General features: G+C 64.1%; 102 protein-coding genes (2 of these 102 only partly in view). 38 read left to right on the plus strand and 64 right to left on the minus strand.

All coding sequences use genetic code 11. The features are described from left to right. Positions 1–910: the 5' portion of an ABC transporter substrate-binding protein gene (locus tag ACQK2M_RS23545; RefSeq protein WP_425419820.1), read on the minus strand. The gene continues 443 nt to the left of window position 1, outside the view; the window shows 910 of its 1,353 coding nt (coding positions 1–910); the start codon lies at positions 908–910; the stop codon falls past the left edge of the window. 288 nt (positions 911–1,198) lie between these two features. On the opposite strand from ACQK2M_RS23545, the gene ACQK2M_RS23550 reads away from it, so the two are divergent. After that, positions 1,199–2,230: a LacI family DNA-binding transcriptional regulator gene (locus tag ACQK2M_RS23550; RefSeq protein ID WP_223476687.1), complete on the plus strand. Its 1,032-nt coding sequence runs from the start codon at positions 1,199–1,201 to the stop codon at positions 2,228–2,230. A gap of 121 nt (positions 2,231–2,351) precedes the next feature. Next, positions 2,352–2,735 carry a DUF3307 domain-containing protein gene (locus ACQK2M_RS23555; RefSeq protein ID WP_425419821.1) on the plus strand — a complete coding sequence of 128 codons (384 nt, stop codon included), beginning with the start codon at positions 2,352–2,354 and terminating at the stop codon, positions 2,733–2,735. On the opposite strand, the gene ACQK2M_RS23560 is transcribed toward ACQK2M_RS23555, so the two are convergent. The 3 genes from ACQK2M_RS23560 to ACQK2M_RS23570 form a co-directional block, all read right to left on the minus strand. Next, the gene (locus tag ACQK2M_RS23560; protein WP_425419822.1) at positions 2,732–3,619 is read right to left on the minus strand and encodes an NAD(P)-dependent oxidoreductase; all 888 of its coding nucleotides are present in this window, start codon (positions 3,617–3,619) and stop codon (positions 2,732–2,734) included. The two genes, ACQK2M_RS23555 and ACQK2M_RS23560, sit on opposite strands and share 4 nt — an antisense overlap. Before the next feature lie 111 nt (positions 3,620–3,730). Then, on the minus strand, positions 3,731–4,585 hold the full coding sequence (locus ACQK2M_RS23565; RefSeq protein ID WP_425419823.1) for a prephenate dehydratase: 855 nt from the start codon (positions 4,583–4,585) through the stop codon (positions 3,731–3,733). 14 nt (positions 4,586–4,599) lie between these two features. Beyond that, entirely contained in the window at positions 4,600–5,325 is a 726-nt protein-coding gene (locus ACQK2M_RS23570) for a 3-deoxy-manno-octulosonate cytidylyltransferase (protein WP_425419824.1), read from the minus strand. A 159-nt stretch (positions 5,326–5,484) separates the two neighbouring features. Here ACQK2M_RS23570 and ACQK2M_RS23575 point away from each other — a divergent pair, with 159 nt between their 5' ends. From ACQK2M_RS23575 to ACQK2M_RS23610, 8 genes are all read left to right on the plus strand, one after another. Continuing rightward, entirely contained in the window at positions 5,485–6,363 is an 879-nt protein-coding gene (locus tag ACQK2M_RS23575; RefSeq protein ID WP_425419825.1) for a c-type cytochrome, read from the plus strand. 119 nt (positions 6,364–6,482) lie between these two features. Continuing rightward, on the plus strand, positions 6,483–8,351 hold the full coding sequence (locus ACQK2M_RS23580; protein ID WP_425419826.1) for an extracellular solute-binding protein: 1,869 nt from the start codon (positions 6,483–6,485) through the stop codon (positions 8,349–8,351). Next, the gene (locus ACQK2M_RS23585) at positions 8,348–10,231 is read left to right on the plus strand and encodes an extracellular solute-binding protein (protein WP_425419827.1); all 1,884 of its coding nucleotides are present in this window, start codon (positions 8,348–8,350) and stop codon (positions 10,229–10,231) included. Before ACQK2M_RS23580 ends, ACQK2M_RS23585 begins: the two co-directional genes overlap by 4 nt. A gap of 35 nt (positions 10,232–10,266) precedes the next feature. Beyond that, a complete protein-coding gene (locus ACQK2M_RS23590; RefSeq protein WP_223476693.1) occupies positions 10,267–11,382 on the plus strand; it encodes a microcin C ABC transporter permease YejB in 1,116 nt (371 codons plus the stop codon). After that, positions 11,379–12,551, plus strand: a complete 1,173-nt coding sequence (locus tag ACQK2M_RS23595) for an ABC transporter permease (protein WP_223476694.1) — start codon at positions 11,379–11,381, stop codon at positions 12,549–12,551. Before ACQK2M_RS23590 ends, ACQK2M_RS23595 begins: the two co-directional genes overlap by 4 nt. After that, positions 12,548–13,585: a sodium:calcium antiporter gene (locus ACQK2M_RS23600; RefSeq protein WP_425419828.1), complete on the plus strand. Its 1,038-nt coding sequence runs from the start codon at positions 12,548–12,550 to the stop codon at positions 13,583–13,585. Before ACQK2M_RS23595 ends, ACQK2M_RS23600 begins: the two co-directional genes overlap by 4 nt. Then, on the plus strand, positions 13,582–15,213 hold the full coding sequence (locus tag ACQK2M_RS23605) for an ABC transporter ATP-binding protein (RefSeq protein WP_425419829.1): 1,632 nt from the start codon (positions 13,582–13,584) through the stop codon (positions 15,211–15,213). Before ACQK2M_RS23600 ends, ACQK2M_RS23605 begins: the two co-directional genes overlap by 4 nt. 4 nt (positions 15,214–15,217) lie before the next feature. Beyond that, the gene (locus tag ACQK2M_RS23610; RefSeq protein ID WP_425419830.1) at positions 15,218–16,174 is read left to right on the plus strand and encodes a 2-hydroxyacid dehydrogenase; all 957 of its coding nucleotides are present in this window, start codon (positions 15,218–15,220) and stop codon (positions 16,172–16,174) included. Between the two features lie 115 nt (positions 16,175–16,289). Here ACQK2M_RS23610 and ACQK2M_RS23615 read toward each other — a convergent pair whose 3' ends face one another. From ACQK2M_RS23615 to ACQK2M_RS23630, 4 genes are all read right to left on the minus strand, one after another. Next, the gene (locus tag ACQK2M_RS23615; protein WP_425419831.1) at positions 16,290–16,790 is read right to left on the minus strand and encodes a GNAT family N-acetyltransferase; all 501 of its coding nucleotides are present in this window, start codon (positions 16,788–16,790) and stop codon (positions 16,290–16,292) included. A gap of 123 nt (positions 16,791–16,913) precedes the next feature. Continuing rightward, entirely contained in the window at positions 16,914–17,780 is an 867-nt protein-coding gene (locus tag ACQK2M_RS23620; protein ID WP_425419832.1) for a C40 family peptidase, read from the minus strand. Next, on the minus strand, positions 17,777–18,127 hold the full coding sequence (locus tag ACQK2M_RS23625; RefSeq protein WP_223476700.1) for a MarR family transcriptional regulator: 351 nt from the start codon (positions 18,125–18,127) through the stop codon (positions 17,777–17,779). The genes ACQK2M_RS23620 and ACQK2M_RS23625 overlap by 4 nt, the downstream gene beginning before the upstream one ends. A gap of 73 nt (positions 18,128–18,200) precedes the next feature. After that, the gene (locus ACQK2M_RS23630; protein WP_425420123.1) at positions 18,201–19,589 is read right to left on the minus strand and encodes a leucyl aminopeptidase family protein; all 1,389 of its coding nucleotides are present in this window, start codon (positions 19,587–19,589) and stop codon (positions 18,201–18,203) included. Positions 19,590–19,730: 141 nt separating this feature from the next. Between ACQK2M_RS23630 and ACQK2M_RS23635 the strand changes: the two genes are divergently transcribed. Further along, positions 19,731–20,555, plus strand: a complete 825-nt coding sequence (locus tag ACQK2M_RS23635) for a tetratricopeptide repeat protein (protein ID WP_425419833.1) — start codon at positions 19,731–19,733, stop codon at positions 20,553–20,555. A gap of 36 nt (positions 20,556–20,591) precedes the next feature. Here the strand turns inward: ACQK2M_RS23635 and ACQK2M_RS23640 are convergent, their stop codons facing one another. The 14 genes from ACQK2M_RS23640 to ACQK2M_RS23705 all read right to left on the minus strand — a co-directional run bounded on the left by ACQK2M_RS23640 (position 20,592) and on the right by ACQK2M_RS23705 (position 36,735). Then, positions 20,592–21,512 carry an NAD(P)-dependent oxidoreductase gene (locus tag ACQK2M_RS23640; protein WP_425419834.1) on the minus strand — a complete coding sequence of 307 codons (921 nt, stop codon included), beginning with the start codon at positions 21,510–21,512 and terminating at the stop codon, positions 20,592–20,594. A gap of 126 nt (positions 21,513–21,638) precedes the next feature. Further along, entirely contained in the window at positions 21,639–22,637 is a 999-nt protein-coding gene (locus ACQK2M_RS23645) for a type II secretion system F family protein (RefSeq protein WP_223476704.1), read from the minus strand. Between the two features lie 6 nt (positions 22,638–22,643). Next, positions 22,644–23,657 carry a type II secretion system F family protein gene (locus ACQK2M_RS23650; protein WP_223476751.1) on the minus strand — a complete coding sequence of 338 codons (1,014 nt, stop codon included), beginning with the start codon at positions 23,655–23,657 and terminating at the stop codon, positions 22,644–22,646. Positions 23,658–23,659: 2 nt separating this feature from the next. Next, the gene (locus ACQK2M_RS23655) at positions 23,660–25,204 is read right to left on the minus strand and encodes an ATPase, T2SS/T4P/T4SS family (RefSeq protein WP_425419835.1); all 1,545 of its coding nucleotides are present in this window, start codon (positions 25,202–25,204) and stop codon (positions 23,660–23,662) included. A 33-nt stretch (positions 25,205–25,237) separates the two neighbouring features. Beyond that, positions 25,238–26,518 (minus strand): AAA family ATPase, encoded by a 1,281-nt coding sequence (locus tag ACQK2M_RS23660; protein WP_425419836.1) that lies wholly within the window; start codon positions 26,516–26,518, stop codon positions 25,238–25,240. Between the two features lie 15 nt (positions 26,519–26,533). Further along, a complete protein-coding gene (locus ACQK2M_RS23665) occupies positions 26,534–27,208 on the minus strand; it encodes a CpaD family pilus assembly protein (RefSeq protein WP_425419837.1) in 675 nt (224 codons plus the stop codon). A gap of 11 nt (positions 27,209–27,219) precedes the next feature. Continuing rightward, positions 27,220–28,692 carry a type II and III secretion system protein family protein gene (locus tag ACQK2M_RS23670; RefSeq protein ID WP_425419838.1) on the minus strand — a complete coding sequence of 491 codons (1,473 nt, stop codon included), beginning with the start codon at positions 28,690–28,692 and terminating at the stop codon, positions 27,220–27,222. 50 nt (positions 28,693–28,742) lie between these two features. Beyond that, entirely contained in the window at positions 28,743–29,543 is an 801-nt protein-coding gene (cpaB, locus tag ACQK2M_RS23675) for a Flp pilus assembly protein CpaB (protein ID WP_425419839.1), read from the minus strand. Positions 29,544–29,676: 133 nt separating this feature from the next. Beyond that, positions 29,677–30,192, minus strand: a complete 516-nt coding sequence (locus ACQK2M_RS23680) for an A24 family peptidase (RefSeq protein WP_425419840.1) — start codon at positions 30,190–30,192, stop codon at positions 29,677–29,679. A gap of 158 nt (positions 30,193–30,350) precedes the next feature. After that, a complete protein-coding gene (locus tag ACQK2M_RS23685; RefSeq protein WP_223476710.1) occupies positions 30,351–30,515 on the minus strand; it encodes a Flp family type IVb pilin in 165 nt (54 codons plus the stop codon). A gap of 194 nt (positions 30,516–30,709) precedes the next feature. After that, the gene (locus tag ACQK2M_RS23690; protein WP_425419841.1) at positions 30,710–33,592 is read right to left on the minus strand and encodes a sensor domain-containing protein; all 2,883 of its coding nucleotides are present in this window, start codon (positions 33,590–33,592) and stop codon (positions 30,710–30,712) included. Between the two features lie 130 nt (positions 33,593–33,722). After that, entirely contained in the window at positions 33,723–34,700 is a 978-nt protein-coding gene (locus tag ACQK2M_RS23695; protein ID WP_425419842.1) for an SH3 domain-containing protein, read from the minus strand. Between the two features lie 532 nt (positions 34,701–35,232). After that, a complete protein-coding gene (locus ACQK2M_RS23700) occupies positions 35,233–36,048 on the minus strand; it encodes a hypothetical protein (RefSeq protein WP_425419843.1) in 816 nt (271 codons plus the stop codon). 81 nt (positions 36,049–36,129) lie between these two features. Then, positions 36,130–36,735: an HdeD family acid-resistance protein gene (locus tag ACQK2M_RS23705; protein ID WP_425419844.1), complete on the minus strand. Its 606-nt coding sequence runs from the start codon at positions 36,733–36,735 to the stop codon at positions 36,130–36,132. Between the two features lie 258 nt (positions 36,736–36,993). On the opposite strand from ACQK2M_RS23705, the gene ACQK2M_RS23710 reads away from it, so the two are divergent. Together ACQK2M_RS23710 and ACQK2M_RS23715 are read left to right on the plus strand one after the other, a co-directional pair. After that, on the plus strand, positions 36,994–38,460 hold the full coding sequence (locus tag ACQK2M_RS23710; RefSeq protein ID WP_425419845.1) for a hypothetical protein: 1,467 nt from the start codon (positions 36,994–36,996) through the stop codon (positions 38,458–38,460). Between the two features lie 215 nt (positions 38,461–38,675). Beyond that, positions 38,676–39,488 carry an IS5 family transposase gene (locus ACQK2M_RS23715; RefSeq protein ID WP_425416307.1) on the plus strand — a complete coding sequence of 271 codons (813 nt, stop codon included), beginning with the start codon at positions 38,676–38,678 and terminating at the stop codon, positions 39,486–39,488. Positions 39,489–39,690: 202 nt separating this feature from the next. Here the strand turns inward: ACQK2M_RS23715 and lepA are convergent, their stop codons facing one another. Continuing rightward, positions 39,691–41,499 (minus strand): translation elongation factor 4, encoded by a 1,809-nt coding sequence (gene lepA, locus ACQK2M_RS23720; RefSeq protein WP_425419846.1) that lies wholly within the window; start codon positions 41,497–41,499, stop codon positions 39,691–39,693. 91 nt (positions 41,500–41,590) lie between these two features. Further along, positions 41,591–41,743, minus strand: a complete 153-nt coding sequence (locus ACQK2M_RS23725; protein ID WP_425419847.1) for a hypothetical protein — start codon at positions 41,741–41,743, stop codon at positions 41,591–41,593. Between the two features lie 149 nt (positions 41,744–41,892). Between ACQK2M_RS23725 and ACQK2M_RS23730 the strand changes: the two genes are divergently transcribed. Continuing rightward, the gene (locus tag ACQK2M_RS23730; protein WP_425419848.1) at positions 41,893–44,016 is read left to right on the plus strand and encodes a hypothetical protein; all 2,124 of its coding nucleotides are present in this window, start codon (positions 41,893–41,895) and stop codon (positions 44,014–44,016) included. A gap of 17 nt (positions 44,017–44,033) precedes the next feature. On the opposite strand, the gene ACQK2M_RS23735 is transcribed toward ACQK2M_RS23730, so the two are convergent. Next, a complete protein-coding gene (locus ACQK2M_RS23735; protein WP_425419849.1) occupies positions 44,034–44,942 on the minus strand; it encodes an aminotransferase class IV in 909 nt (302 codons plus the stop codon). Positions 44,943–45,030: 88 nt separating this feature from the next. On the opposite strand from ACQK2M_RS23735, the gene ACQK2M_RS23740 reads away from it, so the two are divergent. Further along, positions 45,031–45,360, plus strand: coding sequence for a YnfA family protein (locus ACQK2M_RS23740; protein ID WP_425419850.1), 330 nt, complete (start codon positions 45,031–45,033; stop codon positions 45,358–45,360). Positions 45,361–45,386: 26 nt separating this feature from the next. Then, a complete protein-coding gene (locus tag ACQK2M_RS23745) occupies positions 45,387–46,142 on the plus strand; it encodes a hypothetical protein (protein ID WP_425419851.1) in 756 nt (251 codons plus the stop codon). A gap of 27 nt (positions 46,143–46,169) precedes the next feature. Here the strand turns inward: ACQK2M_RS23745 and ACQK2M_RS23750 are convergent, their stop codons facing one another. From ACQK2M_RS23750 to ACQK2M_RS23760, 3 genes are read right to left on the minus strand one after another with little or no spacing between them, the layout of a single operon-like run. Continuing rightward, positions 46,170–47,243: an amidohydrolase family protein gene (locus ACQK2M_RS23750; protein ID WP_425419852.1), complete on the minus strand. Its 1,074-nt coding sequence runs from the start codon at positions 47,241–47,243 to the stop codon at positions 46,170–46,172. Then, positions 47,240–49,171, minus strand: coding sequence for a TRAP transporter permease (locus ACQK2M_RS23755; protein WP_425419853.1), 1,932 nt, complete (start codon positions 49,169–49,171; stop codon positions 47,240–47,242). The genes ACQK2M_RS23750 and ACQK2M_RS23755 overlap by 4 nt, the downstream gene beginning before the upstream one ends. Before the next feature lie 20 nt (positions 49,172–49,191). After that, positions 49,192–50,190, minus strand: coding sequence for a TAXI family TRAP transporter solute-binding subunit (locus ACQK2M_RS23760; protein WP_425419854.1), 999 nt, complete (start codon positions 50,188–50,190; stop codon positions 49,192–49,194). Positions 50,191–50,575: 385 nt separating this feature from the next. On the opposite strand from ACQK2M_RS23760, the gene ACQK2M_RS23765 reads away from it, so the two are divergent. Both ACQK2M_RS23765 and ACQK2M_RS23770 read left to right on the plus strand, forming a co-directional pair. Further along, a complete protein-coding gene (locus ACQK2M_RS23765) occupies positions 50,576–51,748 on the plus strand; it encodes an HlyD family efflux transporter periplasmic adaptor subunit (protein WP_425419855.1) in 1,173 nt (390 codons plus the stop codon). 3 nt (positions 51,749–51,751) lie between these two features. Next, the gene (locus ACQK2M_RS23770) at positions 51,752–53,716 is read left to right on the plus strand and encodes a glycosyltransferase (RefSeq protein ID WP_425419856.1); all 1,965 of its coding nucleotides are present in this window, start codon (positions 51,752–51,754) and stop codon (positions 53,714–53,716) included. An 18-nt stretch (positions 53,717–53,734) separates the two neighbouring features. Here ACQK2M_RS23770 and ACQK2M_RS23775 read toward each other — a convergent pair whose 3' ends face one another. Further along, positions 53,735–54,832, minus strand: coding sequence for a cache domain-containing protein (locus tag ACQK2M_RS23775; RefSeq protein WP_425419857.1), 1,098 nt, complete (start codon positions 54,830–54,832; stop codon positions 53,735–53,737). Between the two features lie 277 nt (positions 54,833–55,109). On the opposite strand from ACQK2M_RS23775, the gene ACQK2M_RS23780 reads away from it, so the two are divergent. Next, the gene (locus ACQK2M_RS23780; RefSeq protein WP_425419858.1) at positions 55,110–55,979 is read left to right on the plus strand and encodes a metal-dependent phosphohydrolase; all 870 of its coding nucleotides are present in this window, start codon (positions 55,110–55,112) and stop codon (positions 55,977–55,979) included. Between the two features lie 9 nt (positions 55,980–55,988). Here ACQK2M_RS23780 and ACQK2M_RS23785 read toward each other — a convergent pair whose 3' ends face one another. Then, positions 55,989–56,168: a hypothetical protein gene (locus ACQK2M_RS23785; protein WP_223479064.1), complete on the minus strand. Its 180-nt coding sequence runs from the start codon at positions 56,166–56,168 to the stop codon at positions 55,989–55,991. A 171-nt stretch (positions 56,169–56,339) separates the two neighbouring features. Between ACQK2M_RS23785 and ACQK2M_RS23790 the strand changes: the two genes are divergently transcribed. The 9 genes from ACQK2M_RS23790 (at position 56,340) to ACQK2M_RS23830 (ending at position 65,112) form a co-directional block, all read left to right on the plus strand. After that, a complete protein-coding gene (locus ACQK2M_RS23790; RefSeq protein ID WP_425419859.1) occupies positions 56,340–56,816 on the plus strand; it encodes a MarR family winged helix-turn-helix transcriptional regulator in 477 nt (158 codons plus the stop codon). After that, positions 56,813–57,943 carry an HlyD family secretion protein gene (locus ACQK2M_RS23795; RefSeq protein ID WP_425419860.1) on the plus strand — a complete coding sequence of 377 codons (1,131 nt, stop codon included), beginning with the start codon at positions 56,813–56,815 and terminating at the stop codon, positions 57,941–57,943. Before ACQK2M_RS23790 ends, ACQK2M_RS23795 begins: the two co-directional genes overlap by 4 nt. Before the next feature lie 112 nt (positions 57,944–58,055). Next, on the plus strand, positions 58,056–59,597 hold the full coding sequence (locus ACQK2M_RS23800; RefSeq protein ID WP_425419861.1) for a DHA2 family efflux MFS transporter permease subunit: 1,542 nt from the start codon (positions 58,056–58,058) through the stop codon (positions 59,595–59,597). Positions 59,598–59,679: 82 nt separating this feature from the next. Continuing rightward, positions 59,680–60,282 (plus strand): chloramphenicol phosphotransferase CPT family protein, encoded by a 603-nt coding sequence (locus tag ACQK2M_RS23805; protein WP_425419862.1) that lies wholly within the window; start codon positions 59,680–59,682, stop codon positions 60,280–60,282. Between the two features lie 114 nt (positions 60,283–60,396). Then, on the plus strand, positions 60,397–61,659 hold the full coding sequence (locus ACQK2M_RS23810) for an efflux RND transporter periplasmic adaptor subunit (protein WP_425419863.1): 1,263 nt from the start codon (positions 60,397–60,399) through the stop codon (positions 61,657–61,659). Further along, positions 61,656–62,399 carry an ABC transporter ATP-binding protein gene (locus tag ACQK2M_RS23815; RefSeq protein WP_425419864.1) on the plus strand — a complete coding sequence of 248 codons (744 nt, stop codon included), beginning with the start codon at positions 61,656–61,658 and terminating at the stop codon, positions 62,397–62,399. Before ACQK2M_RS23810 ends, ACQK2M_RS23815 begins: the two co-directional genes overlap by 4 nt. Continuing rightward, entirely contained in the window at positions 62,389–63,597 is a 1,209-nt protein-coding gene (locus ACQK2M_RS23820; protein ID WP_425419865.1) for an ABC transporter permease, read from the plus strand. The genes ACQK2M_RS23815 and ACQK2M_RS23820 overlap by 11 nt, the downstream gene beginning before the upstream one ends. 83 nt (positions 63,598–63,680) lie before the next feature. Beyond that, a complete protein-coding gene (locus tag ACQK2M_RS23825) occupies positions 63,681–63,845 on the plus strand; it encodes an entericidin (protein WP_223479072.1) in 165 nt (54 codons plus the stop codon). A gap of 40 nt (positions 63,846–63,885) precedes the next feature. Further along, positions 63,886–65,112, plus strand: a complete 1,227-nt coding sequence (locus ACQK2M_RS23830; protein WP_425419866.1) for a HupE/UreJ family protein — start codon at positions 63,886–63,888, stop codon at positions 65,110–65,112. A gap of 115 nt (positions 65,113–65,227) precedes the next feature. Here the strand turns inward: ACQK2M_RS23830 and ACQK2M_RS23835 are convergent, their stop codons facing one another. The 4 genes from ACQK2M_RS23835 to ACQK2M_RS23850 form a co-directional block, all read right to left on the minus strand. After that, positions 65,228–65,479, minus strand: a complete 252-nt coding sequence (locus ACQK2M_RS23835) for a hypothetical protein (protein ID WP_425419867.1) — start codon at positions 65,477–65,479, stop codon at positions 65,228–65,230. 32 nt (positions 65,480–65,511) lie between these two features. Beyond that, positions 65,512–65,766, minus strand: coding sequence for a hypothetical protein (locus ACQK2M_RS23840; RefSeq protein WP_223479075.1), 255 nt, complete (start codon positions 65,764–65,766; stop codon positions 65,512–65,514). Between the two features lie 99 nt (positions 65,767–65,865). After that, positions 65,866–66,072 carry a cold-shock protein gene (locus ACQK2M_RS23845; RefSeq protein ID WP_223479076.1) on the minus strand — a complete coding sequence of 69 codons (207 nt, stop codon included), beginning with the start codon at positions 66,070–66,072 and terminating at the stop codon, positions 65,866–65,868. Positions 66,073–66,332: 260 nt separating this feature from the next. Next, entirely contained in the window at positions 66,333–67,643 is a 1,311-nt protein-coding gene (locus ACQK2M_RS23850) for a SulP family inorganic anion transporter (protein WP_223479077.1), read from the minus strand. Positions 67,644–67,841: 198 nt separating this feature from the next. Between ACQK2M_RS23850 and ACQK2M_RS23855 the strand changes: the two genes are divergently transcribed. Further along, positions 67,842–70,868 (plus strand): alpha-mannosidase, encoded by a 3,027-nt coding sequence (locus ACQK2M_RS23855; protein ID WP_425419868.1) that lies wholly within the window; start codon positions 67,842–67,844, stop codon positions 70,866–70,868. A gap of 87 nt (positions 70,869–70,955) precedes the next feature. Here the strand turns inward: ACQK2M_RS23855 and ACQK2M_RS23860 are convergent, their stop codons facing one another. The 3 genes from ACQK2M_RS23860 to ACQK2M_RS23870 form a co-directional block, all read right to left on the minus strand. Further along, the gene (locus ACQK2M_RS23860; RefSeq protein WP_223479079.1) at positions 70,956–71,120 is read right to left on the minus strand and encodes a Flp family type IVb pilin; all 165 of its coding nucleotides are present in this window, start codon (positions 71,118–71,120) and stop codon (positions 70,956–70,958) included. A 161-nt stretch (positions 71,121–71,281) separates the two neighbouring features. Further along, positions 71,282–72,190 carry a CHAD domain-containing protein gene (locus ACQK2M_RS23865; RefSeq protein WP_425419869.1) on the minus strand — a complete coding sequence of 303 codons (909 nt, stop codon included), beginning with the start codon at positions 72,188–72,190 and terminating at the stop codon, positions 71,282–71,284. A 10-nt stretch (positions 72,191–72,200) separates the two neighbouring features. Continuing rightward, positions 72,201–72,677, minus strand: a complete 477-nt coding sequence (locus ACQK2M_RS23870) for a CYTH domain-containing protein (RefSeq protein WP_425419870.1) — start codon at positions 72,675–72,677, stop codon at positions 72,201–72,203. 119 nt (positions 72,678–72,796) lie between these two features. Between ACQK2M_RS23870 and mbfA the strand changes: the two genes are divergently transcribed. Both mbfA and ACQK2M_RS23880 read left to right on the plus strand, forming a co-directional pair. Next, positions 72,797–73,780, plus strand: a complete 984-nt coding sequence (gene mbfA, locus ACQK2M_RS23875) for an iron exporter MbfA (protein ID WP_223479082.1) — start codon at positions 72,797–72,799, stop codon at positions 73,778–73,780. A gap of 200 nt (positions 73,781–73,980) precedes the next feature. Continuing rightward, on the plus strand, positions 73,981–74,220 hold the full coding sequence (locus ACQK2M_RS23880) for a hypothetical protein (RefSeq protein ID WP_425419871.1): 240 nt from the start codon (positions 73,981–73,983) through the stop codon (positions 74,218–74,220). 6 nt (positions 74,221–74,226) lie between these two features. On the opposite strand, the gene ACQK2M_RS23885 is transcribed toward ACQK2M_RS23880, so the two are convergent. The 8 genes from ACQK2M_RS23885 to dnaJ form a co-directional block, all read right to left on the minus strand. Further along, positions 74,227–74,796 carry a transglutaminase-like cysteine peptidase gene (locus tag ACQK2M_RS23885; protein WP_223479083.1) on the minus strand — a complete coding sequence of 190 codons (570 nt, stop codon included), beginning with the start codon at positions 74,794–74,796 and terminating at the stop codon, positions 74,227–74,229. Positions 74,797–74,985: 189 nt separating this feature from the next. Beyond that, on the minus strand, positions 74,986–76,251 hold the full coding sequence (locus tag ACQK2M_RS23890) for a polyhydroxyalkanoate depolymerase (protein ID WP_223479161.1): 1,266 nt from the start codon (positions 76,249–76,251) through the stop codon (positions 74,986–74,988). Between the two features lie 145 nt (positions 76,252–76,396). Next, positions 76,397–77,017, minus strand: a complete 621-nt coding sequence (locus ACQK2M_RS23895; RefSeq protein ID WP_425420124.1) for a GNAT family N-acetyltransferase — start codon at positions 77,015–77,017, stop codon at positions 76,397–76,399. Continuing rightward, on the minus strand, positions 76,924–77,217 hold the full coding sequence (locus tag ACQK2M_RS23900) for a DUF1330 domain-containing protein (RefSeq protein WP_425419872.1): 294 nt from the start codon (positions 77,215–77,217) through the stop codon (positions 76,924–76,926). Before ACQK2M_RS23900 ends, ACQK2M_RS23895 begins: the two co-directional genes overlap by 94 nt. Before the next feature lie 20 nt (positions 77,218–77,237). Next, entirely contained in the window at positions 77,238–77,939 is a 702-nt protein-coding gene (gene pyrF, locus ACQK2M_RS23905) for an orotidine-5'-phosphate decarboxylase (protein ID WP_425419873.1), read from the minus strand. Between the two features lie 67 nt (positions 77,940–78,006). Then, complete coding sequence (locus ACQK2M_RS23910) at positions 78,007–78,591, minus strand: NADPH-dependent FMN reductase (RefSeq protein ID WP_425419874.1); 585 nt, start codon at positions 78,589–78,591, stop codon at positions 78,007–78,009. Beyond that, positions 78,588–79,196 (minus strand): class I SAM-dependent methyltransferase, encoded by a 609-nt coding sequence (locus tag ACQK2M_RS23915; protein WP_425420125.1) that lies wholly within the window; start codon positions 79,194–79,196, stop codon positions 78,588–78,590. The genes ACQK2M_RS23910 and ACQK2M_RS23915 overlap by 4 nt, the downstream gene beginning before the upstream one ends. Positions 79,197–79,227: 31 nt before the next feature. After that, the gene (gene dnaJ / locus ACQK2M_RS23920) at positions 79,228–80,355 is read right to left on the minus strand and encodes a molecular chaperone DnaJ (RefSeq protein WP_223479088.1); all 1,128 of its coding nucleotides are present in this window, start codon (positions 80,353–80,355) and stop codon (positions 79,228–79,230) included. A 143-nt stretch (positions 80,356–80,498) separates the two neighbouring features. Between dnaJ and ACQK2M_RS23925 the strand changes: the two genes are divergently transcribed. Next, positions 80,499–82,163 (plus strand): hypothetical protein, encoded by a 1,665-nt coding sequence (locus ACQK2M_RS23925; RefSeq protein ID WP_425419875.1) that lies wholly within the window; start codon positions 80,499–80,501, stop codon positions 82,161–82,163. Positions 82,164–82,209: 46 nt separating this feature from the next. On the opposite strand, the gene dnaK is transcribed toward ACQK2M_RS23925, so the two are convergent. Then, positions 82,210–84,141, minus strand: coding sequence for a molecular chaperone DnaK (gene dnaK, locus ACQK2M_RS23930; protein WP_223479090.1), 1,932 nt, complete (start codon positions 84,139–84,141; stop codon positions 82,210–82,212). Between the two features lie 296 nt (positions 84,142–84,437). Here dnaK and ACQK2M_RS23935 point away from each other — a divergent pair, with 296 nt between their 5' ends. Both ACQK2M_RS23935 and ACQK2M_RS23940 read left to right on the plus strand, forming a co-directional pair. Next, entirely contained in the window at positions 84,438–86,393 is a 1,956-nt protein-coding gene (locus tag ACQK2M_RS23935; protein ID WP_425419876.1) for a tetratricopeptide repeat protein, read from the plus strand. Between the two features lie 12 nt (positions 86,394–86,405). Next, positions 86,406–88,082 carry a tetratricopeptide repeat protein gene (locus ACQK2M_RS23940; RefSeq protein WP_425419877.1) on the plus strand — a complete coding sequence of 559 codons (1,677 nt, stop codon included), beginning with the start codon at positions 86,406–86,408 and terminating at the stop codon, positions 88,080–88,082. A 4-nt stretch (positions 88,083–88,086) separates the two neighbouring features. Here the strand turns inward: ACQK2M_RS23940 and ACQK2M_RS23945 are convergent, their stop codons facing one another. The 3 genes from ACQK2M_RS23945 to ACQK2M_RS23955 form a co-directional block, all read right to left on the minus strand. Then, on the minus strand, positions 88,087–90,264 hold the full coding sequence (locus ACQK2M_RS23945) for a transglycosylase domain-containing protein (RefSeq protein WP_425419878.1): 2,178 nt from the start codon (positions 90,262–90,264) through the stop codon (positions 88,087–88,089). Positions 90,265–90,370: 106 nt separating this feature from the next. Beyond that, complete coding sequence (locus ACQK2M_RS23950; protein WP_425419879.1) at positions 90,371–90,991, minus strand: glutathione S-transferase family protein; 621 nt, start codon at positions 90,989–90,991, stop codon at positions 90,371–90,373. A gap of 11 nt (positions 90,992–91,002) precedes the next feature. Next, a complete protein-coding gene (locus ACQK2M_RS23955) occupies positions 91,003–91,272 on the minus strand; it encodes a DUF4242 domain-containing protein (protein ID WP_425419880.1) in 270 nt (89 codons plus the stop codon). A gap of 156 nt (positions 91,273–91,428) precedes the next feature. On the opposite strand from ACQK2M_RS23955, the gene ACQK2M_RS23960 reads away from it, so the two are divergent. Beyond that, entirely contained in the window at positions 91,429–92,379 is a 951-nt protein-coding gene (locus tag ACQK2M_RS23960; RefSeq protein ID WP_425419881.1) for a LysR family transcriptional regulator, read from the plus strand. 4 nt (positions 92,380–92,383) lie between these two features. Here ACQK2M_RS23960 and ACQK2M_RS23965 read toward each other — a convergent pair whose 3' ends face one another. Continuing rightward, positions 92,384–93,793: a M20/M25/M40 family metallo-hydrolase gene (locus tag ACQK2M_RS23965; protein ID WP_425419882.1), complete on the minus strand. Its 1,410-nt coding sequence runs from the start codon at positions 93,791–93,793 to the stop codon at positions 92,384–92,386. A gap of 509 nt (positions 93,794–94,302) precedes the next feature. Here ACQK2M_RS23965 and ACQK2M_RS23970 point away from each other — a divergent pair. Further along, positions 94,303–97,686, plus strand: a complete 3,384-nt coding sequence (locus ACQK2M_RS23970) for an SIS domain-containing protein (protein ID WP_425419883.1) — start codon at positions 94,303–94,305, stop codon at positions 97,684–97,686. A gap of 8 nt (positions 97,687–97,694) precedes the next feature. Here ACQK2M_RS23970 and ACQK2M_RS23975 read toward each other — a convergent pair whose 3' ends face one another. The 6 genes from ACQK2M_RS23975 to ACQK2M_RS24000 form a co-directional block, all read right to left on the minus strand. After that, complete coding sequence (locus ACQK2M_RS23975) at positions 97,695–98,645, minus strand: acetamidase/formamidase family protein (RefSeq protein WP_425419884.1); 951 nt, start codon at positions 98,643–98,645, stop codon at positions 97,695–97,697. Next, a complete protein-coding gene (locus ACQK2M_RS23980; protein WP_425419885.1) occupies positions 98,642–99,424 on the minus strand; it encodes a FadR/GntR family transcriptional regulator in 783 nt (260 codons plus the stop codon). The genes ACQK2M_RS23975 and ACQK2M_RS23980 overlap by 4 nt, the downstream gene beginning before the upstream one ends. A 6-nt stretch (positions 99,425–99,430) precedes the next feature. Beyond that, complete coding sequence (locus ACQK2M_RS23985) at positions 99,431–100,414, minus strand: ABC transporter ATP-binding protein (protein ID WP_223479101.1); 984 nt, start codon at positions 100,412–100,414, stop codon at positions 99,431–99,433. After that, entirely contained in the window at positions 100,407–102,350 is a 1,944-nt protein-coding gene (locus ACQK2M_RS23990) for a dipeptide/oligopeptide/nickel ABC transporter permease/ATP-binding protein (RefSeq protein ID WP_425419886.1), read from the minus strand. The genes ACQK2M_RS23985 and ACQK2M_RS23990 overlap by 8 nt, the downstream gene beginning before the upstream one ends. Further along, positions 102,350–103,294: an ABC transporter permease gene (locus ACQK2M_RS23995; RefSeq protein WP_425419887.1), complete on the minus strand. Its 945-nt coding sequence runs from the start codon at positions 103,292–103,294 to the stop codon at positions 102,350–102,352. Before ACQK2M_RS23995 ends, ACQK2M_RS23990 begins: the two co-directional genes overlap by 1 nt. A gap of 61 nt (positions 103,295–103,355) precedes the next feature. Beyond that, positions 103,356–104,915, minus strand: coding sequence for an ABC transporter substrate-binding protein (locus ACQK2M_RS24000; RefSeq protein ID WP_425419888.1), 1,560 nt, complete (start codon positions 104,913–104,915; stop codon positions 103,356–103,358). A gap of 121 nt (positions 104,916–105,036) precedes the next feature. Between ACQK2M_RS24000 and ACQK2M_RS24005 the strand changes: the two genes are divergently transcribed. Continuing rightward, entirely contained in the window at positions 105,037–106,293 is a 1,257-nt protein-coding gene (locus ACQK2M_RS24005) for a Zn-dependent hydrolase (RefSeq protein ID WP_425419889.1), read from the plus strand. 9 nt (positions 106,294–106,302) lie between these two features. On the opposite strand, the gene ACQK2M_RS24010 is transcribed toward ACQK2M_RS24005, so the two are convergent. From ACQK2M_RS24010 to ACQK2M_RS24020, 3 genes are read right to left on the minus strand one after another with little or no spacing between them, the layout of a single operon-like run. Next, entirely contained in the window at positions 106,303–107,466 is a 1,164-nt protein-coding gene (locus ACQK2M_RS24010) for an osmoprotectant NAGGN system M42 family peptidase (RefSeq protein ID WP_425419890.1), read from the minus strand. A 21-nt stretch (positions 107,467–107,487) separates the two neighbouring features. Further along, positions 107,488–109,296 (minus strand): N-acetylglutaminylglutamine synthetase, encoded by a 1,809-nt coding sequence (ngg, locus tag ACQK2M_RS24015; protein ID WP_425419891.1) that lies wholly within the window; start codon positions 109,294–109,296, stop codon positions 107,488–107,490. Between the two features lie 8 nt (positions 109,297–109,304). Beyond that, on the minus strand, positions 109,305–111,080 hold the full coding sequence (locus tag ACQK2M_RS24020) for an N-acetylglutaminylglutamine amidotransferase (protein ID WP_425419892.1): 1,776 nt from the start codon (positions 111,078–111,080) through the stop codon (positions 109,305–109,307). 273 nt (positions 111,081–111,353) lie between these two features. Here ACQK2M_RS24020 and ACQK2M_RS24025 point away from each other — a divergent pair, with 273 nt between their 5' ends. Next, complete coding sequence (locus ACQK2M_RS24025; protein ID WP_425419893.1) at positions 111,354–112,205, plus strand: SDR family NAD(P)-dependent oxidoreductase; 852 nt, start codon at positions 111,354–111,356, stop codon at positions 112,203–112,205. Between the two features lie 38 nt (positions 112,206–112,243). On the opposite strand, the gene ACQK2M_RS24030 is transcribed toward ACQK2M_RS24025, so the two are convergent. From ACQK2M_RS24030 to cysK, 5 genes are all read right to left on the minus strand, one after another. Next, positions 112,244–112,630, minus strand: a complete 387-nt coding sequence (locus ACQK2M_RS24030; RefSeq protein WP_425419894.1) for a hypothetical protein — start codon at positions 112,628–112,630, stop codon at positions 112,244–112,246. Between the two features lie 47 nt (positions 112,631–112,677). Beyond that, positions 112,678–113,334 (minus strand): glutathione S-transferase family protein, encoded by a 657-nt coding sequence (locus tag ACQK2M_RS24035; protein WP_425419895.1) that lies wholly within the window; start codon positions 113,332–113,334, stop codon positions 112,678–112,680. A gap of 162 nt (positions 113,335–113,496) precedes the next feature. Beyond that, positions 113,497–114,429, minus strand: coding sequence for a LysR family transcriptional regulator (locus tag ACQK2M_RS24040; protein WP_425419896.1), 933 nt, complete (start codon positions 114,427–114,429; stop codon positions 113,497–113,499). Positions 114,430–114,463: 34 nt separating this feature from the next. Continuing rightward, positions 114,464–114,946 (minus strand): luciferase family protein, encoded by a 483-nt coding sequence (locus ACQK2M_RS24045; protein WP_425419897.1) that lies wholly within the window; start codon positions 114,944–114,946, stop codon positions 114,464–114,466. A gap of 140 nt (positions 114,947–115,086) precedes the next feature. Next, positions 115,087–115,343: the 3' portion of a cysteine synthase A gene (gene cysK / locus ACQK2M_RS24050; RefSeq protein WP_425419898.1), read on the minus strand. It continues 820 nt past the right edge of the window; only the last 257 of its 1,077 coding nucleotides appear in the window; its start codon lies beyond the right edge, outside the window; it ends in the stop codon at positions 115,087–115,089.

Below are 115,343 nucleotides of genomic sequence, written 5' to 3' on the forward strand. Positions count from 1 at the left end.
AAGCCTGGCGGTGCAGGTAGCACTGCGGCGGCGAATCGAACAGGCCCTTCGGCGAATCGCGGAAGTCGGTCGAGGCGACGGTGTCGGTGCCGCCCGCGACGAAATCGTCATTGCGCGCGAACCAGCCGAACTCCTCGATCGCAGCGACAACGCGCTCGTCGGTGAACGGGATTTCGTTGGTAACCCACTGGTCGTAGATATCCGGAGTCTGCGTACGCAGCATCAGGTCCTCGACCCAGTCGGTCGCCGGCCAACCGGTCGCCGCACCGGAACCAAGACCGATGCACCACGGGGTTTCGCCGTCGGCCACGATCTGTTCGGTCAGCGCCTTGAGATCTTCCATGGTCTCCGGCACTTCGTAGCCGGCATCCTCGAAGTTCTCGGGGACGTACCAGACGAGCGACTTCACGTTGACGTTGAAGAAGAAGCCATAGAACTTGTCGTCGCCGTTCTCGTCGGCATAGGTGCCAAGATCCACCCAGGACTGGCCGGCCGCATAGTTTTCGGTGACCCAGTTCGCCATGTCTTCGCCCAGCGGAGACAGGAAGCCACGGCCTGCGAGGCCGGCAGCAAGGCCAGGCTGCGGGAAGGCGGTGATGTTCGGCGCAGAACCGGCTTCGGCATCGATCATGATCTGCTGCTCGAGGCTGTCAGAGCCCGTGTAGCGAACATCGGCGCCGGTCGCTTCGTTGAAATAGGCGATCAGATTCTCGATCGAGGTCGCCTCGCCCGCAAGCCACGGTCCGAAGAACGTTACCTGCTCGCCGTCCAGGTCGTTGGCGGCAGCGAATTCCTCATAGCTGGCCCAGTTGAAATCCCCTTCGCCGATTGGGAACTTCAGATCTTGCGCCTGCGCGGAAACCGCCGACAGAACGAAGGCGGCAACACCCGCCATCAGTGTCTTTTTCATGAAAAATCCTCCCAGGATCGTTTTGAAAAGAGCCAGAAGACTCATAGAGCATTCACTCGCTCAAAGCCAATCAAAGCGCTTTGGCTTCGCTGAGATTTGGCGCTGAGCCGCTCAGAGTCAAGAGAAATATTCGCGACGGCGCCTTGTCGACCGTCAATGACGCAGCGTCGCCGAACAAAAATCTCGTCACCTGACACGAATCCGGGCCATGTGGAAAAAACTGGCCATCGCAAACTGAATTGTGCACTATTCAAAGCCCTTTGAATGCCTTTTGGGAGGAGGCATCCAATGAATTTGAAAGAATTATCGGAACAGCTCGGCCTGTCCCAGACCACCGTCAGCCGTGCACTGAACGGCTATCCGGAGGTCAGCGAGGAGACGCGGCGGCGCGTCGAAGCCTTCGCGCGCAAGATGAATTACCAGCCCAATTCCAACGCGCGGCGGCTGGCGACGGGAAAATCCTACACGATCGGCCACGTGGTGCCCTTGTCGGACCACGACATGATCAATCCGCACTTCTCGGACTTCATCGCCGGCGCGGGCGAGATCTACAACCGTCGCGGCTACGACATGCTGATCTCGGTGGTGAACGCCGACACCGAGAAATCCGTCTATGAGAGCCTTTCGCGCAACCGGCGGGTAGACGGCGTGATCGTGCACGGCCCGCGCGTCAAGGACGACCGGCTGACGATCCTGCGCAAGCTCAAGCTCCCATTCGTGGTGCATGGCCGCACCAGCGACCCGGAAGACAGTTTTTCCTGGGTCGACGTCAACAACAGGCGGGCCTATCACAAGGCCGCGACATACCTGCTCGAAGCGGGCCACCGGCGCATCGGCCTGATCAATGGCTGGGAATACATGACCTTCGCCCTGAAGCGCCGCGAGGGCCTCGAGACGGCACTGCGCCAGAACGGCATCGAGCCCGATCCGGAAATCATGGTGTCCTCGGAAATGATCGAACCGAACGGCCACGGCGCGATGAAGGCGTTTCTCGCGCATCGCGACCCGCCGACCGCCGTGCTTTGCTCCAGCATGCTGACGGCGATGGGCGCGAGCAGGGCGGTGCATGAAAGCGGGATGGAACTGGGGCGCGACATTTCCCTGATCGGTTATGACGACTGCCTTTCCTTCCTGCCGGCCGCTGGCGAATATCCCTCGATGACCGTGATGCAATCGAGCATCCGGCTCGCCGGCAAGCATTGCGCCGACATGCTCATCGACCTGATCGACGGGAATGCCGGCCATCGGAACCTTCTTCTCGAGGCCGAGTTCGTCATCGGAGCGTCCACCGGACCGGCGCCGGTGATGGCGACAACCTGACGCGCCCGCCGGCGTTTTCGGTCCCGTCTGTGCATTTGCGCACAGACTGCAAATCCGATTAAGAATGGATTGGAACGCGGGGTTTTGAAGAGGTTGCCGCGCGAAGGGATTTCCAGACCGCATGCCGCTTACATTTCTGATGTTTTCAGCCTTGCTGTTAAAGCATTACCTCGCGGACTTCGTGATGCAGCCGCAATGGATGCTGAAGGCAAAGGGCCGGCTCGACGCGCCGGGAGGATACGCACATGCCGCCGTCCATGGTGTGGGCAGCGGGATCGTTCTCCTGGCATGCGGCGTCGGCATCGGCATCACCGCCATCATCATGGCGGCGGAGTTCGTGGTCCATTTCGCCATCGACTACGGCAAGGACCGGATTTCGGCGCGCGCCGATGTGGAGAGTAATCCGCGCCGCTACTGGCAATTGCACGGGCTCGACCAGCTCGCTCACCAGATCACCTATGTCGTCATCGCCTGGTTTGCGATGGCGTCACTCGGAATGGCCTAAGGCTTTTTATTCGTGTCGAGCAGTTCGAGGAACAGCGCGCAATGATCGAGATCGGCGCCGCCGAGTTCGTCGCATAGCCGCGCAAAACGGGCGAACAGCATGTCGCCCATCGGCAGCGACAGGCCGAGCTTTTCCGCTTCGTCCAGGATATTTCTAAAGTCCTTGCGATGCAGCGCGGCGCGTCCGCGCGGGGCGAAGTCGCCGGCCGCCATGCGCCCGCCATGCATCTGCAGGACCTTCGAATCCGCATAGCCGCCGGTCAAAGCGTCACGAAACGCTTCGACGTCGCCACCGCCTTCCCTGACCAGCAACACCGCCTCGGCGACCGCTCCGATGGCCGCACCGACGATCAGCTGGTTGGCGAGCTTGGCAAGCTGGCCGGTTCCGACCGGTCCGAGCCGTGTCGGGCGTCCCATCGCCGACAGCACCGGAGCGATCCGCTCGAACAATGCCTCGTCGCAGCCGGCCATGATCGCCAGCGTGCCGGCCTCGGCGCCGGGCGGCCCGCCCGAAACCGGAGCATCGCAGAAACCGACACCGCCGCCGGCGAGTATCTCGGCCAACTCGCGCGCTTCCTCGGGCCGGGTCGAACTCATGTCGATGAAGGCCCCACCCTCGCTCATTGTGCCTGCAAGATCGTTGTCCTTGACGAGCGACAGAACCGCGCCGCCGTCAGACAGGATGGAGATCGCGATGTCGGCGCCATCGACAGCCGCTCTCGGATCCTCGACCGCTTGGACATTTTCGCCCGCGACTGCTCTCGCCTTGTCGGGCGTCCGGTTCCAGGCGCGCACTTGGTGACCGGCTGCCGCGAGCCGCGCGATCATCGGCGCACCCATTTGTCCGACGCCGAAAAATGCGATTGTCTTTCCGGTCTCAACCATGGCGCGCCTCCCGTTTGCCCCGCGAAGTTGGCCAGCCGTACCGAAAAGTCAATCCGGCAAGGCGATTGCGGCGCATCGCGTCAGTCGGTCATCCATGTTTGACCGCCGCCTCTACATGCGGTCGCGGAATTCCGAGGCCTTGTAGACGCCGAGAATGCGGAAATCCTCGGAGAAGAAGCCGATCTCCTCGAAGGCCAGCTTGACGTTTTCATCGTCCGGATGACCTTCGATATCGGCATAGAACTGGGTGGCGAAGAACTTGCCGCCCAGCTGATAGCTTTCCAGCTTCGTCATGTTGACGCCATTGGTGGCGAAACCGCCCATCGCCTTGTAGAGCGCGGCGGGAATGTTGCGCACGCGGAAGACGAAGGTCGTCATCATCATCTCGTCCGGCGAGGTGCGCTGCGCGATATGCTTGTCCTTCGACAGGACGACGAAGCGCGTGACGTTGTTCTCCTGGTCCTCGACATCGCGTTGGAGGATTTCGAGACCGTACATTTCGGCGGCCAGTTCCGGCGCGAGCGCGGCCATGGTCTTGTCGCCGGTCTCGGCGACCAGCTTGGCGGCGCCCGCCGTGTCGCCTGCGACCTCCGCTTTCCAGCGATGCTTGCGGATCACCTTGCGGCACTGGCCGAGCGCGTGGATGTGGCTGTGGACCGACTTGATGTCGGCGATCCCCGTGCCGGGCAGAACCATCAGCTGGAAATGGATCGGCAGGAAATATTCGCCGACGATGTGCAGGCGCGATTCGGGCAGAAGGTAATGAATGTCGGCGACCCGACCGGCGATCGTGTTCTCGATCGGGATCATGGCGAGACCGGCCTTGCCGTTTTCCACAGCCACAAACGCGTCCTCGAATGTCGGGCAGGGCAGCGGCTCCATGTCCGGAAACATGTCGCGGCAGGCCGTGTCCGAATTGGCGCCGGGTTCGCCCTGGAAGGCGATGAGGTTCGAGGATACGTTCATTGTCCCGTCTTTCGTTATGCAAGGAGGGCGCGTGCGCGCTCCAGGTCGGGCTGCGTATCCACGCCAAGCGGCTCGGAGTCAATGATCGCCGCATGGATCGACATGCCGGCCTCCAGCGCGCGCAATTGCTCGAGGCGCTCGCGCTGCTCCAGGACCGAAGGCGGCAGCGAGACGAAGCGCTCCAGCGCCGCGCGGCGATAGGCGTACAGGCCGACATGATGGTAGAGCGGCCCCTCGCCCCAGGGCGCGGTGGCGCGGGTGAAATAAAGCGCGCGCAGCAGCCGCTCACCGATCGGCGAGCCGACGATCTTGACCACGTTGGGATTTGTCTTTTCCGCCTCGCTGGTGATTTCGACGCCGAGCGTGGCGATATCGCATCGCGGATCGGAAAAGGGTGTCAGCGCGGCGCGGATATCGGCTGGATCGATGGTCGGCAAATCGCCCTGGACATTGACGATCGAATCATGGGCCCCGTCGGGGTCGAGCGCGCCCAAAGCCTCGAAAATCCTGTCGGAGCCCGACTGGTGGTCGTCGCGCGTCATCACCGCGCGATGACCGGCGTCAGCCACCGCCGCAAACACCGCCTCGTCGTCGGTTGCCACCGCGACCGGGCCGCAATCGGCCTCGCGCGCACGGTCGGCGACATGCACGATCATCGGTTTTCCACAGATGTCGGCGAGCGGTTTTCCAGGCAGGCGCGCCGATGCCATGCGGGCGGGAATCAGAATGACGGGTCGCATTGTCGAAGGTGCCGGTAAGGGGAAAGAGTGTCAAAAAGTCTCAAATCATGCGACCTTATATGTGTTGCATAGCCAGAGCAAAAGACCTAGGTTCCGCGCGACTTCGCGCGAGGGTCGCTTCGCGCGCCGATGAGGCATGAACCGGGGTTTGGTTACGCAATGAGCTCGTCCAATTTGAACATGTATGCAGGCGCCTTTCTCGGCACCGTTTTCGCCATGATGTCGGTGGGAATTCTCGGGGAAGCGATCTTCCACGAAGAAGCGCCGGAACAGGCGGGTTTTGCGATCGCCGTGGAGGAAAGCTCCGGCGGTGAAGCAACCGAGGAAGCCGGACCGTCCGTCGAGCCGATCGCACCGCTGCTCGCCAGCGCCGATGTTTCCGCGGGCGAAGGCGTGTTCAAGAAATGCCAGGCCTGCCACACGGTGGAAGAGGGCGGCGCCAACAAGGTCGGCCCGAATCTCTGGAACATCGTCAACCGTCCCGTCGCCTCGCATGAAGGTTTCAAATATTCGTCCTCGATGATCGCCTTCGCCGAAGGCGGAACCGTCTGGGACTACGCGCACCTGAACGTGTTCTCGCACAAGCCAAAGGATCTTGTGCCGGGCACCGCGATGGGCTTCGCCGGATTGAAGAAGGTGGAAGACCGCGCCAACCTCGTCGCCTATCTGCGCACGATGGCGCCCGCGCCGGCGCCGCTTCCCGATCCGAACGCCGCCGCCGAGGAAGAAGGCGCGGCCGAGGAAATGCCGGCGGCCGAACCGGCCTCGATGGAACAGCCGGCCGATGCGGAAGCGCCCGCCGCCACCGAAGAGACGGCCACGGAAGAGGCTCCGGCCGCTACGGAAGAACCGGCTGCTGCCGAGGAACCCGCGGCAACCGAAGAACCGACAACCATGGAAGAGCCGGCGACGGATGAAGCGCCCGCCGCGATGGAAGAGCCGGCCGCCGCTGAAGAGCCCGCCGCCACGGAAGAACCCGCCGCGCAAGAGGCTCCGGCCGCAACCGAAGAGCCTGCCGCGACCGACAGCGGGAACTGACGTTTCCGCAATTTAAGGTACGGAAATCCAGAAAAGCCGGGCATCGCCCGGCTTTTTGTCTTTGTTTTCCCGCATTCCGCTCTAAGCTTGGAAGGAAGCATCCAGGACAGGAGGTTTGCGTGCGATTCAGGACAGTTCTTTCGCTCATCGGATTTGCGGTTGTGGCTCTTCAACCGGCGGCGGCGCAGGAACGGGAATGGCATTCCACCGCCTCGCTGATAGGCGAAAGCAAATATGGCGACGATTTCGAGCGCTACGACTACGTCAATCCCGATGCACCGAAGGGCGGCACCTTCAACGCGACGACATCGGGATCCTTCGACAGCTTCAATCCCTACATCATCCGCGGCACGCCGGCCGCCGGCTTCGCGCGTTTCGGGGGCGGCCTGCTCTACGACACGCTGATGGAACAGGCGACGGACGAACCGTCGACCAGCCACGCCCTCGTCGCGGAAGCCTATTCCAATCCCGACGACTATTCCTCGGCGACCTACCGGCTGAACCCGAAGGCGCGCTGGCATGACGGCGAACCGATCACGGCGGAAGACGTCGTCTGGTCGTTCAACGTGCTGAAAGAGAACAGCCAGCTCTACAATCGCTACTATGAAAACGTCACCGAGGCAGTGGCCGTCAACGATCATGAGGTCGAGTTCACGTTCAACGAGACCGGCAATCGCGAATTGCCGCACATCATGGGCGACCTCGTCGTTCTGCCGAAACACTGGTGGGAAGGCACCGACACGGACGGCAATCCGCGCGATGTGACCGAGCCGACGCTGGAACCGCCGCTCGGTTCCGGCCCCTACCGGATCAAGAGCTTCAACGCAGGGTCCGAAATCGTCTGGGAACGCGTCGACGATTACTGGGGCAAGGATGTCCCGGTGAAGGTGGGACGGGAAAACTTCGATATCCGCCGCTATGTCTATTTCCGTGACCGCAACTCGGAATGGGAGGCGTTCAAGAAGGGTGGCCTGGAAGACATCCGCTCGGAACTGCGCTCGCAATACTGGGCGGAAGGCTACGATTTCCCCGCCTTCCAGGAAGGCAAGGTGGTCCGCAAGACCTTCCCGACGAAATCGCCCGAACCCATGCAGGGCTTCACGATGAACATGCGCCGCGACAAGTTCAAGGACAGGCGGGTGCGCATGGCGCTGACCTATCTGTTCGACTTCGAGACGATGAACCGGACACGGCTCTACGGGCTCAGAACGCGCACCGACAGCTATTTCGTCGGCGACGAACTGGCATCCGACGGCCTGCCGGAGGGGCGTGAACTGGAAATCCTCGAAGAGTATCGCGATCAGCTTCCCCCGGAACTGTTCACCGAGGAATTCACCCTTCCCGACTACAGCGAGCGCGGCGCGCAAAGGGCGAACCAGCGCAAGGCCTTCGAACTGTTCCGCCAAGCCGGCTGGGTGAGCCGGGACGGCAAGCTGGTCAACGAAACGACAGGCGAACCGTTCACGGTCGAGTATCTCGGCTCCAGCCCGACCGACGAAATCATTGCCGGCCTCTTCGTCGAGGACATGCGCAAGCTCGGCATCGACGCCTCGATCCGCATCGTCGATCAGGCGCAGGAAATCAACCGGCTGCAGAATTTCGACTTCGACATGACGACGGTGATCCTCGCCCAGTCGCTCTCGCCCGGCAACGAGCAGCGCGACTTCTGGAGTTCGACGGCGGCGGACCAGCCGGATTCCCGCAATTATTCTGGCATAAAGGACCCCGTTGTCGACGCGCTCGTCGACAGGGTGATCTTCGCGAAGGACCGGGAAGAACTGATCGCCACGACCCATGCGCTCGACCGTGTCCTGCTGTGGGGCTACTACTACATCCCGCAATTTTATTCGCCCGAAGTTTGGCTCGCCTGGTGGGACAAGTTCGGCATGCCGGACAAGCAGCCGAGCTATATCGGTGCGGATATCGATTCCTGGTGGGTCATTCCGGAAAAGGAAGCGGCGCTGGCAACCAACGGAGGCGGCCAGTGACGCCCCGGTTTACGCTGGACCGCAGACGCTTCCTCATCCTGACCGGCGGTATCGCGGCAAGCGCCGCTTTTCCCGCCCTGCCCCGCGCGGAAAACCCGAGCGAGACCGCGCTGCACGGCCTGTCGGCATTTGGCGACCTGAAATATCCGCGCGATTTCGCGCAGTTCGACTACGCCTCGCCGGAAGCGCCGAAGGGCGGCACGTTCAACTTCCAGCCGGGCTACTGGTACTACAACCAGAACATGCAGACCTTCAACACGCTGAACAGCTTCGTGCGCCGGGGCGATGCGCCGCCGCGCATGGAGACCTGTTTCGATTCGCTGATGGTCGATGCATGGGACGAGCCCGACGCCATCTACTGTCACCTGGCGGAGACGGTGACGATCTCCGAGGACCGCAACCGTTTCACCTTCAAGCTGCGCCCGGAAGCGCGCTGGCACGACGGCACGCCGATCACCGCGCAGGACGTCGCCTTTTCCTACGAAACGCTGAAGACCGATGGCAATCCGCAGCTTTCGCTGCCGCTCGCCGTGCTGGCGGAGGCGGTCGCCGAAGACGAGCGCACGGTCGTTCTTGTGTTCGATGGCACGCAATCGGCGCAGGCGATCCTGACCATCGCCACCAATCCGGTCGTCTCGAAGGCATGGTACGCGACGCGAGAATTCAATGCCTCGACACTCGAACCGCCGCTCGGCTCCGGCCCGTACAGGGTCGGCAATCTGAGCGCCGGCCGCTATATCGAATATGAACGCGTCCCGGACTACTGGGCGAAGGATCTCGGCACGGCACGCGGGCTCGACCATTTCGACACGATCCGGTTCGAATTCTACCAGGAGCGCCAGGCCGCCTTCGAGGCGTTCAAGAAGGGCGTCGCCACATGGCGCGAGGAATTCACCTCCAAGACCTGGGCGACCGAATACGCCTTTCCCGCCATCGAGGACGGCAGGGTGGTCAAGGGGCTGTTTCCGCAGGAAGCGCGGGGGAGAATGCAGGCTCTCGCTCCGAATGCGCGTCGGCCGCAGTTCCAACACCGCAACGTCCGCGACGCGATCGCGCTGTGCTTCGATTTCGAATGGACCAACGAAAACCTCTTTTACGGCGCCTATGAGAAAAGCCATTCGATGTTCGAAGGTTCGGACTATGCCGCGCAAGGCCTGCCGGACAGCGACGAGACGGCGCTGATCGAAAAACTGGCCGCCGACCATGACATGCCGGACGGCATCGCGGACGAAGCCTATATGCAGCCGAAGAGCGACGGCTCCGGCCGGGACCGATCGCGGCTTCGCACCGCGATCCGCCTGCTCGCCGAGGCAGGCTGGGAGAACGACGGCGGCACGCTGAGGAACGCGAATGGCGACACGCTCGATGCCGAGATCCTCGTCAACGCCAGCGTGTTCGAGCGCATCTACGGTCCGTGGGTCGAGACCATGCGGTCGATCGGCATCAACGCGTCGCTCCGAACGGTCGATCCGGCGCAGTACCAGGAACGCACCAACAATTTCGATTTCGACATAGCGGGCCTTCACATCGGCTGGACGCCGACGCCGACCAGTGCGGGGCTGGAAAATGTCTTCGCAAGCCACTCGGCCTCGGAGGAGGGCTCGCGCAACTGGACGGGAACGCAGGACCCGCTGATCGACGCGCTGCTGACCGAAGTGGGCGCGGCGGAGACGCGTGAAGAGCACCGGACGGCGATGCGCGTGCTTGATCGGGCCTTGCGTCTGAGGCGAGACTGGATTCCAACTTGGAATTCGGCGAATCACCGTGTCGCCTATTGGGACATGTTCAGCTTCAAGGAGCCGAAGCCCGACTACTTCTGGCCGGTGGAGCGACTGTGGTGGATCGACCGGGCGAAAGCAGAAGCGCTTGGAAAGGCTTGATGTGACGGGACTGCACTGCATGGAGGCCGCCTGACATGGGTGCCTATGTGCTGCGTCGGCTACTGCTCATGATCCCGACGATCTTCGGGATCATGGCGATATCCTTCGCCGTCATCCAGTTCGCCCCGGGCGGGCCGGTCGAACAGGTGATCGCGCAACTGACCGGACAGGGCGGCGACGCGACGGACCGTATCACCGGCGGCGGAGGCGATCTGGGCGGCGCGGACGATGTCGGCTCGAACATCGAGAGCGGCAACGCCATCAATTCCAAATATCGCGGCGCGCAGGGGCTCGACCCGCAATTCATCGCGCAGCTGGAAAAGCAGTTCGGCTTCGACAAGCCGCCGCTCGAACGGTTCGGGCTGATGCTGTGGAACTATATCCGTTTCGATTTCGGCGAGAGCTATTTCCGCGACATCTCGGTGATCGACCTGATCGTGGAGAAGATGCCGGTCTCGATATCGCTCGGCCTGTGGATCACGCTGATCTCCTACGGCATCTCGATTCCGCTCGGCATCCGCAAGGCCGTCGATGACGGTTCGCATTTCGATGTGTGGACCAGCGGCGTCATCATCGTCGCCTATGCCATTCCGGGCTTCCTGTTCGCGATCATGCTGATCGTGCTGTTTGCAGGCGGGTCCTTCTTCGACTGGTTCCCGCTACGCGGGCTCGTCTCCGACAACTGGTCGGAGCTGTCATGGCCGGCGCGCATCCTCGATTATTTCTGGCACCTGGCGCTGCCGCTGACCGCCCTCGTCCTGTCGGCCTTCGCGACATCGACGCTGCTGACCAAGAACTCCTTCCTTGACGAGATTCGCAAGCAATATGTCGTCACGGCCCGCGCCAAGGGGCTGAACGAGCGGCAGGTGCTCTACGGGCATGTTTTCCGCAACGCCATGCTGATCATCATCGCGGGCTTTCCGGGCGCCTTCATCTCCTCCTTCTTCACCGGCTCGCTGCTGATCGAGACGATCTTCTCGCTCGACGGGCTCGGCCTGCTCGGCTTCCAGTCGGTGATCAATCGCGATTACCCGGTCGTCTTCGCGACGCTCTACATCTTCTCGCTGATGGGCCTGCTGGTCGGGCTGCTCTCGGACCTGATGTACACCTGGGTCGATCCGCGCATCGATTTCGAGCGGAGGGACGTGTGACGGACCAATCCGCGACTCTCGATGGAAGAACCATCCCGGAAGGGCGGCGCAAGCGGCCTTTCCTGTCGCCGCTCAACCAGCGGCGCTGGCAGAACTTCAAGGCCAACCGGCGCGGCTACTGGTCGCTATGGCTGTTCCTGGTGCTCTTCGTCCTGTCGCTGTTTGCTGAGTTCATCGCCAATGACCGGCCGATCCTCGTGGAATACAAGGGACAGTACCTCACCCCGGTCTTCAAGACCTATTCGGAAGAGGTCCTGTTCCCGGACGACCCGCTGGCATTGCCGCGAATCGACTTCACCGATCCCTATATCCAGGACGCCATCCACGAGGCCGGGGGCTGGATGATCTGGCCACCGATCCGTTATTCCTATCGCACCGTGAACAAGGAGGTGCCGACGGCAGCGCCATCGAAGCCCGCCTTCATGTTCGACAGCCGCGAGGAATTGTGCACGCGCTACGCCGCCGGCGCCGAGGATCCGAATTGCACGATCGGCAATTTCAACTGGCTCGGCACCGACGACCAGGCGCGCGACGTGATGGCCCGCCTCATCTACGGTTTTCGCATCTCCGTGTTGTTCGGCCTGATCCTGACGGGCGCCTCCGCGGTGATCGGCGTCGCTTTCGGCGCGGTGCAGGGGTTCTTCGGCGGCTGGATCGACCTGATCGGCCAGCGCCTGATCGAAATCTGGTCGTCCATGCCGGTGCTCTATCTGCTGCTGATCATCGCCGCCATTCTGCCGCCGGGTTTCTGGATTCTGCTCGGCATCATGCTGCTCTTTTCGTGGGTGGCCTTTGTCGGCATCGTGCGCGCCGAGTTCCTCCGGGCGCGCAATTTCGAATATGTCAACGCGGCGCGCGCGCTCGGCGTGCCCAACCGCACCATCATGTTCCGGCATTTGCTGCCCAACGCCATGGTCGCAACGCTGACCTTCCTGCCCTTCATCCTGAACGGCTCGATCACCACGCTGACCTCGCTCGATTTCCTCGGTTTCGGCCTGCCGCCGGGCTCCGCCTCGCTCGGCGAACTGATCCTCCAGGGCAAGAACAACCTACAGGCGCCCTGGCTCGGCTTTTCAGGCTTCATCGTCATTTCCGTCATGCTGTCGCTGCTGATTTTCATCGGCGAGGCGACCCGCGACGCCTTCGATCCGCGAAAGACATTCGGATGACCGGCGCCATCGAAAACGCTCCCGTCACTGTCCAGATCGCGATCTTCATCGCCTGCGGCGGCGTGATCGTGATCGCCGGATCGAAACTCGCCTTCGTCGCCGACATGATCGCCGATCAGACCGGTTTCGGCGAGGCGATCACGGGCGCGGTGCTGCTCGGCGCCGCCACGTCCCTGCCCGGCGTGATCACCTCGGTGGTGACTGCCGCGGACGGATATCCATCGCTTGCCTATTCAAATGCGGTCGGCGGCATCGCCGCCCAGACGCTGTTCCTCGTCTTCGCCGACATGACCCATCGCCGGGCCAATCTCGAACACGCGGCCGCCAGTCTGGTCAACATCGTCAACGCCACCCTGCTGATCGTATTGCTCGCCCTTATGCTCTCCGCGGCGACCGGCCCGGCCATCTCCGTCTTCGGTATCCATCCCGTCTCGATCGTCTGTTTCGCGATCTATCTTTTCGGCCTGCGCTTTGCCCAGTCTGCTCGCGACGAGCCGATGTGGCGGGCGACAGAGACGGAAGACACGCACGCAGACATTCCCGACGCGGATGCCGAGAAGACGCCGCTTGCGCGCACGCTGGCGATCTTCGCGCTGTGCCTGCTCGCCGTGTCGGCGGCCGGCTACGGCGTGGCGACCACGGGCGTGGCATTCGTTTCGTCGCTCGGCGTGCCGGAAAGCCTTGTCGGCACGCTCATGACATCCACCGTCACCTCCCTGCCGGAACTCGTCACCACGATCGCGGCGGTGCGCGCCGGCGCATTGCAACTCGCCGTCGGCGGCATTCTCGGCGGCAACGCCTTTGACACGCTCTTCGCCTCCTTCGCCGACATCGCCTATCGCGACGGCTCGATCTACAACGCGATCTCGACCTCCGACATCTTCCTGACCGCCATGGTGACCGCCATGACCGGCGTGCTGATCCTCGGCCTTCTCAGGCGCGAGAAGCGCGGGCCCGGCGGGATCGGTTTCGAGGGATGGTCCGTCGCCGGGCTTTATGTTGCTGCGGTCGGGGGAGTCTTCGCCCTGTCATGAGCACATCCTCTCCCCTCCTCTCCGTCCGGGACCTCTCCGTCGCCTTCACCCAGGGCGGACGCACGACCACGGCCGTCGACCGTATCTCGTTCGACATCGCCGACGGCGAGACGGTCGCGCTGGTCGGCGAATCCGGGTCGGGCAAGTCGGTCTCGGCGCTCTCGGTCCTGAAACTGCTGCAATATCCGGCGGCGAGCCATCCGTCCGGCGAGATCCGCTTCCGTGATCGCGACCTTCTGTCCGCGTCCGATGCGGAACTGCGCAGGGTGCGCGGCAACGAGATCGCGATGATCTTCCAGGAGCCGATGACCTCGCTTAACCCGCTGCATTCGATCGAAAAGCAGATCGGCGAGACGCTGAAGCTGCACGGCTTCGAAGAGAAGACCATTCCGGGCCGCATTCTCGAACTGCTCGACCAGGTCGGCATCCGCGATGCGCAGAAGCGCCTGAAAGCCTATCCGCATCAATTGTCCGGCGGCCAGCGCCAGCGCGTCATGATCGCCATGGCGCTCGCCAACCAGCCGAAACTGCTCATCGCCGACGAACCGACAACCGCGCTGGACGTGACCGTGCAGGCGCAGATTCTCAAGCTGCTGGACGACCTGAAACGCGAACAGGGCATGTCGATGCTGTTCATCACGCATGATCTCGGCATCGTGCGCCGCATCGCCGACCGGGTCTGCGTCATGACGGACGGGAAGATCGTCGAAACCGGGCCGACGGAGAAAATCTTCACCGATCCGCAGCACGACTACACGAAGCATCTCCTGGCCGCCGAGCCGAAAGGCCAGCCGATCCTGCTCGACGAGGGCGCGGAGACCGTCCTGACGGGCGAAGCGGTGAAGGTCTGGTTCCCGATCCGCAAGGGCCTGACGCGCAAGACGGTCGACAACATCAAGGCGGTCGACGGCGTGGACGTGACGGTACGCGCCGGGCAGACGCTCGGCATTGTCGGCGAGTCCGGTTCCGGCAAGACGACGCTCGGCCTTGCGCTGACGCGCATGATCTCCTCGCAGGGCCGCATCCGCTTCGACGGCAAGGACATCGACGCGTTCTCCTTCGAGGCCATGCGGCCGCTGCGGCGCGAAATCCAGATCGTGTTCCAGGACCCGTTCGGCTCGCTCAGCCCGCGCATGTCGATCGCCGAGATCGTCGGCGAAGGGCTCGCAATCCACGAACCCGGCCTTTCGCGCGACGGCCGCGACCAGCGCGTCGTCGAGGCGCTGCAGGAGGTCGGGCTCGACCCGGAAACGCGGTTCCGCTACCCGCATGAATTCTCCGGCGGCCAGCGCCAGCGCGTCGCCATTGCGCGCGCCATGGTGCTCAAGCCCAAATTCGTCATGCTGGATGAGCCGACCTCCGCGCTCGACATGAGCGTGCAGGCGCAGGTCGTCGACCTTTTGCGCGACCTGCAGCGCAAGCACAACCTCGCCTACCTCTTCATCAGCCACGACCTGAAAGTCGTGCGCGCGCTCGCCAATGAGGTGATGGTGATGCGCAACGGCGAGGTGGTGGAACAGGGCCTTTCGAACGAGATCTTCGACGCGCCGAAAACCGATTACACCAAGGCGCTGATGGCCGCCGCCTTCGACATCGAAGTCGCGCCGGCGGGCGTCGTCAGCGAGTAGCGCAATGGCATCCACGGGCAAGATACTTCTCTCCGTCACCGGTTTCGATCCCGCCGTCTGGCGCGCCGAACTGGAGAAGGCCGCACCCGACCGGGTCGTCGTCGAAGAGCCCTCGGGGCCGAACGATCCGGAGATCGACTATGCAATTGTATGGAAGCAGCGGCCCGGCGTTTTGAAAGGCTTGCCGAACCTCAAGGCGATCTTCTCCATCGGGGCGGGCGTCGATCACATCTTCGCCGAGGGCGACCTGCCGGATGTTCCGATCGTCCGCGTCGTCGCCGACGACCTGACCCAGCGGATGAGTGAATATGTCGTCTGGCAGGTGCTCGACCATCACCGCAAGGGCATGCTCTATCGCGACCAGCAGGCAAACCGGATCTGGCACGAGGACCGGATGCAACCTGCGGCGAACGAGGTCACGGTCGGCATTCTCGGTCTCGGCCATCTGGGCCGCGATGCCGCCGGGAAACTGCTTGCGCTCGGGTTTCGCGTCACCGGCTGGAGCCGCACGCCGAAGGCGGCAGAAGGCGTCGGCACCTACGCGGGAGAGGCGGGGCTCGGGCCGTTTCTCGCCGACGCCGACATCGTCGTCTGCCTGCTGCCGCTGACCCCGGCGACCGAAGGCATCCTCTCACAGACGCTATTCTCGAAAATGAAGACCCGCGGACCGCTCGGCGCGCCGATCCTGATCAGTGCCGGGCGCGGACGCCTGCAAGTGGAGGCCGACATTCTCGCCGCGCTGGAAAGCGGCAGGCTCGGCGCGGCCTCGCTCGACGTGTTCGAAACAGAGCCCCTGCCCGACGACAGCCCGTTATGGAGCCATCCCCGGGTCACGATCACGCCACATGCCGCCGCCGCCTCCGTGCCGTCGGCGTTGATCCCGCCGATGATCCGGCAGATGGATGCCCATGATCGCGGCGAAGCGCTGACGAACCTCGTGGACCGCGACGCCGGGTACTGATGCATTTCGGGTTTCCGAGGGATCAGAATGTTCTGCCTTTCGCGGCCGGATACTGGACGCACCGCAGGCCCCGCCTCCCTGCGTCAACGAGTAGCGCGACCCCGATCGGGCAATGTCACCGGCCCCGGGGCGGATTGAAACCGAGGCGGTATTTGAGAAACGCCTCGCCCGCATGGTCCACCTCTCCAACAAAGCGGGCACCGATCCTTTCGAGCGCTCCAAGCTTCTTTCGTGATGGCGGCAGCAGGAACGTGACGAAGGGAATGCGCTCATCTGCGCGGGCGAATTCGAGCGCCTTGCGGGTGATGCGCGCGCCAAGCCCGAAGCGATCGGGTTTGAGAACGAGGCCATAGTCCCACTCGTCGCCTTCCTTCTGGAAGCCGCCCCAGCCGACATAGGCCCCGTCGCAAAGAATAGCCCAGTGACCCAGTCCGTCCTCGCGCCAGCGGGCCTCCTTCGCCTCGACAAAGGCGCGAGAGGCGGCATCGTCCCACCGGCCGGTCAGGAGCGGCATATGCTCCGCCATACGTGGATCCGACATATGCGCGGTGATCTCGACGAGGTCGATCTCGCCAAGGCGTGTAAAGGCGATCCCGGTTTCGGGGCTGTTCGTCATCGCTTTTCGATCCGTCGAAAAATGGCTGTCGCGCGCCTATCACCAGAGCTGTCAGGCGGAAAGACCGGTTCTCGCGGCTAACGGCAATGTGAAAGCGCGTTACCGGCTGGCGCGGTTCAAGATTCAGGGACGCCTGACCGACGTCGGCGGGCCGAACAGCGGCTCGATCCGGGCAATCGCGGCGGCAAGCGGTTCGAGCGCGACATTCATGGTCGAGCCGTTGGCGTGCAACAGGTTTTCCGCATCGACCATGATGCCGACATGCCCCTTCCAGAAAACCAGATCGCCGCGCCGCAGGGACGAAAAGTCGCCGCCGGTCTCCAGCACCGCGCCGATGGTCGCCTCCTGCATGTCGCTGTCGCGCAGCACGGTGCGTCCGGCCATCGCCATGGACAGCTGGACGAGGCCGGAACAGTCGATTCCAAAGCCCGATGTGCCGCCCCAGAGATAGGGCGTGTGCAGGAAACGTTCGGCCGCAGTCACATAATCCGTCTCCGTCTCGCCGACGGGAGCGACATGGGCGGCGGCCAGCGCCGTGCCGTCGGCCAGCACGGCATAGCGCGTGCCGCGCCGCTCTTCCGTCGAGGCGACCGTGACAAGCGCGCCCATCGACAGGGCGCGCAGCGGCGGCATCTTCAGATCCGGGCCGGGATAGACGAAGCTTCGTTGCGCCGTGACACGATGTGTCGGCGCGGCGATTTCGCCGTCAAACAGCGCCTCGTCCGGCGCATAGCCGACATAGCCGTCACGCTCGCCCTGCACCCAGGCCCAGCCTTCCACGCTCTCGAAGACGCGGACGCGGTCGCCAGTCACGAACTGCGTATCAAGGCCGGCGTCATGCGCCGGCGCACGGCGGATATCGACAACAGGCGCAACGACGACGGCCGGACGCCCCTCGACGAAGGCCTCCGCCTCGACCCGCCCTTTCAGCCTTATGTCAGCGAGATCCGGTCGGAATGCGTGCAAACGGCGATCGAGCGTATCCGTCACAGCGGCAGTTCCCGCGCTCTCGCGATGATCACGTCGGCGAGCCGCTCAAGGTAGAGCGATCCCTCGACGGTGCGCGAAATGACGACATTGCGCTTGTCGCGCGGGTCGCGATGCCGGGTCACGAGCTTGCGCGATCCCATGGAATCGAGCGCGCGCGTGATCACCGGCTTGGTGACGTTCAGCTTGGCCGCGAGGCCGCGCACGGTATGCGGCGGCGGCTCCAGATAGATGGAGAGCAGGATCGCCATCTGGCGCAATGTCAGGTCCGGCGCATCGTCGCGCACCTCGGACGTCGCCACCTGATGCCACAATGTCAGCGCCTGGCTCGCCCGCAAGCGAATGGACATGAACCGCTCATCTTATCGTTTCGGTTCCGGCACAATATGCGAGAAACCTTAAAAAACGCAATATGAGCGGGAATCAGGCCGTTCCGTAGCGATGTTTCAGCGCGACCAGCATGGCGCGTATGCCCTGCGCCTCTCCGCCGACCTGCGCATGCGGCTTGGCCGACAGGCTCCAGGCGAAGATGTCGAAATGCGCCCAACTGCCGGTTTCCGTCACGAAACGCTGCAGGAAAAGCGCCGCCGTCACGGAGCCCGCCATCCCGTCCGTCGTCACGTTGCAGAGATCGGCGACCGAAGAGTTCAATCCCTTCGCATAGGGCGCCCAGAGCGGCATGCGCCACAGCGGGTCGTGCTCCTGCTGCGAGGCCGAGGCGAGCGCGTCGGCGAAGGCGTCGTCGGTCGAGTAGAAGGGCGGAACGTCGGGACCGAGCGCAACACGGGCCGCGCCGGTCAGTGTCGCCATGTCGATCAGCATGTCCGGCTTTTCCTCGTCGGCGCAGGTCAGCGCGTCAGCGAGGATCAGCCGGCCCTCGGCATCGGTGTTGCCGATCTCGACGGTCAGGCCCTTGCGGCTCGGGAAGATGTCTCCGGGCCGGAACGCGTCGCCGGCGATCGCGTTCTCGACCGCCGGGATCAGCACGCGCAGCCGGACATCCAGCTTCAAGTCGACGATCAGCGAGGCGAGCGCCAGCACGTTGGCCGCGCCGCCCATGTCCTTCTTCATGTTGCGCATGCCGGAAGCGGGCTTGATATCGAGACCGCCCGTGTCGAAGGCGACGCCCTTGCCAACCAGCGTCAGTCGGGGCGCGTCGGGTTTGCCCCAGCGCATGTCGATCAGCCTGGGCGCGGAAACCGAAGCCCGGCCGACCGCATGGATCAGCGGGAAATTCTGCTCCAGAAGGTCGGCGCCCTTGATCACCTCGACCGTCATCTCCCGGTCGCGAGCGACATCGCGGGCGGCCGCCTCGATCTCGTCGGGACCGAGATCGTTGGCCGGCGTGTTGACGAGATCGCGGGCCAGCCAGGAGGCACGCGCGAACGCGGCGATCTCGTCGTGGTCCAGCGAGGCGTCGAGGATCAGCCGGGGCTGCTTGCCCGCCTGCTTGCGATAGCGTCCGAAGCGATAGGCGCCGAGCAGGAAGCCGAGGCTCGCGAGGCGAAGATCCGTAATCGCGTCGCCCTCGAAATACCAGTCGCCTTCCGGCAGCTTGCGGGCCAGCGCGCCCGCGACGAAGGGATCGCCGCCGTCGCCGAGACCCAGCACCGCACCGGCAAGCCCGCCATCGCCTTCCGGGAGAAGCAGAACTTCACCCGCGCCCGCCATGAAGCCGTTCCGATCGATCCACTGCCGGGCCGTATCATCCAGTGCGCCGTGCTTTTCCAATCCATCCGCCTGAACGAGCCAAACCGGCCGCGCATCCGCCGAACGGCGATCCGCCGGTGCCAAAACCTCTTCGAGTTTCATGTTCATTCCATCCGATTCCGTGCCCGCCGAAGCGAGGTCATTAACCAACCGTTAGGGTTAACAGAATATTGCTTTTGGCCAGAGTTTCATCGTCATTCTTCGCGGCTCATCCACCGAAAGACGGCCGCACGGGAGCGCAGCATGGTGCGGATCAGAAGCGGAAAGACAGGCAGGACGACACGGGCGGCATTGCGCCTGGCGGTCCTTGTGCTTGCGGCAACAGCCGTCACGGCCTGCGCGAACCGCTCGCTGACGACGGGGTCGATCGGCTCGCCGGCGCAAAAGCCCGTCGAGCAAATGACCGCCGTGGAACTGGAACAGGCGCTTGGCTCCTATTCGAAGCTCTACGAACAGCGGCCCGGCGACAAGACCGTCGCCATGGCGTACGCCTCGATCCTGCGCATGAACGACCGCAACGAGCAGGCGCTTGCCGTCATGCGCAAGGCGGCGATCAAGCATTCCGACGACCGCGACGTGCTCGCCGCCTACGGCAAGGCGCTGGCCGGCGCCGGGCAGTTCACCGCCGCGCTCGATGCGATCCAGCGCGCACAGGACCCGACCAACCCCGACTGGCGGCTGCTTTCCGCCGAAGGCGCGATCTACGACCAGACCAACCGATCGGCCGAGGCCCGGGTGCGCTATCAGAAGGCCCTCAAGCTGCGGCCGAACGAACCGACGATCCTGTCCAATCTCGGCATGAGCCACCTTCTGGAAGGCAATCTGAAGCAGGCCGAGACCTATCTGCGCCAGGCCGCCGCCCAACCGGCCGCCGACAGCCGCGTGCGCCAGAACCTGGCCCTCGTCGTCGGCCTCCAGGGCCGGTTCGACGAGGCAGAGCAGATCGCGCGGCGCGAATTGTCGCCGCAGCAGGCGGAAGCCAATGTCGGCTATCTGCGCCAGATGCTGGCGCAGCAGAACGCCTGGAACCTCATCAAGCAGGAAGACAAGAAGATCGCTTCGCAGTAGGCAGGGTTCCCGGGCGACGCCCCGGGTTGCTGCCCGTCAGGTGTGCTCGACCTCCCATGGCGCCTGCCAATCGCCTTCGACGCGCAAGGCGACGCCCGCATCGTCCTCGACCACCTTGCAAACCGTCATCTCGCCGGCATCGACGCCGTAGCGTTCCGCCGCTTCCTTGAAACGGGCGTGGCAGGCATCCGTCATGTCCGAGCGTGTCCCGGTTTCACGCATCAGTTCATCGATCAGGCCGAGATCCTTCAGGCACAGCTTGAGCGGAAAGGACGGATCGTAATGGCCCGCGAAGATCGACGGCACGTCATGTTGCATGACGAAGGAGTCGGCTGCGCCGCCCTTCATGACCTCCCACCAGACCTTCGGATCGATTCCGGCCTTCTCGGCGCAGACCATCGCCTCGCCGATTGCCGCAGCATGGATCTTCCAGAGCTGGTTGTTGACGAGCTTCGCGACATAACCGTTGCCATATTTGCCGACCTTGCGAATCTCGCCCATCGCCTCGATGACCGGACGGGCCGCCTCGATATCCGCATCCTCGCCGCCGACAAACATCGGCATGTCGCCGCGAATGGCGGCATCGACGGAGCCTGTCACCGGCGCGTCGATCGGCCGGCCGCCTTTCGCGACGAAAGGCTCGATCAACTCGCGCATGAAGCCGGGAGACGATGTCGTCAAATCGATCCACAATTTGCCGCCGCAGTCGCCATGGATGAGGCCGCCATCGCCGTTCAGAACCTGTTGGAGATGCGGCGGTCCGAAGACCATGGAAACCACGCAGTCGACCCGGTCGATCATTTCCTTCGGACTGGCGACCCATGTCGCGCCCATCTCCTCGAGCGGGTGGGCCGCCTCACGGCGCAAATCGAAAACAGAGAGATCGAAGCCGGCGCGGCGAATGTTCTTCGCCGCGTTGCCGCCCATTGTTCCAAGACCGATAAATCCAACCTTCATAAAGCCCCCTTTGCCTCTGTTGAGCATTAAAGGCGGGTGATACCGCCTTGAGGCGCAGTCAAACATTCGCCACCGGGGCGGGGCAAGGCGAGGAGGCGATGTCCCCGAAGCCGGGGACGCCAGGCGTCAGAAAATACCGCCGCGCGCGGAAATCTGGATACCGGCGGGGCCGAGAATGACGCCGAAAAGAACCGGCAGGAAGAACAGGATCATAGGCACGGTCAGCTTCGGCGGCAGCGCAGCGGCCTTCTTCTCGGCCTCGTTCATGCGCTGGTCGCGGCTTTCGGCGGCGAGAACGCGCAGCGCCTGGCCGACCGGCGTGCCGTAGCGCTCGGCCTGGACCAGCGCCTGTGCGACCGACTTGACGCTTTCCAGCTTGGTGCGGTTGGCGAGGTTCTCGTAGGCCATCCTGCGTTCCTGAAGGTAGGACAGTTCCGCGCCGACAAGGACCAGTTCCTCGGCGAGCGGGATGGACTGGGTGCCGATCTCCTCAGAGACCTTGCGGAAGGCGGCCTCGACGGACATGCCGGATTCGACGCAGATCAACATCAGGTCGATCGCGTCCGGCCATGCCTGCTTGATCGACGTCTTGCGTTTGCCGGCGACGTTGGAAATGTAGATGTTCGGCGAGTAGAATCCGAGATAGCCGAACCCGATGCAGGCAAGGACACGGATCATGGTCGGCTGCTCGGAGAGCGCGCCGAGGCCGAAGACATAAGCCAGCGCCACGACAAGAAAGACCAGCGGCAGCACGAGGCGGGCGAACAGGAAGACGTTGAGCGGCTGCTGGCCGCGATAACCGGCAAGGCGGAGCTTGTCGATCGTCGCCTGGTCGGCGAGCGCCGTCTTGAGATCGAGCCGCTCGACGATCCTGCGAACGCCGCCTTCCTTGGCCTCCATGCGCAGCGAACCGCGGCTCTGCTGCTTTTCGGCGGCAAGGCGGGCGCGTTCGCGGGCGCGGATCTCGTCGCGCTCGGTGGCGACATGCTTCATGCGCGTCTTCAGTTCATTGCCGCCGAGCAAGGGCGTCAGAACGGTGAACAGCGTCGCGAAGACGCTCACCGAAACGAGAATGGCGATGACGAATTGCGACGATGTCAGCAGGGCGACAAGATCTTCGGACATGGCGCGTCAGACCTCGAAATTGATCATCTGCCGCATCACGAACACGCCGATCGACATCCAGACGGCGGAAACGCCGAGGATCAGGTAACCGGTGTTGGTCGTGAAAAGCAGCGTTATGTAACCGGGGCTCGTCAGATAGACGAGCAGCGTGACGACGAAGGGCAATGACGCGATGATCGCGGCGGAGGCCTTGGCTTCCATGGACATGGCGGCCACCTTGGCCTTCATCTTCTTGCGGTCGCGCAGCACGCGCGAGAGGTTGCCCAGCGCCTCGGCGAGGTTGCCGCCCGCCTGCGCCTGGATCTGGATGACGATGGCGAAGAAGTTGGCCTCGGGGACCGGCATCGAGTTGTACATGCGCGCGCAGGCCTCCGGCGTCGATAGCCCGAGTTGCTGCGCCTCGATGATGCGGCGGAACTCGGACTTCACCGGTTCACGCGCCTCGCTGGCAATCAGCCGCAGGCCGTCATTGAGCGGAAGGCCGGACTTGATGGCGCGCACGATCACGTCGATGGCGTTCGGAAACTCCTCGAGAAACGACTTCATGCGGCGCTTGCGGATAAAGGAGACGGCCCAGCGCGGCAGGCCGAAGGCGGCGGCGAAGAAAACGCCGATCAGGTAGAGGAACGGCACGCCGAACAGGAAAGCCATTGCCGTCACGACGAAGCCAGTGACCATCGAATAGAGATAGAAGGTCCGCAAATCGACCTTCAGTCCGGCCTGCTGCAGCATCTTCTTGAGTGTCGGCCGCGCCGCGTCCTTGACACGGTCGCGGTTGCGCTCGTCGAGCTCGGCAAGCGAGTCGGCAATGTGCTTCTTTCGCTTCGCGCCTTCGTTCGCGCGGTCGTAGGCGGCGCGGCGCGCGGCGCTGTCGGTCGATTGCGTCTTGATCGACGACAGGCGTTTCGCCGTCTTCTGCTCATTCTCGATCGAGGTGAAGAACAGCGCATAAAGCACGCCGCCGACCCCGAGGCCGGCAAGCACGATCATACCGATGACGCCTGCGGGCAGGCCGAAGATCATCATGGCGCGGCGACCTCCATCGAGTCGAGCGCCGCGGCGAGCCGCTGTTCCTCGTTGAAGTAGCGCGCGCGGTCCCACATGGCCGGGCGGCCGACGCCGGTGGAGCGATGCGTGCCGATGATGTTGCCGTTCGCGTCCTCGCCCTCCATGTCGTAGAGCATCAGATCCTGGGTGATGATGACGTCACCCTCCATGCCGACCACCTCGGTGACATGGGTGATGCGGCGCGAGCCGTCGCGCAGGCGGGCCGCCTGGACGATGACGTCCACCGAACCGACGATGATTTCGCGCACGGTCTTCTGCGGCAGAGTGAACCCGCCCATGGCGATCATCGATTCCATGCGGGAGAGGCATTCGCGCGGGCTGTTGGAGTGGATCGTTCCCATCGAGCCGTCATGGCCGGTGTTCATCGCCTGCAGCAGGTCGAAGACCTCCGGTCCGCGCACCTCGCCGACGATGATGCGTTCAGGACGCATGCGCAGGCAGTTCTTGACCAGGTCGCGCATGGTGATCTGGCCCTCGCCCTCAAGGTTCGGCGGCCGGGTCTCCAGGCGCACGACATGCGGCTGCTGGAGCTGCAGTTCGGCGGAATCCTCGCAGGTGATGATGCGCTCGTCGTGATCGATGTAGCGCGTCAGGCAGTTGAGAAGCGTCGTCTTGCCGGAGCCGGTACCGCCGGAGATGACGACGTTGCAGCGCACCCGTCCGATAATCTGCAGGAGCGTCGCGCCTTCCGGCGAGATCGATCCGTACTGGACGAGCTGGTCGAGCGTCAGCTTGTCCTTCTTGAACTTACGAATTGTCAGCGCGGTGCCGTCGATGGCGAGCGGAGGCGCGATCACGTTGACGCGGGAGCCGTCGGGAAGACGCGCGTCACAGATCGGGCTCGATTCATCGACACGGCGGCCGACCTGGCTGACGATGCGCTGGCAGATATTGAGAAGCTGCTGGTTGTCGCGGAAGCGGATATCGGATTCCTGGACCTTGCCGTTGACCTCGATATAGGTCTTGTCCGCGCCGTTGATCATGATGTCTGCGATGTCGTCGCGCGCCAGCAGCGGCTCGAGTGGCCCGTAGCCGAGCACGTCGTTGCAGATGTCCTCGAGCAGTTCCTCCTGCTCGGAGATCGACATCGCGAAGTTCTTGATCGCGATGATGTCGTTGACGATATCGCGGATTTCCTCGCGCGCGGAATCGGCGTCGAGCTTGGCGAGCTGCGACAGGTCGATCGTCTCGATCAGCGCCGAGAAGACCTGCATCTTGGTGTCGTAATAGTCGTCGTTGCGCACCTTCTGGCGCGGCTTTGCCACCGGCAGATCACGCATCGGGGGAGGTGCCTGCACGTGTTTCGCCTCCGGCCGGCTTGCCGGCGCTGCGGCGGGCGCGGCCGTCTTGGTCTCGCTTGCGACCGGTGCAGGCGCGGCCTCCGACGCTGGCTTTTCGGCCGACGCCGGCGGCGTGACGGCGGTACGCTTGGGCGCGGAATTCGATCCGCCGCCGAAAGCGCCGCCAGAATGGCTACCCGTACCCTTTTTTCCGAACATCGACTTGTCCTGTTACATCGCTTCAGCGAAGCGTCATTTCTTCTTCAGTCTCGTCAGCATGCCCTTCAAACCGCCTTTCGGCTTTTCCTTTACGACCCCGCGCCCGGTCACCAGTTGCGCGATCGTCGAGAGACTGGAAACGATCGGGTTCGCCGCGTCGGTTTCCGCCAGCATGCGTCCATTGTTGGACGCCGTGCCGAAGAGTTGCGCGTCGAAGGGAATAATGGCGACCGGCTCGAGTTCGAGCGGGTCGGCGAAATCCGACGGTGCGATTTCCGGCCGTTTGGGCATGCCGACCTGGTTGAGAACCAGCCGGGGCGCGAAATCGTTCGGCCGCAGCTTGCGCAGCGTATCGATGATGTTTTTCGCATTGCGCAGATTGGCGAGTTCCGGCGAGGCGACGATGACGACTTCGTCGGCCTGTTCGAGCGTGCGTCGCGTCCAGCCGTTCCAGACATGGGGAACGTCGAGCACGACATAGGGCGCGGTGCGTTGCGCCACATCGACGAGATGGCTGAAGGCGTCGGGATCGAAATCATAGACCTTGTCGAGCATCGACGGCGCCGCGAGCAGAGAGAGATGCTCGGCGCAGCTTGCCAGCAGGCGGTCGAGATAGACCTCGTCGATCCGGTCGGAAGAAAACACGGCCTCGGCAATGCCTTGCGCCGGATCCTGGTCGAAATTGATGTTCGCCGTTCCGAAGGGAAGGTCCATGTCAGCGATGACGACCTCGGCCTGGAACAGGGTCGACATGGCCCAGGAGACGTTGTGCGCGATGGTTGACGAGCCGACGCCGCCCTTGGCGCCGACAAAGGCGACCGAACGGCCGAGCGGCTCCGCATCGGGATCGACGAACAGCGACGACACCACGCCCATCAGATCGGCGATCGTCACCGGCGCGACGATATATTCGGAAATGCCGTTGCGGATCAGTTCGCGATAGAGCGTGACGTCGTTCTGGTGGCCGACGATAACGACCTTGGAGTTGGGGTCGCAGACCTCGGCCAGATCGTTCAGGTTGTGGAACAGCTCATCCGGGCTGGACGTCGTCTCCAGGATGATCAGGTTCGGCGTCGGCGCGCTCTGGAAGAACTCGACCGCCGCCGGAATGCCGCCCATATAGACGCGGGTCTGCGCCTTCGCCAAACGGCGATCCTCGCCCATCCGATTGATCGGAGCGGCCACGCCCTCCGTCTCGCAGAACGCCTGGATCGAAATGCGCGGGACAGGCCGAACATCGTTCAGCGCCGAAATGTCGCCGGTTTCCGCCGGCGGCTGGTTCGTCAGGTCTTCCTTGTAGGCAACGTCTGACATGCTCGTCTTTCCCACTTAGTAATTGACCTCGGAACGCGTACCGCCCGGCCCGCGCTGATAGTCCTCGATCACGGCGCCGCGCTGCGTGGCGTCGATCGGGCTCATCTGGCGCGGCCCCATGAGGTCGCCGGGATTGGCAACGATCGCGGCAAGGTTCTGCTGGGTGGAGCAGCCATAATCCGCGTAATTGGTGTTTTCGACGGTCTTCGTCAGATCGTCGGACCAGTCGCCGCAGGGCGTGGTCGAGGCCGTCACGCCGGTATAGGACAGCCGGACGGCCGCGGCGGACCCATGGGCGCTCGCATCATAGTTTTGCAGGACGACACGGCCGCGCGCCGCGCCACCATCGTAGAGCGCCTGCAGGATCTCGTCCTTGACCCGCTTGACCGCATATTCGTTCGGCGAGCCGGACGGCATCATCACGATGATCGCTCCGGTGCCCGCCGCCGCGAAATTCGCCGCAAAGGCGCGGATGTTGCTCCTGACCGGAACGCCGATCGTGTGCGCGCCCGACGCGATCGGGACATCGAGGGTCTGTTCCGTTTCGCTGAGCACGATCGGGTGCCGCGTGCGGTAATCCGAGGGAACGGAGCCCACAGCGATCGGATCGCGCCCGAGCGATCCGCAGCCGGAGATGGCGGCCGCGACGATCAGCAGTCCGGCGGAATTGACAAAGGTTTTCAAACGCATCGCACCCGCTCCTATTTATAGATGAACCCGACGGCGCCGTAGTACCTGCCATCGGGAAGGTCCTTCTGCACCGTGCCGTAGATGCGGTTCACGCGGCCGAGGAGGTTGCCGGTGCGATCGCTGGCGGGCTGGAAATTGTCGGTCGGCGCCGCCAGCTTGTTCGGCGCGGTCGGGCGCACGAGATAGGGCGTTACCATGATGACGAGTTCGGACTCGTTTCGAACGTAGTCGCGGCTGCGGAACAGCGTGCCGAGAACCGGCACCTTGGACAGGCCGGGAAAGCCGCTGACCACCTGGCGGACATCGTCGCGGATCAGGCCCGCGATCATCATCGCGCCACCGGAGGGCAGCTCGACCGTGGTGTCGGCGAGACGCTTGCGGATGGACAGCACATTGGTCGCCTGATCCTGGCCGCCGACAGAAAGCGGCACCGATCCTTCGGTCGTCGGTTCGGAGACCGACGTGCGGATCTTCAGGCTGATGCGGCCGGGTGCGAGCACGACAGGGGTGAACTCAAGTCCGATCCCGTAGTCGAGGGTCTGAATGTCGTAGGAGGCGCCACCACCGTCGGAAGGCGACGAACCCTTGATCACGTTGTATTCGCCGCCGACGCGGAACACCGCCTTCTCGCCGGAAACGGCGGTCAGGCTTGGCGTCGCCAGGGTCTTCATGACGCCGGCTTCCTCCATCGCGCGGAAATAGGCGTCGAGTTGCATGCCGGCGATCGAGCCGCCGATATCGAAGCCCGAATTGGTCAGCGGCTTGCCGAGCGCACCGGCCACGCCCTCGGAGATGCCCGAGAAGGTGATGCCGTGATCGCCGGTGCGGCTGGCGATCAGGTTGACGCCGAGCTGCTTCATGACGCTGCGCTGGACTTCGGCGACCGTCACTTTCAGCGTGACCTGGTCTCCGCCGACGATGTCGAGCAGATTGACGATCTCGCTGCGGCCCCTTCCGAAGAAGAAGAAGCTGAAACTGTTGCCGGTGGCGTCGCCGCCCTTGACGAAGATCTCGGCCAGCTGGCTCGCCTTGGCGGAGTCCTGCGGCGTCTGGACCGTGCCGGTCAGGACGATGTTGTCGTTGATGATCTCGGTCTTGATGTCGGAATCGGGAATGAACCGCTCGAGGTAGCGGTCCAGCCCGGCCACGTCGCGCTCGATCCGCAGATCGAGACTGACGACCTGCTTGCCCGCCTTGTCGAAGATGAAGATGTTGGTCTCGCCGACCTTCTTGCCGAACAGATAGATGCGGCGCGCCGTGCGGCTGACCGCGTCGGCGACTTCGGGATTGGCGACCAGGATGTCGTGCGCATCGACCGGCAGGTCGAGAACGATCGACTTGTTCAGACCGAGCGACACGCGTTCGCTGCCGGTCGAGTTGCGCTGCACCTTGATGATGTTGCTCGACTGGGCAACGGCGACCGAGGGCGTCGCGCCGACAACGGCCGCGAAGATCGCGGCAAGAAATACGCGCTTCAACGTCATGACCGGAAAGCTCCGTTTGGAATATGCGGCCGTGCGAAAGTTCTGGACGTTCATCGTGTTTGAACCTCGCTGCGCCGGCCGGATTTGATGACGGTGACGGACCCGCCGGACGAGCCTCCCGTCAGAAGATGCTCCGCGCCGTCGTTTTCCTGGTCGGGATCGACATCGCGCACCGAGCGAAGGGACAGCGTCAGGCGGTCGGCCATCTGCTGCGCGACGGTGATGATTTCCGCCTGGCGCGGCGTGAGCTGCAAGGTCGCGGTCTGGCCGACCTGGACGAGGCGGCCCTCCTCGTCCTCGCGGATTGTCTGGTCGATCGCCAGGACGCGAATGTTCTCGAGGATCGTCTCGGTGACGAAGCCGCCGGCACGCTCCGGGGGACGCCGCGTCATGATCACGTCGACATAGTCGTCGGGCAGGATGAAACCGCCGGCCGAGGTGTCCGCCGCGATCATCGTCGCGACCGCGCGCTTGCCGGAGGGCAGGATCGAAGACATGAAACTCTGGTCCGGACCGAGAAGCTTGATCGGGCGGATCGGCTCTCCGACGGCAACCGTCGAACGGACAACGGATCCACGCAATTCCTCGATCGCGTCAGGACGCGCCGAACGGGTGATGTAGTCGGGCGAAAGGGAATTGACCGGCCAGTCCTGCCAGCGCAACTGTCCGTCAATGGCGGTGCCGGTGTTCAGATTCTCGGTGGCGACGAGCACTTCATCGAGTTCGATGGCCGGGTGGACTTCCGCCGTTTGCGGACCGGAGGGGGGCTGGGCGACCATGTTCATGGCGAGGTAACCTGCGGCACCCGCGGCCAGAATGGCTACGCCAAGTATGATGATACGCTTCGACATGATGACACCCACTTTCCGGATGGAGTCCGAACCTCGTGGGGGTCATGTTTCCGCGTCAAAGGTGTAATTAGGGTTAATGAGCCCGTAATTTTCATGCTTAATAAAGTTTGAATAAAAACGCCGCCGGGCGTTTTCAGGCCGCCATCCGATCGAAAACCCACATCATGGCCGGGGAGTCGGGAAAGGCGAGCAGCCCGCCGATCGCAAGGGCGACACCGTAGGGGATATCCTTCTCGTCGATCATGCGGCGCAGGATCGGAACCTCGCCGGCATAAATGGCGAGCGTCGACTTGCGGAAGAAGACGAGAAACAGCGTGAAGACGCCGCCGGCGACCGTCGCCAGCAGGAGATAATCGAGCAGTGCGGCGCCGAACCCCATCCACAGGGCCGTCGAGGCGAGCAGCTTCGCATCGCCACCCCCCATGGTCCCGGTCGCGAACAGAGCGAAGGTTACCGCCAGCACCAGTCCGAAAGCGGCGAAGTGCATGCCGAACTCCGCCCAGGACAGGCCGATGAAGGGCGCCACCAGAAGAAACGATCCGATCAGCACGGCCGAAATCCGGTTGCCGATCGTCATGGTGAACACGTCAGACAGGGCCGCGAAAATCATCGCGAAGGGAAACACGACCATGATAACGGCAGCAACCATCACTCAACTCCAATATGCCTTGCCTTCAAGGCTAGGCCCGATGCCCTTAAAATTCCCATAATCGGGCCGGAGCCCGCGATTGAAAAAGGGCCCGTCTCGGCAAGACGGGCCCTTCGATCTTCAAGGTTCTCGCAAGCCGCCGAAGGGCGGCGCGGCAATTAGGCGGTCGAGCCGACCTTGGTGCCGATAGCGTTGAACTTGGCGTTCAGGTTCGAGCCGAGCGTCGTCGCGCCGGTGATGATGGCAACAGCGATCAGCGCAGCGATCAGGCCGTACTCGATAGCGGTCGCGCCGGATTCGTCTTTCATGAAACGTGCAAACATGATGAGCTCCTATTCTCTTTCACAGCATCCCGTCGACACTTCAATTGGCGTCGATCGGTTGAGGCGAAACTACACAGGGCCTGTTGCCACCTGCTTAAGGAACAAAGTTGCCGAAGGGTTAACGCGCCGAAACCGGTTTCATGGTGAAGAAACGGTGACCATACGGCATGGAATTGGCGCGATCGCGAAACGCGTCAGGAATTTGCGGCCAACCGGCAGGCGGACGACAATTCGTCCCTGTTCTGCAGCCACGCGACCGTGCTGACGATCGGCATCGGCCGCGCGAACAGATAGCCCTGCACGCAGGTGCAGCCGATCTGGCGAAGAACGGCAAGTTCCGCCTCGGTTTCCACACCTTCCGCGAGAACCTTCAGGCCGAGGCTCTTGGCGAGATTTGTGATCGCGCTGGTGATCATGACGAGGTCGACGTCGCTGTCGATCCCCGCCACGAGGCTGCGGTCGATCTTGATGCGCTCCAGCGGATATTTTCGCAGATTGCCGATGGCGGCGTGGCCGGTGCCGAAATCGTCCAGTTCGAGCGCGAAACCGGCAGCGACGAGGTTGCGCAGATTGTCGTCGACATGGGCTGCGCGTTCATCGAGGAGCGTGGATTCCAGAATCTCGAGCACGATCTGGTGCGGCCCGATCGCATAGGCCTCGGTGGTGGACCGGATGCGCTCGACGATCTTCGGGTCACCAAGCCTGAGACCGGAAAGATTGATGCTGATCCGGGGATTGTCGATGCCGGCGATAGCCAGTTCGGGCGCCAGGGCGCAACTGCGCTCCAGCATGCGCTGGTCCAGCGCATCCATCAGGTTCGCTTCCTCGGCCGCGAACAGGAATTCGCCCGGCACAAGCAGGCCCTTCTCCGGATGGTTCCACCGGATCAAGGCCTCGAAGCCGCTCAACGCGCCGCTCGTGAGATCGAATTGCGGCTGGAGATAGGGCTCGAACTCGTCGCGTTTCAGCCCGTCGCAGATATCCTGCGCCAGTTCCGCGCTCAGAAGCGCCCGGCGGCGCATGGCGTCCTCGAAGAAATGGAAACGGCCGCGCCCCCTGGACTTCGACTGCTGCAGGGCGATGTCGGCGTCGGTCAGGCGCCGCTGGACATCCGGCTCGCTGTTGGGGCTCCAGAAGGCGACGCCGATACTGGCCCCGATATGGCAGGATTTCTCGCCATAGGGGATCGGAGCGGAAAGGCGCTGGACGAGGCGATCGGCCATGCCGGCGATGTCCTCGTCGTTGGGTGCGGCGCAGACGATCACGAACTCGTCGCCGCCGACGCGCGCGACGATCCCCTCGCCGCGCGCGGCGTTGAGCAGCACTCCGGCGCAGTATTGCAATACGTGGTCGCCCGCATCGTGCCCGACCGCATCGTTGACCGCTTTGAACTTGTCGAGGTCGATATGCATGATCGCGATGCGGCAATCGTCGCCCGCCCGTTTGGCGATCGCCTCCAGATAGTCGGCAAGACCGCGGCGGTTCGCCAGTCCGGTCAGCGGGTCGGTCGAGGCCGCATGCCGCAGCTCGTCCTGACGCACGCGGGCCTCGGTGATGTCGATGCCGAAACCGACCAGACCGCCGTCGCTCGTCTTCTGGTTGTAGGATCGGACCCAGCGGCCATCGGCAAGCTGGTACTCCCGCTCGCTGTGTCCCTCATGGCGGTGGGAGATGATCCGCGCAACGACATCGTCCTCGCGGCCGGGGAAGCTCGCCTTCTTGGCCTGGCGGACACCCTGGCGCACCACCTCCTCGTAAGCGATGCCGGGCTTCAGAAAGCTCGGGTCGCCGCAGAAGGTGTCGCGGTAGCGCTCGTTGAACATGACGAGACGGTCGTCGCTGTCATAGAGCCAGAAGGATGCCGGAAGCGCCTTGATGGCGTCGACGAGACGCTGCTCGGCGCGCTCGGCGCGCTCTCGGCTTTCCAGCTGGCCGGTGATGTCGATGCGCAGGCCCACGCGGCCTCCATCCGGCGTGAGCCGTTCGACGATACGCAGCCAGCGACCGTTCGACAGGTGCTGCTCGACCGTCGTCTCGGCCGCCTTGTGCTGCGCCAGGCGGTGACTCAGCCACTCCTCCTCGCGGCCGACGGCCTGGACATATTCGCCATGCGCGAGACCGTGGCGCAGGATCTCCTCGAAGGTCGCGCCGGGTACCATGGCGGGGGCGCTGAGGGGATAGATGTTCCGATAGTGCTCGTTGCAGATCACGAGACGGTCGTCGGCGTCGTAGAGGGCGAAGCCGTCCGGCAGGGTCTCGATCGCGGCGGACAGGCGCTGGCGCGCCGCCTCGGCCTCGGCCTCGGCCAGCTTGCGCGCGGTGATGTCGAGGACGAAGGCGACGAAACGGTTCGGCGCGCCGGAGGCCATCTGCAGATGGATCTCGACATCGTAGAGAGACCCGTCGCGGCGCTTGTGGCGCGACTCGACGCGGATGGTCTTCTCGTCGCCCGACAGGAGACCGGCAACGAGATCGCGGAAGGCGGCCTCGTCGATATCGGGCTTGATGTCGATGACGGTCATGGCGCGCAGTTCGTCGATGGAGTAGCCGAGGTTCTCGCGCGCGCCGCGATTGGCCTCGATGAAGGCCAGCGTCCCGGTGTCGAAGACGTAGATCTCGTTGAGGGAATCTTCCAGCATCGCGCCGAAGACGCTGGCCTCGCGCAGGCGCTGCTCATTGGCCTTGCGGTGGGTGATGTCGGTCTCGATGGAGACGAAGCCGGTGAGGTCGCCGCGGTCGTAGACCGGCTGGACATCCATCTCGACCCAGTATTCGGTGCCGGCGCTGGAACGGTTGCGGATCTCGCAGGTCATGCCGCCGCCGTTGCGGTAGGCGGCGTCCAGCGCGTTCATGACGGCTTCGTCGTTGCCGGGGGCGCGCAGGAAGTCGCGCGGGGTGCGGCCGCGCACGTCGTCGAGCGTGTAGCCCGTCTGGGCGGTGAAGGCCGGGTTGACCCATTCGATGCGGCGGCGGGCGTCGGTGATGACCACGGCGCTGGTGGTGCGCTCGGCGACCGCGCCGAGCTTGCCCCGGTCGCTGTCCGCGATCTCTTCCGACTTTTCTCTGCCTTCGGCCACGCCGTCTCCCCGCCATGGCGCCGCCGACGGCGCCTTCCGGTTTTGCGACGATTAGCCCGCAGACGGTTAAAACGTCATGAATTGCGGGCTATTGGATCGCGTGGGCCGGGGCGGAGGAGGACGCGGAGCGTCAGCCGGAGACGGCGCCCGGCCGTTCGATGAAGCTCTTGTAGACATAGCCGCGCCGGCCGTCGTGAACGACGGTGCACCAGTGGGTGCAGTTCTCCTCGGCGAGGATTTCGGCGCTGGCCGGCACGACCGCGAGCACCGCGCCCTCATTGTCCGGGCTGGCGCGCAGATTGACATATTTTGCCGCGCGCGCGGGCGACAGCAGGGTGCCGTCATCGGCGACGGGGGCCGTGGCATCGTCGGCGCTGGCGGCGGGCAGCGTGTCGGCTGCGGGCGGCGCGCTCTCCTCGGCCATCAGCTGTTCGAGCCGGGAGGCCTCCTCGTCGGAATCCGCCACGGCGACCGGCTCGCCGGGCGAGAGGATGGAGGCGGTCTCGTAAGCGTCGACACCAGCACCGACTTCGGGCGCATCGACGGCGGCGAGACGCGGCGGCTCGGACACCTCGATCGCCTGGCTGTCCAGAGCCGGCGCGGGCGACCGGCCGCCGGCATCGATGCGGGCCTCGGCGACCTGCGTTTCGACGCTAGGGATCGGATCGATCTCCGGCACGGCGTCGAGCGCCGTGACGCGCCGCACGGAGGGCGCGGCATCGGCGGTCATCGTGCCCGCTTCGCCCGTATCTCCTGCGTCGGGCACGGTGGCGCCCGGTTCTATGCGGGCCGGCGCGATGCCCGGCTCCGGCTCGGCGGCGTCGGCCTTGACCGGCTCGGCGCTTGCGGGCTGGGAACTTGCGGGGTCGATGCCCGGCGCTTCGGCCGCCGGCGCGGGGTCGCGATGGACCGCATAGGAGGCGATGGCGGCGCCGCCGGTGCCGCCGACGATGGCGAGAAGGCCAAGCGCCGCGACCTGCATCACGACGGTCTTCGTCGTGTTTTTGGCTTTGCCGGCCGATTGCGCCTTGCGGCGCGCCCTCGTCTTTCCTGCCCCTTCATATCCCTCATCCGCGTGCCCCCGCACGTCTTCCCAGGTGATACTCATTGTCGTTACCCTGTCTTGCCTGTTCCACGAGACCCGGTGACGGGCCGCTCCGATGGTGTTGGCGGCGGCCGGAGACCGGCGCGATCCGCAGGGGGACAATCGCGCAACAGTCCGGCGGGAATCGGACAGGGCCAGTCATTTTCGGTGACTCGGAGTAAGGCAGGCGTGATGGGAGTCTCTGTCCCGCCCGTAAGCTCCTCGTTGTACTCGTCGCTGGCGGGCCCCTAAGCTGTCCCGCCCGCAAGCTCCTCTCCTGCCCTCCGCTTTCGCTTCGGGCGTTCGTCACTCCAATCGACAAATCATTGTCGATTGGCCGGCTTCGCCAGCCGCTCCTCTTGTTTTCCTGTCGTAAGCGGCAAGCCGCTGTCCGGTTCTGTCGCTGGCGGGCCCCTAAGCTGTCCCGCCCGTAAGCTCCTCTCCTGCCCTCCGCTTTCGCTTCGGGCGTTCGTCGCTGGCGGGCCCCTGTGGCGCGCGCCAGCAATCCCACGCCAGGACGCAGGTTGCTCGACGGCTGCACTTCGCGGCGGGACGGTCAGGAAGTGTCCGGGGCGGTCCACGCGTAACGGGCGAGGCCGTGGCATTCCTTCAGCACGGTCTCGACCGGCGTTTTCGGGTGCTTGCGCCAGCCGGGCGGCCGGCCGGGACGCAGGACGCTGAGGCGGCGCGGGCGCGGCCCGGCCGTCTCCCGCGCGAAACGCCGCGCGCGCCAGCGGGCGAGCCGCCTTGCATGGCGGTCGATATCCTGCAGCGCCGCCTCCAGCGCGACGATGCGCCGGCAGACGCCGCGCGCATCGACCGGCTCGCCGGGGTCGAATTCCCGGACCGGCCCGTCGGGTTCCGCGTCGTCGACATCCTCCAGCCATGGATGGCCGAAGGGCTTGAACGGGTCGAACAGGGCGAAAGCGGGGATGGCGGTGCGTGGTGGAGTGGCGGCGGCTGGCCGCGATGTCTCACCACGCGCGTTCAACCTCACCCTTGCGGGGCGGTCGGAGAGGCAAGGCGGACGCGAAGCGGACGGCGCAGACGATCCGGGTGGGGGTAACAAATCTTCCTGGTCAGTGGTTCCTACCCCCACCCGGCTCTGTCTCGCTTCGCGAGCCACTTGCCGGCCTCCCCTCAAGGGGGAGGCAGGGCGCACTGCAACCAGCCCGCAGGCCGCCATGAGGATCAGCCGCCGGACGGCAAATTCGGCCGGGCGCAGGGCGGCGAGGACGCGGATGCGCAGGCCGCGCGGCAACATGATGACCGAACGGCCGGTGCGGATGCCGGCCAGCACGAAAAGCCGCGTGACGACTTCGAACAGATCGTCCCGGTTCTTCGCCACCGCGCGCGCCCAGTTGAATGCCATGCCTGTCTCCGTCCGTCATCGGGCGGGGAACAGGGTAAGGGGTGCGTCGGGGCGGTGGACAGGATTGTCGCGGATTTGCGGCTAATCGCCCGGCGCGTCGCTGGCCTGCCTGACCTGCCATGCCATCCAGGACAGGGCGGCGCCCTCGGTGAGGAGCTGGATGCCGACGAGCAGGCCGAGGAGCCAGGCGGCGGTGACCGGCATCTGCGCGAAGAGCAGCACGCCGAGGAGAAGGCCGACGACGCCGGAGCCGAGGATCCAGCCCCAGTTGGGGAACGGGCGGATGGTGAGCGCGAAGACGATGCGCGCCATGCCGCCGACGATGAAGAAGACGATCAGCAGCAGCGTCAGCGCCAGCAGCCCCTCGCCCGGACTGGCGAGAAACAGGAAGCCGACGATCAGCGACAGCGCGGCGGAGATCAGCTGCAGCCAGAAATGCGGCACGTGGCGCGCGCCGATCAACCCGGCCGCCTGCAAGATGCCGGAGATGATGAGCAACCAGCCGAGCAGGACCACGGTGGCAACCGACGAGATCACGGGGAAGACCAGCGCGACAAACCCGGCGACAACCATCAGCACGCCCTGGGCGAGATACCACAGCGAATGGCGGTGGATGGCGTCACGCAAGGCGGCCCGCATGATCTTCGCGGCCTGGTCGACGGTGATGATTGTGTGGGTGTCGGGCATGGGTTCGTTCCGTGGAAATGGGGTGTACGATCGAAATGAAGGAAGAGACTATACGATGCATATCGCCTACTGAACTCTCTATCATCTCGATATCCGCACCTCTGTTGGCGGACCCCGAACGGAAACTATCCTATGATCTCAACTGTCATTTCGCTTGTTCACATAAGTCACTTGACAGCGAAGCATCACATGCTTGAGAAATTAATCTGATTATTGAATGTTTGAGCGCACGTAATAGATAAAAATCGGATGTCAACGGTGGATACTAATAACAAAAATGTAACTGAAAAAGCGATAGAATCTCAGATCGCGAATTACCGCAGAATTCAACCAAAATATGCTTCACTTTGCGAAGAAACAAAAAGGATCATCACAGAATCATTTCCATCTTCCGATATATATACTCACACCATCGAAGCGCGCGCAAAATCGATCGAGAGTTTCTCTAAGAAGGCGGCACGCCGCTCCGCTGACGGAGAATTGCGATATATCGATGCCATCCGTGAGATTACAGATTTGGCGGGCGTTCGTATAATCACTTATACTCTTCATGATGTCTCAAAAGTATGCCGTTTTGTTGAAGATAATTTCAGCATTATAGAGAAAAAAGACATCGGAGAAGAGCGCTTTAGGGCAGGAAAATTCGGTTACCAGAGCATTCATTATTTAATCAAGTTTTCTGATGAGAGAGTCTCTCTACCGGATTCGCGAAAATATAAAGGACTGGTCTGTGAGATTCAGGTTAGAACCGTTCTGCAGCATGCATGGGCAGAAATAGAGCACGACATACAGTATAAGAACCAATCTGATCTTCCACGCTCACTTCAACGTAAATTTATCGCCCTTGCAGGCCTATTGGAGGTGGCGGATAGAGAATTTCAGTCCATTCAGGATGAAGATCGCCGACTGAAAAGCTTAATACGAGAATCTCTTCAAGAAGATCTAACCCGTGCCGCAATAGCAGAGAAAAGCGGGCCGAGAAATGATTCGAATAAAAATGAAGACAGCGATTTGTCGCAGACTTCAGTTCGACAGCTTGTTAAAGCCGGACGCTTTTCTGAAGCGATCGAACTTTACGACACCAAGATAGAAGCCGCACCGGCTATGCACACTCTTTACTTAGGAAGGGCAAAAGCAAGTTTTTTGAATGGAGACAGCGCTGGAGCATTAAAGGACATAGAGACTGCGCTCACTCTAAACGCAGACGATCCCATTGCAGAATCGCTGCGAAATCAAATACTAGAAGGCGATTCCGACCAAGCACGCCCGGTTAGCACCGAAGGGAATGCGCTTACCGCGCAAGCGAATGAACTCCTTATGCAAGGAGATGGCGTGAGCGCCTTTGAATACTATTCACGAGCACAAGATGAAGGATCTTCAAGACCTTTTTCCATATTTAATAAATCTATGTCCTGCATCCTCGCATCTGACATTGAGGGCGCAAAATACACAATTAGCACCCTCGAAATTAGAAACGGCACGCCCATGGCCGTAAACATCGTGGCCATGTACTGCATAATCTACGCCTTAACCGACGAATCTAAATATGAAGAGGAAATTGTCACTCTCAAGCAACTCCTTGGGAAAATGAGTGAATATTCTTTCACGTTATCACCGCTATCTAAACTAGAAATAGGTATTAAAAATTCAAAATTGGATTTCAACAATCAAAACCATTCACGAATTTTAAAAATTTTTGAGTTGCTAAAAGGTGAAGCAGACTAGCGTACAATACATGATCAGAAGTTTCTAAAATAAATTCTGAATCAAGACTCGTAGTCGAGGAATTATTTTCCTTATGTCAGAAAACCACGGCCGGGGCGTTCTGGCGCTATCGTTTAGCGCCGCACTAAGAGGCCGTCCTGAAACTCGGGGCGAGGCTGGATGGCCGGTCCCGAATGTGATTCCAAACGGTTGTCAAAGCCAGTTTGGAGAGCCTCATGTGGACACCGGCCACCCGGCGGCAGCATAGCCGCGATCATCTGCGTTATGGAAGCGATCTGAGTGATGCGGAATGGGAAATTCTCGCCCCTTTCATGCCGGCGCCGGCAAGGACCGGCCGGCCGCGTCAATGGCCGATGCGCGAGATCATGAACGCCATCTTCTATGTGCTGCGGGGTGGCATCGCCTGGCGGCTTCTGCCCAAGGACTTCCCGCCGATGACGACGGTCTATGGCTGGTTCCTGCGCTTCCGCCGCGAAGGTCTGTTCCAGACAATCAATCACCACCTTGTCATGACCGATCGAGAACGGACCGGACGTGAGGCCAGTCCCTCGGCGGCGGTGATCGACAGCCAAAGCGTCAAGACCGTCGAGGCCGGCGGCCCCAGGGGCTTTGACGCTGGCAAGAAGATCAAAGGGCGCAAGCGCCACGCCATGGTCGATACCGATGGCCGGGCCTTGGTCATCCAGGCGCATCCGGCCGACATTCAGGATCGTGACGGTGCCGTCCCGCTGCTCAAGGCGTCACGACGATCCTTCCCTTTCGTCGAAATCACCTTCGCCGACAGCGCCTATGGCGCCCAGAGGGTCAAGGATGCAACATGCATCGCCATCGAGGTGGTCAAGAAGATCGCCAACCAGATCGGCTTCCACGTCCTGCCGCGCCGCTGGGTGGTCGAACGCACATTCGCCTGGATCAGTCGCAACCGACGGCTGGCCAAGGATTTCGAAGGCACCATCGCCTCCGCCGAGGTCTTCCTCTACGCCGCATCCGTCATGCTGCTCACACGACGACTGGCCCGGTCAGCATGAGTTTCGAGTCGGACTCTAAGGTCCAAAATAAATAATTCCTGAGCCATGCCCCCTCATCCGGCCCTTTGGGCCACCTTCTCCCCGCATGCGGGGAGAAGGGAGGAGCCTTAGCCGCCGGCCCTCCGCTATGGCTCCGGGCATTCGCAGCTCGAAAAGCGTTCGCAAGCTCACCGCTTGGCTTTTCGCCCGCTAGCGCGGGACGCTACTCACCCACCTTCAGCACCTGAATAAACGCTTCCTGCGGGATCTCCACCTTGCCGAACTGGCGCATGCGCTTCTTGCCCTCTTTCTGCTTTTCGAGGAGCTTGCGCTTTCGCGTCACGTCGCCGCCGTAGCATTTGGCGGTCACGTCCTTGCGCATGGCGGAGATGGTCTCGCGGGCGACGACCTTGCCGCCGATGGCCGCCTGGATCGGGATCTTGAACATGTGGCGGGGGATCAGGTCCTTCAGCTTCTCGCACATGAGCCGGCCGCGCTTTTCCGCCGCCGAGCGGTGGACCAGCATGGAGAGCGCGTCGACCGGCTCCTCGTTGACGAGGATCGACATCTTGACCAGATCGCCTTCCTTGTAGCCGGACAGCTGGTAGTCGAAACTGGCGTAGCCCTTGGAGATCGACTTCAGCCGGTCGTAGAAATCGAACACGACCTCGTTGAGCGGCAATTCGTAGGAGACCATGGCGCGGGCGCCGACATAGGAGAGGTCGGTCTGGATGCCGCGGCGCTCCTGGCAGAGCTGCAGGATGGAGCCGAGATAATCGTCCGGCGTCATGATGGTCGCCTTGATCCACGGCTCCTCGATGGAGGCGATGCGCACGACATCCGGCATGTCGGCCGGGTTGTGCAGCTCGGTGACCGAGCCGTCCGTCATGGTCATGCGGTAGACGACCGAGGGGGCGGTGGCGATCAGGTCGAGGTCGAATTCGCGGCTGAGGCGCTCCTGGATGATCTCCAGATGGAGCAGGCCGAGGAAGCCGCAGCGGAAGCCGAAGCCAAGCGCGGCGGAGGTTTCCATCTCATAGGAAAACGAGGCGTCGTTGAGGCGCAGCTTGCCGATGGCGGAGCGCAGATCCTCGAAATCGCCGGCATCGACCGGGAAGAGGCCGCAGAAGACGACCGGCTGGGCCGGCTTGAAGCCCGGCAACATGGTGTCGCAGGGGCGCTTGTCCTCGGTGATGGTGTCGCCGACGCGGGTGTCGGCCACCTCCTTGATGGAGGCGGTCAGGACGCCGATCTCGCCGGGGCCAAGCTCGGGGACGACGACCAGCTTGGGCGTCAGCACGCCGACGCGGTCGACCGGGTATTTCGCGTCCGTGCCCATCATGCGGATGTTCTGGCCCTTCTTCAGCGTGCCGTCGATGACACGGACCAGCACGATGACGCCGAGATAGGCGTCGTACCAGGAGTCGACCAGCATGGCCTTGAGGGGGGCGGACTTGTCGCCTTCCTTGGGCGGCGGCAATTGCGTGACGATCGCCTCCAGCACCTGATCGACCCCCTGCCCCGTCTTGGCGGAGATCAGGATGGCGTCGGAGGCGTCGAGGCCGATGACCTCCTCGATCTGCTCCTTGACGCGCTCGGGCTCGGCGGCGGGCAGGTCGGCCTTGTTGAGGACGGTGACGATCTCGTGGTCGGCGTCGATGGCCTGGTAGACATTGGCCAGCGTCTGCGCCTCGACGCCCTGCGAGGCATCGACCACGAGGAGCGAGCCCTCGCAGGCGCGAAGCGAACGCGAGACCTCGTAGGCGAAGTCGACATGGCCGGGCGTGTCGATCAGGTTGAGCACATAGTGCTGGCCGTCCTTGGCGTCATATTCGAGACGCACGGTGTTGGCCTTGATGGTGATGCCGCGCTCGCGCTCGATATCCATCGCGTCGAGCACCTGCTCCTTCATCTCGCGCTCCTCCAGCGATCCGGTCATCTGGATCAGCCGGTCGGCGAGCGTCGACTTGCCATGGTCGATATGGGCGACGATGGAGAAATTGCGGATGTTTGAAAGCGGAGTCTCGGTCATGGCGCCCATATAGGGGGAAAGAGAGTGCGCGGGAAGCGGTGATTTTGGGGTGGGGTCGGGCAAGATGGCCAAATTGCCCGGCCCCGCCGCCTCAATGGCTGCCGCCGGTGAGTTCGTCCATCGCGAGCAGCAGATAGAGGAGCGCGGTCAATGCGGTGACGGCTCCCTTGTCGATGCCGGCAAGAGTTGCCGCATAGGCGCCCGCAAGGGCGAAATAGCATACAGAGTGGGTGAACTTCTTCATGGTCTTTTCCTTTTGAAGTTGTTCACCGGCCGGTGAGTGTTTGAACTTGTGCGATCACTCCTGACGATTACTGTGGAAGACGATTTACCGGCGGCACGTTCGGTTCGTGTATGGCCGGTTCGGATTGTTCTTGTACGGAAATGTTCGGAATGCCGCATTTTGGCGCGAGATTCGGGAGGCTTGTCCTCAAATACCGGGAGGCCCAGGGCCTCGGCCCGGAGGAGCTTGCGAATGAAGCGCTTGGCGACGGTGCCAAGAGATCGCGGATCTGGGAACTCGAAAACGGCAAGGTCAAGCGTCCGCAGGCGAAGACGATCAGCGCCTTGCAGGTTTATCTGAACATTCCGCAGGACGAGGTGGATGCCTGCCGGCAGGACGCGCCGTCAACGGTCGAAGCGCAGGGCAAATCCGCCGATGATGCCGTGCTGGAGCGTTTTGTCTCGCACCTGTCGAAGGAACTGGCGGAGACGGCCCGCAAGGCGGGTATCCGCGAGGCGGCCATCCTGACACTTGCCCGACGGGTCAGCGCCGATGTGGACGATGTCGACCAGGCATTGCGCGAACTCGAACGCGCCGTCGGGATCGCCATCGATGTGCAGGCGGAGAAGGGCCATGCGTCGAATATCGACCGGTTCGTCGATGACGTGATCGAGCGGATGGCAGAGCTTTCGGCGGAGGGACGCGATGACGAGGCGTCCGTGGCCGCCGACGAAGCCTTTGCCGACTGGCAGGAACGGCAGGAACGGGAAAAGCTGGCGGCGGAGAAACTGCTGGACCAGGCGTTGCGCACCGATCTTTTGCGCCGCGACGCGAAGAAGGCGGCGAAGCGTCTGTTCGACAAGGCGCAGATCGCCTTTCCGGATCAGGCGGAACGGTTCGACCAACTGCGCATAATTCAGGAGGAATGGTATGCGCGCGGGCGCGACCAGGCCTTGCTGCTCGACCTACAGGTTTCCGCCGATCTCGCCGCGCTCGTAGAGCAGGCTGCTGCAAGCCCAGAGCAAAAGGCCGCTGCCCTCAACGATCAGGCGATCGCCGTTTTTACCCTCGGCGAACGCACGGGAGGCGAACAGGGCATGGCGTGGCTCAAGCAGGCCGTCGACGCCTATGACGCCGCGCTGGAAATCCGCACCCGCGACACCATGCCCGCCGACTGGGCCACGACACAGATGAACCGGGCAGTTGCCTTGCGAAACATCGGCGAACGCATGGGCGGCGAACAAGGCATGGCGCGGCTCAAACAGGCCGTCGACGCCTATGACGCCGCGCTGGAAATCCACACACGCGACACTATGCCCGCCGAATGGGCCATGACGCATATGAACCGCGCCGGAGCGCTTCTAAGTCTCGGCGAGCGCGCGGGCGGAGAACAGGGAATGGCGTGGCTCAGACAGGCCGTCGAGACCTGTGACGCCGCGCTGGAAGTCCGCACACGCGACACCATGCCAGCCGACTGGGCCATGACGCAGATGAACCGCGCCGGAGCACTTTTTCGCCTCGGCGAACGCGCGGGCGGAGAACAAGGCGTGGCGTGGCTCAAGGAAGCCGTCGACGCCTGTGACGCGGCGCTGGAAATCAGCACCCGCGACACCATGCCCGCCCAATGGGCGATGACGCAGATGAACCGCGCCGTCGTCCTTGAAGCCCTCGGCGAGCACGCGGGCGGCCAGCAGGGCATCGCGTGGCTCAAGCAAGCCGTCGAGGCATACGACGTCGCTCTGGAAATATACACGCGTGACACCATGCCCACTCAATGGGCTATGACGCAGATGAACCGCGCCGGAGCACTTTTTCGCCTAGGCGAGCGCGCGGACGGAGAACAGAAGATGGCGTGGCTCCGAGAGGCCGTTGACGCGTTTGACTCAGCTCTGGACATTTTCACGCGCGACACCATGCCCGCCCAATGGGCAATGACGCAGGCGAACCGCGCCGTAGCACTTCGAAACCTCGGCGAGCGCGCGGGCGGCGAACAGGGCATGACATGGCTCAAACAGGCCGTCGGCGCCTGTGACGCCGCGCAGGAAATCCTCACCCGCGACACAATGCCCGCCCAGTGGGCCATGACGCAGATGAACCGGGCCAGTGCACTCGTGAGACTAGGCGAACGCGACGGCGGAGAACAGGGCATGACATGGCTCAAACAGGCCATCGTTGCTTATGATGCTGCGCTGGACATCTTCGATAATCCGGGAATGGAGCACTATGCCGAGGCGGCCCGCAGTAACCGGACAATTGCCGTTGCGGCGCTGGAACGGCTGAAGGGTGAAAGTTAGAGAAATTTCGTTTCGTCTCAGCCCGCCGCGACCAGTTCCTCATACAGCCCGCGTAGCCTTTGCGTCACCGGGCCGTCCGTCTCGGGGAACGGCTTGCCGTCGAGCGCGGCGACGGGGGTGAGGCCGGCGAAGGTGCCGGTGAGGAAGGCTTCCTGGGCGGCGTGGACGTCGGGAAGCGAGAAATTGCGTTCGAAGACGGGGATTTCGTTGGCGCGGCAGAGGTCGATGACCTTTTGGCGGGTGATGCCGTTCATGCAGTAGTCGCCGGTGGAGGTCCACACCTCGCCCTTGCGCACAATGAAGAAGTTGCAGGCGTTGGTGGTGTTCACGAAGCCATGGGGATCGAGCATCAGGCCCTCGTCGGCGCCCGCCTCCTCCGCCTGCAGGCAGGCGATGACGCAGTTGAGCTTGGAGTGGGAATTGTATTTAGGGTCCTGGCTCATCGGCAGGCCGCGAACCTGCGGCACGGTGGCGAGCGTGACGCCGCGGCGGGTTTCGGGCGCGGGGGTCGAATGCTCCATGATGATGACGATCGTGGGCCCGGAGCGCGACAGGGAGGGATGCTGGAAAGGCTTTACCTTGACGCCGCGCGTGACCATCAGCCGGGCGTGAACATGGTCGGTCATGTCGTTGGCTTTGGCGGTCTCGTTCAGCGCGGCGAGGATGCCGGCGCGGTCCATGCCGATATCGAGCGAGACCGCCTTGCAGGCGGAAACGAGCCGGTCCATGTGATCGTCGAAGAAGACCCAGCGGCCCTCATGCAGGCGCAGCCCCTCCCACATGCCGTCGCCCAGAAGGAAGCCGGAATCATAGACCGAGACGGTCGCCTCGGCGCGCGGCTTCAGGGCGCCATCGACATAGATCAGGATGTCGTCATTGCGCGGATCGTGCTCGGCGTCGTGGGTGGTGGTGCGATGATCGGGCATCGAAAGCCTCCGGATTGCGTTTCGGGCAGTTGCAACGGACGCAATGCGAAGGTCAACTTGGGACAGGAAGAATCGCCGGGAAGACGTCATGCCCACCGCCGCAGCCTATATCGGAGCCGCCATCGCCGAAATCGCCGGCTGCTATGCCTTCTGGGCCTTTTTCCGCCTCGACAAGCCGGCCTGGTGGCTGGTGCCCGGCGGGCTGTCTCTGGCGCTGTTCGCCTGGTTGCTCACGCTTGCCGACAGTTCGGCGGCGGGACGGGCCTTCGCGGCCTATGGCGGTGTCTATATCGCGAGTTCGCTGGCCTGGCTGTGGCTCGTGGAGGGAAACCGTCCGGACCGCTGGGACACGATCGGCGCCGCGATCTGCCTTGTCGGAGCGGCGGTCATTCTCGCCGGCCCGCGTGCGGCCGCATGATCATTCGCGCCGGACGGGAGGACGACATGACCGACACGAAAATCATCGCCATGTGGTCGGGGCCGCGCAACCTGTCGACGGCGATGATGCGCGCCTTCGGAAACCGCGCCGACTGCACCGCCATGGACGAGCCGTTCTACGGCGCCTATCTGGCGGCGACGGGCGCAGACCACCCGATGAAGGAAGCGATCATCGCGTCGATGGAATGCGACCCGGACGCGGTGGCGCGGCAATGTCTCGGGCCGTTCGCGACGCCGGTCTGCTACCAGAAACACATGCCGCATCACATGATCGGCGGGTTTCCGCTCGACTGGGCGGCGCGGGCGACCAATGTGTTCCTGATCCGCCATCCGCGCCGGGTGCTGGCGAGCTATGCGCGCAAGAAGCAGAGCGTGACGGAACGCGATATCGGCTACCGGCGGATGCTGGAGATCGACCGGCATGTCACGGAGATGACCGGCAAGACGCCGGTCGTGGTGGCGTCGGAGGATATCCTCGCCGAGCCCGAGGCCATGCTCGCCGCGCTGTGCGCGGCGGTGGGGATCGATTTCGATCCGGCCATGCTCTCCTGGGAGGCCGGGCCGCGCGCCGAAGACGGCGTGTGGGGCGAGCACTGGTACGACGCGATCTGGAAATCGACCGGGTTTTCGACGCCGGAAAGCCTCGACCTGCCGCCGGAGTTGCCCGACCATCTGGCCGAGATCGAGGCGGAAGCGCTTCCGGCATGGGAGGCGATGGCGGCGCGCAGGATCGGCGCGGGAAAGGGCGGCTCCAAAGCGTGAAGCCGCCCGATTTTCACGGCGTACCGATCAGAGGTCGCCGATCTTGAACAATTTGCGCGCGTTCTCCTCGAAGAAGGCTTTCTTGTCCTCGAGCGGGATTTCCATGGAATCGAGTTCGCCGACCTCTTCCTGCACGAACTGCCAGGGGTAATCCATCGCGTACATCATCCGGTCGGTTCCGACGGTATCCATCACGAATTTGATGGGCGGCGCCCAGCCGACCCCGGACGAAGTGTAGTGGAAGTTGTCGCACAGATAATCCCAGGCGCGCCGCTTTAGCGGCTTCACGCCCGGGTGCCGGCCGGTCGAAGCGATGCGGGTGTGCATGAAATCGATCCGGTAGAGCCAGTAAGGCAGCGCCTCGCCGCAATGGCCGAGAATGATCTGCAGCTTCGGGAAACGGTCGAAAATTCCCGAAATCAGCAACCGCAACGCATGCAGTCCGGTATCGCAGGCAAAACCGTAGATCGCCGCATCCAGCGAGCGGTTCAGGAAGGGCTCGATCATTTGCGGCGACGGCATGTTGGGATGCAGATAGATCGGAACATCCAGCGCCTCGGCCGCCTCGAAGACAGACCAGTATTTCTCTTCGTCCAGATAGGTGCCGAGCGTGTGGCCGTTCAGGATGCCGCCGCGCAGGCCGAGCCTGGTGACGCCGCGCTCCAGTTCCTTTGCCGAATTTTCGGTATCGAGCGGACTAAATGCCGCGAGGCCGATATAGCGGTCCGGATGCCTTGCGATGCCCTCCGCCAACTGGTCGTTCGCTTCGATGGCCAACGACGTTGCCGTCGCGGGATCGAACAGCTGCACGCCGGGCGAACCGAGCGCCAGCACCTGCATGTCGATGCCGCTGGCGTCCATGTCGCCGATCCTGATCTCGTCGAGATCCTGGATGCGCCGGCGGTGCCGCGTCGCCAGGTCGGACTCGCCCGCAAAGAAGCCCCAGAGCTGGTGAAAGCCCGGATCGTGGATTTTCTTGTCGGCAATCTCGCGAATGTAGAGATCGAGAATATTCTTCGGGATCCACGCCTCCTCGGTCGCGATCCGCTTGTAAGGCGGATTGGGATCGCGCGGCGGATTCATCGGAAAACGGTCGCTCATGCAGCAGGCTCCTTCACTGGGGTCGGGGAAGCGCCCAGGCGCGTGAACGCCCAGACGACGGGAACAGAGATCGCCGCGATGGCGATGGCCGGGAGACTGGCCGGTTCGAAGATCGCCGTGCTTGCGCCGACAATGACGGAAACAATGGCCGCGGCGAGCCGCATGCCGCCGCCGCCATAGGCGCGCCTGTTGGCGAGGACTTCGGCCAGCAAGGTTCCCGCCATGGCGACGGTGACGCAGGACACCGCGATCTGCAGCCAGGTTCCGTCCATCAGCAGCGCCGGGTTGAGCGCGAAGATGAAGGGCAGAAGATAGGCGACGATCGCAAGACGGACGCCGGTCACGCCGGTCTGCCACATATCGCTGCCGGCGATGCTGGCCGCCGAATAGGAGGCAACCGCCACCGGCGGCGTCAGCATCGACAGCAGCCCGAAATAGAGGATGAACAGATGCGCCGACATCTCGCCGATGCCCTGGCGCACCAGCGCCGGCGCGAGCAGCACGGAGACGATCACATAGACGCCCGTGGTCGGCATGCCGACGCCGAGGACGATCGCGATTCCCGCCGTCGCCAAGAGCAGCGCGCCGACACCGCCGAGCGCGGCGACCTTGCCCAGCGCCAGCGTCAGCGCGAAGCCGAGCCCGGTGACGTTGATCGTTCCGATAATGATGCCGGCAATGGCGCAGACGAGCAGGATCGGGATCAGCGTGCTGCCGCTTTCCCTGAGGATCACCGGAATCTTTCGCAGGGCCTCGCGCGGATTGGTCACCGCAAACAGCAGGAAGGCCGCGCCCGATGAATAAAGCGCCGCCTTGCCGGGCGAATAGCCGAGATAGAACAGGAACCAGATCAGCACCGCCAGCGGCGCCAGCAGCGGCCAGCTGTTGATCAGCGCATCCCTGAACCGCGGCAGCGTTTCGCGCGCTTCGCCTTCGATCCCGTTGGCGGCGGCGTAGCGGTCGACCATGCGGTAGAGCAGGAAATAGTAGAACACCGCCGGCAACAGCGCCGCCGCCACGACATCCGTGTAGGGAACCTGCAGGAACTCGGCGATCACGAAGGCCGTCGCGCCCATCACCGGCGGGGCGATCTGGCCGCCATTGGAGGCGACCGCCTCGATCGCCGCCGCATAACGGGCGGGAAAGCCCGATTTCTTCATCATCGGGATCGTCACCACGCCCGTGGACATGACATTCGCGACCGTGGAGCCGCTCAGCGTGCCGAACAGCGAGGACGCAAGAATCGCGACCTTGGCCGGACCGCCGCGGCGATGGCCCATCGTCGACAAGGCGAGATCCGTCATCGCCCGGCTGCCGCCGACAGCGTTCAGCGTCGCGCCGAACACGATGAAGCCGAGGATCTGCGTGGCGCCGACATTCATCACCAGTCCGGGAATGCCGTTGGTGTCGTTATAGATGTAGAGGATGTAGCGGGCCGGCGCGAGATAGGCGGCCTCGAAGATGCCCGGCGCCATCCAGCCGATGAACCCATAGGCGAGGAACGCCGCCGCAAGCGCCGCCAGCACGGTGCCGCACTGCCGCCGCGTCGCCTCCAGCACGCCGAGGATGGCGATGGCCGCGGGCACCCATTTTCCCGGCCCCCGATTGATCGGGTCCAGCAGCCAGGCCTCGTAATTCCAGGCAAGCCAGCCCCATGACGCCAGCGTCGCCAGTCCGAAGATCCAGTCCAGCACCGCCAGCCGGCCGCGCAGGGGCGCGGTGATCAGCCCCACGAGGCAAGCCACTCCGCAAATGACGGCGAGATATTGCTCGGTGATGATCACCCAGCCGAGTTTCCGGGGCACGTCAAGCAGCCATAGCACGCCCATCGCAGGCAGGATGGCGACAAGGATCGCGCGGAGCGTATTCGAATGTTTCACGAGCACAGACCGTTCAAGAACGGAGCCCGTGTATCCGGGCTCCGTCATGGATCAGGATGACTGTCCGCTTACTTCGCGAATGTCGCTTCCTTGGCGTCGTTCGCGTCGGTCCACATGCCCTTTTCCTTGTAGAAGGCGATTGCCGCCGGATGGAAGGGCACGGTGTTGGAGGGTTCGGCGAACTGGTCGCCCGAGCCCGAACGGATCGGCGCATAGTCCTCGCGCAATTGCGGGAACGAATCGTAGAGCGCGGTGAGGATCGCGGTCGCGTCCTCGTCGCTCAGCGACGCGGAGGTCGTCATGAACACGTCGTAGCCGATGACGTTGACGGGATCGGTCACTTCCGGAAGCCGGGCGGACGGCTCGACCGTCACGATGTAGGTGCCCGGATAGAGGTCGTCGACGAATTCGTCGGTCGCGTTCTCGCCGGTGATCGAAACGTAGCGGATGCCGCCCGGGATCGATGCATGCGCCTGCTGGGTGAGCGGGATGCCAACCGCGATGCTGGACGCATCCAGCGAGCCTTCCGTCAGAGCATCCATGCCCGGCCCGAGCCCGGAGACCGTCACACCTTCGACTTCGTCAAGCGCCAGGCCGCCGGCCTGTATCATCACCTGGTTGACCAGACCGACCGCCTTGAGAGCGGAAAAGTCGGTGACGACCTTCTTGCCCTTCAGGTCCTTGATCTCGACGAGATTGTCATTGGCGCGGCTCACCATGCCGACGCGCAAACCCCAAAGCCGCGCCAGCACGCGCAGGTCATTCTGCGGATCGGCGCCATAGTCACCGCGGAACACGCCGCCCGTGTCGATGCTGGAATTGATGCCGACCGTCACCTCGCCATTGGCGACAAGCGGCAGATAGACCGTCGAGCCGGCGAAAGGCTGCACGGTAACCTGACGCCCGAGCGCCTCCTGCAACGCAGCGGCCATGCCGCCGCCGACCGTGTAGTAGAGCGACCCCTGCGGGTTCGTTCCAATCGTGATCCGGCTTTGCGCGGATGCGCCGACCGTCATCACGGCAGTCGCCGCCAAAGCGACGATCAATCCTCTAAGACCCTTGAACATGCTTCCTCCCTGCCGGGCGTGTGCCCGTTTCTCCTCTTCCGAAGGGAAGCTTAGCGCGTGACGTTACGCAAGTGAACGTACAATTGCGCCGAATATCGGCGACCGACTTCGCCCATCGCGGTTCGGGAGAAAAAAAGCCGGTCATCGCACCCGGCCAGCTGTATCCGCATACCCGTCGTCAGGAAGCAGGCGCCGCAACGCATTCGACCAAGACCTTACGATCTGTCTGTCTGCATTTCGTTCGCGCGGGGCATCGTTAACGAATTCTAATCGTCGCCGACCATACAATGCCGCAGAGAACAGCAGCATCGGCCGGCAAAAACGCCACGCTGCCTGGGCCTTTTACCGCTCGTCAGGAGACGGGCACGCGAGTCGGATACGGGATATGACATTCTGGCGAATACTCATCGGCGGGCTGGCCGTCGCCCTTGCACTCTGGATCCTCATCGGTGAGCAACTCGCCGGCGCAAGCGCCGACGCGACCATCAATGCGCGGCTGGTGACTGTCAGGAGCCCAATCGCGGGGGCGGTTTCGGCGGTCGAAAGGCCGCTTGGCTCGCCGGTTACCACGGGCGAAGTGATCGCCGGGGTGGATGATATCCATGTCGACGGAACCCGGCTGGACGACCTGAGAATGGAGGCCGGTTTCGCGGAAGCCGAAATCGCCCGACTGACACGGACGCGCGACGAGACAGAAGCGATCATCGATACTCTCGACGAGCGGTCAGCGACCTATCGCGCGGCCCGGATCAGCGACATTGAGGCGCGGCTTGCCTTCGCGCGCGAACGACTGGACATCCTCGAAAGCGGCGAACTGCCGGACGCGTTCGACGTCCGGCCGCCGAGAGACGCCGGCGTGCCCGGTGATGACGCGGCGCAGGCGCCGGGACTGCGCGACCTCTGGGTGAACGCCGTGAAGGAGCAGATCGCGGTGCTGCAGATCGCACTCGACACGGCCAGAGGGGGTGTCTTCCTCGGCGACGGCTACAATGATGCGCCGAATGCAGAGCAACGCGCGACCGAACTGAAAAGCCAGCTGTCGGCGGTTTCGGCCGATCTCGACGAGGCCCGATCGCGCCTCGAAATCGTTTCGGACAGGCTGGACGGCGAGCAGTTGCGTGTCTCACGCGCTGCCGGCGCCGAGCTGAAATCGCCGGTCAACGGGATTTACTGGGAAACGCTGGCCGCCGACGGAGAAGCCCTGCAGCGGGGCGACCCGGTGGCGCGGCTGCTCGACTGCGACTCCATCCTGGTCACGCTGTCCGTCACGGAATCCGTCTATCACACGCTGGCCGCAGGCGACGGCGCCGTTTTCCGGCCGCGCAACTCCGACCGCAATTTCGACGCCACGGTCGTGCGGCTCGGCGGCGCTGGAGCGGAAACTTTCTACCGAAACCTGGCCGTCGCGCCGAGCGCGCGTCACCTCGAACGCTATGACGTGGCCATTCTCGTACCCGAACTGAACGCCGATCCCGAACTCGGATGCTCGGTCGGCCGCACGGGGCGTGTTTTCTTCGAACGGCGGCCGCTCGACTGGCTACGCCGCCTCATGGGCTGATCCGTGCCGCTTCTCTTTCTAGACGAAACGACATCCAGCGTTATCGTCCTGGCGCTTGTCGCCGGCCTGTCCCTGCTCATGCCGGTCTTTGCCGATCCGAATCGGACCTTTCACCGGACAGTGCTTCTTTCGATTTCCGCCGGGCTGGCGCTGCGCTACGCGTGGTGGCGTGCAACCGAGACCGTCGCGCCGCTCGGCCTGACCTGGGACTGGGCGGCGAGCTGGTCGCTGCTCTTCCTCGAACTTGCCGCCATCGCGGGCTCGATCAGCGCCTTCGTGATCCTGTCGCGGACGCGGGACCGCCGCGCGGAGGTGCAGAGCAACACCGGCTGGTGGGGCGAGGCGGAAGAGCCGCGCGTGGCCATTCTCATCGCCACATACAACGAGGACCGCGAGGTGCTCGAACGCACCGTGGTCGGATCGCTCGGATTGCGCCATCCCAACAAGACTGTCCATGTGCTGGACGACGGCCGGCGCGACTGGTTGCGCGACTTCTGCGCGGAACGCGGCGTGGACTATATCAGCCGACCCGACAACCGGCACGCCAAGGCCGGCAACATGAACCACGCGCTGAAGGTGCTGGCGGACGATCCTCCCGATTTCGTCGCCGTCCTCGACGCCGACTTCGTGCCGCATCGCGGTTTCCTGAGCCGAACGCTCGCCCTGTTCCACGACGAGGCGGTGGGGCTCGTGCAGACGCCGCAGCACTTCTTCAACGCAGACCCGATCCAGCACAATCTGAACCTGTCGAGCGCCTATCCGGACGAGCAACGGTTCTTCTTCGACACGATGCAGGCGTCGCGCGATGCCTGGGACATCGCCTTTTGCTGCGGCACGTCCTCCGTTGCGCGGTGGGAGGCGCTGAACGAGATCGGCGGGTTCCCGACCGACAGCATCACCGAGGATTTCATGCTGACGGTCGTGCTGCAATCGCATGGCTGGCGCACGGTCTATCTCAACGAGGCGCTGACGGAGGGCCTCGCGCCCGAGGGCCTTAAGGAATACATCACGCAGCGCACGCGCTGGTGCCTCGGCATGATGCAGATCGGGCACAGTTCGGTCGGTCCGTTCTCGCGCGCCAAGATCAGGCTGCGCGACCGCTGGAGCGTGCTGGACGCGGCCGCCTACTGGCTGACCACCTTCCCGTTCCGGATCGCGGCGCTCGTCTATCCCCTGCTCTACTGGTTTTTCAACCTGATCGTCGTCGATGCCCGCGTCCCGGATGTTCTGAACTATTTCGGCGCCTACTATCTCTGGACGCTTTCGGCGCTCAACCTGCTGTCGAGGGGCAATATCGTGCCCCTCATCAACGACGTAAGCCAATTGATCGGCGCGCCGCAGATCACGCGGGCGGCACTGACGGGACTATTCAAGCCGCACGGCCATCCGTTCAAGGTGACGGCCAAAGGCGGCGACCGCAGTAAGATACAGGTGCAATGGCGGCTGCTCATGCCGTTCGCCATCCTGCTCGCGCTGACGCTGACCGGTCTCACGATCGGCATCGTCTCGGATCGCTTCGCCTTCTTCGACGCGGGCGACGGCAAGGCCGTCATCCTGTTCTGGAGCATCTACAACCTGTTCGTTCTCGCGCTCACCATCATCACCTGCGTGGAGTTGCCGAGACAGGAACGCCATATCGCCGATGCGCCCGAGCGGGCGCAGCTGATCGACGGGATAGCCCGACCGGTCTGGCTCGCGAGACTGACGACGACACATGCGCGCATTCGCGGGGTCGATCTGCCGGAAGGAGACCGGATTAGTCTCGTCATCAACGGGATCGGGGAAGTGGCCGGCACCAGTCTCGGATCAATCCGCGACGGGTGCCGGATCCAGCTCCACACCACACCCGAGCAGTTCGACGCCCTGCAGCTTCGGCTCTATGCCGAGGACAACATTCCCGGCGTTCCCGGCGCACGGCTCGGCACCCTCGCCATCGGGTTGGCGCGCCGGCTTGCTTTCAAGGGGTGATCCTTTGATCTTAGCCGATCATTTCTGTGTGCTGTGCAGGCGTGATTGAATTTTTGCGAGCGCGGACGCAATCCGTGATGCCTCGCGTGAACTACGGCCCTCGGGTGGATAGACGTCCTCTCCGAGACTTACTCGCCGTGCGACTTCGGCCAAGCGACTGATCGGATTTATGAAGATCGCAACAAACATCGCAGCAGCGATCGAAAACACAAGGCACGCCCCAAAGACGAAGAGCATGGCATTGAGCATGAGCTGATTGTCTTCAAAACTGTTGGCGTCAACAGGCATCCGTCCGATCAACCGCCAACCGAAACTCGGCAGGTCTTCGTATACCACGTCGGGGTCCACCGCCGAGAAATACTCGTTTCCGTCCGGCCATGTCTCCAGCGTTGTCGTCCTTATGCCAGCCATGGCGGCGCGGATTGCCGCCAGCGAAGGCCGATTTTCCGGCAAGTCGAAGGACGCGGCCGCAACCGTGCCATCTGTGCTCAACAGCAAGAAATCGATCGAGCGCGCCGCGGCGGATTCTGACAGATAGTCCCGGATCCATTGGAAATTCACATAGAAAGCCACAACGCCGATGGTTGTGCCGTTCCGGTCGAAGACGGGCTTGGCGAGATCGATGAATTTGAGCGGCCCGCTTTGGCCGGCTTCAAGCAGATTTTGCATTTGCATCGCTTCGTGCAAATCACCCGAGTAAACGGCATTCAGGCCGTTTCGAAACCAAGTTTGTTCCGAGACATCCACATCTTCCAGCAATCCGCCCGACGCAACGCGCACGGTTCCGTCGGTTGTCGCATAGCCCGCCCATGAAATGCGCTGCCCGTCTCCAACGATGCCGTTGAGATAAGAGCGTGCTTCGTCTGGCGCCATACTGCCAATTTTCTCTGCAAGATGCCGCAACTCGATCCAGTCCTCGTGGAGCGATCGTGCCAGATCGATTGAGATTGTCCTGGCATTCAGAGCAACTTCTTTCTCGACCGTCTTGCGCGAAATACTGCCCAGGTAACCCGGCACGAGGTATGCGGTTATCGCAAGTAGAACAACCACGCCGCCCAACAGGCAGCCATAGACTGCCATCCTGATCGGGATCGGTTCATGTCTGCCTTTTGGCATCAATCAAACTCCAGTCGTTTCGGGTCACCGAATCGGAAATCCTTCGACTGCCTTCCTTTAGGTTAATCGTATGGGCGCGACATGGGTCAAACAATGCGCCAGATCTTTGAATACGGACGGTGCCGCCGAACGGACCATTCGGGACCAGGGCAAAGAAGCCCTGTCTTCCGCGGGTTCGGTCATATGCACGCCGGACTTCAGCCTCTTTGCCCCGTTGTGTTTTCCCTCAACCGGGCTAGGGTTCAGGTTTCAAGGGACCAGTCGCGGGGGCGCAGGCATGTTCAATCCCAGCTACGTGGTCGCCGACGCGTTCGGCGCGTATCTGGAAAGGTTGTACCAGCAGCATTTTTCCGGGCGGAACCCGGAATACGCGGCCTATATCGGCGGCGCGGCGCGGCTGGTGCTGGAACGCCTCGGCAATACCGACGCGCTCTATCACAATGCCGAGCACACGATGATGGTCACGCTGGTCGGCCAGCAGATCATGCGCGGGCGGCTGGTTTCGACGGCGGTCCAGCCGGAAGACTGGCTGCACTACACGCTGGCGCTCCTGACGCATGATATCGGCTATGTGCGCGGCATATGCCGGGGTGACCAGAACGGCGTTCTCGTCGCCGGGCTCGACGGCGAGACGATCGTACCGCCGAAAGGCGCGTCCGACGCCTATCTCACGCCCTATCACATCGAACGGGGCATGGTTTATGTGCGGGAGCGTTTCGGCGAGTCGAAATTTGTCGACGAGGAACGCCTTGCGGCGTCAATCGACTATACGCGCTTTCCGATCCCGGCGGACGAGGCCTATGCGGAAAACGACACCGAGCGCGCGCTCGTTCGCGCCGCCGATCTCATCGGCCAATTGGGCGATCCGTTCTACTACCGGAAGATCAACGCGCTGTTTCACGAATTCGCGGAGACCGGGACCGCCGAAAAGCTCGGCTACGAGTCGCCGATCGACCTGCTGGACAAATATCCGGAATTCTTCTGGTCGCAGGTCAATCCGCATATCGGCGCGGCGTTGCGCTATCTCGAACTGACCGTGGAAGGAAAACAGTGGGTGGCGCATCTGTACCACCATGTTTTCCAGGCGAACCATCGCACGAACGATATCGGTCCGTTCCCCGGCTCAGCGCGGACCGCGCCGGCCTGACTAACAGACTTACGCGCTGGCGCTTGTCGTGACCTGATAGCCGATGCCGATCACCTGCGGCGCGGGGGCTTCGGTCTTGCCGACATGAACCGCAGCCAACAGCGTTGCCGCGAACAGGGCGGCGGGCACGAGGCTGGTCACGATGAAGAGATGGTCGTCGGTGGTGCGGGGGGTGTTGAAACGAGGCATGACGCAAATCCTTTTTCTGTTGGAACCGAAACTAGCAGGACGGGCCATCGACGCTGTGCACTCGGTCACACGGGGATCGCACGCCCGCATCTTTTCCCGACGCGCCCCGATCGGAACAAATGTTGCGGCGCACCACTTGTAAGCTAAGCATGCTTATAATATATCGCGCTCATGAAAAACGACCTCCGCAACAGCCTGGGCTTCCTGCTGCATGACGCGCAGCGGCTTCTGCACAAGCATTTCGAGGCGCGCGGACAGGAATACGGCCTGTCCTCGGCGCAATGGCGGCTGCTCGTGTTCCTCGTCAAGGAGGACGGCGCGGCGCAGGCGAGACTCGCCGAACTGCTTGAGATCGAGCCGATCAGCGTCTCGCGGCTGATCGACCGCATGGAGGAAGGCGGCTGGGTGGAACGGCGCGCCGACGCCAATGACAGGCGCGTGCGCATGGTCTTTGCCACCAGGAAGGCGCGCGACGCCTTCGAGAAGGTCAAGAGCGTGGCGTCGGATCTCTACGAGATCGCGCTTGCCGGGCTGTCGCCAGCCGAGCGCGAGACACTGATGCACGCATTGAGAACGGTTTGCGACAACCTGTCGGACGGCAAGGGCGCCAGCGACGGGACGCAAAGAGGGACAGGAAGCGCAGGATGAACGCGATCACCAAGACCGAGGAAAAGACGGCGGAAGCCACGAACGACGCCTGGGACAGGCAGGACGCCGAAACGAAGACGAAGCGCAAGACCGGTCGCAACGCGCTGATGCTGGCGCTGCCGGTCGCACTGGTCGCCATTGGCGGCTATGTCTGGGTCACCGGCGGGCGCTACCAGGAAACGGAAAACGCTTATCTGCAGCAGCCCAAGGTTTCGATCTCGGCGGAAGCCTCCGGCCGGGTGGTCGAAACCCATGTCACGGACAATGGCGCGGTGAAGAAGGGCGACGTCCTGTTCGTCATCGACCCCGAGCCCTACCGCATCGCGCTGGAACAGGCCGAGGCCTCGCTCGCCGCGGCGCGGCTGAGCGTCTGGCAGTTGCGCGCGACCTACAGCCAGGCCGTCACCAAGCAGAAGGCGGCGCAGAACGACGTCGATTACTACCAGGCCGAACTCGACCGCCAGAACACGCTGGCGACCAAGGGCATCGCGACCAAGGCCGCGCTGGACGAAACCCGGCGCAACCTGACGGCGGCGCAGGACACGCTGGCCTCGGCGAACGAGGCCGTGTTCGGCGCGCTGGCGGCGCTCGGCGGCGATGCCGGCATCGCGACCGACGACCATCCGACCGTCAAGGCGGCGCAGGCGGCGCGCGAAAAGGCGGCCTATTCGCTGAAGCAGACCACCGTGACCGCGCCCGCCGACGGCGTTCTGGCACAGGCCTCCTCGTTCCAGGCGGGCCAGCTGGTTTCCGCCGGGACGGCGCTGTTCTCGCTGGTCGAAAACGACAGAAGTTGGGTCGAGGCGAATTTCAAGGAAACGCAACTCACCCACATGAAGGCCGGACAGGTGGCGGAGATCACCTTCGACACTTTCCCCGGCCAGCCGATCAAGGCAACGGTCGAAAGCATCGGCGCGGGCACGGGCTCGGAATTCACGCTGATCCCGGCGCAGAACGCGACCGGCAACTGGGTGAAGGTCTCGCAGCGCATCCCCGTGCGCCTGACGGTCGAGGACGCCGGCATGGCGCTTCGAACCGGCATGAGCGCGACCGTCGCAGTCGATACCGGCAAGAGCCGCGGCCTGCCCGACTTCTTCGGCACGTCGACGGCGAAAGCCGCGGAATAACCATTCCAGCGGGCGCAAACGCGCCCGGCCGGTCAACTCTCCGGTCCGTCCGTTCAGCGCCCACTGACCTCCCCCCAAGGAAGCGGGCGGGCCGGAGACCCATGGATAAACAATGACACAGGCCGCCACACCGAAGCCGGAAGACATACCGCATCGCGGGCTGATCACGATCGCCATCATGCTGGCGACGATCATGCAGGTGCTCGACACGACGATCGCCAATGTGGCGCTGCCGTCGATGACCGGCGATCTCGGCGCGTCGCGCGACACGATCACCTGGGTCCTGACCTCCTATATCGTCGCGGCCGCGATCATGACGCCGGTCACCGGCTGGCTGTCGGACCGGCTGGGCTCGCGCGAGCTGTTCCTGATCACCATCGTCGGCTTCACCGTGACGTCGATGGCCTGCGGGCTGTCATGGAACCTGGAGTCGATGGTCACATTCCGGGTGATGCAGGGCCTGTTCGGCGCGGCCATCGTGCCGATGTCGCAGACCTTTCTTCTCAACATCAACCTGCGCGAGCGCCACGGACAGGCCATGGCGATGTGGGGCGCGGGCATCATGGTCGGCCCGATCATCGGCCCGACACTGGGCGGATGGCTGACCGAGACGCTGAACTGGCGCTGGGTGTTCTTCATCAACCTGCCGGTCGGCATTCTCGCCTTTCTGGGCTCCGCCGCCTATTTGCCGAAAGTGCCAAGCCGGCCGCGCGGATTCGACTTCTTCGGCTTCGCCATGCTGTCGCTCGGCGTCGGCGCGCTGCAACTGATGCTCGACCGCGGCGGAGAGGTCGACTGGTTCTCCTCGCCCGAGATCTGGATTGAACTCGGCCTCGCGCTGACCGGCTTCTGGGTGTTCACCATCCACCTCCTGACCAACACGGACACGTTCATCGATCCGACGATCTTCCGCGACCGGAATTTCGTCACCGGACTGGTCTTCATCTTCGTCGTCGGGGTGATCCTGCTGGCTAGCCTCGCCCTGCTGCCGCCGATGCTCGCCAATCTGTTCGACCACTCGACCATCCTGACCGGGCTCGTCATGGCGCCGCGCGGCGTGGGCACGATGATCTCGATGCTGGTCGTCGGCCGGCTGGTGCGCGTCGTCGATGCGCGGGCGCTGGTCGTGACCGGCCTTCTCCTGACCAGCTGGTCGCTGCACATGATGACCGGCTTCACGCCGCAGATGAATGACGACTTGATCATCTGGTCGGGGGTGATCCAGGGGCTGGGCCTCGGCCTCGTCTTCGTACCGCTGTCGACCGTGGCCTTCGCGACGCTTGCGCCGCATCACCGCACCGACGCGGCGAGCCTGTTCTCGCTGGTGCGCAATATCGGATCGTCGATCGGCATCTCGATCGTCACCGTCGCGCTGTCGCACAATCTGCAGGTCAACCACGCCGAACTCTCGACGGCGATCTCGCCCTACAATCCGGCACTCGACGCGCTGTCGCCAGCGGCGCGGGCCGGCGATCCGACGATGCTCACGATCCTCGACGGGCTGGTGAACCAGCAGGCGCTGATGATCTCCTATGTCGACGATTTCTACCTGATGATGATCGTCACGCTGGCCGCCATCCCGCTGGCGCTGCTGCTGCGCAAGCCGAAAACGGCCCCCGCCGCCGGAGCGCCCGCCGCCGCGCATGCCGAGTGAGGCCTAACGCGTTCTCCCGTCACGAAACCGTGCTATGGCGCGCGCGGTCATGAACGCAGGCAGGTCAAGGAGGCCACGCGACGTGAACGGCGATGACAGCAAGCCCGGCAGGATCATCTTTCTGCATGGCGCATCGAGCAGCGGCAAATCGACGCTCGCGCGTGCATTGCAGGCAGCGATCGACGAGCCATTCCTTCATCTATCGATCGATCATCTTCGCGATTCGGGCGTATTGCCGCTCGCCCGATTCAAGAACAAGGATTTCGACTGGCGCGACGCGCGCGCGCCGTTCTTTGCCGGATTCCATCGCGCGCTCGCGGCTTTTGCCGGGGCAGGCAACAATCTGATCGTGGAGCATATCATCGACACGCCGGGCTGGCTGGACGACCTGGCATCGCTGTTCGCGCCATTCGATGTCTTCTTTATCGGGCTGCATTGCGACCGCGATGAACTGATTGCCAGAGAACTGGCGCGCGGCGACCGACCGGTCGGAAGCGCGGCGAAAGACCACGACACGATCCATCTGGGCCTTCACTACGATCTGGACCTGCACAGCAAGGATGGTGTCGAGGCCAATGTGCGGAGGCTTCTCGCATCCTGGCATGCCCGCTCACCACAGTCCGCTCTTCGCAAACTGGCCGAAGCGCGCGGAAAGAAGGACGATAGCCGGATGACAAATCCTTAACTTGAAAACCCGGCGCGAATGGCGACGTAAGGGTTGACCCGCATCAATGTGAAACGGTCGAACGCGATCCAGCTTCACGACACGCCGCAGCATCGCCGAGGAAGAAGAAGCACCATGCCCGACAAGACCAGTATCGAAGCCATTGCGCGCAAGAAGGGTGGCGGCGGATTTTCACGCGCATGGATGTGGGTGGCGGCGGCCGTCGTCGTCGCGGGCGGCGCCTGGTACTGGTTCGGCCAGGACAACGAGACGCGCGACGTGCGCTACATGACGCAGCCGGCGACGATCAACGACATCATCGTCACCGTGACGGCGACCGGCACGGTCGAGCCGATCAACACGGTGGAAATCTCCAGCGAGCTGTCGGGCACGGTTCGCGCCGTCAACGCCGACTACAATGACGAGGTCAAGACCGGCGACGTCCTGGCGACGCTCGACACGGACAAGCTGGAAGCCAATGTGGAACATGCGACGGCGAGCGTGACCGCGGCCAAGGCCAATCTCGTCGAGGCCCAGGTGACGCTGGAAGAAAAGAAAAACGCCTATGACCGGGCGGTCCAGCTTTCCGAACAGGGCATTTCCTCGCAGGAAACCCTGCTGGCGAACAAGGCAGGCTATGAACGCGCCGTGGCGACGCTCGATACCGCGAAGGCCAATGTGAAAGTGGCCGAGGCCGACCTGAGACTCGCCAGGACAGACCTCGACAAGGCCTGCATCTGCTCGCCGATCGACGGCATCGTGCTCGACCGGGCGGTGGAGGTCGGCCAGATCGTCGCCGCCTCGCTGTCGGCTCCTGTGCTGTTCACGCTGGCCGAGGACCTGACGCATATGAACCTGACCGTCGACATCGACGAGGCCGATATCGGCCAGGTCGGCGTCGGCAATTCCGCGACATTCACGGTCGAGGCCTATCAGGGACAGGATTTCGAAGCCGAGATCACCCAGTTGCGTTTCGCGCCGGAAACGGTCGATGGCGTCGTCACCTACAAGGGCATTCTCGACGTCACCAACGAGAACCTGCTGCTGCGGCCGGGCATGACGGCCACCGCTGAAATCACCGTCGCCGAACTCAACAATGTGCTGACGGTACCGAACGCGGCGCTGCGCTTCGCGCCGCCCGTGCAGAGGGACGACGCCAGCGGCGGAAGTTCGGGCCTCCTGGGCATGCTGATGCCGCGCCGTCCGGGTGGCGGCAGCAGCGCGGGCGGCGGGGCTCCCGACGCCGACGGGATGCGCTCGATCTGGGTGCTGCGCGACGGCGCACCGGTTGAAGCGAAGGTACGCACCGGCGCCAGCGACGGCTCGCACACGCAGATCGTCGAGGGCGGGCTGTCCGAGGGCGATCCGGTCATCACTTCGATGGATAGCGGGCAATGAGCGAGGACGACCAGGCTCCGGTCATCGCGCTTCGCGACGTGAGCCGCGTCTATGGCGAGGGCGAGGCGGCGGTGCGCGCGCTGCGCGGCGTCGATCTCACGATCGGGCGCGGCGAGTTCGTCGCCATCATGGGGCCAAGCGGCTCCGGCAAGTCCACGGCGATGAACATCATCGGCGCGCTGGATACGCCGACCGGCGGCTCCTATCGCTTCCTCGGCGCGGATGTCGGCGGGTTCGACCGCAACCAGCGTGCGCTGCTCAGGCGCGACTATCTGGGCTTCGTCTTCCAGGGCTTCAACCTGCTGGCGCGCACGCCTGCGGTGGAGAATGTCGAACTGCCGCTGATCTACAAGGGTGTCGGACGCGCGGAACGCCGCGAACGGGCGATCAACACGCTCAAGCGGGTCGGTCTCGGGCACCGGCTCGACAAGGAGCCGTCGCAGCTTTCGGGCGGCGAACAGCAGCGCGTGGCCATCGCCCGCGCCATCGCGTCGGAACCCGAAGTGCTTCTGGCCGACGAGCCGACCGGCAACCTCGACACGGCGCGCTCGGTGGAGATCATGAAGCTGATCTCGCGCCTCAACGACGAGGAAGGGCTGACCGTCATCATGGTCACGCATGAGCCGGACATGGCCGAATACGCAAAGCGCATCGTCCAGTTCAAGGACGGGCTGATCGAGGCCGACGCGCCGAACGACGCCATCCGCAAGCCGGACATGGAGCAGGCCGATGTTCGCTGAAACCGTACGGCAGGCGCTGCAGGCCATCCTGCGCAACGCGATGCGCTCCTTCCTGACGATCCTGGGCGTCATCATCGGCGTCGCCGCCGTCATCACCATGGTGACGATCGGGCGGGGTTCGTCCGACAAGATCGAGGCCGATGTCTCGAAGCTGGGCACCAATCTGCTGATCATCCGCCGCGGCGCCGGCATGGGACCGCCATCGGCGGGGCGCTCCGCGCCGAGCTTCACGCTCAAGGATGTCGAGGCGATCAAGGCACAGATACCGGGCGTTCTCGCCGCCGCGCCCTCGAACACCTCCTCGGTCACGCTGATCTATGGCAACGAGAACCACCAGACGACCGTGACCGGAACCGACAACGATTTCCTGATCGCGCGCGACTGGGACATCGCTCTCGGGCGCGAATTCTTCTCCAGCGAGGTTTCCGGCGGCAAGACCGTCTGCATCCTCGGCGCGACGGCGCGCAGGAAGCTGTTCGGCGGCGGCGACCCGGTCGACCAGACGCTGCGGACTGAGAAATTCTCCTGCAAGGTGATCGGCGTCCTCGAGGCGAAAGGCGCGTCGAGCTTCGGCCAGGACCAGGACGACACCGTGCTGATGCCGATCAAGGCCTTCATGCGGCGCATCGCAGGCGACCAGGACGTCTCCTCGATCTATGTCGCGGCGCGGCCCGGCGCCTCGACCGACAAGGTGAAATCGGACATCGACGCGCTGCTGCGCGAGCGAAGGCGCATCGAGCCGGGCGAGGAAGACAATTTCTCGGTGATGGACACGAAGGAAATCGCGTCCATGCTGACCAGCGTGACCGGTGTGATGACGGGTCTGCTTTCGGCGGTCGCCGGCGTGAGTCTGCTGGTGGGCGGCATCGGCATCATGAACATCATGCTGGTCTCGGTGACGGAGCGCACGCGCGAAATCGGCATCAGGCTGGCCATCGGGGCGACGGAACGCCAGGTGCTGACACAGTTTCTCGTGGAGGCGATCGTGTTGTCTCTCATCGGCGGACTGATCGGCATCGGGCTCGGGCTGGTCCTCGGCTATGTCGGTTCGAACTATATGAGGATCCCGTTCTCGCCGGACTGGACGATCACCCTCATCGCCTTTGTCTTCTCGGCCTTTATCGGGATCGTGTTCGGCTTTTTCCCCGCGCGACGGGCGGCGCGGCTCGACCCGATCGAGGCACTGCGGCACGAATAGTCGGCGTTTCGGCCCGCTTGACGAAACGCGGCCGCGGGTGGACCATCTCCCCGCGCCGTCACACACAAAGAAAAGGATTCGCGATGACCAGAATCATGAAATCCGCTCTCATTGCCGCCGCGCTCATGTCGATCAGCGGCTGCGCCAACACGATCCAGGGGTTCGGCGCCGATTCCGCGAACGCCGTATCAGCCACCCAGAAGGCGACACAGGCGGTCGGGGCAGCGGCGATCAACGCGGTGCAGTAGCCTCACCTGGCCAGTCGCGCCGAACGCCGGGAGGCAGGCAATGCGCGTCATCATTCAGGCCTTGTTCCTGCTGATGTGGTTTGCCGGCGCGGCAGAGGCGCATTTTTCCGAAGGCGTGAAAGTGCGGTCCATCGTCGTGACGCGTGACGGCGACGGCGTGACCGTCTTCGTGCGGACGCCGGCGCCGCTTCTGTTCGGCGACCTGCTCGACGTGGCGCAACGGACCGGCGCGTCACCCGATACCGGCTTCATCTACAGCCAAGAACGGGCAACGGGGCCGGTCTTCCATCTGTCGCGCGACGCGATCGACGCCGACCCGGAAGGCTTTGCGGCACGGCTCGAAAACGCGCTTGCCTGGTCACAGAACGGACAACCGCTAAGGGCAAAGCTGGCCGGGTTCGTGTTGCACGATTTCCTTCAGGAGACGGCGTTCGACAGCGCACAAACCGCCCGCGCCGCGATGGACGCCGGCGGCGCGACAACCGACCCGCTGTTCGGCGAAGCGGTGATCGACATGCAGTTGCGGCTCGACGCGCCCGTTCCGGACGGCGCGCTGCAGGTGGTCTCGGCCCATCCGCCGATGCCGCTGGTGGAAGGGGTCTCGGTCGACAACCATATCGTCGACGCGCGGGGCGCAGAGGCATTCGCCTATACGCGCCCCGGACAACTGGAGGCGCCGGCGACGATCGACGGATCGGTGGCGCGCACAGTCGCGGAATTCGCCAAGCAGGGCGTGCTGCATATCGTCGAGGGGATCGACCACGTGTTCCTGGTGGTCTGCCTGGCGCTCGGCATCGGCGCGCGGACGCGGCTGGTGTGGATCGTCACCGCCTTCACGCTTGGCCATTCGGCGACGCTGATCACGACCTTTCTCGGCGCGACGCCGCAATGGCCGTGGTTCATTCCCGCCGTGGAGACGGCAATCGCGGCGACCGTGCTGTATGCGGCGGCGGCGGCCTATTTCAGGCGGATGGATTCCGTCGCCGTGATCGCCGGCGTCGGACTGCTGCACGGCCTCGGCTTTTCCTTCGTGCTCGGGGATATCCTCGGCCGCGACGCGCCTGACCTTGTTCCGGCGCTCGCCGCCTTCAATGTCGGCATCGAGATCGGGCAATTGGCGATCATCGCGGTCACGCTCGCCACGGTGGCGATCCTGACGCGGCTGTCGCGCACAGCGACGCCCGTTTTACGCGATGCGGCGCTGGCCGGCATCGCCGCGATGTCGGCGTGGTGGGTGATCGAGAGAGGCGCGGGGCTGATCGCCTAGAGCATTTCAGGGTGCAAAAGGACCAAAATGCGCTGGCTCTCGCCTTCGGCTCGAACGCGCATTTCGATGCTGATACGTCAATCCAAACCTGAATTGCCCTGGCGGCGCCGAAGGATCAGGACTTTGCCTTCTTCGCGCGCTTTCGCGCCGGTGCGGGCTTGGCGGCCGCCTCGACTTCTTCCTGGGCCTCGGCGTCCAGGCGAAGCTGGCGCAACCGGTCGGTCTTCTTGCGACGGGCCTTTTCTTCGGCCTCGGTGATCGAACGGGCGACGTTATCGGTGTTCGCCTGCCGGCTCTCCATTCGCGTCGGCTTGAACAGGGTATGCTTGGTGAGATTGCTCAGTTTCTTCGCTCCTTGCCGCGCCATGATCCGCAGGTCCGGTTGAAAAACCTTCGCCGTCAGGACGGGCGTCCGGCATTCGGGATATTGCTGTTTCCGGCGATCCTGTCCTTCGTATCGCGGACGGACATGATGTCATCTTCCGTGGCGATGCGCTCGTGGCGCTCGTCGGCGCTGCGGATACGATATTGCAGGACGCTGTCGCGAGGCGGGAGAAGCGCCACGACCTCGAACTGGTCCGGCACGTTTCGGCCCATTCCGGTCACGCTGCGAAAGCAGACGATATCGCCGATGGCAAAACGGTGAACGGACATGGATGATCCCGGGCTGAAGAAGCGGGGAGAGATCCCCGCTTCGAAGTCACTCGATGCGAAAACCGGGCCGAACCGAGACGGTCGACCGGTTCGCGTGGATCAGCGTGCGACTAGGTTCGTGGCCGACGAACGGCCATCGCGGCCGGCTTCGATCTCGAAGTCGACCTTCTGACCTTCGGCGAGGCCGCTGAGACCGGCGCGTTCGATCGCGCTAACATGGACGAAGACGTCCTTGCTGCCGTCTTCCGGTTCGATAAAGCCGAAGCCCTTCTGGCCATTGTAGAATTTCACGGTACCTGTAGGCATGTAGTAAGTCCTTGAACGTAAGATGCCGCGCCGCAACAGTCGCGGACGCGATCAATATCGAAATCGGGAAAAAGATTGGCGGGTCGAGAGCCTCTGACGCCGCGAAAAGCCAAGCCTGGCCAAATAACGATACGTTTAGATGGGCCTAAATTGCGGAGAATTCAAGTCCAACCGGAAAATGACCGTCTTCCGGCTCGCGGCGCGCACCTTCGGACGGGCCTTTTGGTGGGCCTGCCGCCCGGAAAACGAGGCCGACCGGATCAGCGGTCGGGCGCGTGCCATTCCGGCGGATCGATGTCACGCCGGCGGATGCGCAGCGCGAGACCGATGGCGACGCCGACGCCGATCGCGACGGTGAGATCGACCAGAACGGTGAGCAGCATGGTCAGGATCAGCAGCGCCCGGTCCGAGATGCGGATCGATGGCGACAGGCGGGTTCGCAGTTCCTTCACCTCGGCCATGTTCCAGGCCGTCAGCAGCAGGATGGCGGCGAGCGCCGGCATTGGCAGGTAGTTGGCGAGCGGGGCGGCGACCAGCATGAAGATGAGGATGAACAGCGCGTGCGCGATGCCGGCGACGGGTGTGCGGCCCCCGGCACGTACATTGGTCGCGGTGCGGGCGATGGCGCCGGTGGCCGGAAGGCCTGCGAAAAGCGCGGAGGCGGTGTTGGCGATACCCTGGGCGACGACCTCGGCATTGGGCCGGTGCCGGCCGGCCACCATGCGGTCGGCGACGATGGCCGAAAGCAGCGACTCGATGCCGGCGAGAAAGGCGATGATGACCGCCGATGGGAGCAGTTCCATCAGCCGGTCGGGCGAGAGGTCCGGCAGGCCCGGCATGGGCAAGGATGACTGGATCGCGCCGTAACGCGAGCCGATGGTCTCGACCGGCAGGCCAAGCAGCCAGACGGCAAGCGAGGCGATAATCACCGCGAAAACGATGCCCGGAAGCTTCGGCCATGCCTTGCGCAGGATCACGATCAGGATGCCGGTTCCCACCGTGACCGCCAGGGCGGTCAGGCTGAACGTGTCACGCACCGCCCACATGCCTTCCAGCTTGGCGACGAATTCGGCGGGCAGATTGGCCGCGTTCAGGCCGAAGGCGTCGCGCAGCTGGCTGGCCGCGATGATGACCGCAATGCCAACGGTAAAGCCGTTGATGACCGGTTCGGGCACATGGCGGATCAGGTTGCCGATCCTGAGCCAGCCGGACACGATCAGGATCAGCCCGGCCATGAAGGTGGCGGTGACGAGACCGTCATAGCCATGCGTGGCGATGACGTCGTAGACGACGACGATGAAGGCGCCGGTCGGCCCGCCGATCTGCACGCGGCTGCCGCCAAGCGCCGAGATCAGGAAGCCGGCGACCACAGCCGTGACGAGGCCCGCGCCCGGCTCCGCGCCGGACGCGATGGCAATGGCGATCGACAGCGGAAGCGCGACGAGCGCGACCGTCAGCCCCGCGAAAATATCGGACATGAAGGCATCGCGGCCGTAATCCCTGAGCGTCGTCAGGATCTTCGGCTGGAAAAGCGGCGCGTGCGTGTGTCTGGCTGCCGGATCGGTGTGCATGGCGAATTATGTCAATGTGGATGACCTTTCATGCGCCCTGCCACCGGCCGCCGTCAAGGGCGCGGGATGAGACCAGGCGACGCAAGCACGGCGTGATAAATCCGAACGGGCTCTTTACCATCGGCGCGTTTCGCGCTTTGCATGGGCGCCCGCGCCGCGCCATCCTTCGCGCAGGCAGACGACAACCGGACACGACACATGCCCCTCACCGCCGCCCAACGCCACAAACGCCTGCTGGAAAGGCTGTCCGAACTCGCGTGGTGGCGCGAGCGCGAGAGCCTCCAGATCGGCGAATGGAGCGTCGACGGCGAAGCGATTTCCATCGGCGACGCATGGCCGAAGACGGACGGCATCTTGCGGTTCGCGGCGCGTGCGCAGGCGCCGGAGCACTGGCCACTGGACGAGACGCGGCTGATCCTCAATCTCGGCGGCGAGAGCCTGGTGACCCTGCATTACGGCGATGGCGAGCGCGCTTCCTTCGGGCTCGATCCCTACCATCGCGAATTCCCGCTGCGCGACCGGCGTTTCGGGATCGGCGCGAAAGCGGTCGCGCGGCTGCCCTTCGGACAACCCGTGCGCAAGCCCGTGCTGGAGGCGGCGCGGGTGGCCTGGATCGACCGCCCGGTTCACCGGCTTCACCTGCTGTTGCGCCAGATCGCGGAAGCGACCGACGCGCTGGGCGACCACGAGGTCGTGCCGCATCTCTTCGACGCGGCGGAGACAGCGCTGCGGTCGCTCGACTGGCCGTCGGACACGGCGAACTACATCGCGCGGGTGGCGCCCTCGCCCGCGCAACAGAGCGTGTGGCAACTGCCGGACGCGAAACCGGCTCCCGACGGGCTTTCCGACGACCAGCGGTCGAGCGTGATCGACGCCCATGACGCCCTGACATCGACGCTCGCCCGGCTGAAGGAGCGGTTTCCGCCGCAGGGGCGGATCGCGCTGACGGGCCACGCCCATATCGATCTCGCCTGGCTGTGGCCGTGGGACGAAACACGGCGCAAGACGCGGCGCACCTTCCACACGATGCTGTCGCTGATCGAATCGTCGCCCGATTTCATCTTCAACCAGTCGACCGCCGCCTATTACGCCCAGCTCGACGAGGACGATCCGAAGCTTCTGGAGGCGATCAGGAAGCAGGTCGCGGCGGGCCGCTGGGAGACGGTCGGCGGGATGTGGGTGGAGCCGGACACCAACATGCCGACGGGCGAGAGCCTCGCGCGGCAGATCCTCTACGGCCAGCGTTATTTCGAAAGGCAGTTCGGCGTGCGACACAAGGTGTGCTGGCTGCCCGACTGTTTCGGCTTTTCCGGCGCATTGCCGCAAATCCTCCGGCTCGGCGGGATCGAGCATTTCTTCACGATCAAGGTAAACTGGTCGGAGACCAACACATTCCCGCACGATCTGTTCTGGTGGGAAGGCATCGACGGATCGAAGGTGCTGGCGCACACATTCGACAATCCGATGGCCGGCTATAACGGCTTCGTGCAGCCGGATTGTTTCGTGCCGACCTGGAAGAACTTTCGCGGCAAGACGGCGCACGGGGAAACGCTGCTGGCGGTCGGTTACGGCGATGGCGGCGGCGGGGTGACGCCGGAAATGGTCGAGCGCGAGGTGCAGTTGCGAAACTTCCCGGCGCTGCCGCAGGCCCGGTGGGGCCGGGTCGAATCCTTCTTCGAGCGGGCGAAGGCGGGCGAACCGGAGAGCGGCTACCCGGCATGGGCAGGCGAAATCTATCTCGAACTGCATCGCGCGACGCTGACGTCGCAGAGCAATGTGAAGCGGCTTCATCGCCACGCCGAGCGCGCGCTGATCACGGCGGAGACGCTGTCCGGCCTCGCCGCCCTGCTCGGCGGACCGCAGCCGGTCAATCTCGAACTGGCGTGGCGGCTGGTGCTGAAGAACGAGTTCCACGACATCCTGCCGGGATCGGGGATCGCCGAAACCGCCCGCGACGCGGAGCAGGAACTGGGCAGCGTCGTGAAACTCGCCGGCACGGCGCAGCGCGCGGCCATGTCGGCCCTTGAACGCTGCCTGCCGAGAGGCGAGATCGAAAACGCGCTGATCGTCGCCAATCCGTCGGCGAGCGCCCGCCCGCTCGACGTCACGCTGCCGGACGGGCGAACCGTCGCGACGGCGGAGAGCGTGCCAGCGCTCGGCGTTACCGTGTGCGATCTGGACGCGGCGACGCCGGCGGGCGGCCTGACCGTGACCGCGAACCGGCTCGAAAACGCACATCTGAAGGCGGTCATCGGCGCGGATGGCACGATCACCAGCCTAGTGCACCGGAAGATCGGCCGCGAGGCGCTGGAGGGGCGGGGCAACCAGCTATGGATCTATCCCGCCGACAAGCCGCGCGACTGGGACGCCTGGGACATCGACGAGGACTATGCGAAGAGCGGCGAGGAACTGACCGATGTCCGCTCGATCGACATCGCGGAAGCCACGGCGCATCGCGGCGCGATCCGGGTGGTCAAGACCTGGCGCAACTCGACGATTACGCAGACCTATGTCCTGAAGGCGAACAGCCACCGCCTCGACATCGAAACCAGGATCGACTGGCACGACCGGCGCGCGCTACTGCGCACGCTGACCCCAGTCGCGGCGCGGGCGCGCGAGGCGACCTTCGAATGCGCCTTCGGCGTCGTCAAGCGGGCGACGCATGTGAACACGAGCTGGGAGGCGGCGCAGTTCGAGGTGCCCGGCCACCGGTTCTGCGACCTGTCGGAGCCGGGTTTCGGGGTGGCGCTGCTGAACAACGCGAAATACGGCCATAGCGCCAAGGGCAATGTTCTGGGCCTGAGCCTCGTGCGCGGGCCGGTCTGGCCCGACCCTACGGCCGACGAGGGCGAACAGAGCTTCACCTATGCGCTTTATCCGCATCAAGGAGACTGGCACGAGGGCGGCGTGCGCGAGGAAGCCGAATGGCTGAACCAGCCGCTGGTCACCAATCTTTCGACCGGCCTTGCGCCCTATTCCGCCTCGCCGATTGCGCTGAAGGGAATTCCGGCCGCGCTGTCGGCGCTCAAGCCGGCGGAGAATGGCGACGGGCTCATCCTCCGGCTGTATGAACCGGCCGGGCGCCGTGGCGATCTCGACCTGGAATTGCCGACAGGATGGTCAGTGAGCGGCACCGTCAACCTGCTGGAAGAGCGCATGGCGCGCGAGCGGCCGCATGCGCTGATGCCGTTCGAAATCCGGAGCTGGCGGCTGACGCGGCGCTGAAGCCGCGGGAACCATTCTCCGAAAACGCGAAAGCGGGCGGACCGTGGCCCACCCGCTTTCGCAAGTCTTCCGCTCGGGAGGAAACGATCAGAGGCCGGAGCCGACCGACGTCCCGATCGAGTTGAACTTCGTGTTCAGGCTCGAACCGACCGATGTCGCACCCGCAACGAGCGCGACGGAGATCAGTCCCGCGATCAGGCCGTATTCGACCGCGGTCGCGCCTGATTCATTCTTCAAAAACCGCCAAAACATGCCGCGCTCCTATGTTCCGTTTTCACAGCAATCCGCAGACGCACTTCCGGCGCCTTCATTTCCACCATAGGGTGCAGCTCTTATATACGGCTTAAAGAACACGGTTGCCGAAGCGTTAAAATGGGCCGCGGCATTCGACGCTGTGCGAACGGGGCGTTTGGTCAGCCCGACGCGTCGCGGTAGAGCGCGGCGATCCGGCTGCGCAGGACCTTGGCGTCGTCCTTCAGCAAGCGTTTGAGAATCTTCCGGATTTCCTTGTGCAACCTGAGCGTGCGCGCATGCATGTGAGCGCGCAGGACGGCGATCTCCGTGGCGCTGCCGACCTCGCCCGGTTCGGCCGCGATCAGTTCCGCAAGGACCGCGAGGTCGTGATCGTCGCCCAGTAAATCGCCCGCCAGATCGGCGATCTCAGCGCGCGCGGCCATGACGCCCGGCCAAGCCGGCTTCAGCAACTGCATGTGCATCCAATGGTACTTGATGCGCTTTCGCAGGTCATGCCAGTCCTCCGGGTCCTCGCTCTCGCGCGCTCTTGCGAGCGCCTTGACCGCGCGGCCGTAGTTTTTCGCGGCACCGGCCGCCAGCACGTCGATGGCCTTGTCGTTGCCCTTGGGCAGGCGAAGCTCGGCAAGCGCGGCGCTGCCCTGCTCGCAGGCGAGAATGGCGGCGGTGATCCTGTCGCCGAGATCGGTCTGGCCGGCCGCGATACGGTCGCGCCGCGCGGCAAGGCGGTCGCGAACCGAAATCAGGACCGCCCGGTCTTCGCCGGCCTCGCGGTCGGCGGCCATGCGATCGACAACCTCGACCAGCGAGGTCGCGTCGCGCACCGCCGACAGGGTCGAGGCGGTATCGCGAATCCGCGCATTCTCACGCGCATAGAAGTCCGGCGCGGCTTCGCGGATCAGCCGGAACAGGCCCCGCAGCCGCTTGAAACGCTTGCGCGCGTCGTGGATCGCCTGGTGACGCCCGTCCGGCTCGCTGCGCAGGATGCCAATCGCCTTGCGATATTGCAGCCCCGCAATGCGCACGACTTCATCGGTTAGCGGTTCGCCCGGTCGAATACGATAATTCATGCGAGGACGCTCATACCGGCGCTTCCTCGGGCAGGCCGTTGACCGCGAGCCGGGCATTCGACCATGCGCCGTCGCCGGTCACCTCGCGGCCGAGCCATGCCGGCAAGGCGGGCGCATCGTCCTCGGACTGCATTTCGACCTCGGCGATGACCAGACCGGCCAGCGCACCGGCATATTCGTCGACCTCCCAGACAAACCCCTCATGGCGGACATGGTAGCGGGTCTTCTCGACCAGCCGGCCGCGACTGGCGGAAACCATCTGGCGCGCGTCCTCGACCGGAATCTCGTATTCGAATTCCTCGCGCACCATGTGCGACAGGCCGAATTTCACGGTGAGGCGCGCCTTCCTGCCATCGGAAATCCGCACCCGGACCGAGGTGTTGGTGTCGAGCGCGACATAGGCCTGGACGATGTGGCGCGACGTCTCCACTTCGGAGCGCCATGCATCGCTCCCGACGAGGAATTTGCGTTCGATTTCCCGGGCCATTCAGGCAGCTTCTCCGAAAGCGTTTCGCATTGCAACTTTTTCAGGGTGCGGCGTCACGACGCTTGACCTTCCGCATAGAATGGCTAAATTTAGAATAATTCTAAACTGGATTTTCCGACATGCTGCAACGCTTCCTCCTCGGTACCCGCCGCGACTTCAAAAGTCTGAGCGAACAGGAGATTCTCGCGCTCGCCATTTCCTCGGAAGAGGACGATGCGCGCATCTATCTGGCCTATGCCGACGGGCTGCGCGAGGAGTATCCGAATTCCGCCAAGATCTTCGAGGCGATGGCGGAGGAAGAGACCACCCATCGCGCGCGGCTGATCGACATGCACAAGAAGCGGTTCGGCGACCGCATTCCGCTGATCCGGCGTGAGCATGTGCGCGGCTATTACGAGCGCAAGCCGGACTGGCTGGTGCGTCCGCTGGGCATCGAGACCGTGCGCGCGCAGGCTGCCCAGATGGAGCAGCAGGCGCATCGCTTCTATCTGCGCGCGGCACAGCAATGCGAGGACGCCGACACGCGCAAGCTGCTTGGCGACCTGGCGCTGGCAGAAGCCGGCCACGAGGCGACGGCCGTGCAACTCGAAACGACGCATTTGCCGGAAGACGTGCGCGAGGCGGAAGACCAGTCCGAGAAGCGGCAGTTCATCCTGACCTATGTCCAGCCGGGGCTGGCCGGCCTGATGGACGGATCGGTTTCGACGCTGGCGCCGATCTTCGCCACGGCCTTCGCGACGCAGGATCCCTGGACGACCTTTCTCGTCGGCCTGGCCGCATCGGTCGGCGCGGGCATTTCGATGGGCTTCACCGAGGTCGCCTCGGACGATGGCGTGATCTCCGGGCGCGGATCGCCGCTCAAGCGCGGTCTTGCCACCGGCATCATGACGACCGTCGGCGGGCTCGGACACGCCCTGCCCTACCTGATCCCGCATTTCTGGACCGCGACGATCATCGCGATGATCGTCGTCGTGATCGAGTTGTGGGCGATTGCGTGGATCCAGAAACGCTGGATGGAAACGCCCTGGAGCCGCGCGATCTTCCAGGTCGTGCTCGGCGGCGCGCTGGTCTTCGCGGCGGGCATGGCGATCGGCAATGCGTAGCGCATTCGCAGCCGACTGAAAAAATGCCCGGAACGGCCGAAAAACGCCGTTCCGGGCGGGATTGTTCACCCAGAATTCATAGATGCGTTGTTACTGTGATCCCGGGAGGGACCGGAGGCGATTTGCCTCGGACCTGAGGATCGGACGATGCTTTTCATTTCGGTATGCGCGAAACGGCTGTCGGCATTGCGCAAATTCATATGGTCGGACTACCAGCCGGAGCGCCATTACATGCGCGGCCCCGGCCCTGCCTGCGCGAAGCGACAGCTGCAGGGCTGACCGGCGACGGGCCGGGCAAGCCCCATCTGGCGGACAGCCTGGGCGCAGCGGTGCTGAGCCGATTTCTCGATAAGGGCTGGATCAGGCGCCAGGCAGGAAGCCGGGCGCTGTTGTTCTCAAGCGAGGGATTGCGCCGTTTCGAGGACCTTGCGCGGCCCTGAAACCTGCTACTTGACCGAACCGACGACCGTCTGGTCGGGCATCTCGATGGATACCCAGTGGCCGGCGTGACGGGCGGACTGGCGCTTCAGATAGGTGTAGGGCGTGTCCTTCCACAGCATGACCTTGGTGGTCAGGTTGTCGAGAACGAAATCGCCGCGATTGGTGCGCACGGTGAGAACGGCATGGCCTTCGCCATCCGGCTTGCGCACGACGGTGATCAGCAGGTCGGAGGGCGACAGCCCCTCATTGATCAGCAATTGCCGCTTCAACAGGACGTAGTCCTCGCAATCTCCGGCCTGATCCGGGTAGGTCCAGACCTCTTCCTTGCCGTAGATGTCGATATCGCTCTTCGGCTCGATCACCATGTTGACGGTGGCATTGACGTTGAGGATCGCGTTCCAAGTCCGGCTGTCGAGGGCCAGCGGGCCCGTGTTGCCCTGGATGCGGTCGCATTCGTCGCGATAGATGCGGCAGAAATCATAATGGCCGATGGGCTGGGAGGTCAGACCGCCCGTCTTCATCGATCCGGACGCTTGCGCGTTTTCCGGAGCGGCCATGCCAATGGTTGCCATCATGGCAATTGCAGCGACGTATCTCAGCACCCCGACGCTCCCCTCAACGCTTACCCACAAGGTTAACGAAAGGTTAAACAGCAATGCCGGTTTTCACAACGGGGCGATTTGCATAGCTCACAACATGGTTACCAAACGAAAGGGCGCCGACGCCGGCGCCCTTCAAGTCATTGTTATCGCAGTATTATCTGGTCAGGCAGCGGATGTTTTCTTGCCGCTCTCGCTCGCGAAGCGCGAACGCGCGCGCATGAAGTCGAGCATGCGCGGCGCGATCTCCTTGCGGAAACGCGACCCGTTGAAGACGCCGTAATGGCCGACACGCGGCTGCTCGTAATGCATCTTCATCGCGTCGGGAATCGACGGGCACAGCGCATGCGCCGCCTTGGTCTGGCCGCGGCCCGTGATGTCGTCGTTCTCGCCCTCGATGGTCAGCAGCGCGACGCGGCGGATAGCCGACGGATCGACCGGATCGCCGCGATGGGTCATCGTGCCTTCCGGCAGGGCGTGCTTGATGAAGACGGTATCGACCGTTTCGAGATAGAATTCCGCCGTCAGGTCCATGACCGCGAGATACTCGTCGTAGAAGTCGCGGTGCTTCTCGGCCGAATCGCCATCATCGCGCACGAGATGCATGAAGAAGTCCTTCTGCGCGATCAGGTGACGGTCGAGATTCATGGTCATGAAGCCGGTCAGCTGCAGGAAGCCCGGATAGACATCGCGCATGAAGCCCGGATTGGGGAACGGCACCTTCATGACCGCGTTGCGCTCGAACCACTCGATGTCCTTCTCGCTGGCGAGATCATTGACCGCCGTCGGATTGCAGCGTGTGTCGATCGGCCCGCCCATCAGCGTCATGGAAAGCGGCACGTTCGGGTCGTTGCGTCCTTCCATCAGCGCGACGGCGGCGAGGACCGGGACGGAGGGCTGGCAGACGCCGACAATATGCGTCTCGGGGCCCAGCAGATGCAGCATCTCGATGACGTAGTCGATGTAGTCGTCGAGATCGAAACGGCCGTCGGAGAGCGGCACGGAGCGCGCATCGATCCAGTCGGTGATGTAGACGTCCGCTTCCGGCAGGAAACGCTCGACAGTGCCGCGCAGCAGCGTCGCGTAATGGCCGGACATCGGCGCGACCAGCAGCACCTTGGGGTCCTGCGGGCGCGGCTCGGCCAGATTGCGCCGGAAATGGATCAGATTGCAGAACGGCTTCGACCAGACGATTTTCTCGTCGACATCGACCGTCTTGCCGTCGATATCGGTCTGCGGCAGGTCGAAGGACGGCTTGCCGTAACGGCGCGTCGTGCGCTCAAAAACCTCACACCATGCGGCGGCCGTGCGGCCGGCCCTCGTCATGGATATCGGATTGAGCGGATTGCGATAGAACAGGCGCGTCGCGTCCACGGCGGCCCGCCAGGGCTGCATTAGCGCGTGATTCATTTCGTAGAGTTGGTAGAACATCGTCTTCCTGCCTTTTCCCGTCGCGGCCGGATCGAGGACGCGGGACGTAGCCTCCACCGCAGCGGAAGTTAACATGTAAATAGTGCGTTGCAACATCTTACACACCCTCTTCCCACGTAAGTCGCAGAAAAGATGCGGCGGTTATTCACAATTGCAGGACCATGAGGACCCGGTCCCCGGGCGAAACGCCGTCCGGGACCTCCTCCAGGAAGCGCGCGCGCAATGCCGCCGACACGGTGCCGGGATCGACGATCCGCCAACCGCGGCACGCATAAAAGGGCGCATTGAAGGGGATGTCGCGAAAAGTCGACAGGCCGATTCGGCCATAACCGGCCGCGCGGGCGTGGCCGGACACTGCGCCGAGAAGGGCCGTGCCCGCCCCCTGACGCATGTGGGCGGGGTCGACGCCCAGCTCCTTGAGCCACCAGATACCGTCGACTTCGCCCGAAACGGCATAGCCGATCGGCGCGTCACCGGCATCGACAGCGACATGAACGGTGTTCGCGCGCAGGAATTCCGCGAACTCGTCGATCGGCGGCGGTTCCGCGCCGACCTCGGGATATCCGTGATCGGCAAACAGCGTCGAGGCGCGGATTTCGACGCCATGCAGGGCCGGCAGATCATCCGGACGAAACGCCCTGACGGTGAAGCCCGGCGATTGTCTCAGGCCGGTCAGCCCTCGAAACCCTCGACGATGATCATTTCGCCGTCCGCGATTTCCTTCCGGATCGCGCGGGCCGCCGTGTAAGCGGGGGAATTGTAGCAGGCGAGCGCCTTTTCGTAGCTCTCGAACTCGACAACCACATTGCGGGAGCGTCCCTCGCCCTCGACGGCTTCGCATTTTCCGCCGCGCACGAGGAAATTCGCGCCATATTCCTTGTAGGCCGGGGCGGCGGCTGCAACATATTCCTTGTAACGCTCGGGATCATGCACGTTGACGCGTCCGATCCAGTAACCCTTGGCCATATTCCCTCCTATCCGGCGGCTCAGTCTGCCGCTTCCATTTCATCCAGTATCGCCAGTGCGGCGGCGGCCCGATCCGGCGCGGCGACGATCGGCCGGCCGACGACGAGGTGGCTTGCGCCAGCGGTGATCGCGTCACCGGGCGTGACGATGCGTTTCTGGTCGCCCGCCGCCGCGCCTGCCGGACGAATGCCGGGCGTGACGACCGCGAGATCCGGCCCGACCACCGCACGCACGGCGGCTGCCTCGGCGGCGGAGCAAACGATGCCGCCCATTCCGGCTTCGCGCGCCTGCCGCGCCCGCTTGTGGACCAGCGTGGCCGCGTCGTCCCCATATCCCGCCTCGGCGAGATCGGGATCGTCCATCGAGGTCAGGACGGTGACGCCGAGCAGGCACAGGCCGGAGCCCGACGCAGCCTCGACGGCGGCGCGCATGGCCTTCGGATAAGCGTGGATGGTGAGCATCGATACGCCGGTGCGGGCGATCGCCTCGACGCCCTTGGCGACCGTGTTGTCGATGTCGAGAAGCTTCATGTCGAGAAAGACGCGTTTTCCCGCGCGCACCAGCTCGTCGGCGAGCTGCAATCCGCCGCAAAAGGCCAGCTGGTAGCCGATTTTGTAGAAGGAGACCGCCTCGCCGAGATTTTCGACGATGCCCGCCGCCTCAAGCACGGTCGGCACGTCGAGCGCCACGATGAGCTGGTCACTTGCGGTGCGGTTGGTCATGCGAATCCCCCGGTTGCGCCGCGCAGTGACATGGCACAGCCGGGCCGGGGCGACAAGCAGGCCGCCATCAGCGGCCGCGACCGGGCGTGCAATGGTCGAGAAGCGAGCGGCAGGCGTTGTCGAGAATGCCGGCAACCCTCTCGTCGGCCGGCATGCCGTCTTCGCCAAAGGCCTCGCCGGCGAAATGGATGGAGCACTGTTCGCTGACGACCTGCGTGCGCAGCGCCATCATGACCGCGCGCAGGTGGTAGAGCGCGCGGATTCCGCCGAGCCGGCCATTGGAGGCCGCGCCAAGGGCGACGGTCAGCGCCTCGAAGGGTTTGACGGCTTCGCCGTCGACCTGCCGGACGCGGCTGATCCAGTCGAGCGTGTTCTTGAGCAGCGGCGGGATCGAGGCGTTGTATTCGGGGCTGGCGATGAAGGCCGCGTCGTGGGCGGCAAACATGCGGGCGAGCCTGATGGCATTGTCGGGCGCGCCTTTTTCCTTTTCCAGGTTCTGGTCGAGGATCGGCATCGGATAATCGGCGAGCGAGAGCATCGTCACGTCCGCGCCTTTCAGCGCCAGCACCTTGGCGGCGGCCTCGGCGAGTTGCCGGTTGAAGGAGCCGGAGCGAACGGACCCGGCGAAAACAAGCACCTTCGGTATGGTCATGACCGGCGCCGATAGACCCAGACCCGCGCGGGCGGGACATTGCGGAAGTTCCAGCGCGAGCGCGTGACGGCGATGTCGGGATCGGTGACGGGCACGGGCGGGATGATGCCGTAGGAGAACTGGACGAAGGGACGGCCCGGTTCGAGCACGGAGAGCGCGGAGCGCAGCAACTGAACGCGCTTTTCCTTCTCGAAATTGAGAAGCGGCAGGCCGGAGATTACGCAGTCGAAACGGTCCGGCGCGGCATCGCCCAGACGGTCACGGAGCGTCGCGGCGAGATCGAAGGCGTCGCCCTGCAGAAACTGCGCGCCGGGAAACCTGTCATTGAGAAGCCGGCAGAAGGCGGCGGAATATTCGACAGCTAAGAGCCGGGCGGGCGAAAGGCCGGTTCCGAGGATCGCGGTGGTGATCGCGCCCGTGCCGGGGCCAAGTTCGAGCACGGGAAGGCCGGAGGCGAGATCGATATGGGTGGCCATCATGCGCGCCGTTTCGGCGGAGGTGGGCGCGATTGCGCCGACTGAGCGCGGCGCGCGGATGACGGAACCGAGGAACCGGACCTGATCGGCAAAACGCGCCTTGACCACCGCCTTGCGCGACAGTTTCACGGGAGGTGTTTTCGAGGTGTGCGAGAGGCCCTCAGTCTCCAATATCGAAGAACTCCTTCATGCGCGAGAAGAAGCCGGTCGACTGCGGGTTGTTTTCCTTGGCGGAAATCTCGTCGAACTCCTGCAGCAGTTCCTTCTGACGCTTGTTGAGATTCTGCGGCGTTTCCACCGATATCTGGATGTAGAGATCGCCCATCTGCGCCTGACGCAGGATCGGCATGCCCTTGCCCTTGAGGCGGAACTGGCGGCCCGACTGGGTGCCTTCCGGCACCTTCACCCGGGCATAGGCACCATCCATCGTGGCGACCTCGAACTGGCCGCCCAGGGCGGCCTTGGCCATCGAGATCGGGACCTTGCAATAGAGATCGGCGCCATCGCGCTGGAAGAACTCGTGCGGCTTGACGGAGATGAAAATGTAGAGATCGCCCGTCGGGCCACCGCGGAAGCCCGCTTCGCCCTCGCCGGACAGGCGGATGCGCGTGCCGTCCTCGATGCCGGCCGGAATGTTGACCGACAGCGAACGCTCCTGCGTCACGCGGCCCTGGCCGTGGCAGTTGGTGCAGGGATCCTCGATGGTCTGGCCGCGCCCGTTGCAGGTCGGGCAGGTGCGCTCGATCGAAAAGAAACCGGATGCGGCCCGCACGCGGCCCGCGCCGCCGCAGGTCGAGCAGGTGACCGGATCGGAACCGGGCTTGGCACCGGAGCCGTTGCAGACCTCGCAGGTCATCGACGAAGGAACCCGGATCTGCGCGGTCTTGCCGGCATAGGCCTCCTCGAGGGTGATCTCCATGTTATAGCGAAGGTCGGCGCCGCGTTCGCGTCCGCCGCCGCGACGCGCCCGCGCGCCGCCCATCATGTCGCCGAAAATATCCTCGAAGATATCCGAGAAGCCGCCCGCCGCGCCGAAGCCTCCGCCGCCGCCCATGCCGCCATTCTCGAATGCGGCGTGGCCGAAACGGTCATAGGCAGCCCGCTTCTGCGGGTCCTTCAGCGTCTCGTAAGCCTCGTTGACTTCCTTGAACTTCGCTTCCGCTTCGGCGTCATCAGGATTGCGATCCGGATGAAACTTCATGGCAAGCTTGCGGTAGGCGCTTTTCAACGCCTTTTCGTCGGCTCCGCGCTCAACGCCGAGTGTCTCGTAGTAATCCGCTTTCGACATTCCCGTCGCTTTTTTCGTAGGATGGTGTCAAAAATGTCCCAGCGGCATGTGCACGCGCGCATACCGTTGCGTTCACATAGGAAATACGGTGCGGCTTTGCCATAGGCAATGGCCGTAAATACCCGGGAAAAGGCCCGGATACGATGCCGAACACAGAAATTTCCAGCCAATACTGTCCGGCACTGCGCACAACGGCGCTCGCGGCGGCCTGCGCCATGCTCCTTGCAGCGCCCGCGACGGCCTCGCCGCGCGACGCGATCCTGTCCGGCGACATGAAGGCGGCGACCGCCGAAGTCCAAAAACTCTATGCCGATCACGGCCTGTCATGGGCGGACTGGATCGAGTGGGAGATCGGACCCTTTACGACGACCTACTGGTACTACGACCACACCGAGGCCAAGATCGTTGCGGGCGACATGCCCCGCCCCGGGCAGGCGGACGCCTATTGGCAGGCCTTCTCGAACGTCCTGACGGACGGGAACTGGAAATCGTCGGGGTTCTTCTCCTCCGCCGAGGAAGCGCTGGAAATGGCCCGCTTCAACCAGTGGGTTCTGGCGACGCATGAAAGCGCGCACGCCATCACCTTCCGCTACGATTACGACCACACGAAGCGATACGACTACCACGTCAATTGCCGGGAATATCACGCCGACCGGCTGACGGCCGCGATCCTGCAGGACGCGGCGAAGCGCGACCCGGACATGGCGCGCTGGCGGGCGCGCTATCTCGAACTCGTCACCGAGATGGGCGCATCCATACCGGACGAATACAAGGTCACGCAGGCCGACTACGCCATGCTGGAGGCGGACTGCAAGGTGATGGACATCGACCAGCCGACGCCGGACAGGATGCAGGCCTACGCCTCTGCCTATTTCGCCCGCTACAAGGCGTTGCTGGAGGCGGATCTTCCGCCGCTGGATGCGGTGTTCGAGACGCATCTGAAGGCGCGCAACCGCGCCGAGACCGACGTGTTTCCGGTCGAGGACGAGTGGTCCGGGCACGTGCTGGATACGTTGCAGGAAAACGAGGGGGTCTACGACTACCATTTCAACAGGGCGAAAACGCTGGAAGGGCGCGCGCAACGCGCGGCCGCCTTCGCGCCGGACGATACGCTTTATGTGGCCGAGTCGTCGTCGGACCTCGTTTCAGGACAGCTCCAGATCGTTTTCGGGCCGCATGACGGGGCATTCGAGACCGTGGCAGAGACGCTGGACTGGCATCGCGAAAGCGAGGCGGTCACGCTGGTCTCGATAGCGGTTTACTCGCCGGACCTGTTCTTCGCCGCTTTCGAGGAGGAAGGATACCACAGTGCTGTGCTCCGCTTCGAGCGCGGCAGGCAAGGATGGACGCATCGTCTGCTCGTCGGTTTCGACCGGTTCGGCAAGGCGCGGGCATTCAGGGCGCCGGACGGGCGGTTGCTGCTCGCGCTTTCGGAATACAAGTTCGAAGACAGCGAGGAAACGGACAACAGCTGGCGCGTCGCGGATTTCGATACGGTGAGCGGAGAGAACATCTCCTTTGTGGACCTGCCGGTGGTCATACGCCACCCGGTCGGCGCCGATGACCAGATGCGGCTCTTCTTTTCCCATGCGAGCATGCTCATTCGCCTCGACGAGGCGGGCAAGTTGGCGCGCGTGGCCGGCAACGGGCTGGACGGCCATGCCGACGGCGATATCGAAAACGCCGAGATCAGCGGCATCAACATCTTCCAGATCAACGGCAAGGGGGCGATGGTGCTGGACGAGATACCGGGCGCCTATCCCAGACAGTCCATCAGGCGGCTGACGCCGTCAGTATCCGACAAATGAAAAGGGCGGCCAATGGCCGCCCTCAAGACATCTGCGTCAGACCCGATCAGGCCGACTTCTTCTGATCGTCGTCGTCGTCGATTTCCTCGAAATCGGCATCGACCACATCGTCGTCGCCCGCGGCATCCGCAGCGGCATCAGCCTCGGCGGCAGCGGTTTCCTCGGCCTGCTGGGCCTCATACATCGCCTGACCGAGTTTCATCGAAGCCTCTGCGAGCGCCTGGGTCTTGGCGGCGATGGCCTCGCCATCCGGCGTTTCGGCGCCGACGGCTTCCTTGAGGTCGGAAAGCGCATCCTCGATGGCCTGCTTGTCTTCCGCGGAAACCTTGTCGCCATATTCCTTCAACGACTTCTCCGTGGAATCGATCAGGCTCTCGGCGTGGTTCCTTGCCTCGACGGCCTCGCGGCGCTTCTTGTCTTCCTCGGCATGGGACTCGGCGTCCTTGACCATCTTCTCGACTTCCTCGTCGGAGAGACCGCCGGAAGCCTGGATGCGGATCTGGTGCTCCTTGCCGGTGCCCTTGTCCTTAGCCGAGACGTTGACGATGCCGTTGGCGTCGATGTCGAAGGTGACCTCGATCTGCGGCACGCCGCGCGGCGCCGGCGGGATGCCGACGAGATCGAACTGGCCGAGCATCTTGTTGTCGGCAGCCATCTCGCGCTCGCCCTGTGCGACGCGGATCGTCACGGCGTTCTGGTTGTCCTCGGCCGTGGAGAAGGTCTGCGACTTCTTGGTCGGGATCGTCGTGTTGCGGTCGATCAGGCGGGTGAACACGCCACCAAGCGTCTCGATGCCAAGCGACAGCGGGGTCACGTCGAGCAGCAGCACGTCCTTCACGTCGCCCTGCAGGACACCGGCCTGAATGGCGGCGCCGAGCGCGACGACCTCATCCGGGTTGACGCCCTTGTGGGGTTCCTTGCCGAAGAAGTCCTTCACGGTCTGCTGGACCTTGGGCATGCGGGTCATGCCGCCGACGAGGACGACCTCGTCGATCTCGCCCGCCTTCATGCCGGCATCCTTCAATGCGGCTTTCATCGGCTCGATCGTGCGCTTGACGAGATCGTCGACAAGGCTCTCGAACTTCGAGCGCGTCAGCTTCATGGTCAGGTGCTTCGGACCCGACGCATCGGCCGTGATGAAGGGCAGGTTGATCTCGGTCTGCGAACCGGAGGACAGCTCGATCTTGGCCTTCTCGGCAGCTTCCTTGAGGCGCTGCAGGGCGAGCTTGTCGTTCTTGAGATCGATGCCCTGATCCTTCTTGAACTCATTGGCAAGATATTCGACCAGGCGCATGTCGAAATCCTCGCCGCCGAGGAAGGTGTCGCCGTTGGTGGACTTCACCTCGAAGACGCCGTCGCCGATCTCGAGGACCGAAACGTCGAAGGTGCCGCCGCCAAGGTCGTAGACCGCGATGGTCTTGCCGTCGGTCTTGTCGAGACCGTAGGCCAGCGCGGCAGCGGTCGGCTCGTTGATGATGCGCAGGACTTCAAGGCCGGCGATCTTGCCAGCGTCCTTGGTGGCCTGACGCTGGGCGTCGTTGAAGTATGCGGGAACCGTGATGACAGCCTGCGTGACCGTCTCGCCGAGATAGCCTTCGGCGGTCTCCTTCATCTTCTGAAGGATCATCGCGGAGATCTGGCTGGGCGACTGTTTCTTGCCGCCAGCGTCGATCCATGCGTCGCCATTGTCGCCCTGGACGATCTTGTAGGGAACAAGCTTCTTGTCCTTCGCCGTGACCGGATCGTCATAGCGGCGGCCGATCAGACGCTTGATCGCAAAAAGGGTGTTTTCGGGGTTGGTGACCGCCTGGCGCTTGGCCGGCTGGCCGACAAGACGCTCGCCGTCGTCCGTGAATGCAACCATGGACGGCGTCGTGCGCGCGCCCTCGGAATTCTCGATGACCTTGGCGTCCTTGCCATCCATGACGGCGACGCACGAGTTCGTCGTTCCAAGGTCGATACCGATTACTTTAGCCATTTCAAAACCTCTCCTAAGCAGACCGCCCGGACCCGTTCCGGCATTCCATCAAGCGGTCCCTGTTACCGGATTAAATTCGCCTCCGCAGCGGGTGCGACGGCGTTGCGGCGTATATAAGAACCGGTTTTTGAGCCTGCAAGTCTGCTGTCGGCGCGAAATTCGGACCATTCACCGGAAAAATCCCGCTGGGCCGAACGCCTTCACAGGCCGGCGGCCCGGCCGGCCGGGCAGTTTCGGGCAAGGAAATACTGTCATTGTCATGTGACAGACACACAAGGGAGGGCGCTCCCGGCACGATGACGGCGCAATTACATCCCGTCGGCCGGACGGTTCAACCGGACGAGGCGACACAAGGCCAGCAAACGACCGGCGCAATGCCGGGCGCTCCGCCGGTCGGCCCTACCCTGACACAGCAGCAGGCCAACGAGGTTTTCGGTCTGTATCGCGACCGCCGCTACGAAGAGGCGCTCGAAAAGACCCGCGAGTTGATCGCGGTGCATTACAACCTCCCCCTCCTCCACAATCTCGCGGGCGCCATTCACAGCGCGCTCGGCCAAAGCCACCAGGCAATTGGCAGCTACAGGCGCGCGATCGCGCTTCGGCCGAATCGCCCGGAAGGCCACAACAATCTGGGCGATGCGCTCAACAGGATCGGCCGCCATGAAGAGGCGATCGGCAACCTCGCGACGGCCGTGACGCTGAAGCCCGATTTCGCGGAAGCCCACAACAATCTCAGCATCGCGCTTGCGGCGCTTGGACGCCACCGGGAAGCGGTCGGCAGTTTGCGGCGCGCGTGCGAGTTGCGGCCGGGTTTCGCCGAGGCGCATGGGAGGCTCGGCGATGCGCTGATGCAGTGCGGTGAGTACGAAGAGGCGGCGGACGCCTATCGGACGGCCATCGAGGCGCGGCCGAACATGGCCGACACTCATGCCAAGCTCGGGCGTTGCCTGATCCGGCTCGGCCGGGCGCAGGAAGGCGCGGAAGCCTGTCATCGCGCGCTCGCCATCGACAATGGCCATGTGCCGGGCTTTATCGCCCTGTCGGCGGCGCTTGAGCAGTTGGACGAGACCGGGGCCGCGATACGCTGCCTCGAACACGTCATCAGGATCGAGCCACGAAACGTCGATGCGCATGACGCCTTTTGCGGCTTGCTGGACCGCAGCGACCTCGACAAAGACCTGCGGACCGCCGTGTCGGCGGCGCGCAAATCATGCGGCGAGGACGATCCGCGAATCCTCTACCGGATCGCGCGGCAGGCCGCGCTGGATGGCGATTACGCGACGGCGCGGCGTTGCCTGGACCGCATGCCGTCGGACGGTCTCACACGGGAGATGGCCGACGGGCGGCTTTCCCTGCTTGCGGAAAGCTGCGAGCGGCTCGGCGACTTCGACGCCGCCTTCAAGCACCATGCAGCGCTCAATTCGCGCCGCGGCGCACAACCGGCTGCCCGCACCGCCGACCCGGTGCGATATATGCGCGATCTGGAAGACCTCGCCGCCTCCTTCTCGGAAACGGACGGCGCACCCTGGGAGGACGTCGTGGCGGCGCATCCGCGCACGCCGGTCTTCCTTGTCGGGTTCCCGCAATCGGGCACGGACCGGCTCGGCGCGATATTGCGCGGCCATCCCGACATCGCGCTGGTGGAGAACAAGCCGATGGTCGCGCGGATGGCGCAGGCGCTTGGCGAGAGTCCCGACCGCGAGCGGCTGCAGATGCTGACCGCGGACGATATCGACTTGCTGCGCGGCGTCTATTTCGAGGAACTGGACCGGCATCTCGATCTGGAGACCGGGTACGGGACGGTGATCGACAGCGTGCCGCTCAACATGGCGAGCGCGGGCCTGATCGAACGGGTTTTCCCACGGGCGCGTTTCGTCATGGCGCTGCGGCACCCCTGCGATTGCGTCCTGTCCTGTTTCACCGAGGCATCCGCCCCGGACGACATCATGGGGAATTTCCTCGACCTGGAGACGGGCGCGACGCTCTATGACCGGGCGATGCGGCTGTGGACATGCTACCGCGACAGGCTCGCGCTTGCCGTCCATGAAATCCGCTATGAAGAGCTGCTCGCCAATCCGGCGGACGAGACGGCGGCGCTGGCGCGCTTTCTCGGGGTCGACCCGGACGGCATGGCGCGGGCCGGGCCCGAACCCCTTTTCGCGGACCGCGCGGGCCGGTGGGAGGATTACCGCGTGCAGATCGAGCCGGTTTTCCCGCTGCTGGAATCCTGGGCCCGTCGCCAGGGCAGCTGAGCGGAGCGCGTCATGTCCGTCGACCAGACACTGCGCAAGGCGCAATCGCTTGCCCGCAAGGGCGCGACGGACGACGCCGAACAGCTTCTGCGCTCGGTGCTGGCGCGGTTCCCCGACAACCGGCGCGCGCTTGACGGTCTGAAGGCGCTGTCGCAGCCAAAGGCGCGGCCCGGCGGCCCCGCCCTCACCCGCGAAACGGCAAATGCGCTGCTGGCGCTCTACCAGAAGGGCCATTTGCAGGAGGCGCTGGCGCAAGCGACCGCGCTGGCCGCGCGGCATCCGGGTGTCGCCTTCCCGCACACTATCGCCGGCGCCTGCCATGCGGGTCTCGGCGCGCAGGACAAGGCGATCGCCTGCTACCGCAAGGCGCTCGACCTCTCGCCGAACTCGCCGGATATCCTGAACAATCTTGCCGCGGCGCTGACGGCAACCGGCCATCCCGGCGACGCCATCGCCCATCTCGACAAGGCGCTGACGCTCGACCCGGCCCATCCCGACGCGCTCAACAATTACGCCAATGCGCTCAACGCGCTCGACCGGCAGGAGGAGGCGCTCGCCTATCTCGACCGGGCGCTTGCGGCGCGGCCGGAATTCGCCGAAGCGCTGAACAATCGCGGCAATGCCTACAGCCATCTCGGGCGTCTCGACGCGGCCGCCGCCGATTTCGAGGCCGCGCTGCGGATCAACCCGCGCCAGGCTGACGCCCACCGCAATCTGAGCATCATCAAGACCTACGCGCCCGGCGATCCGCAGATCGGCGTGATGGAGACCTTGCTGGCATCCGACGCCGCGACGGACCGGGCGCAAGTCCATTTCGCGCTCGCCAAGGCGCTGGACGATACCGGAGAGACGGACAGGGCCTTCGCGCATTTCGACGCCGGGAACCGGCTGCGGCGGGACGCCTTCCCAGACCCGATGCCGGACCAGAAAAAACTCTTTGCCGCGATCAAGGGGCATTTCGACATGGACCGCCCGGTCCTGCCGGCGGAGACGACGGGTAAGCGGCCGGTCTTCATTCTCGGCATGCCGCGTTCGGGGACCTCGCTCACAGAGCAGGTGCTGGCAAGCCACCCACAAGTGCATGGCGGCGGAGAACTGCAATTCCTCCGGCAGGCCGTCCGGCCGACGCTCTCCGGCACGCGTCTCGACACGGCGGAACCGGCGGAGATCAGGGAGCGCTATCTCGGCGCGCTCGACGGTCTCGGCGTCGCGGAGCCCGTCATCACCGACAAGATGCCGCTCAATTTCCGCTGGATCGGCTTCATCGCGACAGCGCTTCCCGAGGCGACGATCATCCATGTCGCGCGCGACCCGGTGGTCACGGCATGGTCGATCTACCGCACCTTCTTTCCGTCGCGCGGGCTGCAATTCAGTTTCGATCTCGACGCCATCGCGGAGTATTACCGGCTTTACCGCGACCTGATGGCCTTCTGGCGGGACCGCTTCGGCGACCGGATCCACCATATCGACTACGAGACGCTGACCGAAAACCAGGAAGCGGAAACGCGCCGGCTGCTCGATTTGTGCGGCCTCGACTGGGACCCGCGCTGCCTCGCCTTCCATGAGACACGGCGCACTGTCTCGACGGCCAGCGCGGCGCAAGTTCGCCGCAGAATGTATTCGGGCAGTTCGGCTGCGTGGCGCAAATACGAAAAGCACCTCAAGCCGCTGGTCGAGGCGCTGGGATAGCGGGTCAGCGGCCGAGCAGGATATCCAGCACCGTGCGCCCGCCGCCGTCGTTCTGGCCGACACCGACCTTCGGACGCGGCGCGCCGGTCGATGCGGTCGGGGTGCGGTCGGGCTTCGGCGGGAAGACGTTTTGCGACATCGGGACATCCTCGCGCGGTGCGGCGGGACGCGCCGCCGGGGTGACCGTGTTCCTGCGATAGCCCGGCAGACGGGCCACGGGCACGCCCTCATGCGCCTCGACCATGAAGGCCTTCCACGCCTGTGCCGGCAGCGAGCCGCCGGTGACCTTGTTGGTCGGCGAGCCGTCGTCATTGCCGAACCAGACGCCGGTGGTCAGATTGGCGGTGTAGCCGACGAACCATGCGTCACGCGATTTCTGGCTGGTGCCGGTCTTGCCGGCGGCGGGATGGTCGAAACGGGCGGCGCGGGCCGTGCCCTCGGTGACCGTCTTCGACATCATGCGGTTCATCATGCCGGCGACGCCGGGAGAGATGGCGCGGGACATGTTGTCGGCCGTGTGCTCGTAAAGCACCTTGCCGTCGAGCGTCGTGACACGGCGGATGACATAGGGATCGGCGCGGTACCCGCCATTGGCGAAGGGCACATAGGCCGATGTCAGCTCCATCAGCGTGACTTCCGAGGTGCCCAGCGCCAGTGAGGCGTTGGGTTCCAGCTTCGAATGGATGCCCATGCGCGCGGCGGTCTTGACGACATTGCCGGCGCCGACCTCCATGATGAGCTGGGCCGCGACGGAGTTCAGCGACTTCGACAGCGCCGTCTCCAGCGTTACCGGCCCCAGATACTTGCCGCCGTAATTCTCCGGCGACCATTTTCCGATCTTCACCGGTGCGTCGTTGCGCACGGAATCCGGTGTCATGCCCTGTTCCAGCGCCGTGACGTAGACGAAGGGCTTGAAGGCGGAGCCCGGCTGGCGTTTCGCCTCGGTGGAGCGATCGAACTGGGAGTTGGCGTAATCGTAACCGCCGACCATGGCGCGCACCGCGCCGGTGTTGTCGATGGAAACGAGCGCGCCCTGACCGACGTTGCGGCTTTCGCCTTCCTTGGCGATCAGGTTGCGAATGGCGTTTTCACCGAATTTCTGCAGCACGAGATCGACGGTGGTATCGACGATCACGTCCTGGCGGATCTCACCGATCAGTTCGGGCAGTTCCTCCATCACCGCGTCGGCGACATAGTTTTCCGAGCCGGTCCAGTAGGCAGCGGCACGGGTGGCGGGGCGCGTGAGGGCCGCCGTCATTTCGCTGTCGGTCACGATGCCCTGCTCGCGCATGGCGGCCAGCACGATCTGGGCGCGTTCCTCGGCCAGATGCGGATTGCGGGCGGGCGACAGCCGCGACGGCGCTTTCAGCAGACCCGCGAGAAGCGCCGCTTCCGGCAGGGTCACGTCGCGCGCGGACTTGGAGAAATAGCGCCGCGACGCCGCCTCGACGCCATAGGCTCCGGAGCCGAAATAGACCCGGTTCAGATACATTTCGAGGATCTGGTTCTTGGTGTATTTGCTCTCCAGCCAGACGGCGAGCAGCACTTCCTGCACCTTGCGGCCGACCGTGCGGTCCGGCGACAGGAACATGTTCTTGGCCAATTGCTGGGTCAGCGTTGAACCACCCTGCACCAGCCGGCCCGCCATGACGTTGGCGACCATCGCGCGGGCGAGACCGATCGGATCGACGCCGAAATGCGAATAGAAGCGCCGGTCCTCGATGGCGACGACCGCCTGCGGGATATAGGGGGACATCTGGTGGATGCCGAGCGCCTCGCCGCCGGTGGCGCCGCGATTGGCGACCAGAGAGCCGTTGACGGCGACGATCTTGACGTTGGGCGGCCGGTCCGGGATTTCCCAGGTGGTCGCGGAGGGCATCTGCGCGCCATACCAGGCGACGACACCGGCAACAGCAACGCCGCCCCAGATGGCCATGATGAAGGACCAGTAGACGAGACCGCCGATCAGGCCGGTGAGACCCAGCCGCGCGCGGCGCGAACGGGCGGTCTTCTTCTTCGGTTTGCGCGCGCCGGACGCCTTGCGCTTGGCGGCCGGCTTCTTGCGGCGCGGCGGCGCGGCGCGATCATCTTCGGTCGCCGTCAGACCGGCCGAACGCTTGCGCTTCGGCGCATCGTCGAAACGCGGTTCGACGCGGCTTTTCGGTTTCTTTCGGCTGGCCATGGGCGAAATCAGGTCCGTTACGCAAAACAGATACGGCGCCTGAACCCTAAATGCGGCGATTTAAGGCAGAGTTAAGGGACGATGAAGGGAATGGTTCGAATTGCGCTCAGGCGTGTTGCTCCATCACCGCCCGATAGGCAGGCCGTTCAGCCACCGCGCTGCACAAGCGGGCAACTTTCGAATTGGCAGCGAACAGGGCCGGTTTGTCCGACATCCACTCGGTGAGCATCGTCAGGTAGATGTCCAGCGCGGAAAATCCTCGCGCGAGGAAATACGGCTTCCCGGCAATGGCGCCGTCGATGATGGCGAAGAACTCGTCCAGTTGCTTCAGCGCGACAAGGCTGACGGTCTCGTTGGCCGCATCGTCGAATGTGAACTGTTCGGGATGCCATGCCCTCGAGAAAACGGGGTAGCCGCCCGTCGCCATCGCCATCAGCCAGAACAGGAAGGTCGCCCGATCCGCGTCTCCGACAGCGGGAACAAGCCCCGCCTCGGGGTGCCGTTCCCCCAGAACGAGCGCAATGGCCGCCGTCTCGCCGATGACCACGCCATCGGGCATTCGCAGGGCCGGCACCCGCATGGCCGGGTTGATCTCGCGAAAGGCGCTGCCCCGATGCTCGCCGGCGGCCATGTCGACATAAACCTTCCGGTAGTCCGCGCCGATTTCCTCCAGCATCGCCTGCGGCGCGATCGCGCCGGACAGGCGCTCCCAAAAAAGCGTATACATCGCTTCCATCCTCACGCGGTGGTCGGGTCGATCATGGTCGACACTTCGATGATCCGGTTGGCGGGAAACCCGCTTTCCTCGGCATGCCTGCGGATATCGTCCTCGCTATCGGCGAGATAGACGCAGAAGGTCCTGTCGCCGGCGACATAGGAATGCTGCCACTGGATCGTCGGGCCCAACCGCGCCAGCGCCTCGTTCGATTTCGCCGATGCAGCGGCAAGGTCCTCCGCGCTCATGGCGCCGACCCCGGGAATTTCGCGCTCGATCACATATTTCTTCATGGCGTCCTTCTCCTTCGATTCCGGCTGCGCCTTCCAAAACAATTTCTATTGTCATCCGTGGGTGCAGCCTTCAACAGAGCCATGATTGCAGCGAACGATCGGGATTTCAGGTCATTTTATCTCGCCTCTGCGAAAGAAAATCTTTACTGTGAAGGTATGAAACTCTCGCATCTGAACGCGCTCAGGGCCTTCGAGGCCGTGCTGCGCACCGGCTCCTTCCGCGCGGCGGCGGACGAACTCGGCGTCACCACGGCCGCGGTCGGACAGCAGATCAGGGGGCTGGAGGCGTTCATCGGGCGCAGCCTGTTTTCGAGGACATCGGCCGGCGCGCATCCCACAGACGACGCGGCCCGGCTCAAGGCGCGGCTGACATCGGGCTTCTCGATCATCGACGGCGTTCTTTCGGAACTGAGAGACGACGGCGCGTCCAACCGCGTCGCGATCACGCTTCCCGAATCCTTCGCGGAGAACTGGTTCACGAAGCGGATCTCGGATTTCTACAGCCGCAATTCGGCCGTCGATCTTCGTCTCAACGCCGCCAACAGGCGCATCGACCTTGCCGCAGACGGGTTCGATTTCGCCATCCGCTACAGCCCGCCGCCTGAAGACGGCCTGGATGCGGTCGATCTCTTCGGGGATTACGTGCTTCCGGTCTGCACGCCGGTGTTTCGCGAGCAATATGCCTTGTCCGAGGAGACGACATCGCTGGCGGCAATACCGCGCGTGCATCTGGACAACAGGACGCCCGATCCGAAATGGGCCGGCTGGCGCGACTGGTGCCGGGCGTTCGACATCGCCGACGGAGACGATGGCGGCGGGGTGCGGTATTCGAAGATCAGCTCGGGGCTGCAGGCCGCCATCGCCGGCCACGGGCTGGTGCTGTGCGGCATCACCGAGGCCCATGACGCCATCGAGAGCGGGCTGCTGGTCACGCCGTTCGGCGTCGCGAACCACATGGAGACCGGCTATCGCTACCGCCTGCTCTCGGTCAGCGGACGACGGCTGAGCTCGCTGCAATCGCGGTTTCGCGACTGGGTGATTGAACAGTCCCGCTCATTCGAGCAGACTGTTGCCCGCATGTTGCAGTTGCCCGACGCAGCCCGTTAGCGCGTCACCCTTCGGCGAGCGCGTCGAGGATGCGGGCCCATGAGCGCTGGCCCTTGTGGAAGCTCTTGAGGGCGTATTTCTCGTTGGGGGAATGGATGCGGTCGTCGGCGAGACCGAAGCCGACAAGCACGGATTCCATGCCGAGCATGGTCTGGAAATCGCCAACCACGGGGATGGAGCCGCCCATGCCGATCATCACGGCCGGGTTGGGCCACTCGTCGGACAGCGCTTCCTTCGCCTTTTGCAGGACCGGGGAATCATAGGCGAGCTGGATGCCGGGCGAACCGCCATGCTCGCGGAACGACACCGTGCAGTCGGCGGGAATGCGGCTGCGCACGAATTCGCGGAAATTCTCGCGGATGGCGTCCGGGTCCTGCTTGCCGACGAGTCGGAAAGAGACCTTGGCCGACGCCTTGGCCGGGATGACCGTCTTGAAACCCTCGCCGGTGTAGCCGCCGGTGATGCCGTTGACCTCGGCGGTCGGGCGCGCCCAGGTGAGTTCGAGCACAGAGCGGCCCTTTTCGCCGGAGGGGATCGCCAGGCCGACCTCGCCGAGGAAGGTTTCCGCCGTCTGGCCGAGGCTTTCCCACTGGTCGAGGATTTCCTTCGGCGTCTGTTCGACGCCGTCGTAGAAATTCGGGATCGTCACCTTGCCGTCGGCGTCGTGCATGTCGGCGAGTATCTTCGACAGGATATGGATCGGGTTGGCCGCAGCGCCGCCGAAATAGCCCGAATGGAGGTCGCGGTCGGCGGCCTGGACGGTGATCTCCTCGCCGACGAGACCGCGCAGGCCGGTCGAGATGGCGGGGGTGCGCGCGTCCCACATCGAGGTATCGCAGACCAGCGCGTAATCGGCCTTCAGTTCGTCGGCATTGGCGTCGAGGAAAGGTTTCAGCGAACCCGACCCGGACTCCTCCTCGCCCTCGAACAGGATGGTGACCTTGCAGGGAAGATCGCCATGGACCTCTTTGTAGGCGCGGCAGGCCTCGACGAAGGTCATCAGCTGGCCCTTGTCGTCGGCGATGCCGCGTCCGGTGATGATCTTGGCCCCGTCGGCGCCGTCGCGCACCGCGGGCTGGAAGGGGTCGTTGTCCCACAGGTCGAGCGGGTCGACCGGCTGGACATCATAGTGGCCGTAAAAGAGCACGTGCGGCGCGTCCGGCTTGCGGCCGTCGTGATACGCCACGACCATCGGATGGCCGGGCGTGTCACGCAGCGAGGCGTCGAAGCCCAGTTCGGTCAGCTCGGCGACCAGCCATTCGCCGGCCTCGCGGCAGGAGGCGGCATAGGCCGGATCGGTGGAGATGGACGGGATGCGGACCAGTTCGAACACCCGCATCAGGCTGTCGGCGAGGTTTTCGTCGATGCGCTTGAGGACGGGATCGAGGGGGTGGGCCGCATGCGCGCTGGTCATGACAATCTCCGCTGGACGTCTGGGGCTGGAATCGCGGCGATTCCTGCGCGCGTCGCAGGGCAATGTAAAGTGGCGGGAAAGCGGGGGCCGGAAAAAATGAAGCCGCCGTGCGGAGGTCGTGCACGGCGGCTAAGCGAAAAGGTTCTAAAAGTGGCAGCCTGGAGAGGGGGATTAGGCTGCCACCTGTCCGGATCGGCGGGGGACGGGCCTTAGCCGGACATCGGCTCAATATGCCGATTAACCAAATCTCACATATGAGTGTGGCACAAAAACGGCAGTGTCGATTCTCGAAAAACGCCGGTTATCATTGGATTTCCAGCGGATTTCTCCGGCGCGAAATGAAAAAACGGAGCCTGCCGCAATTTCGCAGGTTACATCATGCAAGAACAAGTGAGTGCGGCCGGGTCCGGATTTCGCTTGAGAAATTTCGAAAGGCGACGTTTCAAGATCGAAGAGGATTCGCTTCGTCAAAGGGATTCTCTTCGGCCGGGATATTTCGGGGATATGACATGTGTGGCATCGCAGGATTCGTAACCGGCCGTTTCGGCGCAGATGAAGCAGACACCGGCTGGCTCGATACGGTCGCCGCCGATGTAGCAGCGGCACCCGCCGGCCTCGCCGCCGTGGAGACGCTGCACGGCGCGGTCACCGCGTTGCAGGACCGGTTCGCGGAGCTGATGTCATTCCGGATGGCGGAACGGATCGCCTTCGATGCGGCCTTTAAGGCCGGCGTCGCGTCCCTTGCCGACACGCTGGGCAAACAGGCGGGCGCCCTGACCGACCTGTCCAAGAAAGGACGCACCGATCTCGACCCGGTGATCGAGAGCCTGCGCGACTATGAATGGCAGTTGCGCGAGGAACTCGTCGCCCAGACGGGCGAAGCGATCGCGCTCGTCGCCGACGGCATCGACGCGGCGCGCGGCAACGCGGCGAAAGTGGCGCTTGCCACAGAGCACGTGCTGCGGGCAATCGACCGGCTGGAGGTACGCGGCCGCGATTCGGCCGGCATCGCCATCCAGATCCAGCTTCCCGAGAATTGCGTCGACGCGCTGCCGGGCGACCTGACGGAAGAATTCGCCAAACGGTGTTCGGCGCTGCATGCGGATCATCTCGCGGTCTATATGCATGAAAATGGCGGCGGCACGCGGTCGCTGACCTTCGTCTACAAGACCGCGAATCTCGTCGGCCGGCTGGGCGACAATGGCGCGGCGCTGCGCGCGGCGATCCGCGCCGACCGGCTGTTGTGGGCGCTTGCCGCGGACGCGACCCGGGCCGGCGTTCTCTCGCATACACGCTGGGCGTCGCATGGCGTGATCTCTGTCGCCAACTGCCACCCGCACAATCCGTCGCTGACACAGGACGAAAGCGGCCAGTCCGGCGTTTCGCTGGGCGCGATGTACGCGCTGAACGGCGACGTGGACAACCACGTGGAGCTGATCGCCGAACTGGTGACCAACCGCCAGCTCGCCATCGACCCGTCGATCACCACCGACGCCAAGATCATCCCGATCGCGCATCGCAGCGCCGGCGCGGATGGCGGCGACATGCTGGACCGGTTCCGCACGGCCGTGCGCCGTCTCGACGGCTCGATCGCGGTCGGCTGCATCGATCCCAGCCAGCCGGGCGACGCCTTCCTCGCGCAGAAAGGCTCCGGCCAAGGCCTGCATGCGGCCCGGCTCGCCGACGGCTGGATGTTCGCCTCCGAGGTCTACGGGCTGTGCAATGTGGCGCGCGCCTCCTACAACCTCGCCCGCTCGGTCGCGGGCGGTTCGGTGATCCGTCTTTCCGGCGACTCCGCGCAGCCGGAGATGGTCGGCGTTTCCGACGGCACGCCGGCGGCGATCAAGCCGGAGCCGATCCAAATCTTCGCGCGCGACATCTATCGCGGCGGCTTCGAGTTCTATCTCGAAAAAGAAATCCATGATGGACCGGAAAGCGTGGCCAAGACGCTGCGCGGACGCTACCGCCGCGACGGCGGACTGATCGCCTTCGACGAGTTGCCGACCGATATCTGGGCCTCGATGCGCAAGGCCGTGGCGCTCGGTATCAGCCGCGTCTACGTGATCGGCCAGGGCACAGCGGGCGTTGCCGCCGTCGGCATCGCGCATCTGATCGAAAAGGCGCTCGGCTACGAAAGCCGGCTCGACATACCCGTCATCGCCCTGCGGTCCTCGGAAATGTCGGCCGAAATCGAGAGCTACGAATTCCGCAACGCGCTGGTGATCGCCGTATCGCAGTCGGGCACGACGACCGACACGAACCGCGCCGTCGATCTCGCCCGTGAGCGCGGAGCCTCGATCCACGCCATCGTCAACCGCCGCAACTCCGATCTCGTGCGCAAGGCGGATTCGGTGCTGTTCACCTCCGACGGCCGCGACGTGGAAATGTCGGTCGCCTCGACCAAGGCGTTCTATTCGCAGCTGACGGCCGGCAAGCTGACCGCGCTTTTCCTCGCTGACGCGCTAAACACGATGACGGAGATCGAGATCGCCTACGAGATGGGCGAACTCGAACGAATGCCCGCGCTGATCGGTGAGGTTCTCGACAAGGAAGAGCAGATCGCCGAATGCGCCCGCAGTTTCGCGCCGCAGGCAAGATACTGGGCGGTGACCGGATCCGGCGTGAACCACACGGCGGCGCTGGAAATCCGCATCAAATTGTCGGAGCTCTGCTACAAGTCGATCCCGGTCGACTACACCGAGGACAAGAAGCATATCGACCTTTCGACCGAGCCGCTGACGCTTGTCGTCGCCAATGACCTGCCCGGCGATCTCGTCGGCGACGTGGTCAAGGAAGTGGCGATCTTCAAGGCGCATAACGGCCGGCCGATCGTATTCGCGACCGAGGGCGCGGATGCCGCCGCCTTCGCGGAATATGCGGAACGGGTAATCGCCCTGCCGAAGATCGGCGGCGATCTGGCCTTCGTGCTGGCGACGGTCGCGGGCCACATGTTCGGCTTCCACGCAGCCCGCGCCATCGACCGCGCCGCGCAACTCCTGAAGACGATCCTGGCCGATCTCGGTCTTGTGGCGATGGACGATCCCGGCGCGGACCGGCAGGCGCTTCTCGACAAGCTCGACGCCTTCATCGACGAGGGTGCGGCGGGCGCGTTCAATTCCGGTCTCGGCGCGAACGATCTCGCGATGCTGGCGAAGCTCTCGCGCGATCTCGGCCGCGCGGATGACGCCGCGACCGCCCGGGACGTGGCACAGGCCGCGCTCGGACCGGTGCGCCACACATTCGAGGAAACCTCGCGGCCGATCGACACGATCCGCCACCAGGCCAAGACCGTGACGGTCGGCACCAGCCGCCCGGAAGACGCGCTGTCATCGTCGATCCGCGAGGCTCTGTCGTCACTCGGCGTGGCCGACAGCCGCATGACCTTCGACAACCGCAAGGTGCTGGCGGCCGTTTCGCGGCTGATCGACGAGATCGAGTGGACGGCGCTTCTCGATGTCGACCAGACGAAGGACGGCCCGGTCGTCCGGCTGACCGGGGTGGCTCCGTCGCCTGCGATGGCGGGATACGCCCAACCGTCCAAGCCGCTCGGCGTGATCGGCTCGGCGCTCGACGATCATGCGCTGCATGCCGGTTTCCTCGGCGACGCGGCGGTGTTCGCCGTTCCGGTCAACAACGCCTCCTATTCGGACGTCGACTCGCTGGTCTGCTTCGCCGTCAGGCTGCAGGCACATGCCTCGCGCGATCAGAAATCGGCGGCCATGGCGGCGCTCGGCACCTACAAGCCGGTGCTGCGCGAATGGGAGCAGAGTTTCGGCGAGGAGGCAGCCGCGGCGCTTGCGCGCCAGATCGCGCGCGAGACGCCCGAAAACGTCGTCTTCCGGCCGAAAATGCTCGACCCGTCGCTCAGCCGCGACGAACGCCAGAGCGCGTAAGGCGAGCGCTACTCGAAGATGATGCGCGGAAAGTAGAACGACACGACCCAGTTGGGCGCGTCGACGACCTCGCTGATGCGCAGATCGCCGCAAACCGAGCAAAGAATATAGGCGTCCTCCGGGGCGAGGCCGCGTGCAGCCGCGAGATGATCGACCATGCCGGAGACAGCGTCGCGGGCCGCGGCCATCAGGTCCGGGCCGATACCGGTCGTCACGTCGTAACCCGCCGCATCGAGATGGCGCGTCACCGGACCCGGCGTCGAAAAGCGCGGGAATGGCGGCGCGGCGCCCTTGACCAGATCGAGGGTCACGGTGATGTCCATCGCGCTTTCGATGGCGGTGCCGCAAACCTCGCCGTCGCCCTGCGCGGCATGAGTGTCACCGACGGAGAACAACGCGCCCGCCACCTCGACCGGCAACCAGAGCTCCGTTCCCGCCGCCATGTCACGGATGTCCATGTTGCCGCCGGTGCGGCGCGGCGGAATGATGTCGTGCCGGCCCGGTTCGGCGAGCGCCACGCCGATGGTGCCCGCGAACGGCTTGAGCGGCACGCGCGCCAGGGTGTTGAAGACCGCCGGGGCCTTCGCCGTGCGGTCATAGTTCCAGAGATGCAGGCGCGGTTCGGTGAACTGGTCGGCCAGCAGGCCGAAGCCCGGGATGATGGCACTCCAGCCGAAGCCAGACGGGGCGAAGTCGCGAATGGTGACCTTCAGCGCGTCGCCTGGTTCCGCGCCATCGATGAAGACGGGTCCGGTGACCGGATTGACGCGGCCCGGGTCCATGGTGGCGATGTCTGCGGCGGTGCTGTTTTTCGTGTAGTGCCCGTCGCCCGCGTCGTGGCATTGCAGCGTCAGCGTCTCGCCGGGCGCGACGGTGGTCACCGGTTCCAGCGCGTTGTCCCAGCCGCAATGGCAATGGTCGGCATGGATGGTGCGCCATGGGGCAGCGTGTCCGCTCATTGCGTCGATCCCGACCGCTTGCGCACGGCCGCCCTCTCCAGCATGTATTTTTCCGCCTCGACCATGTGGTCGCGCATGATTTCGCGCGCCCGGTCGGCGTCGCCGGCGCGGATCGCGCGCAGGAGGCGGACCTGATAATGCAGGCCGGTCTCGCGCAGTTCGGGATGCGGCTCCTGGTAGATCTCTCGGCATACGGTCATGTCGCGCAGGAGTGAGAGCAGGAACACGGCGACGAACCCCAGGAGGCGGTTCGGGCTGTTGCGGGCGAGCTCGGCGTGGAAATCGAGCTCGGCGAGCCGCTGGCGATATTCCTCCTCTGCCGTGGCCGGTTCGTCCTCGTAGAGCCGGATGGTCGCGCGCATCGCCTCGAAAGCCGGGACGGAGAGCGATCCGGTCGCGGCGGACGCAGCGAGTTCCGGCTCGACCAGCTTGCGGATGGCGTAGATGTCCGCGATCGTGGGTGGCGAAAACAGGAAGAGATTGTCCAGCATGCGGATCGCATTGTCGGACGCGATCGCGGTAACGAAGATTCCGCCGCCGGGTCCGGTCTTGGAGGCGATCAGCCCCTGGAATTCGAGGATCTTGAGCGCCTCGCGCAATGTGCCGCGCGAAACCTTGACCGCTTCCGGGTCAAGCCACTCGGAGGGCACGCGGTCGCCGGGCGACAGGCCCGCCTCGACGATGCGGTCGCGGATCGCGTCGGCCGCGATATCGGGACGCTTTCGGCGGCGCGCCGGCGTCACCGACACAGGCTCAGGTCTTGGCGCGCTCTCCTCCATGCGGCGTCACTTGCTCTCGTGCGGGTGGAAACATGCGGCCCTGTGCGTCTCGTCTCCGGCCGCCCCGGCAAGCGGCGGAACCGCCCTGTTGCATTCGTCCGTGTGGCGGGGGCAGCGCGCGTAGAAGGCGCATCCCGGCGGCGGATTGTAGGGATCGGGCAATTCCGTGTTGGCGTCCTCCGCAATCAGCGAGCGACGGCCGGGCGCGGGCGCCGAATTCAGCAGCAGATGCGTGTAGGGATGGCGCGGCGAACGGAAGATGGTCTTTCCCGCCCCGATCTCCACGATACGTCCGAAATACATCACCGCGACCCGGTCGCTGACGCTTTCGACCACCGAGAGATCGTGGCTGATGAAGACATAGGTCAGGCCGAACTGGTCCTTGAGACCGTCGAGGATATTGAGCACCTGCGCCTGCACGGAGACGTCGAGCGCGGACACCGGTTCGTCGAGCACGATCAGCTTCGGATCGGCGGCAAGCGCGCGGGCGATGCCGATGCGCTGCGCCTGCCCGCCGGAGAATTCATGCGGGTAGCGGTCGAGGAATTCCGGCGCGAGATTGACGGCGTCCATCAGTTCGCCGAGGCGTTTCTCGCGCGCCGGCCGGTCGAGATCGAGCAGATAGCGCAGCGGCGCTTCGAGGATGGTGCGGATCGTCTTGCGCGGATTGAGCGAGGCGACAGGGTCCTGGAAGACATACTGCACCTCGCGCGACAGGCGGCGCAGATCATGGCCGGCCTCGGCGACGAGATCGCGTCCGTCGAAGACGATGCGGCCGCCTGTCGGCGCGTCGAGACCGACGATCATGCGCGCGAGCGTGGACTTGCCGCAGCCGGATTCGCCGACGACGCCCAGCGTTTCGCCCTTGCGCACCTCGATGGTGACGTCCTGAACGGCGTGGACCGCCGGTTTCGGCTGCCCGAACAGGGACCGGCCGCCGCCAAAGACGCGCTCGGCCTTCTCGATGGACAGAAGCGGCGCGTCAGACATCGGCATCGTCTCCGGTGAGCGGGTGGATACAGCGCACCGTACGCCCCTTGCCCATCTCGGTGAGCGGGATCGGCGCGGCGCGGCAATCGTCCTGCGCGCGCGGACAGCGCGCCGCGAAGGCGCAACCGACCGGCAGGTTGTTGACCACGGGCGGCCGGCCCTCGATGGCGTCGAGACGGCGTCCGGGCTCGCCGAGCACCGGAACGCAATCGATCAGCTTGGCGGTGTAGGGATGGGCGGGGGAATTGAGGATTTCCTCGGTCGTGCCGGTTTCGACGAACTTGCCGGCATACATCACGGCGACGCGGTCGCAGATCGCCGAGACGACGCCGAAATCATGGGTGATGAAGAGAATTCCCGCATTCTTTTCCTTGCGCAGCGTATCCAGCAGCGACAGCACCTGTGCCTGCACGGTGACGTCGAGCGCGGTGGTCGGTTCGTCGGCGATGATGATCTTCGCGTCGTCGGCGAGCGCCATGGCGATGCAGACGCGCTGGCGCATGCCGCCGGAGAGTTCGTGCGGATAGGCCTTCAAGCGTTCCGCCGGATTGGGGATGCGGACGACCTTCAGAAGATCGGCGGCCTTGGCGGTCGCCTCCCTTTTCGACAGCGGCTGATGCGCCTGGATCGCCTCGACCAGCTGGTCGCCGACGGTGAACAGCGGATGCAGCGTCGAAAGCGGATCCTGGAAGACATGGGAGACGGCGGAGCCGCGCAATTTGCGGATGCGCTCGTCGGAGGCGGCGAACAGGTCCTCGCCATCGAGCAGCGCCGCGCCACCGGCGATGCGGCCGGGCGGCGTGGGGACCAGTCCCATGATCGACATCGCGGTCACCGATTTGCCGGAGCCGGATTCGCCAACAACGCCAAGGCACTCGCCCTGCCCGACGGCAAGATCGACGCCGCCGACCGCCTTGTAGATTTCGCCGCCGAAGCGGAATTCGGTCTTCAGGCCGCGCACATCGAGGACGGTGTCCGGACGGGGCGTGACGTCCGGGATGTCCTCGCGCATGACGGCGGTGCGCGCCACGGGCCTCGTCAGCGCGCCGGATTTCAGGCGCGGGTCGAGCACGTCGCGCACGCCGTCGCCGAGCAGGTTGATGCTCATGACGAGCGCGAAGATCATCACGCCGGGGATGATCGAGACATGCGGCGCGGTGAAGAGAATCTTGCGGCCGTCGCCGAGCATCGAGCCGAGATCGGCCTGGGGCGGCTGCGCACCGAGACCGAGGAAGGAGAGGCCCGCCGTTTCGAGAATCATCCAGCCGATCGTGGTGGACATGGTGATGATGATCACCGGCAGCACGTTGGGCAGCACCTCGATGAACAGGATCTGCGCGTTTGACTTGCCCGACAACCGCGCCGCATCGACGAATTCGCGGCGCGACAGGCCGAGCGCGATGCCGCGGATATTGCGCGCGAAGAAGGGGATGTTGACGACCGCGATGGCGTAGAGCGCATTCAGAAGGCCGGGGCCGAGCACGGCGACGATGGCCAGCGCCAGCAGGATGTAGGGAAAGGCCATGACCATATCGATGCCGCGCATCAGCAGCGTATCGACACGGCCGCCGGCATAGCCGGCGACAAGGCCGATCAGCGAGCCGAAAAAGGCGGCGATCAGCGTGGCGGAAATGCCGACGAGAAGGCTGACCTGCGTGCCCCAGAGCAGGCGCGAGAGGATGTCGCGGCCGAGCGCGTCGGTGCCGAGCAGATGGCCTTCAGCCAAGGGGCGCAGGAGGCGGTCGGCGGGCGCTGTCGCGTCCGGGTCCGGCAATGGCAGAAGCGGCGCGGCGAGCGCGGCCAGAACAATCAGTGCGAAAACGACCAGGCCGGCGGTCGCCAGCGTGTTGTTGAGCAACAGCGACAGGCTGTCCGGGCGTCCCTTCGGCTTCTTCGCCGGCTTTTGGGCGGCGGTCGTGGCGGTCGCATCGGCCATCAGCGCAACCTCGGATCGAGTATGGTCTGGACGACGTCGGCCGCGAGGTTGAACAGCACATAGGCGCTGGCGACGACCAGAACGCCGCCCTGCACGAGCAGCAGGTCACGCGTCGAGATCGCCTTGACCAGCATCGAGCCGATGCCCGGCCACTGGAACACGGTCTCGATATAGACCGCCCCGCCGAGCACGAAGCCGGCCTGGATGCCGATCACGGGAATGACGGTCACGAGGGCCGCCTTGAATGCATGTTTGTAGATGACGGTGTTCTCGGTGACGCCCTTGGCGCGGGCCGTGCGGATGAAATCCTGGCGAAGCACTTCCAGCATTGCGGTGCGGGTCAGCCGGGCGATAACGCCAGTGGCGACCACGGCGAGCGTCAGGGCCGGGAGAAAGAGGTGCTTGAGAAGATCGGGCAGGTCGCCGCCGCCATAGATGGCGTACATGCCCGACGCAGGAAACCACTTCAGATTGACGGCGAAGACGAGGATCAGCAGGAGGCCGAGCCAGAAAGACGGCACGGAGATGCCGATCAGGACGACGAAGGTGATGGCCTTGTCGACCCAGGAATATTGCCGAACGGCGGAGATCACACCGGCGATCAGGCCGAGGACGGAGCACAGGACGAGCGATGTTCCGGCGAGGATGAGCGTCGCGGAAAAACGCTCCAGAACCTCGTCGATGACGGGCCGGTTGAGCGTGTAGGAGCGTCCGAAATCGCCCTGCAGCATGTTGCCGAGCCAGATGAAATATTGCTGCACGAGAGGCTTGTCGAGGCCAAGATCGCGGTTCAGCTTCTCGACGTTTTCAGGGGTCGCGTAGGAGCCGAGAATGGCCGTCGCCGGGTCGCCGGGGATCATCGCCATGATCAGGAAGACGATGATGGTCAGGCCAAAGATGACCGGGATCGCAGCCAGAAGGCGCTTGGCGATATAGGCCGACAAGGCGGGCTCCGCGTGAGAATGGGGGGAAGCCGCCGGCCCGGAAGCCGGCGGCTTGTCATCGTTACTGCGGCTTCGCCACGTCCTGAAGCATCAGGAAGAAGGAAGGCTGCAGCTTGAAGTTCTCGACGCTCGCCTTGGTGACGGCGTTCTGCTTCCAGTTGGCGACGAAGACCCAGGGTGCGTCTTCCTGCACGATTTCCTGCATCTTCTTGTAGAGCTCGGCGCGTTCGCCCTGATCGGTGGCCTGGCGCGCCTTGTTGAGCAGTTCGTCGACTTCCGGATTGGAGTAGTAGCCGGAGTTGAAGCCGCCCTTGTCCGGGAAGGCCTCGGAGCGCAGCGCCAGGAACGGCAGCGTGTCCGGATCGTTGGTCATCCAGGCCATTTCGGCCATGTCGGCCTTGCCTTCGAGACCCGGATTGACCTTGCCGAGGAAGGTATTCCACTCGTAGGTCTCGATGTTGACGTCCATGCCGACGGCTTCGAGATCGGCCTGGATAGCCGTGCCCATGGCGATCGGATCGAGCATGCCGGAGCCGCCCTCCGTGACGTAGAACGTCACCGGTTCGCCGTCATAGCCGGCTTCCTCGAGCAGCGCCTTGGCCTTTTCCGGATCGTAGGGATAGGGCTCCAGGCTTTCATTGTAGGCCCAGTTGAAGGCCGGCGGCGTCGGTCCGTTGGCGACGGCAGCCGTGCCCTGCAGGATGTTGTCGACCAGCGCGGTCTTGTTGATCGCGTAGTTGGCCGCCTGACGCACCGCCTTGTTGGCGAACGGGCCTTCCTTGGCGTTGAGGATCAGGAACCAGACATGCGGGCCAACCTGTTCGTAGACGGTGTAGTTCGCATCGCTGCGGAACTGCTGCAGGCTGTCCGGCGGAACTTCCGGCATGACGTCGATGCCGCCGGAAAGCATCTCGGCGATGCGGGTGTTGGTGTCGGTGATCGGGCGGTAGATCACCGCTTCGAGCGGCGCGGCGCCATCCCAGTAATCCTCGTTACGGGTGACCACCACTTTCGAGTTGGCTTCCCACTCGGCGAATTTGAACGCGCCGGTGCCCGACGGGTTGCGGCCGAAATCGGCGCCATTGTCCATTACGCCCTTGGGCGAAACGATGAGGCCGGTGGCGTAAGCGAGGTTCGAGAGGAAGGGCGCATAGGGCTCCTTCAGCTTGAACTCGACCGTCGTGTCGTCAATGGCGGTCACGGTGTCGATCGAGGAGAAATAGAAGGCCAGCGGGAACGGGCCCGTGTCGTGATAGGGGTGATCCTCGTTCAGCATGCGTTCGAAGGTGAACTTGACCGCCTCCGCATTGAACGGCGAGCCGTCGTGGAAGGACACACCCTCGCGCAGCTTGAACGTGTAGGTCAGGCCGTCATCGGAGATCGTCCAGCTTTCGGCCAGCGCGGGCTCGACCTCCAGCGTGCCGTCCTTGTAGCGCACGAGGCCGTCATACATGTTGAGCAGGATGCGGAAGTCGTTCTGCGCGGTCACGGCAGAAGGATCGAGCGACTTGGGCTCCGCGATCTGGCCGACGACCAGAACATTTGGCGGCGTTTGTGCCAGGGACGGTGAGGCGAATGCGAGCGATGCGACTGTTACCGCAGCGGCCAGAAGTCTCTTCATGGCGATCTCCATCGTTGCAGATGGGATTCAATTAATTCGGAAAATTAAAATTCATGCAAGCATTTATTATGATAAATTTTTGTGCATCCTTGATCCGTCACCTGCCCGGAAAATGGAAGGCATGCCCGTCCGCACCATGAGCCACACTGCGCCCGTCATCGATATCGACCGACTGCGCCGCCTGCTCGACGGCGTAAACGTCTTTGGATTCAACGCCGTAACCGGCGGCTACAATCGCGTCGGCTATTCCGGCGAGGACATGGCCGTGCGCGACTGGTTCGCCCGCGAGATGGGCAGTGACGGATTGCAGGTCAGCCGCGACGCGGTGAACAACCTGTTCGGACGCTTCGGACCGGAGACCGGTCCGTGCATCATGGCGGGCTCGCATCTCGACACCGTGCCGGAAGGCGGCGCCTTCGACGGATCGCTTGGCGCCTGCGTGGCGCTGGAATGCGTGCGGGCCATGCGCGCGGCCGGCCATGTGCCGAAGACCGCCATCGTCGTCGCGGCGACGGCTGAGGAGGAAGGCCGTTTTGGCGGCATGCTCGGCTCGCAGACGATCGCGGGACGGGTCACGCGCGACTGGATCGAGCAGGCCTCCGACGCGGACGGCGTGCGTCTGGTAGACGCGATGCGGGACCAGGGGCTCGACGCGTTCGGGGCACTCGACGCCGGCTGGGCGCCGGGCTCGATCTCCGCGTTTCTGGAGCTGCATATCGAGCAGGGGCCGGTGCTCGAACATGCCGAAATCCCGCTCGGGATCGCCAATGCCGTGTCGGGCGTCTGCTTCCTGCAGGTGCGTTTCGACGGCGTGGCGAACCATTCGGGCACGACGCCGATGGAGATGCGCGCCGATGCATTCGCGGGGCTCGCGGATTTTGCCGGGACGATCACCGACACGATCGCCATTCACGGAACGGAGCAAAGCCGGATCACCATCGGCAAGGTGGAGGTCCATCCCAACCATGCGCACACGATCCCCGGCGCGGCCGAATTCTCGATCATCCTGCGCGACACGTCCGAAGAGGTGATGCTGGGCTTGCGCGACGCTGTGCGCACGAAACTCGAAACGGCTGCCGCCCGGCACGGACTGGCGCTGTCGATCGAGGAGAAGAGCTGGCTTTCGCCCGTCGCGCTGGATGCGGAGCTGCATGCCATGCTGATGGAGGAAGCCGGTACGCTGGGCCATGCGGCGCTCGACATGCCCTCCGGCGCCGGACACGACGCCCAGACCATGCAATCCTTCTGCCCGTCCGGTCTCGTCTTCATCCCGTCGCGCAACGGCATCAGCCACGCGCCGGAGGAATGGAGCGACTGGGCGGATATCGAAAAGGGCGCCCAGCTGATGCTGAACGCCCTTGTCCGGCTCTCTTCGTGACGCGAGAGATTACTCGCTGAGTTCCTTGTCCTCGATATCGGGCGACAGGTCCTGCTCGGCCTCGCCGGTGGGCTGGCGGGTGAAGCCCTTGACGCCCGACGTCTCCTTGAAGTCGCGCTTGATCATCACCGGGCTGACGACATAGGCGGTGATCAGTTCCGCGAGCGACCGCAGCGCGTGGGTGTGAATGCGCTCGTAGCCGTGCGAGGCGTCGACGCCGAAGGTGATCAGCGCGGTGCGGACATCGGCGCCGGCCTCGATGGCGCTGGCGGAATCCGACCGGTAATATTTGAAGATGTCCTTCTGGTAGCGGATCTCGTTTTCCCGGCACAGGCTCGCGAGCTTCTTGGCGAGATGGTAGTCGAACGGGCCGGTCTGGTCGGCCATGCCGATGGTCACGCCGAACTCGTCGGAGTTCTGGCCCGGCGCGGTTGTGCCATTGTCGACCGTGATCATCGAGGCGATGTTGTGGGTCAGCACGGATGACGCGCCGACGCCCACCTCCTCGGCGATCGTGAACAGGAAATGGATGTCGACGGGCGTCTCAACCTCCTCATCCTGCAGCGCCTTGAGCGCCGCCAGCATCACGGCGACGCCGGCCTTGTTGTCGAGGTGGCGGGACACGATGAAGCCGTTGTCGAGGAATTCGGGCTGCGGATCGATGGCGATGATATCGCCGATCTCGATGCCGAGACGTTCGATGTCGGCCTTGTCGCGCGCCAATGCGTCTATGCGAAATTCGACGTTTTCCCAGCCGATCGGCATCTTGTCGACTTCGTCATTGTAGGTGTGGCCGGACGCCTTCAGAGGCAGGATCGTGCCGCGATAGCTGCCGCTCTCCGTGAAAACCTCGGCGCGCGCGCCCTCGGCGAAACGCGCCGACCAGTGTCCTATGGAAACGACTTCAAGGCGGCCATTGTCCTTGAGGTATTTGACCTGCGCGCCGAGCGTGTCGAGATGCGAGACGATGGCGCGCGCGCCCGCTTCGCGCTTGCCGGGCCGGATCGCGCGGATCGCGCCGCGCCGCGTCATTTCCACCGTGAGACCGTGGCGCTCCAGTTCCGACGTGACGAAGCGGACGATGGAATCGGTGAAGCCGGTCGGGCTGGGGATGTGCAGCATCTTCTCCAGGACCGAGAGCAGATATTCGTGATCAATCGCCAGTCGTGACATAGGTCGACACCCCCAATTTTCTTATCGTATTCGCTTGACCGATGCAGGTACCGATAACGGAAACAGCAAGTCGATGAAACGTTCCGCCGTCGGCTGCGGTTCGTGGTTGGCGAGGCCGGGGCGCTCGTTTGCCTCGATGAAGGCGTAATCGGGCCGGCTCGGCGATTTCACCATCAGGTCGATGCCCGTAACCGGAATGTCGATCGCGCGCGCGGCCTCAATGGCGGCCTCGACCAGAACCGGATCGACGATGTCGGTCACGTCGTGGATCGTGCCGCCGGTGTGCAGGTTTGCGGTCTTGCGGACGGCGACGTGGACCTCCGGGTCGAGGACGTCATCGAGACCGTAGCCCGCGTCGCGCACGGTGCGTTCGGTTTCCTCGTCGAGGGGTATCCGCGATTCTCCGCCCGTTGCCGCCTTGCGGCGCCGGCTTTGCGCGGCGATCAGTTCGCGGATGGTGCGTTCGCCGTCGCCGACAACCACCGGCGGACGTCGGACCGCGGCGGCGACGACACGGAAATTGATGACGATGAGGCGAAGGTCTTCGCCCTCGACATATTCCTCCAGAAGGATCGTGTCGGAGACCTGGCGGGCGGCGGCGATCGCCTTTTCGACCTCATCGAGCTCGGACAGGCCCACGGAGATACCCCGGCCCTGCTCGCCCCGCGCCGGCTTGACCACGACCTTGCCGCAGCGGCGGACGAATTCCGAAATCTCGTCCGGGCTGGCGCCATCGGCAAGCTGCTCGGGCACGCGCACGCCGGCCGCCGAGACGATGCGGCGGGTCACCGACTTGTCGTCGCAGATCGACATGGCGACGGCGGATGTCAGTTCCGACAGGCTCTCGCGGCACAGCACAGAGCGGCCGCCATGGGTCAGCCGGAAGAAGCCGCCCTCGGCATCGACGACCTCGACATGAATGCCGCGCCTGCGCGCCTCGTTGACGAGGATGCGGGCATAGGGATTGAGCGCCTGATCGTCGGCGGGCCCGGTAAACAGGGTCTCGTTGATCGGGTTCTTGCGCTTGACCGAGAAAAAGGAAACGCGCTGAAAACCGAGCTTTTCGTAAAGCGCGATCGCCTGCTCGTTGTCGTGCAGCACCGACAGATCGAGGAAGGCGGCGCCGCGCGTCGTGAAATATTCCGCCAGCCGCCGCACCAGCGCCTCGCCGATGCCCGGATGACGCGCCGAGGGATCGACGGCGAGACACCAGAGCGAGGAGCCGTGTTCCGGATCTTCGAAGGCGCGCATGTGATCGACGCCGGTCACGGTGCCGAGCACCTCACCGGTCTTCTCGTCCTCGGCGACAAAGTAGATAATCGTGCGCGCGTCGCGCTTGGCCCAGAAGAACTCGGGCGGCACCGTGACCATGCCGCGCGCCGCATAGATGCGGTTGATCGCCTCGGCGTCGGCCTGCGAGGTCAGCCGCCGGATGAAGTATCCCTTCGGTCTCTTTCTCGACGCCCGATAGCGCGACAGGTCGAGACGGTAGGTGTGGGACGGGTCGAGGAACAGTTCCTGCGGGGCGTTGGCGAGCAGCACATGCGGATTGCGCACATAGACCGCGATATCGCGCCGGTCGGGCTGTTCGCCGCGCAGCGCCGCGATCATCGCGCCGGAGTCCTCGAAGGTCTGGGAAAAGACGAGCCTTCCCCAGCCGCAATCCAGCGCGAATTGCGGCGTCGTCTTCGTCTTGTCGCCGCCGTGGCGCGCGATCGGCGGTTTCAGGCCCTGGTCGCGCATGCGCTTCAGGCGATGCTTGTAGGCATCGCTCGTCTGCCTGGAACGCGGGCCGGAGCCGGGTTTCGAACCGTCGCTTTCCTTGCCCATGCCGGTCTTCAAACTCCGTGTGACTGGAACCACATTTCCAGTAGCGCGACCTGCCACAGCTCGGAGCCGCGCAGGGGCGTGATATGGCTCGCCGGATCGGCGAACAGCGCATCGAGGTAATCCTGCCGGAAAAGGCCGCGCTCGCGTGCCGCCTGCGACCCGAGCGCATCCCTGACCATGTCGAGATATTCGCCCTGGATGTATTTGAGCTGCGGAACCGGGAAATAGCCCTTCTTGCGGTCGATCACCTCATGCGGGACGACGAGACGGGCCGCGTCCTTGAGAACGCCCTTGCCCTGGTCGTGCAGCTTGAGTTCCGGCGGGATGGTCGCCGCCAGTTCGACCAGTTCGTGGTCGAGGAAGGGCACGCGGGCTTCAAGCCCCCAGGCCATGGTCATGTTGTCGACGCGTTTGACCGGGTCGTCGACCAGCATGACGTGGGAATCGAGCCTGAGCGCGCGATCGACCGAGGTCGCCGCGCCCGAACGCAGGAGATGCTCGCGCACGAAATCCAGGCTGGCGTCGGTGTCGGCCACCCAGCGGCCGTCCAGCTGCGTCTTCAGCTTTTCGTGGCTGCGGTCGAAGAACACCTTGGCATAGTCGCCGACAACGTCGTTGGAATCGGCGAGCGGCGGATACCAGTGATAGCCGCCGAAGACCTCGTCGGCGCCCTGCCCGGACTGCACGACCTTGATGTGTTTCGAGACCTCGCGGCTCAACAGGAAGAAGCCGATATTGTCGTAGGAGACCATCGGCTCGGACATGGCGGAGATCGTGTCGGGCAGATGGCCGATCAGATCGGCCGACGGCACGAAAATCTTGTGGTGGTCGGTCCCGAACCGCTCGGCGATCAGGTCTGAATAGGTGAATTCGTCGCCCTTTTCGCCATTGGCCTCCTCGAAGCCGATGGAGAAGGTCATCAGGTCCTTCTGGCCTTCCTGGGCGAGCAAGCCGACGATCAGCGAGGAATCGACGCCGCCGGACAGGAGCACGCCGACCGGCACGTCGGCCACCATGCGGCGGCGCACGGATACGCGCAGCGCCTCGAGGACGCGGTCGCGCCAGTCATTGCGGGTCAGGCCGGTGTCTTCCGAACGGCGCTGATAAGGCGGCGACCAGTAGGTGCGGTCGGTCGCCGTGCCGTCCGCCTCGATGCGCCGCGTTGTCGCCGGCGGCAGCTTGCGGACACCCTTCAGGATGGTGCGCGGCGGCGGCACGACGGCGTGGAAGCTCATGTAGTTGTGCAGCGCCTCGCGGTCGATCTCTGTGTCGACATCGCCCGCCTTGAGAAGCGCCGGCAGGAAGGAGGCGAAGCGAATCCGCTTGCCGGATTCCGAATAGTAGAGCGGCTTGATGCCGAACCGGTCGCGCGCGAGCGTTACGGCACCGCTGTCGCGTTCGTGGATCGCGAAGGCGAACATGCCATGGAAGCGCTCGACGCAGGCCTCGCCCCATTTGTGGAAGGCCTTGAGGACCACCTCGGTGTCGCCATGCGAGAAGAAACTGTATCCCTCGGCGATCAGCTGCTCGCGAAGCTCCGGATAGTTGTAGATGCAGCCGTTGAAGACGATCGTCATGCCGAGCGCCGAATCCGTCATCGGCTGGCCGGCCTTTTCGGACAGATCGATGATCTTGAGGCGGCGATGGCCAAAGGCAACGCGACCCTGGGCGACGAGCCCGCTTCCGTCAGGCCCGCGGGGGGCCAGCATCTCGGTCATCCGCGCAACGGCGGCTGTATCTGCAAACGCACCGTCAACACGGATTTCTCCGGCAATTCCACACATATTCGGTTGTATTTCCCTCGTGATTGTTGTCACGCGGCCAAAATCGGGCGGATCGCCGGCCACGCGGGCGAAAATCGCGGCGAAGCGCGATTCATGCGGATATGTTCAATACGTAGACATCCCCGCGCAGTAAGGCAAATTTCGATAGTGCGGCGCACAATGAGAGACTTTGCCGTCGATTGCCCGTACCATGCTCAATCCGTAACATGCTCACCGGGTTATCAGGTTCCGTCATTCGATCCACGCCACTGTCGCGAAATGCAGGAGGTAAACATGAACCACCCCGTTTTGGTTCCCGGCGCCGTCGCCATCGTGACCGGAGGCGCGGCCGGTATCGGCCTTGCAGCCGCAAAGGCCTTCGCAAGCCTTGGCCTGAAGGTGGCCATCGCCGATCTCGGCGCGGAACGACTGACTGAGGCGGAAGGCGAAATCGCGGAGGTCGCACCGCAAGGCATGGAAAGCGTCATGGCGCTGGAATGCGACGTCGGCCAAATGGACGATCTCAAGCGGCTGGAGGCAGACGTTCTGGCGCGGTTCGGGTCGATCGACGTGCTGATGAACAATGCCGGTATCCAGCCGGGCAGCGCCATATTCGGTCCGGCCGAAAACTGGCGGCGCGTCATCGGCGTCAATCTGTGGGGCGTGATCAACGGCGTACAGGCGATCATCCCCGGCATGATCGAGCGCGGACGGCCGGGGCTTGTCATCAACACCGGGTCGAAACAGGGCATCACCACGCCGCCCGGCGACCCGGCCTATAATGTGTCAAAAGCGGGTGTGAAGGCGTTCACCGAAGCGTTGCAGCACGATTTGCGCAACCGCGAGGGCTGCGAAATCTCGGCGCATCTGCTGATCCCGGGATTCGTCTTCACCGAACTGACGCGCGGAGGCAGGGCCGAGAAGCCGGCCGGCGCATGGACGCCGGAGCAGACGGTCGACTTCATGATGCAAAGCCTCAAAGCCGGCGACTTCTACATCCTGTGCCCGGACAATGACGTGCCGCGCAGCGTGGACGAGCGGCGGATCCTGTGGGCCGCGGGCGACATCGTCGAGAACCGCCCGCCGCTGTCGCGCTGGCATCCGGATTACGACGAGGCCTTCAAGGCCTTCCTGAACGAGACATAGGGATCGGGCGGCGAGACGCCGCCCTTTCCGCGTCGGGCCTAGGCCTTGGCCGCCTGGCGTTCGCCGGAGAAGATGATGAAGGCGAAGAGAATCACGCCGGCAAAGGTGATCAGCGATCCGCCGGCCACCAGCGGTTCGTATTGCGGGTTGCCGAGCAGCAGCATGTAAAGCGCCGGGATCATGATCAGCACGCCGAGGGTATAGACACCGTATTGCACAATCGCGAGGCGGCCTTCCGCCTTGGCCGGCGCGAGCGCGTAATACGCGCCCATGATCGCCATCGTCACCCAGCCCAGAAGATTGGCGTGAGCATGCGCGCCGGTGACGTTGTGAACGCCTGAGATCGACATCTTGAGGCCGATCGCGATCCCCACCAGGAGGAACAGGATCGCTGTCTTGAAGAAGAGTTTCGAGATTTTCGGCATGATTGGGGGTCCTTTTTTTGATTATCGATTTGTCAGACCAGAAGGGATCAGGCCGCTTCGGCCGCCACCATCCGGTGGAAGGCCTCATTGACCCGGTCCCAGTGTTCGAGGCGTTTCATGGCCGCGAGCCAGCGCATGATATGCGGATATGGCGAAAAGCCGAAGCCGATGACTTCGCCGAGGCCGACGATACCGGCACCCATGAAATCCGCGATGGTCAGCCGCCCGAGGCAGATGTAGTCCGACTTCGGACCGATGAAATGCCGGTCGAGGACCGAGAGCCATTCACATGACTTTTCATAGCCCCAGGTGACGACATCGGCATTGCCTGTGTCGGTACGCCGGCGGTGATGCGGCATGATCTGCGGGTAGACGTAGTTGAAGCCGAAGTCGCGATAGAAATTGGCGTTCAGCCAGTCCATCGCCTCATTGACCCGCGCCCGTTCCTGTAGGTCATCCGGGTAGAGCGGCGAGTTCGTCTTCTGCGCGAGGTATTTCAGGATCGCGGAGCTTTCCGTCAGGACGAAGCCGTCGTCATTGAGGACCGGCACGAGGCCGTTCGGATTGACGGCAACGAAGTCAGGCGCCTTGTGCTCGCCGGTCATCAGGTCGATGACGATCTCGTCCAGCGGTATGCCGGCCTCGGCCGCGAACAGCGAGACCGGCCGCGACGTGGAGGATACCGGGTTCATATAGAGTTTCATGGGGAGCCTCCCTGGTGTTTGACCAGGGAGATCATCGGTGGACCGGTGATCGGGGACTACCGAATAAACTCCGAACGTGGTGTCCGAAATTTCCGAACAGCCAAGGCGGATGGTGATCGACGCGCCGCACGGCGGGGCGCAAAAAGCGGATCGCGCATGGCTCTAGAGTTCGATCAGACCGGCATCGGCCAGCGCAAGGTCCCATGAGGGCGGATCGCCGAGCGCCTTGCGCAGGTGATCGATGAGCGCCTGCAGCCGGGGAAGGCCGGCATTGGCGGCGGGATAAACCGCCGATACCGAAATGGATTCCACTTCCGCGCCCAGATCGATGGTGATCAAACGACCGGCGAGCAGATCACGCGACACGATGAAGGTCGGGACGAGCACGATGCCGGCGCCGGCGACGGCGGCACGGCCAAGCGTAACGCCATCATCGGCCTGAAACCGGCCCGTGACCCATTCGGAGCGGATGCCCTTTGCGGTCCGGAACGTCCAGTCCTGGGGCACCCGCCTGTTGCGGTAGCCGATACACTCGTGGCCGGCCAGATCGGCGGGCGACGAGGGCACACCCCGGCGATCGCGATAATCCGGGCTGCAAACGACGACGCGGTGCGAGGACGTGATCTTGCGTGCGAGCAATGCCGAATCGGAGAGATTGCCGCCACGGATCGCGAGATCGAAACCATCCTGGACGATGTCCACCGACCTATCCGACACCGAGAGTTCGATCGAAACAAGCGGATTTTCCTGCAAGAAATCGTTGAAGACCGGGACCAGCCAATCGCCGGTCAGGGCCGCGGGGGCGGCGATACGCAGCGAGCCGCTGATTTCGCCACCGGCGCTCGCGACATCGTTGCGGGCGACCTCCATGGCTGTGGCAATCTCGCGGGCATGGCGCAGGAAAACCTCGCCCGCGCGCGTCAGGCTGAGGCCATGGGTCGACCGGGTTATGAGCTGCGTGCCGACATCGGCCTCAAGCGCGTTCAGACGATCGCTGACCACGGAGTGCGAAAGCCGCAACCGTCCCGCTGCCGCGTTGAGGCTGCCGCAGTCGACGATCAGAACGAATGTTGCGATCAGTTCGCTTCGAATCATGCCGGATCGGGTTCCTCCCGGTGATGGGATGATCCTAACCGACAAGCTCCGGCAATCCAGTCGCATATTCGTGGCTTGCGCGGACCAGCGACCAGACGACTTCGAGTTCGGCTTCGTCGCGGGGGCCGTAGAGCATCACGTTGGACGCGGCTATGCGGCCGAGCGCGACCCAGGGATGGGGTTCGGCCCAGCCCTTTTCGATTGCCTCGACCCTCGCGTGTTCGGGCAGACAGGCATGCAGGCTGCCGTCCTGCGCGGGATGGATATGCGCGAATTCCAGGCCTTTCATCACACAATCGGGGCAAACCGACGCCACGCCGTCGTCGCAGGCGAAGATCGCGCGCGCGCCGGGGACCGAAATCAGACTTTGCCCTGTCTCGACGCCCGGAAGCCCGCGCATCCGGTCCCACAGCCGCTCCTGCAGATCGACCGGTGCGTTCTGGTCCAACTGCCGATGCGGGATCTCGACCGATGTTTCGGGTTTCGCACCGCTGCGCCTTGCGAGGTGAATGGCCATCGGAATCTCATTCGCTGTCGTGAACTCAATTCCGGCAGTGTTCCGCGAAGGGGATTTCGCGGCTAGAGGTGAAATACCGGACTGCCTGTTCGGAAAAACCGAACCCTGAAAGCGGCAGCCCGGATTTTTGGGGGTTAGCGCTATTCCATGTGGTAGCCGGGGGTGGAACGCATGATCTCGCGCTCCTCGTCGTCCATGTCCTCCGGAATGCCCTCGAAGAGCGGGGTCGAGAGATAGCGTTCGCCGGTGTCCGGCAGCATGCACAGGATGACTGAGCCCGGTTCGGCCGTCTCGGCGATCTTCATCGACACTGCGAAGGTGGAGCCGCCGGAGATGCCGGTGAAGATGCCTTCCTTCTGCGCAAGCTTGCGCGACCATGCGATGCCGTCAGGCCCCG

Origin of the sequence: Oricola indica, assembly GCF_965227485.1 — a bacterium.
Classification (GTDB): domain Bacteria; phylum Pseudomonadota; class Alphaproteobacteria; order Rhizobiales; family Rhizobiaceae; genus Oricola; species Oricola indica.

Bases quoted from the DNA above. Each gene is read 5' to 3' on its own strand.
- ACQK2M_RS23550 (WP_223476687.1), top strand. From the start codon at position 1,199: ATGAATTTGAAAGAATTATCGGAACAGCTCGGCCTGTCCCAGACCACC.
- ACQK2M_RS23555 (WP_425419821.1), top strand. From the start codon at position 2,352: ATGCCGCTTACATTTCTGATGTTTTCAGCCTTGCTGTTAAAGCATTAC.
- ACQK2M_RS23560 (WP_425419822.1), bottom strand. From the start codon at position 3,619: ATGGTTGAGACCGGAAAGACAATCGCATTTTTCGGCGTCGGACAAATG.
- ACQK2M_RS23565 (WP_425419823.1), bottom strand. From the start codon at position 4,585: ATGAACGTATCCTCGAACCTCATCGCCTTCCAGGGCGAACCCGGCGCC.
- ACQK2M_RS23570 (WP_425419824.1), bottom strand. From the start codon at position 5,325: ATGCGACCCGTCATTCTGATTCCCGCCCGCATGGCATCGGCGCGCCTG.
- ACQK2M_RS23575 (WP_425419825.1), top strand. From the start codon at position 5,485: ATGAGCTCGTCCAATTTGAACATGTATGCAGGCGCCTTTCTCGGCACC.
- ACQK2M_RS23590 (WP_223476693.1), top strand. From the start codon at position 10,267: ATGGGTGCCTATGTGCTGCGTCGGCTACTGCTCATGATCCCGACGATC.
- ACQK2M_RS23600 (WP_425419828.1), top strand. From the start codon at position 12,548: ATGACCGGCGCCATCGAAAACGCTCCCGTCACTGTCCAGATCGCGATC.
- ACQK2M_RS23605 (WP_425419829.1), top strand. From the start codon at position 13,582: ATGAGCACATCCTCTCCCCTCCTCTCCGTCCGGGACCTCTCCGTCGCC.
- ACQK2M_RS23610 (WP_425419830.1), top strand. From the start codon at position 15,218: ATGGCATCCACGGGCAAGATACTTCTCTCCGTCACCGGTTTCGATCCC.
- ACQK2M_RS23615 (WP_425419831.1), bottom strand. From the start codon at position 16,790: ATGACGAACAGCCCCGAAACCGGGATCGCCTTTACACGCCTTGGCGAG.
- ACQK2M_RS23625 (WP_223476700.1), bottom strand. From the start codon at position 18,127: ATGTCCATTCGCTTGCGGGCGAGCCAGGCGCTGACATTGTGGCATCAG.
- ACQK2M_RS23630 (WP_425420123.1), bottom strand. From the start codon at position 19,589: ATGAAACTCGAAGAGGTTTTGGCACCGGCGGATCGCCGTTCGGCGGAT.
- ACQK2M_RS23635 (WP_425419833.1), top strand. From the start codon at position 19,731: ATGGTGCGGATCAGAAGCGGAAAGACAGGCAGGACGACACGGGCGGCA.
- ACQK2M_RS23640 (WP_425419834.1), bottom strand. From the start codon at position 21,512: ATGAAGGTTGGATTTATCGGTCTTGGAACAATGGGCGGCAACGCGGCG.
- ACQK2M_RS23645 (WP_223476704.1), bottom strand. From the start codon at position 22,637: ATGTCCGAAGATCTTGTCGCCCTGCTGACATCGTCGCAATTCGTCATC.
- ACQK2M_RS23655 (WP_425419835.1), bottom strand. From the start codon at position 25,204: ATGTTCGGAAAAAAGGGTACGGGTAGCCATTCTGGCGGCGCTTTCGGC.
- ACQK2M_RS23660 (WP_425419836.1), bottom strand. From the start codon at position 26,518: ATGTCAGACGTTGCCTACAAGGAAGACCTGACGAACCAGCCGCCGGCG.
- ACQK2M_RS23665 (WP_425419837.1), bottom strand. From the start codon at position 27,208: ATGCGTTTGAAAACCTTTGTCAATTCCGCCGGACTGCTGATCGTCGCG.
- ACQK2M_RS23670 (WP_425419838.1), bottom strand. From the start codon at position 28,692: ATGACGTTGAAGCGCGTATTTCTTGCCGCGATCTTCGCGGCCGTTGTC.
- cpaB (WP_425419839.1), bottom strand. From the start codon at position 29,543: ATGTCGAAGCGTATCATCATACTTGGCGTAGCCATTCTGGCCGCGGGT.
- ACQK2M_RS23680 (WP_425419840.1), bottom strand. From the start codon at position 30,192: ATGGTTGCTGCCGTTATCATGGTCGTGTTTCCCTTCGCGATGATTTTC.
- ACQK2M_RS23685 (WP_223476710.1), bottom strand. From the start codon at position 30,515: ATGTTTGCACGTTTCATGAAAGACGAATCCGGCGCGACCGCTATCGAG.
- ACQK2M_RS23695 (WP_425419842.1), bottom strand. From the start codon at position 34,700: ATGAGTATCACCTGGGAAGACGTGCGGGGGCACGCGGATGAGGGATAT.
- ACQK2M_RS23700 (WP_425419843.1), bottom strand. From the start codon at position 36,048: ATGGCATTCAACTGGGCGCGCGCGGTGGCGAAGAACCGGGACGATCTG.
- ACQK2M_RS23705 (WP_425419844.1), bottom strand. From the start codon at position 36,735: ATGCCCGACACCCACACAATCATCACCGTCGACCAGGCCGCGAAGATC.
- ACQK2M_RS23715 (WP_425416307.1), top strand. From the start codon at position 38,676: ATGTGGACACCGGCCACCCGGCGGCAGCATAGCCGCGATCATCTGCGT.
- lepA (WP_425419846.1), bottom strand. From the start codon at position 41,499: ATGACCGAGACTCCGCTTTCAAACATCCGCAATTTCTCCATCGTCGCC.
- ACQK2M_RS23725 (WP_425419847.1), bottom strand. From the start codon at position 41,743: ATGAAGAAGTTCACCCACTCTGTATGCTATTTCGCCCTTGCGGGCGCC.
- ACQK2M_RS23730 (WP_425419848.1), top strand. From the start codon at position 41,893: ATGCCGCATTTTGGCGCGAGATTCGGGAGGCTTGTCCTCAAATACCGG.
- ACQK2M_RS23735 (WP_425419849.1), bottom strand. From the start codon at position 44,942: ATGCCCGATCATCGCACCACCACCCACGACGCCGAGCACGATCCGCGC.
- ACQK2M_RS23740 (WP_425419850.1), top strand. From the start codon at position 45,031: ATGCCCACCGCCGCAGCCTATATCGGAGCCGCCATCGCCGAAATCGCC.
- ACQK2M_RS23745 (WP_425419851.1), top strand. From the start codon at position 45,387: ATGACCGACACGAAAATCATCGCCATGTGGTCGGGGCCGCGCAACCTG.
- ACQK2M_RS23750 (WP_425419852.1), bottom strand. From the start codon at position 47,243: ATGAGCGACCGTTTTCCGATGAATCCGCCGCGCGATCCCAATCCGCCT.
- ACQK2M_RS23755 (WP_425419853.1), bottom strand. From the start codon at position 49,171: ATGACGGAGCCCGGATACACGGGCTCCGTTCTTGAACGGTCTGTGCTC.
- ACQK2M_RS23760 (WP_425419854.1), bottom strand. From the start codon at position 50,190: ATGTTCAAGGGTCTTAGAGGATTGATCGTCGCTTTGGCGGCGACTGCC.
- ACQK2M_RS23765 (WP_425419855.1), top strand. From the start codon at position 50,576: ATGACATTCTGGCGAATACTCATCGGCGGGCTGGCCGTCGCCCTTGCA.
- ACQK2M_RS23775 (WP_425419857.1), bottom strand. From the start codon at position 54,832: ATGCCAAAAGGCAGACATGAACCGATCCCGATCAGGATGGCAGTCTAT.
- ACQK2M_RS23780 (WP_425419858.1), top strand. From the start codon at position 55,110: ATGTTCAATCCCAGCTACGTGGTCGCCGACGCGTTCGGCGCGTATCTG.
- ACQK2M_RS23785 (WP_223479064.1), bottom strand. From the start codon at position 56,168: ATGCCTCGTTTCAACACCCCCCGCACCACCGACGACCATCTCTTCATC.
- ACQK2M_RS23790 (WP_425419859.1), top strand. From the start codon at position 56,340: ATGAAAAACGACCTCCGCAACAGCCTGGGCTTCCTGCTGCATGACGCG.
- ACQK2M_RS23795 (WP_425419860.1), top strand. From the start codon at position 56,813: ATGAACGCGATCACCAAGACCGAGGAAAAGACGGCGGAAGCCACGAAC.
- ACQK2M_RS23800 (WP_425419861.1), top strand. From the start codon at position 58,056: ATGACACAGGCCGCCACACCGAAGCCGGAAGACATACCGCATCGCGGG.
- ACQK2M_RS23810 (WP_425419863.1), top strand. From the start codon at position 60,397: ATGCCCGACAAGACCAGTATCGAAGCCATTGCGCGCAAGAAGGGTGGC.
- ACQK2M_RS23815 (WP_425419864.1), top strand. From the start codon at position 61,656: ATGAGCGAGGACGACCAGGCTCCGGTCATCGCGCTTCGCGACGTGAGC.
- ACQK2M_RS23820 (WP_425419865.1), top strand. From the start codon at position 62,389: ATGTTCGCTGAAACCGTACGGCAGGCGCTGCAGGCCATCCTGCGCAAC.
- ACQK2M_RS23825 (WP_223479072.1), top strand. From the start codon at position 63,681: ATGACCAGAATCATGAAATCCGCTCTCATTGCCGCCGCGCTCATGTCG.
- ACQK2M_RS23830 (WP_425419866.1), top strand. From the start codon at position 63,886: ATGCGCGTCATCATTCAGGCCTTGTTCCTGCTGATGTGGTTTGCCGGC.
- ACQK2M_RS23835 (WP_425419867.1), bottom strand. From the start codon at position 65,479: ATGGCGCGGCAAGGAGCGAAGAAACTGAGCAATCTCACCAAGCATACC.
- ACQK2M_RS23840 (WP_223479075.1), bottom strand. From the start codon at position 65,766: ATGTCCGTTCACCGTTTTGCCATCGGCGATATCGTCTGCTTTCGCAGC.
- ACQK2M_RS23845 (WP_223479076.1), bottom strand. From the start codon at position 66,072: ATGCCTACAGGTACCGTGAAATTCTACAATGGCCAGAAGGGCTTCGGC.
- ACQK2M_RS23850 (WP_223479077.1), bottom strand. From the start codon at position 67,643: ATGCACACCGATCCGGCAGCCAGACACACGCACGCGCCGCTTTTCCAG.
- ACQK2M_RS23855 (WP_425419868.1), top strand. From the start codon at position 67,842: ATGCCCCTCACCGCCGCCCAACGCCACAAACGCCTGCTGGAAAGGCTG.
- ACQK2M_RS23860 (WP_223479079.1), bottom strand. From the start codon at position 71,120: ATGTTTTGGCGGTTTTTGAAGAATGAATCAGGCGCGACCGCGGTCGAA.
- ACQK2M_RS23865 (WP_425419869.1), bottom strand. From the start codon at position 72,190: ATGAATTATCGTATTCGACCGGGCGAACCGCTAACCGATGAAGTCGTG.
- ACQK2M_RS23870 (WP_425419870.1), bottom strand. From the start codon at position 72,677: ATGGCCCGGGAAATCGAACGCAAATTCCTCGTCGGGAGCGATGCATGG.
- mbfA (WP_223479082.1), top strand. From the start codon at position 72,797: ATGCTGCAACGCTTCCTCCTCGGTACCCGCCGCGACTTCAAAAGTCTG.
- ACQK2M_RS23880 (WP_425419871.1), top strand. From the start codon at position 73,981: ATGGTCGGACTACCAGCCGGAGCGCCATTACATGCGCGGCCCCGGCCC.
- ACQK2M_RS23885 (WP_223479083.1), bottom strand. From the start codon at position 74,796: ATGATGGCAACCATTGGCATGGCCGCTCCGGAAAACGCGCAAGCGTCC.
- ACQK2M_RS23890 (WP_223479161.1), bottom strand. From the start codon at position 76,251: ATGTTCTACCAACTCTACGAAATGAATCACGCGCTAATGCAGCCCTGG.
- ACQK2M_RS23900 (WP_425419872.1), bottom strand. From the start codon at position 77,217: ATGGCCAAGGGTTACTGGATCGGACGCGTCAACGTGCATGATCCCGAG.
- pyrF (WP_425419873.1), bottom strand. From the start codon at position 77,939: ATGACCAACCGCACCGCAAGTGACCAGCTCATCGTGGCGCTCGACGTG.
- ACQK2M_RS23910 (WP_425419874.1), bottom strand. From the start codon at position 78,591: ATGACCATACCGAAGGTGCTTGTTTTCGCCGGGTCCGTTCGCTCCGGC.
- dnaJ (WP_223479088.1), bottom strand. From the start codon at position 80,355: ATGTCGAAAGCGGATTACTACGAGACACTCGGCGTTGAGCGCGGAGCC.
- ACQK2M_RS23925 (WP_425419875.1), top strand. From the start codon at position 80,499: ATGCCGAACACAGAAATTTCCAGCCAATACTGTCCGGCACTGCGCACA.
- dnaK (WP_223479090.1), bottom strand. From the start codon at position 84,141: ATGGCTAAAGTAATCGGTATCGACCTTGGAACGACGAACTCGTGCGTC.
- ACQK2M_RS23935 (WP_425419876.1), top strand. From the start codon at position 84,438: ATGACGGCGCAATTACATCCCGTCGGCCGGACGGTTCAACCGGACGAG.
- ACQK2M_RS23940 (WP_425419877.1), top strand. From the start codon at position 86,406: ATGTCCGTCGACCAGACACTGCGCAAGGCGCAATCGCTTGCCCGCAAG.
- ACQK2M_RS23945 (WP_425419878.1), bottom strand. From the start codon at position 90,264: ATGGCCAGCCGAAAGAAACCGAAAAGCCGCGTCGAACCGCGTTTCGAC.
- ACQK2M_RS23950 (WP_425419879.1), bottom strand. From the start codon at position 90,991: ATGTATACGCTTTTTTGGGAGCGCCTGTCCGGCGCGATCGCGCCGCAG.
- ACQK2M_RS23955 (WP_425419880.1), bottom strand. From the start codon at position 91,272: ATGAAGAAATATGTGATCGAGCGCGAAATTCCCGGGGTCGGCGCCATG.
- ACQK2M_RS23960 (WP_425419881.1), top strand. From the start codon at position 91,429: ATGAAACTCTCGCATCTGAACGCGCTCAGGGCCTTCGAGGCCGTGCTG.
- ACQK2M_RS23965 (WP_425419882.1), bottom strand. From the start codon at position 93,793: ATGACCAGCGCGCATGCGGCCCACCCCCTCGATCCCGTCCTCAAGCGC.
- ACQK2M_RS23970 (WP_425419883.1), top strand. From the start codon at position 94,303: ATGTGTGGCATCGCAGGATTCGTAACCGGCCGTTTCGGCGCAGATGAA.
- ACQK2M_RS23975 (WP_425419884.1), bottom strand. From the start codon at position 98,645: ATGAGCGGACACGCTGCCCCATGGCGCACCATCCATGCCGACCATTGC.
- ACQK2M_RS23980 (WP_425419885.1), bottom strand. From the start codon at position 99,424: ATGGAGGAGAGCGCGCCAAGACCTGAGCCTGTGTCGGTGACGCCGGCG.
- ACQK2M_RS23985 (WP_223479101.1), bottom strand. From the start codon at position 100,414: ATGTCTGACGCGCCGCTTCTGTCCATCGAGAAGGCCGAGCGCGTCTTT.
- ACQK2M_RS23990 (WP_425419886.1), bottom strand. From the start codon at position 102,350: ATGGCCGATGCGACCGCCACGACCGCCGCCCAAAAGCCGGCGAAGAAG.
- ACQK2M_RS24000 (WP_425419888.1), bottom strand. From the start codon at position 104,915: ATGAAGAGACTTCTGGCCGCTGCGGTAACAGTCGCATCGCTCGCATTC.
- ACQK2M_RS24005 (WP_425419889.1), top strand. From the start codon at position 105,037: ATGCCCGTCCGCACCATGAGCCACACTGCGCCCGTCATCGATATCGAC.
- ACQK2M_RS24010 (WP_425419890.1), bottom strand. From the start codon at position 107,466: ATGTCACGACTGGCGATTGATCACGAATATCTGCTCTCGGTCCTGGAG.
- ngg (WP_425419891.1), bottom strand. From the start codon at position 109,296: ATGGGCAAGGAAAGCGACGGTTCGAAACCCGGCTCCGGCCCGCGTTCC.
- ACQK2M_RS24020 (WP_425419892.1), bottom strand. From the start codon at position 111,080: ATGTGTGGAATTGCCGGAGAAATCCGTGTTGACGGTGCGTTTGCAGAT.
- ACQK2M_RS24025 (WP_425419893.1), top strand. From the start codon at position 111,354: ATGAACCACCCCGTTTTGGTTCCCGGCGCCGTCGCCATCGTGACCGGA.
- ACQK2M_RS24030 (WP_425419894.1), bottom strand. From the start codon at position 112,630: ATGCCGAAAATCTCGAAACTCTTCTTCAAGACAGCGATCCTGTTCCTC.
- ACQK2M_RS24035 (WP_425419895.1), bottom strand. From the start codon at position 113,334: ATGAAACTCTATATGAACCCGGTATCCTCCACGTCGCGGCCGGTCTCG.
- ACQK2M_RS24040 (WP_425419896.1), bottom strand. From the start codon at position 114,429: ATGATTCGAAGCGAACTGATCGCAACATTCGTTCTGATCGTCGACTGC.
- ACQK2M_RS24045 (WP_425419897.1), bottom strand. From the start codon at position 114,946: ATGGCCATTCACCTCGCAAGGCGCAGCGGTGCGAAACCCGAAACATCG.